Genomic DNA, 80,883 nt, shown 5'->3' on the forward strand with positions numbered 1-80,883 from the left:
TACCCCGCCTCTCTGGAAACGAGAAAAATCTACGAAGCCATTCCCGATCAGGAAGCTGAGAAGCATCATCAAATACGCATTATTGACGAGTCCGGTGAGGATTACTTCTATCCGGAGGAGTATTTTGTAGATATTGAATTATCCAAAGCTGCGGAAGAGGCCCTGGTAAAGGCGGCATAGTTAAATCAAAAAAATTAAAGGGGTCAGAGCCCTTTTATCCGAGTAGGGTAAGCGATTGTGAGCGAACGAGGAACGTTATTGCGCATACAAATGAGTTGCCTGCAGAAGAAGGGGTTAGACTGCAAATGCACCTTCAAGACTGGATAAAACAAATCGGTTAGGGTGAAGTGAATAACAATAAAAGGGGTCGCCCACAAAAATTAAAGGGGTCAGAGCCCTTTTATCCGAGTAGGGTAAGCGATTGTGAGCGAACGAGAATTAAAGGAATCAAAGCCCTTTACAGAACGACCTGGACTGGCTAATTTTCATTCATGATAAATCAAGGAGGCAAGGATGCCCCGCAAACCCCGCTTTTTTCTCCCAGATGTTCCCGTTCATGTCGTCCAGCGCGGCCACAGTCGTGAGCCGGTCTTTTTTGAGGACGGCGATTATTTAGCTTATCGACACTGGTTGGTCGAGGCAGCCCGACGATATAGTTGTGCGGTACATGCCTATGTGCTGATGACCAATCATGTGCATATTCTTGTTACGCCTCAGGGCAAGTCCGGAGTAAGCCGGATGATGCAATACGTCGGACGGCGTTACGTGCCCTATATAAATTACTCGTACGGCACCAGTGGCAGTATCTGGGAAGGCCGATTCAAGGCCTCGCTCGTCCATGACGAGGAATATTTGTTGACCTGCATGCGCTATATCGAGCTGAATCCGGTTCGGGCCAACATGGTCAATGCACCGGGACAGTACCGCTGGAGCAGCTATCGGGTAAATGCCCTAGGCAAGATTGACCCGTTGATTACGCCCCATTCTTTGTATTTACGAATGGGCAAGACAGAAGCCAGCCGGCTATCCGCCTACAAATCTTTATTTCAGGCGCATATTGATGACGATGCGCTTAAGGATATCCGGGCCGCCTGGCAGACCGGGACACCGCTGGGAAATACCTATTTCAAGGAAAAGATCGAGCGTAAGTTGAAGACCAAGGTCGGGCAGACACGACGCGGACGTCCGAAAAGGGCTTTGACCCCTTAAGAAAATACTCTAAATACACATTAAAATAACGGTTAATGTGAATAAGTTTCGCTGGTATTTGATTTTCTGTACTTGAGGACTATACTTATCACCAGATGATAAGGAATGTCACAGCATGCACAGGGACACGGGCCTGGATACCTTGCTTGAGATGGATGGTTATATCCTGGACCAGGGCGAGGGCTACTGGATCAAAATTGAGGCAAAACGGCTGGCTAACCCCACGAGTGAGCGCCCGCACGGCATCAGTTACTCGCTTACCCTGCACGATCCCTATAACCAGCGGATACTGGGTTATGACAATGCCCATGCAGTACAGCAAGCAGGAAATAAAAGCTATTCAGGCCGGCGAGTGGAATACGATCACAAACACCGCTCCATCAAAGACAAGGGCGAACCCTACGAATTTGTCAGTGCGTATCAACTACTGGAAGACTTCTTTACCGAAGTAGACAGTGTATTGAAAAAGCACAGAGGTTATTAAGAGGCGTAGCGAGATGAAGAAAATCGTGATCGGTATTATGCCGCAGGAGAAAATCCGTCAGAGAATGCTGGCAATTGCCAAGGGTGAGTACAAACCCAAAAAAGGCGAGCCCAAAATCTGGTTTACATCCATGAAGTCGATGGCGGAAGTACTGAGTGATAAAAATCGGGATCTGCTGCATGTGATTGCAAACACGAAACCGGAATCAATGCAGGAGCTGGCGAAAGCCACCAATCGGCAACCGAGCAATCTGTCGCGCACCCTCAAGACACTGGAAAACTACGGGTTTGTCGAGCTGAAGAAAAAAGATAAGCGGGTTGTGCCAATTGCAAAGGTGACGGAGTTTGAGATTCATGCGGCATGATGGAAACGATGAGTGGTTAAAAATAAATCCCTACGTCCCCTTTTTGCGCGTCCCCTTTTTGCGATGTTCAACAACCTGTGCCGGGTGTCGGCGTCTGCATCTGGTTAAGTATGGATGATGCGGTCTTACCTGCTGATCTGATTATTGCCTGAGACCAGTGTAGACGTGCATCTGTGCCCGAAAAACCGGGGCTTTGAGACGATACCTTAAAGCGCAGGGACTGAGCTGCCTCAAATAAAAGCAGGCAGGGAAAGTTTGCCTGATGTTATTGAGAAGGTTTGATTTTTTTGTTGGTATGGATTTCCTCGTGATTGATGAATTTCAATGATTAGCGGATGGCAAGTTTCTATAGTAGGTGTAACTTGACGAAATCCGAGGGAGGAAAACATGACGAATTACAAGCTGCTAATGACAATGGTTGCAGGGATATTTGCGGGTGTAACGCTCAGCTGTACTGCAGATACCGAGAACAGCAATAACCCATACGCCAAACCTGATGATACATGGATAAGCATCAGCGGCCGGGTTGAGTCAGTTGAAAGGGATTCATTCCTTCTCGATTATGGAGAGGGTGTCATAACTGTTGAGATGGATGACGGTGACCGCGATGCGGATGCGTACAAGTTGCTTGAGGGCGACAAGGTTACTGTCAATGGCTATATTGACGATGATTTTTATGAGCTGACAACGATCGAGGCCGGCAGTGTTTATGTCGAGAAGCTGGATACGTATTTTTACGCCAGCCCTGCGGACGAAGAAGACATCACTTATAATGTCTGGTATACAGTGCCAGTTGTTCCTGGCGAAGTCCTGGTGGAAGGAGTGGTTACCAATGTAGGTGACGAACAGTTTACTGTTAATAACGGGTACAAGTCCATCAAGGTTAGTGTGAAAAACATGGTGCCTGATCCGCTGGATGATGTGGGCTACCAGAAAATCGAAAAAGGCGACATCGTCAGGGTGACCGGTGATATCAGTGATGATCTCTTTGAGTCCAGGCTAATTAACGCAGACAGTGTTGTCACTCTGTATGATTAATTATGGGATTAAATAAATAATTTCCCGGGACTCGGCCAATATTGATTGGCAGGCCACAATAAGGCCTGGTGAGTAAAAGTCCGCCAGGCTTTATTATTTGCGAATAATGTTTGTGAATGTGAGTTTGTCGATTTGGAAATTCAAAAGACTGAGCAAAATCGGCTTGCATGGTAAAGAGCGATAGCTATTAAACCGGGCAATGAGAGTTCGTTATGACCGGGTTGTCTCGGTTAAGGGGATAAAATACTTTGCGGAAGCGGTTTGGATGAATAAGTATTCCGAATACGAGTCCAGAGAGATTTATTCGCCACGTTGTTTCTCGCAATGACCTCTCTATCCCGGTCGTTGCGAGCGAAGCAGAGCAATCTTTTGAGCACAGTGATCGGATATTCGGAATACCTGCTAAAAGGGTATTTATATTATTCGCCAGTAAAAATAGCTCTCGATGTGTCGAATGATTAAAGCTGTCAGCCCTTGCCGATTATATTTTTCGATCTGAATCAGAGGGAGCTTCCGGTATGATAAAAAATATTTTCGTTGTCGGGGCGGATGATTTTAACTGCAAACTGCTTGATGATATTCATTCTGATAGTGGTTATGAATTTCATAGCCTCCTCACTTTCGATGAGGTGAAAGGGGTTGAACGGTATCCTTCTTTCGATGGTCTCATTGATCAGGCCGAATCCGTGCTTGGCCATTTTAAAGGTAGCATCGATGCTATCGTCGGGTACTGGGATTTTCCGGTCAACTCCATGGTGCCTGTTCTGTGTGAGAAGCATAACCTGGTGTCGCCTACGCTTGAGAGCGAGCTCAAATGTGATCACAAGTACTGGAGTCGTTGTGAGCAAAAGAAGGCTATCCCCGAGCATACGCCGGCTTTTGAGTCACTGGATCCTTTTGATGAAAACGCGGTAGAAGATATCCGGATGGCTTTCCCGTTCTGGATAAAACCGGTAAAATCAACGGATTCATTTCTTGCATTTCGTGTTAATAGTCGCAAGGAACTGGGTGAGGCATTGGCAAAGATCCGGGATGAAATCGATTACATTGGCAAGCCCTTTAACGAACTGCTGGCCCATGCGACTGTGCCTGAGCACGTCAGAGAAGTGGAAGGGCATCACTGTATCATTGAGGAGATGATATCCGGTCATCAATGCACTATCGAAGGTCATGTATACAATGGCGAGATTATCGTCCATGGCGTGATCGACTCGTTCAATTACCCGGGAAGCTCGTCTTTTTTGCGCTATGAGTATCCTTCGCAACTTCCTCAGGATGTCAAGGACTCGATGATCGAGACATCCCGGAAAATCATGTCACATATTGGTTTTGATAACGGCGCCTTTAATATCGAATATTTTTACGATATGAATACAGATCAATACATGTTACTTGAGATTAACCCCAGAATTTCCCAGTCCCATAGTGAAATGTTTCAGTTCGTCGACGGCACCTCGAATCATCAGATTATGGTGGAACTGGCTCTGGGGAATAAACCGGATTTCAAGGCCCGTGCAGGTCGATTTGATAGTGCTGCCAAGTTTTACTTGCGACGTTTTGCGGATGGTACCGTCAGCCGGGTTCCCGGTGCCGATGAAATCGATCGCATACTCGAGTCTGTGCCCGGAGTTGACATTGATATCAATATTGAAAAAGGCGCACAGCTGTCCAGGTTAATAGAGCAGGACAGCTACAGTTTCGATCTGGCAAACATCTATATTGGTGCCGGAGATACCCGGGAACTTCTGGAAAAGTTTCGTAAGGTGGTCGAGGCTCTGCCGATTGAAGTCGAGGAGGAAGACAGTCGCGATTGGAAACAAGCCGCACTACAGGCAAGTCATGATGTCGTTTTTCTCAACGATGTTTTCAAATAAAATCAGCAAAGTGTGGTAGTAAAAAATGATTTTCATCGGGCAGAGGTCGGCAGGACCTGCCTTGTGCCCTCCCGCGTTCATAAACCAAAAATATAAAGCACTTCGAACCCTTGATAATTATAATAGTAGTATGAAAAAGGGTGAGCGCTTCAATACGATATCGCATCTCGTCGGCGCCACGCTCGCGCTGGCCGGGATCGTGGTGCTGCTGGTTGTGGCGACAAACAGCGGTGACGAGTTTAAAATTGTCTCGTTCAGCGTGTACGGCGCCATGCTCTTCCTGCTGTATTTGGTCTCGGCGCTTTATCACGGTCTGCGCGGGCAAGCGAAACGGGTGTTTCGTGTTCTGGATCACCAGGCGATCTATCTGCTGATTGCCGGCACCTATACCCCCTTTACACTGGTGACGCTGCAGGGCAGCACGGGCTGGTGGTTGTTCGGGGCTATCTGGGGACTGGCGGCGCTGGGTATCGTGATCGATGGTGTGTTTCGTGATGGCATACGTATTGTGCCGTTCATTATCTATTTTCTGATGGGCTGGCTCATCCTGTTTGCACTCAAGCCCTTGCTGGACGGTTTGGCTTTCAGCGGTTTTATCTGGCTGCTGAGCGGGGGGCTTTTCTATACGGGCGGGATTGTCTTTTTTGCTCTGGACCGTCGCTATCCGTGGATGCACGGACTGTGGCATCTGTGTGTTCTGGCCGGCAGCGTTAGTCATTATGTGTCTATCCTGGTTTATGTCTGAAGACATGAACCAGGTGCAGTCAGCGGGTCGGATGCCGGCCTGTTTCATATGCCGGCCGGATACATGACCCGTTGTCCGTCCCCCGGTTTGAGCTGACCGGGAGGCAGCGAATGTTTATTCCTTCAGGTAAGGACGCAGATACGGAAGGAGGGTATCCAGCATGTCGCTGTCCTCCACCCGGGTGTAATCCTTTTCAATGTGGTGGCTGACCTTCTGGCTTGACTCCTCATCCAGATGTTTATTGACAAGACCATGAAAGTGGGGCGAGCTGACGATAACCAGATTGTTGAACTGATTCTCACTACGCGCGTGGTTAAGCATTTCTGCCAGTTCCCGGGCAAAGCGGTCCTTTTCATACTCTTTGGGCTCGGTCGGTTCCGCGTAACTGCCGTGCCCTTCACGGTTGACGTCGCTCTGGTAGGCGCCGGGGCGATCGCTGGCCAGATCCTCGCCTTTCATGCGGCTTTGTTCGTGCGAGAAGCTTTTCAACCGTTCGAGATCGGACTTGACCAGGTTGAAAAGGCGGGCTTCGCTGGCGCTGGCAACAAGCACCCAGGTATTATTCATGGCATTTCCCCTGTTTGGTGTAATGGGACATTGATTTCAAATCATAGCCGGTTCGCCGGGCAAGATGTACTACTGATAGCGCAAACTGTGTGAGTCCGGATTTGCTCATTATTGTCGAATCCGTGTGCACTGTGTGCGATTAATGGGCAAAATTGCAGGATGATAAATGACACCAGGAATCGTTCTCCGGGGCTTTTGCTTCTTTTGACGGACCGGATCAAATGACGCTGACAGGATTGCTCGTCTTCATTCCCGTTGCTCTGCTGGCGGTATTGTGGTGGAAAGGGATGGGCAGCAAGGAGATTGCGCGTCGAGCCGGTGTTCGGGGTTGCCGTGAAGCCGGGGTCCAGTTTCTCGACGATAGCGTCGCGCTGTACCGGCTGCGAGTGCGGCGCGGACCGCGTGGTGCCCTGGCGCTTTACCGGTTATATAGCTTCGAATTTACCAGTAGTGGGGAACGTCGCCATCACGGTTACATCCATATGCTGGGAGATTACCCGCAAAAGCTGGAGATGGATCCTTATCCTGAATAAGTTTTATTCCCCCGTCATGATGTTTGAACTGAATTCAAAGAGATCTCCGGGCGGAACACCGGCTGTCGGGGTGTGCCCTGTGCGGACTGGCGGGGTAATATAAAGTTGACCAATAAACTCGGGTACAGTGAATGACGCACAGGGGGGGTTGGCACGGAAACCCGCTCGCCGACGCGGTGCGATTTATCAGGCTACTCGAACTTTCGTTGTTCAACTCACTCAAGGGTTTTAAATTTCGGGAAAATATCGTGTTCAGAGGCTGGTATCTGGTCTGCCCCGCGTGGGCAAAATATCCAGGTTTATCGGTCAGGTATTACTATATTAGCAAATACTAAAATAAGATGATTGACGGATTCCCGCCAATTACATTCAGACTGTCCAACCAGCTGGCGCCGGGAGCCACTCCGCGCTACAATTCCGGGCCTCACCCCGCCGGGCTGAGGCATTATCAACTTTCGGAATGTCGGATAAAAAACGTTTATCGTGATTGTCTGGCCGAACCGCAAGAGCAATGTTAATCTTGGCGCGTTATTGCTGGTGTAACGACAGTTACAAATCATAAACAATAAATAGAGGAAGTGTCTCATATGCTGACCACCAACCCCTTCTCTGAACTCACAGCATTGATATCTCCCGAGATCATGCAGGGTTACATCATTTTAATGATTATCCTGGTGGTGCTGGGTACAGTGCTGGACATGATGCACAAGAAAAGTGCCAAGTACTTTTTCGAAAATTCGAAAAAGTCGCAGAAGGCTGCCAAAAGAACAGTCGGTGGTGGTGAAAAAGCATCACTGCTGGTCAAGACCGTAGCCAGTGAAGTCATCACTTCTTCCGAGTTCTGCAATATCCGTCGCAGAATCTCTCACCTGTTGACCATGTACGGCTTCATTATCTTCGTTGTGACAACCGTGATGATGATTTTCGGCGCGGACACTTCCTCCGGGACTGTGCCTTTCCTGTGGCATCTTGGTGCGCTGATGCTTGTTGTCGGTGGTTACTGGTTCTGGTTCTTCATTCGCGTGGATGTTTCTGCAGAAGCGGTTAAATGGTATCAACTGCGTCAGGCCGATATCTTCATCGTTTCTCTGCTCACCATGGCGACATTTGGCCTGATCTGGTCCATCCTGCAGTCCAGTGGTGTTGCCGGCTGGGCGATGCTGTTCTTCGTTCTGTTCATTGTCGCCACGACTGTACTGTTCAGCACCGTGCTGTGGTCCAAGTTTGCCCACATGTTCTTCAAGCCTGCAGCTGCCTTCCAGAAGCGGATTATCAAGGCGGATGGTTCCAGAGAAAATCTGCCCGGTGACTATGATCTGTCCGATCCTGAAGTACAGGCGAAATTCCCGGATATTCCTGAATATATGGGCAAGAACCCTTCTTACATGGGGCTTGGTATCAAGCGTGAAGCTCCGCGCCATTACTAATTCGAAAGCAGGAGAATAAAAATGCCAACTTTTGTATATATGACGCGTTGTGATGGCTGTGGCCACTGCGTCGATATCTGTCCGTCAGACATCATGCACATCGACAAGGTAACTCGTCGTGCATATAACATCGAACCCAACATGTGCTGGGAGTGTTACTCCTGCGTTAAAGCCTGCCCGATGAATGCCATTGACGTGCGTGGTTATGCAGACTTTGCGCCGCTGGGCCACTCGGTACGTGTGAAACGTGATGAGGAAAAAGGTGTTATTGCCTGGCGCATCAAGTTCCGCAACGGCGAGAAAGATATGGAGCTGCTTGCACCTATCACGACAAAGCCATGGGGTAAACACATTCCCAAGCTCGCTTCAGTGCAGGGTCCTACCAAGGAAATGCGTGATAGCCAGTTACTGTATAATGAACCGAAATATATTCGTCTTGATGACGGGGATATACACACCTTGAAATCAAACGGGTTAAAAATGAAAGCAGGGGTGTACTACTAATGGCTTATAAAACAATAATAGAAGATAATATCGATGTCCTCGTATGTGGTGCGGGCCTGGGCGGCACCGGTGCCGCATTCGAAGCCAGGTACTGGGGCCAGGACAAGAAGATCGTTATCGCCGAAAAGGCAAACATTGATCGTTCCGGTGCGGTTGCACAGGGTCTGTACGCTATTAACTGCTACATGGGTACACGCTTCGGTGAAAATAACCCGGAAGATCACGTGCGTTACGCACGTATCGACCTGATGGGCATGGTCCGTGAAGACCTGTTGTTCGATATGGCTCGTCACGTGGACTCGGCTGTGCACCAGTTCGAGGAATGGGGTCTGCCGCTGATGCGCGATCCCAAGACCGGTGCCTATCAGCGTGAAGGTCGCTGGCAGATTATGATTCACGGTGAATCCTACAAGCCGATCGTAGCCGAAGCCGCCAAGAAATCAGCGGATGAAGTCTTCAACCGGATCTGTGTTACTCACCTGTTGATGGACGAAGCCAAGGAAAACCGCGTTGCCGGTGCCGTTGGTTTTAATGTACGTACTGGTAATTACCACGTATTCAAGTCCAAGGCCGTTATTGTCGGTGCCGGTGGTGCCTCCAATATCTTCAAACCGCGTTCCGTGGGTGAAGGTGCGGGTCGTGTCTGGTACGCACCGTGGTCGTCCGGCTCAGCGTATGGCTTGTTAATCGAAGCCGGCGCAAAAATGACCCAGATGGAAAACCGTATCGTACTGGCCCGTTTCAAGGACGGTTATGGTCCGGTTGGTGCCTACTTCCTGCATCTGAAAACCTACACCCAGAACTGCCTGGGTGAAGAGTATGAGTCCAAGTGGTGGCCTGGCCTGCAAGAAATCGTCGGTAAGGAATATCTGGATCCTGATGCTTCGCACGTCACTCATCGCCCGATTCCGACCTGTCTGCGTAATCACGCCCTGATCTCAGAGGTGAATGCCGGTCGTGGTCCGATTCATATGATTACCATGGAAGCTTTCCAGGATCCCCATCTTGAAGAGATTGGTTGGCATAACTTCCTGGGCATGACTGTCGGGCAGGCGGTACTGTGGGCGGCCACTGATGTGGATCCCAAGAACGAAAACCCCGAGCTGACTACTTCCGAGCCTTATGTAATGGGTTCTCATGCCACTGGGTGTGGCGCATGGTGTTCAGGTCCCGAGGATATCTCACCGGATGAATACTTCTGGGGTTACAACCGTATGACCACTGTTGAAGGTCTGTTCGGTGCCGGTGACGCCGTGGGTGGTACGCCGCATGCTTTCTCTTCCGGTTCCTTTACCGAAGGTCGTCTGGCTGCCAAGGCTGCTTGCAAGTACATTGATGAAGGCAAGGCTGAAGGCATTGTAGTCTCCGAGAAGCAGATCAACGACCGCAAGGCGCAGATCTTCAAGCCGATGGAGCACTACAAGGTTTACCGCAACGAGATCACTGCCGGTGATGTTAACCCCAACTACATCAATCCTCGCCAGGGTCTGGATCGTCTGCAGAAATTGATGGACGAGTACTGTGGTGGCGCCAGCGTCAACTACATGACCAACGAGAAGCTTCTGCATATCGGTCTGAAGAAGTTGAAGATTCTGGAAGAGGATCTGGAGAAAATTGCCGCAAAAGATTTTCATGAGCTTTTGCGTGCATGGGAACTGAAACATCGTCACCGTGCTTCAGAATCTGTAATGCATCACACCCTGTTCCGTAAGGAAACACGTTGGCCGGGTTATTACTACCGTGGTGATGCACTGAAGCTGGATGATGAAAACTGGCATGTACTGACTGTTTCCCGTCGTGATCCCAAAACAGGTGAATACACAATGGAGAAAGCTCCTTGTTATCACCTGGTAGACGAAAACGAATAATATATGCCTCGAAGGCCGTAAAGCACCAGCAACTTCTTGCTTCTAAAGGGGTTGCTGGTGTTTCTTTTCCGGTTGGAAAAGTTTATCAGGCCTTGTTTGCTTATCTGGAAAACTGATTTATTCGTAGCAATAGAAGCGTGATTATGACAACAGAAGCACCAATTGAGACACAAAACCAGCAGAATATTATTAATTTACCCGATGAGGAGTTGCTGGCTATTGCACATCCTATGTGGGAAGAGTTGATCAAATATTCCAACAAAGGTCAGTACGGTAAATTCATCAAAAAATTCTCCTATAATCTGCTGTTCGGCCTGAATGAAGTCGAAGTTGGCAAGCAGTTTGCGAAAAGCGAGCTGACGAGAAGTCTTTCCGAAGATTATGATTTTCTCGGGACGATTCGTCGTGGTGAGCATGTTACGGTTCTGTACCGTGTACGCAGCTCCAAAAAAGAAGGTGAATGGCTTGGCCGTATGGTGCTGGGTTATGAAGATGGTGAAGTCAGAATCTTTGGTGCTTCCATATTCTGAAATTGAATCACCTGCCCTGTTTTTAAAACCTTAATCACTACAGATTTGAAGTTAGCAATATGAATCAACAACTTGAAGACGCTATCGCTGACAACAAGTACGTCGAGCTTATGTACAAGGTCATTGATAAAAAGTCAGGATCTGTACTGACCGAGGTTGAGTATCCCCTGGGTTATGTTCATGGGATAAGCGAAGTCCTGGCGCCTGCCGTTACCGCCGAGCTGGAAGGTAAGCTTGCGGGAGACGTTATCGAGGTGCCGATTGACTGCAGCCAGTTGTATGGTCCCAGGGACGACTCTCTGGTTATTGTCGAAGCCATCGAAAACGTACCTGAGGAATATCGCGAAGTCGGCACCTCGATCCTGATGGAAAACGAGAAGGGTCAGACCAAGTCGTTTCTGGTCACAAGAGTGGATAAAAAGACCATTACTATCGATGGAAACAACCCGTTATGCGGCAGGGAAGTCATTTTCAAACTGGAGATCAAGGAAGTTCGTGATGCTACCGATGAAGAAATTGAGTTCGGTGGCAAGGTCGACGATGTCCCGGACGTTGAAGGGACTACCAAAGTCCCCGTGCAATAACCGGGTGTCAGGCAATCGGGAGTTGTAGTTTGTCGTCACAAGCAAAAGAAGAACAAAAAAGAGACCCCAATAATCCGTGCCTGTTTTGTACAGATCCACGTGGGGTATCACTGGAAAATGAACTGGCTTACAGTGCTCGCGACACTTACGCGGTGAGTCCGGGGCATACCCTGGTTATTCCGCGTCGCCATGTCGCCAGTTTTTTTGACCTGACGCCCGAAGAGATCAATGCCTGTATGGCGTTGATTACGGATGAGCGCAATTTGCTGGACGAGGAGTTCAATCCTGACGGCTACAATATCGGTGTTAACGTAGGGCCGGCGGCCGGACAGAGTATTTTTCATGTCCATATTCATGTCATTCCCCGCTACAAGGGGGATGTCGAGAATCCCCAGGGGGGGGTTCGGCACGTAATTCCCAAAAAGGGACATTATACGCGCTAGAGAGTATGATTTACGTCAGTTAAGTGGGAGGGGCTGACATCCCTGTTTTAATTCCTCCCGTTTCAACCATTGAGGAGTGATGATTATGAGCGAAGCACCAAAAACCCGACCCAAGGTTCCCGATGGCCATGCGCGTTTTCTGACCACCCGTCAAAAACAGGCTAATGAAAAGGGTTATGTGGGTTACGACACTATCTGGGAATCCTTCCAGAAAGAACAACCTTACACCACCCCCAAGAAGCCCTGAGGCGATCAGCCGCGTGTACCTCGAAGGTCGCGCGGCTTCTCCTTATAAGAATATGTTCTGTTTTTCCCGGCGTTTCTGATCGGGTAACGGATCGAGTCTGTAATTCTCCGCATTTTCACACTGACGGCAGCCCATGCGGTCAATGATTCCATAAAGTACGGTGTATGTATGCCGTTGCGGTGAGCCGGTGTTTTGAGTCGGCGATGTTCACTCTGTAGTACCAGGGCAGGACTGTCCGGTGCGTGCACGTGGCTTGTCTGTCGGACAAGGCTGCCTCGCCATGAATAGCGATTCGCACCCTGTTCTGAAGTCGTGACAGCGGGCGTGTGTCCGGCGCCCCGGGCTCGAGTCGTTCCCATGCGACGGTACGTTTCTGGCGCTGGGGGAGCGATCTGCTCGTCAATGCCGTTAAACAGGCGGTATCTTTTCTGCAGGAGTCGGCCCATAGTCTGAGCCTCCGGATGAGTGTCCTTGACTATCGGACAAAAAAAAACTGGCCATGACCCGTAAACGGGTGGCACAGTTGGCGATGTCGATACCAGACTATTCGCTTTTTGAAAATGAGCCGCCTGTATTCCAAAAAACTGCTGTTACCGTTCATTGGTGTGGTCCAGGTTGCCGAACTGGGTTGGGGACGTGCCCTGAGCCTGGACGGGAAGAACTGGGCATTACGCTATGCACAGAACGACAACAGGGAGGTGCGAAGTGGACCGTTCCGGGACGATCCGAGAGTGAATTTTTCCCTGGTGGTGAATATCGACGGGGATCGGCTGGAGACCCGGGCCGTACATCCTTCGCTGGAGCCTGAGCGGGTCCAACTCGATAGCCAGCAGCTTTGCGACGCGCTGTGCGACGTCAGGATACCATTCAGGGCGGGGGATCGTTACGAATACTGGCTGCTGGATGGCATTGACGAGCGTCCTTTGGCCCTGCTGCACAGCTGTGTTGATGAGCAAGAGATGCAGCTGCCGGTTCCATCCCCGGAATGGCTTGCCATGCCCGCTGCGGAACTGGCGATCCCGGACCCGCAAGCCCCGGCACAGGCAACCTGCCTGCCACCGGTTAACTATCGTTTGCAGAAACAGATCGAAGAGCGGGCCGGCAGCAAGCCCCGGGCGGCCTGGTTCGAACGCACGACGACGACGGAGAATTTCCCGCCCTGTCTGATCATGGACGAGTGGGCGGATCCGGAATGCCAGCGCTTGTGTGATCTCTATCTGCAGCGGCTCGCACCACGCTTGCTGATGATGCCCGGACTGCCGCATACAGTCCGCCAGCAGCTGGAGCAGGTCGCGTGCGACCAGGTTTTTGAAGTGGAGCGCTTCTATCCACTTTATCCCGAAGTGATCGATGACAGCCTGTTGAACGCCGCCCGGGTCGAGGCCAGATTGCGTCGCGCCAATGATGTGTAATCCGGCATCTTTCCATTATAGAATCTGATTACGCTGCACCGGAGCCTCATCCGGTCTGCCATTGATAAAGGTGAGCCATGATCGCGGTGATATTTGAAGTGATTCCCACGTCCGAAGGGAAACAGGAATACCTGTCCATCGCGGCAGACCTGAGGGAATATTTAAAAGAGATGCCCGGGTTTATCTCCATCGAGCGGTTCCAGAGCCTGAGTGATGAAAGAAAGATACTGTCGCTCTCCTTCTGGGAGGATGAAGAGGCGATTTCCCGGTGGCGAAACCTGGAGCAACATCGCGCCGCGCAGGCAAAAGGCCGGCATGCGTTGTTCGAGCATTACCGGATTCGCGTCGGAGCGATAGTACGCGATTATTCGCTGGACGATCGCGCCCAGGCCCCGCAGGACTCATTAAATTCAAGCGCATAGCCGTTTGCCTTACATCGACTTTCCTCTGACCGCAATACCCTTTTTATTACGGGCAGTCGGATAACGTACAGTATTCTGCGATGCTTCATTTCGCTGTATCGGATAACTTCTTTTATACCTCTTTTTGACTTAGAAGAGGTCCGGCAGCGCGATGGCCCATGATCCTACTGCCATAGGTTCAGAATCGGGACAGATTCTGGCTGTCTGTTGCGTGTGAACCGTTTGACAATGCTGATACCCTGAGGGAGCGCTGGGACGGCGAGTTGCTGTCCTCGCCGTGAATCATGTGCCGCCAGAGAAAACCGGTTTTCGGAACTGATCCGGGCAACAGCTCCGGCTGTCCGCCCCGCTGTTCATGGACCGGTGCCTTGATGCCGGTCTGACAGGTACTGCATGGTCCCCCGATGGATTCAAGTTCAATTTTCCAGGCTGGCCCGGTAATTGCATTTCAGTGCGTATGATGCGTTTTTTTTCAATGATCTTGCTGGGTTTTGGCTTGTTATCCGTCTCGTCGAGCTGGGCAGGCTTGCGGCTCTATTCGACTCCGCTGTCCGAGGCCGACTGGCAGTCGCAGGGGACGGCATTGATTTGCCGCCTGACCCATGAGATTGCCGGTTACGGCGTCGCCGAATTTCGCCAGCAGAATGATGGCCAGCTGGTGTTTCAGGTACGGGTCGAGCAACCCGCCACGGCCACCGCCGGTGAGGCGCGCCTGCTGTCTCTGCCAGCCAGCTGGCAGCACTATGACGAGGGCCGGGATCTGGGGGACCTGCCGGTGGTACCGGGCGAGACACCCTTTTACCTGAGAGAATCGGGAGCGCGGCGGGTAATGGCCGAGCTGGAAGCGGGACTGTTTCCGACGTTCGTTTACCAGGACTGGGTTGAGCCACAGGATGTTGTCCGGGTGCGGATTTCTGCGCTGGGCTTTGTGGCGGTCGTGGGCGAGTTTCGAGCCTGCGTCGAGGGGCTGCTGCCGTACGCCTTTAAGGATGTGCGCCAGACCGTGCTGCTGTACCAGACTAACCAGACCCGTCCATCGCGGCAGCAGCGCGATCAGCTGGATCGGGTGGTTCACTATCTGCGCCAGGATGAAGAGGTAGAACAAATACGCATCGAAGGATATACCGACAGTCTGGGCCTGTCACGGGTGAACCTTGTGGTGGCCAACCAGCGGGTCGATGCCGTCCGGGCCTATCTGGTGGAGCAGGGAGTGGATGCCGGATTGATTAAGACCCGGGCCTACGAGGAGACTGAAGCCAGGTTCGATAACCGGACCGAGGAAGGCCGGCGCAAGAATCGGCGAGTGGAGATTATTCTCAGCCGCTGAAAATTCAGGGGAGGTGCGGCTCCTGCGCCCGGAACCCCTGTGTGCGCCCGTGCAGTGTCTTGCCGCTGTTCGAGGCAGAAGCGCCTGGCGACGCACTGGCTTCGCTGTAGATGGCGGTCGCTGAAAACAGAACCAGAATGATCAGAGTCAGTCGTCCCATACTTGTCCCTGTGTTGGCTTATCGTTGGCTTATCGAACTATTATCCTTTTATAGCATGATTTTTCGTATGGGCTAAAGGGTAAACCGCCGGTTTGTGACGAATACCGCGATTCAGAGACCATTTTGAGGCTTTTTGAGGCTTTTTCAGCTCAAACAACCTCCTGAATCGGCTTTTGCCGGGACCGGGGGAGCGCTGACGCGGCCGTCGTCGTCTGGCAACCACGTTTTTTCTTCTCGTTTCCGGTATAATGCGCGGCGTTTTATCCAATCTGGCGTAATTTTTTTCGCGACGGAGCCGAGTTTCATGAGCGATATCAAGAAGGTAGTACTGGCCTATTCCGGTGGCCTGGATACATCCATCATTCTCAAGTGGCTGGAGCTGACCTACGGCTGTGAGGTGGTGACGTTTACCGCCGATATTGGCCAGGGGGAAGAGGTCGAGCCGGCCCGGGCCAAGGCCGAGGCCATGGGCGTGAAGGAGATCTACATCGAGGATCTGCGCGAAGAGTACGCCCGCGATTATGTATTCCCGATGTTTCGCGCCAATACCATTTATGAGGGTGAGTACCTGCTCGGTACATCTATCGCCCGGCCGCTGATTGCCAAACGGCTGGTGGAAATTGCCAGGCAGACCGGCGCCGACGCGATTTCCCACGGTGCTACCGGCAAGGGTAACGACCAGGTCCGTTTCGAACTGGGGGCCTATGCTCTCAAACCGGATGTCAAGGTGATCGCCCCCTGGCGCGAGTGGGACCTCAATTCCCGTGAGAAGCTGATGGCCTACGCCGAGCAACATGATATTCCGGTCGACTTTAAAAAGTCGGGCAAGAAATCGCCTTACTCGATGGACGCCAATCTGCTGCATATCTCTTACGAGGGCGACATTCTCGAGGACCCCTGGGCCGAGCCCGAGGAAGACATGTGGCGCTGGAGTGTCTCCCCCGAAGCGGCCCCGGACAGGCCCGCCGAGCTGACTTTGCGCTACGAGCGGGGCGACATCGTGGCTATCAATGGCGAGGCCATGACTCCGGCCCAGGTGATGAATACCCTTAACGAGGTGGCAGGCGCCAACGGCATTGGTCGCGACGATCTGGTTGAGAACCGCTATGTGGGCATGAAATCCCGCGGTTGCTACGAAACTCCGGCGGGCACGGTCATGCTCAAGGCCCATCGGGCGATTGAGTCTCTGACCCTGGATCGTGAAGTAGCTCATCTGAAAGACGAGCTGATGCCCAAATACGCCTCGTTAATTTACAACGGCTACTGGTGGTCCCCGGAGCGTGAAATGCTGCAGAGTATGATCGACGCCTCCCAGGAACACGTCAACGGTGAGGTGCGGGTGAAACTCTACAAGGGCAATGTGATCGTCACCGGGCGCCAGTCCGACAGTGACTCACTGTTCGATGAGAAAATCGCGACTTTCGAAGAGGACGCCGGCGCTTACGATCAGAAGGATGCCGAGGGCTTTATCAAGCTCAATGCCCTGCGCCTGCGTATCGCCGCCAAACGCCGTTCCGGCTGACTGTCACCTCGTTCCTCTCCCCGCCCGCATCCGTCGGGCGGGGAACCTCCATAAAATTCAATTGCCTGGAATAGCTTTTATCCTTATTACGTCTATTAACACAGGCACCGCAGGGTAAAGTTTCGTCACTGCCGACCGATAACCTGCTGCATAGCTGAAATCCGGGAGGATTTCATTCGCTCCACACCAGGGATTGGGAACTGTAAGAAGGAATGTATGGTTTTGGTCCCCGGGTCGGCGATACCCGATACCCTGTCGAACAGCTGGAGAACAGCGCTCGATTTCCTGAATGAACCGATCTGCCTGCTGGATCTGGAGGATCGTGTGGTGCAGGCCAACAAAACGTTCTTTGTCCGCCTCGGGCGCCAGCCCGACGAAGTGATCGGTCAGCCGATTGCCCGTCTTTTTCATCCTGAAGGGGAAGAAGAACCCTGTCCGATTTGCCGGGCGCGTCTGGCACAGAAAGACACGGTGGTTATCCTGGAGGCGGATGATCCGCGCAATCATGCGGACCATTCGATCCGGGTGCGCATTGGGGTAGTTCGCGATGAACAGGGCAATCCAAGCGGGATTATTCAGCACATCCAGGATCTGAGCCTGATCCGTGCGGCAGAAAACAAGTATCTTGATACACAAAAGCAGTTTCGTGATCTGTTCGATGCCTCTCCCGATCCCCAGATTATTGTCAATGGCGACGGCATTATTGAACAGGCCAACGCCCGGTGTTTCGATGTTCTCGGTTACAAAAATAGTGAGCTGATTGGCGAGTCTGTGGAAATTCTGTTACCGGAAGAATTACGCGATCGGCATGTTGGTCTGCGACAGATGTTTTTAGACACCCCACGTCCCAGACCTATGGGTAGAGGTGAACTGGCCTGCCGACACAAGGACGGCAGGAGACTGCCAGTGGAAATCAATCTGACGCCGATTAGTGTGAACAATAAAGTTTCTGTCTGTGCCGTGATTCGGGATGTCAGCGAGCGCAAACAGGCTGAACGTGAACTGCACCGGCTGGCCAGTTTTCCGGAATTGAGCCCGATGCCGATTATGGAAGTCACCCTGGCGGGCGAAATCACCTATGCCAATTCGGCTGCCTACCACAGTTTTGCCCGCCTGGATGTACTGGGTGTCGAGCATCCTGCCCTGTTCAATCTGAAAGAGATGATAGAGAAAGTCAGGCAAAGCGACCGGTCTGTATTACGCAGTATCGAAGTTGGGGCCATGGTTTATGAACAGCAGTTTTCGTATGTTCAGGATAACCAGGTAGTGCGGATCTATTCCTGGGATATTACCGAAATCCGCGATATGGCAGATGAGATGGAATATTTTGCCACCCATGATGGTCTTACCGGGCTGGTTAACCGCAATGAATTTGATCGCCGGATTAACCAGTTTATCGATCAGAGTCTGCGGGAAAACAGGGAACATGCGCTGTGTTACATCGACCTGGATCAGTTCAAAATTATCAATGATAAATGTGGTCACAGTGCCGGTGACGAACTGTTGCGCCAGCTGGGCAGGTTACTACGGGATGAAATCCGCGACACGGATACCCTGGCCCGGCTGGGTGGCGATGAATTTGGCCTATTGCTGACTGGCTGTGGCGTGGACAAGGCCAGGGAAATTGCCGAACATATTCGAAAAGCGATCGCCGAATATCGTTTCGTCTGGGAAAACCACGTATTTACTGTCGGCGCGAGTATCGGTCTGGTTCCTATTACGCGCCATAGCGGCGGGGTCAAGGATTTGATGAGTGCCGCAGATAGCGCATGTTATGTCGCCAAGGATACGGGCCGGGACCGAATACATATTTACCAGCAAGACGATTATGAAACGGGTCAGCATATCAAGAATATCGAATGGGCCCATCGCCTGCAGCAGGCCCTGAGTGAAAACCTTTTTTGTCTGTACAAGCAGAGTATTCGTTCTACACAGGATCAGAGTGATGAGCGCTATGAATTGCTGGTCAGAATGGTGAATGAAGATGGCGCTCACTGTTCCCCGGGTGCCTTTATTCCGGCGGCAGAGCGCTTTAATCTGATTAAAAACGTCGACAAGTGGGTTGTTAATGAGGCTTTTCGCCTTATCAGTACCGGCTGTCTGAATACTCATGAGGTTTCAATCAACCTCTCCGGAGATACGCTGGGCGATATTGACATGATCTATTATGTCGTCCAAAAGCTCGAAGAATACGCTATTGATCCTCGTGGTCTGATTTTCGAGATTACCGAAACCGCGATGATCACCAATCTGGCCAATGCACAAAAATTTATGTCCATGATGCATGATGTGGGTTGTCGCTTCGCGATGGATGATTTTGGCAGTGGCGTCAGTTCATTTGCCTATTTGCAAAATCTGCATGTAGATTACCTGAAGATTGATGGTGATCTGATCCGCAACAGTGTGGTCAACAAGATCAATGCCTCAATGGTCAAGGCGATTAACGATATTGGCCATGCGATGGGCATCAAGACTGTGGCCGAATTTGTTGAGGATGAAGTGATTTACGAGAAAATGGTCGAAATCGGCATTGATTATGTGCAGGGCTATTATATCGATCATCCGGAGATGGTAGAAAAGTAGGCTCTGAACGGGCGGTCAGAATGTCAGGCCGGCAACTTTTTGCTGTACTTGGGTCGTGAACGCTTATTTGTTCAGCTCAGAACGTCTTTTTAGCAGACAGTATTGATGCGACCCGCTGTAATTCCTCTTCGGTATTAACGCCCGGTCCGGGTACCTGATCGGCTGTGACAACTTTGATCCGGTGGCCGTGGTACAGCACCCTCAGTTGTTCCAGCGATTCTATCCGTTCCAGTGCACAGCTGCCCCACGCGATATATTGTTTGACGAATCCCGCGCGATACGCGTACAGACCAATGTGCCGGTGAAAGTGGCTGAAGTCATCCAGTGTTGGTGATGATTCACGATACGCCTCACGATCCCAGGGAATTGGCGCGCGGCTGAAATAAAGCGCATTGTCCTCATGGTCGCGAACAAGTTTGATCACATTCCAGTCGAACAGTTCCTCGATACTTTCTGCCGGTGTACTGAGCGTGGCCATTTCCGCCTTGCAGCCCCGCACCAGTGCATGGCCCACCTGATTCAGGCAGGCCCCGGGCATCAGCGGCTCGTCTCCCTGCATATTGACGATGATGGTTTCATCATCAAGGTCGAATTTTTCGATCACTTCATGAATGCGTTCGGTGCCGGAATTATGGCTGTCCGATGTCAGGCAGCGATCCACAGGAAAGTCCGCTGTCGCCTCCAGAATGCGTTCGTCGTCGGTAGCCACGATGATGCGCTCGGCATCGCTTTGCAGGGCATTATCGATGACGTGCGCAATCATCGGCCTGCCGGCGATCTGGCGTAGCGGTTTGCCGGGCAGACGACTGGAGGCGTAGCGGGCAGGAATGACGATATGAAAGCTCATGCGTTGTTATCTTTGCCTGAAATACTGTTTTTTTGAGACTGGATTAACAAGTCAAGTATCGATTCTACTTCCTCGACCGTGATCCGGTCCATGGTGCCGGGATCGCGCACCCGGATACCCCAGGGTAATTCCGACACCGGTTGGTGGAACTTGTCCTGCACGGCATCAGGATAATGGTTGACAGTCCATCGCCGGCTTAAATAGGGACCGGTCCGGTCCGGGTTGGCGCAGGCATACAGCCCGATAACCGGGGTGTCGACTGTGGTGGCCATGTGGGCCGGTCCCGAATCCGGCGAGATCAGGGCCATGGCATTGTCCAGTATCGCGAGTAACTGTTTTAACGAAGTCTTGCCGACCAGGTTGATGATATTGATATTGCCGACCCGCTCTTCGATAGCCGCGGCCAGTTGTTGTTCGGCGGCACTGTTGCCGCCGGTCAGATAAACCGGCAAGTCATGTTGTTGGAAAGCATATCTGGCCAGCTGTGCATAACCGGCTACATGCCAGTTTCGATAGGCACTGCTGGCACTTGGGCTGATCACCAGATAAGGCCGGGTCGGGTCGGCGAGTTGCTCGGCTTTGTGGCGATCGGCGTCCGGGATGGGAATATCCCAGCGCAGCTGTTGTTCCTCGATGCCCAGGGCCTGAGAAAAACCGAACAGGCCGTCCATGACATGCTGCTGCGCTCCGGCCGCGATCCGCTGATTGGTAAATAGCCATTGCAGGTCCCGGGCCCGGGCCCGGTCGAAACCCAGCCGAATCGGGGCGTTGACCAGACGGCTCAGCAGGCTGGCACGCAGGGCGATTTGCATGTGCAGCAGGGCGTCGAAGCGGCGGCCTTTCAGTTGTCGGTGCACGTCCCGATAGGCTGCCAGCCCGCGAGCCTTGTCGAAAACGATAAACTCGATATCGGGAATCCCCTGCAAGAGGGCATACTCGGTCTTGCCGATGATCCAGGTCAGCCGGGTTTGCGGCCAGGCCTGCTGAATGGTGCGCACTACCGGCAGGGTATGGCAGATATCACCAATAGCGGAAAGCCGTAAAATGCACAGGCTCTCCGGGGGTGTGGTAAAGGGCAGAGGCATACCGTTATTTTTGTAGTTTAAAAATGATAGCCCAGGTGCTCGTCGATAAATTCACGAATGCAGCCATAGCCGCCATTTTTTTCCAGCACCACATCGACGATCTGTTTGATTGAACCGACCGCATCGGCGGGGCAGGCGCTGAAGCCGACAGCATGGATAATGTCACGATCGTTGATATCGTCGCCGATATAGGCCACCTGGCCGAGGTCGATTTCCAGCTCGGCGCAGAACTGCTGCAGAATCTCCAGTTTCGGTTCAGTACCGACATAAAACTTTTCAATTCCCAGTGTTTTGCAGCGCCCGGCGATGATCGTGCTTTTGAAGCCGGAGCTCAATACCGCCACCGGCACACCCTCGCGCTGCAGGTGAATAATGCCGCGCCCGTCTTTGGTGTCGAAGCGTTTGACCTCTTCACCCCCCTCGGTGTAGTACATGCCACCGTCTGTCATGACCCCGTCAATGTCCAGAGCCAGCAACCTGATATCCGAGCGAATCGTCACAGGCTCAGACAATATGATAGCCGACGGCGTCGGCAATGGGACGCAGGGTACCGATCAGTTGCCGGAAGGCGTCGTGATCCAGCTGTTGCGAGGCATCGGATTTGGCGACGGACGGATCCGGGTGCACCTCGATCAGTAGCCCGTCGACCCCCATGGCCGTCGCGGCGCGGGCGAGATCCGGTACCCCGTAGCGATAACCCATGGCGTGACTGGGATCGACGATGACCGGAAGATTAGTGTATTCCTTCAGATAGGCAACGCCGCACAGATCCAGGGTGAAACGGGTCTTGGTTTCAAAGGTCCGAATACCGCGTTCACAGAGAATGACGTTGTCGTTGCCGCCGGAAAGGACAAACTCGGCGGCCTGAACGAATTCCTGCAGCGTGGAGCCAAAGCCGCGCTTGATCAGGATCGGCTTGTTGCTGCGGCCACAGGTGCGCAGGATGCCCTGGTCATACATGGCCTTGGCGCCGATTTGAACAATATCGGTGGTTTCGATCACTTCGTCGACATGAGTGGAGTCACGGACTTCGGTAATGATGTTCAGACCGTATTCACTACGCATCTTGTCCAGCAGGCGCAGTCCTTCATCACCCAGGCCCTGGAAACTGTAGGGCGAGGTGCGCGGCTTGTAGCAGCCGGCGCGCAGGGTAGAGATGCCCAGTTCCTTCATCAGTTTGGCCGAAGAGGTGATTTGCTCTTCCGATTCCACCGAGCAGGGACCGCCGATGATCATGGTGTTGCGGCTGTTGCCGCCAATGCTGATGTCGCCAATATCGATACGGCGTTTTTCCGGCAGGTATTGCGCGCTGGATAACTGCATATCGTTGGGGAAGGCAAAGCTTTCCACGACCATACCTTGATATTCTTTCGGCACTTCCTGCAGGGCCGAGGGAGTGACCATCACATGATAGTCGGGTTTTTTGATATGAAACGCGTCCAGCTCCCAGCCGATCTTGTCGAGGGTTTTCTGGTCGGTATCTTTGTCGAAATGGATAATCATACTTCACCTTTGACGAGATTAAAGAAGGTGACCGAACCGGTAACCTCATGCTTGCTGTTGACAACGGGTAAATAATTGACAGGAAAACTCTGTTCCTGGATGTAGCTGATAAGTTCCTGCACGGTAAAATCATCGCGTGCCACCGCCGGTGACGGGTTGATCATGTCGGCGACTTCCAGCGCATTGAGATTATCGACGTGTTTGAGCATGCCTTTGCGTACGTCCGCGTTGGTGATCATGCCCTGGAGCGCGCCCTGTTTATCGACCAGCAGGGTGAAACCCAGTTTGTGGTCCTCAATGGACTGCAGAATGTTACGCACGCTCAGTTCATGCGGACGGAGGATGGGGGTCTCATCCAGCTGGCGCATGAAATCGCCTACCAGGTAGTGCGAGCCGACATCGTGAGTTTTCAGGTTCAGCATGGCCGCGCCAATAGAGTCGCTGTTCATCAGGTAGGAACCGGAAACAGCTGCGTAGACACCCATGTTGCGCAGAATAAAAGAGACTTCGTGATTGACGCCGCCATCGACGTGAATCCGGGTTTTCGGGAAACGCTGGCGAAACTGGCGAATCTTGCGGAAATTGTGTTTGTCGAAAGTCCCCCCACTCTGACCGGGTGTGGTGGCCATGATCAGGATAAAATCGAGCTGTTGCGCATAGGGCGCAAAGACATCGATGTCGGTATTCGAGCTGATCGCCAGCCCTACCCGGGCGTTGATGTTGGCCGGAATGTTCAGCTCTTGCTGTAAGGGCTCATACTGAAAACAGACCGCATCCACCGGTTGGGCTGCGATCAGGTCGTAATAACGAGTCGGATCCGACGTGATGATGTGCAGATCGATGGGGGTAGTGCTGAGCTTGCGGATCTCTGCGATATCGTCGAACACGCCCGGATCGTCGTTGCAGTCGATATGAAAGAAATCCGTGCCGTGCGCATCCAGCTCGGCGACAATGTCCTTCAGTTCCTTGCGCTTGTTGGAATAGATCGAGGCGGAAATTTTCATAGTAAACGTCGTTCAACTGTCAGCCTGCAGGCGACGTGGTGGTGGATGCGATGTCCGAAACGGAGTCTGTTGCCGGATAACGGCCCTGTCCCGCTTTTCGGGGGCCGATGCAGTGTATTACAGCCGGCCTGACAGGTACAGCCGCGCCGACCGCGATGACACCGGCATATTATACCACTAATGTCAGTAAGTTATAGTATCCAAAGCGTGACCGGGGTCCGCCAGTAAGAAAAGCCGGCCCAAATAGCGGCCGGCTGCACACCCCGGGAGGAGCCGGGAAAATCACGCTCAGATGTCCGGCGTAGTGCCGGCCAACCGCGTACCGGGTATGACACCGCGCTGGTGCAGATCGTTCAGAATTTGCCGTCCGCCCTCGATGACAACGTCAGGCTCGGGGTGATTGAGTTCCGCGGCAATCTGCGCCAGCATCGCTTCGCCACTGCTAAGCTCGCTATTGTTTATCAGCTGCAAGAGCCGGGCGGTGACCGGGTTTAGCTCCATAAAGGTGATCTCATCCTGCTCATTGCGATAGACCAGCAACCAGGTCGGCTGTTCGCCGGGCTGTTCGGGACGAAAATCGGGGCCAATGAGCTGGACGGGATAGTCATAGCTGAGCGGCCAGGCCAGGGGGGAGAGCACGGGCCGATCCTTGAGCAGATCGCCTTCGATCTCGATTCTGGACCAGTCCGGTTCTTGCTCAGACAGGCTCAATGCCAGCTCGACCCACTCGTAATGGGCCAGTTCGAACAAGAACGGCAGGTCGTCGGCCTCGGCGGTCCGTTCATGTTCCAGGTAGTGAAGAAACTCCCGGGGCATTTCCGGAAACAACGGGGTGGTGGCCCTGTGGCGGGCAAAATAGTCACGAATCAGCCGATGCCATTTTTCATCAGTCAGAAGCTGGCGCAGGACAGGGAAGCTGTCGGCCATGAAGCCTTCAACATTGTTGTAAAACAGCTCCCGGTAAATGGCCATGCGCCGATCCTCGACATCCACCGGGGCCGGGCTGGCCTGCGGATCGCGGATGTGCGCGGCAAAGCGATATTGCTGCTCCTGAAAATCCATTTTCTCAGTTCGCTTGTTCATGCCATGCCTGTTGCGGTTGCGCCTGTTGTTGCAGGGCGCTGATGGTATCGACTTCGTCCAGCAACTCCTCGATCGGCGGCAGGTTGAAGTCCCGCTCCAGCATGGTTGGGATCACCCCGAAATGCTGATAGGTCTTTTTCAACAAATCCCAGACCGGGTCGATGACCGGGGCGCCGTGCGTGTCGACGATCAGATCCTCGGCTTCATTGTAGTGTCCGGCAACATGGATATAGCTGATACGCCCGGCAGGGAGCGCACGCAGGAATTGTTCGGCGTCATAGCGATGATTGACGCTGTTGACGTAAATATTATTCACATCCAGCAGGAGCCGGCAGTCAGCTTCTTCGAGCACGGCATTGATGAAGTCGATTTCTTCCATCTGTCTGCCCGGTGCCGCGTAGTAGGAGACATTCTCCACCGCAATGGGCTGCTCCAGAATATCCTGTACACGGCGGATACGTCCGGCGACATAATGCACGGCTTCCTCGGTAAACGGAATCGGCATCAGATCGTAAAGGTGTCCGTCGTCGCTACAGTAGCTCAGGTGTTCGGTGTAAATACGAATATTGTGTTGCTTGAGAAATCGCTTGAGACGCTGCAAAAAAGCTTCGTCCAGCGGTGCGGGGCTGCCCAGTGACAGGGACAGACCGTGCGTCACAAAGGGATAGCGTTCGGTAAATTCGCGTAACTTGCGGCCGTAACTGCCGCCGACGCCGATCCAGTTCTCCGGGGCGATTTCCATGAAGTCGACCTGCGAAGGAAACGGGTCCGCGAGCGGGTCCATGATGGACCGCCGCAGACCCAGTCCGGCGCCATGAACAGGATAGGTTGTCGAGTTCATGTCAGTTCCTTGGGCCGCTTACTTGCTGCTGCCGCATTTACCTTCGCCGCACTTGCCTTCCTGCTTGGCCTTGTCGCCGCCGCATTTACCTTCCATGTTCTTCTTCATTTCCTTGTCGCCGCCGCATTTACCTTCGCCGCACTTGCCTTCCATGTCATTTTTCTTGCTATCGCGGCCTTCGCCACAACGACCTTCATTGTCGGACTTTTTATTGCCGCCGCATTTACCTTCCATATGGCTGTCGGCCAGCTGCATGTAGCCGCTGGACAGCTCGCTCATGGCAAAGGGGTTGTTGCCGGCTTCGGCCGCCGTGGCGACGTTGCTGGCCGCCATGCTGGCAGCAAAGGCGGTGCCCAGGGCAAGTGTCAGAGTTTTCGATGATTTACTGTTAGCCATAATCTGCATTCTCCATGTGTGTCGTTGTTGGTTAGTTATTTAGTCGTGGTATCGCGCTAAACCTTACAACAGAAATGATATAAAAAAACCACGCCATTTCCGAAATGTGACCCTGTCGGAGCCCGATGGTTCCTGGCCCGGGCACCCTATATAAGTAATTGCTAATATTATCTTGCCGGGGCTTGCTCATCGGCAGCAGGAAATAACGCCCAGAACGTTTATTTTACCCTCGCCAGAGAAGTGAATCATTCGGAAGTTTTGTGTTTGTACTCGCACAGATCTTCGATGACGCAGGCCCCGCAGCGCGGCTTGCGCGCCACGCAGGTGTAGCGGCCATGCAAAATGAGCCAGTGATGGGCGTCTTGTGTGTATTCTTCTGGTACCAGCCTGAGCAGTTTTTTCTCCACCTCCAGCACGGTCTTGCCGGGGGCCAGGCCGGTGCGATTGGAGACCCGGAAGATGTGCGTGTCCACGGCAATGGTAGGGTGGCCGAAGGCGGTATTGAGAATCACGTTGGCGGTTTTGCGCCCGACCCCGGGTAACGCTTCCAGTGCCGTCCGGTCCTCGGGGACCTTGCCGCCGTGCTGCTCGACCAGGATCTGGCAGGTCTTGATGATGTTTCTGGCCTTGCTGTTGAACAGGCCGATGGTCTTGATGTGGTTTTTCAGGCCGGATTCCTCAAGCGCCAGGATCTTTTTCGGGCTGCGGGCCACCTTGAACAGTTCTTTGGTCGCCTTGTTAACGCCTTTGTCGGTGGCCTGTGCCGAGAGAATCACTGCGATAAGTAGCTCAAAGGGCGTGCGATAGTTCAGTTCGGTGGTGGGATGCGGATTTTCTTTTTTCAGCCGCTTGAAAATCTCACGTCGTTTTTCGGGGTTCATTGTTGTTCTTCTTGATTTAGATAAAAGATTAACGCAGAGGCGCAAAGGCGCAGAGTTACGCAGAGGAAGATTATTTATGGTTGTTGTCGCATATACTTCATACACTCAGTAATAGGCATGTATATTCACGCGGATTATGCTTTCCTGCTCGAAGCGATTTACTATCCAAAATTTTTCAATCTTTGCGCCCTCTGCGCCCTCTGCGCCCTCTGCGCCTCTGCGTTGGGTTTTTTATCTCAGGTAGCCGCGCCGACGGGTTGTTCGGTGCCTATGGGGGCCTTGCTACGTTCTGCGCGGCGTTGATCGATCAGGTTTTTGACGGCGATTAGCAGTCCCAGGCCGATGAAGGCGCCGGGGGGCAGGATGGCCAGCAGGTAGCCGCGGTATTCCTCGAACAGAACCAGGGTCATCCATTCGGCGCCCTGACCGAACATCAGTTCGGCCTGACGCAGCAGGGTACCGAAACCCAGTATTTCACGCATCGCGCCGAGGGTAACCAGCACGGCGGTGAAGCCCAGTCCCATGAACAGCCCGTCGGTGAAGGCCTGGGGGACCGGGTTCCTGGAGGCGAAACTTTCGGCACGCGCCAGGATCGAGCAGTTGGTGACGATCAACGGGATGAATATGCCCAGGATCTTGTAGAGTTCATGGAACCAGGCGTTCATGCTCAGTTCGATGACAGTGACCACCGAGGCGATGATCAGAACGAACACCGGCACTCGGATCTCGGGGCGTACCCAGCGGCGGATCAGCGAGACAGTGGTATTCGACACGACGAGCGTCAAAATGGTGGCCAGGCCCAGCCCCAGGCCGTTGATCGTGGTATTGGTGACCGCGAGCAACGGACACAGGCCCAGTAACTGGACAAACGCCACGTTGTTGGTCCACAGGCCGTCGCGAATCAGAGTGCCGTAGGAATTATTGGTCATGTTGACTCGTCCGTCGTCGGGTTGTCGGTGGGGCGAAACAGTTGTTCGCGATGTTGCTGGTAATATTTAAGCGCGTTATGCACCGCTTTGACCACAGCGCGCGGAGTGACTGTCGCGCCGGTGAACTGGTCGAACTCGCCACTGTCTTTTTCGACCTTCCAGCCGGCGGGGTCGGGATTATCCAGGGATTTACCTTCGAAGCTGTGGATCCAGTCAGAGCGGTCTGCCTCGATTGCATCACCCAGTCCCGGCGTCTCGCGATGGTTGATGACACGCACCCCGGCCAGTTCTCCATTATAACGAATGGCTACCAGCAGGTTAATGGGGCCGCCATACCCGTCCGGGGCTATGACATTCAAAATGGCCGTAACCGGTTCCTCCTCCTTGCGGGCCCGATAGACGGTAACCGGTTTGGGAGTACCCAGCAACGCTTCATCGCGTACCTGGATGGTATCCCGGGTGAGTTTATTGTCATGCTTCTCCGGGGGAACCAGACTGTGCAGATTGCGCAACAGGGCGGCCTGTTCGTTGGCGGTAATGGTCGGTGCGGTCTGCTGATGAATCCAGGCGACCAGTCCGGCACCAATCACGGCAAAGCTACCCAGCAGGATGGCGCTGATAGCCATGTGTTTAACCAGTGGCCGCGTCACGGCTGTTCCTCGCCAAAGACGGGTGGCCGGGTGTAGTAATCAATCGTGGGAACTGCCATGTTCATCAGCAGCACGGCAAAGGCGACCGCATCGGGATAACCGCCCCAGGTGCGGATAATATACAGCAACAGACCGATCCCGATGCCATAGATGATTCGTCCCCGGTTAGTGGTCGCCGCCGAGACGGGATCGGTGGCGATGAAAAAGGCCCCGAGCATGGTTGCGCCACTGAACAGGTGAAACAGCGGCGAGGTAAAGGCGTCGGGATCGTTCAGGTGGAACAACCCGGAGACCAGAAACAGGGTCGCCAGCATGGCTACGGGGATATGCCAGCTGATGACGCGCATGTAAATCAACACCAGCCCACCCAGCATGAACAGTAGATTGATCCACTCCCAGCCGTGGCCGGAGAACATGCCGAATAGTTCTGTACTGCCATTATGAATTTCGGTCAGGGTCAGGTTCTGTGACAACGCGGTTTTGATGGCATCCAGGGGAGTGGCGGCGGTCAGTCCATCGAGGGTTTGTCCGGCGGGCAGCTGTTCCAGAAAAGTGTAGTGCAACGCGTCGATCAACGTGATGTCATGCACTTCGGGCGTCAGCCACAGGGTCATCTCACGCGGGAAAGCAATCAGTAACATGGCATAGCCGACCATGGCCGGGTTGAAGGGGTTATAACCCAGCCCGCCATATAAATGTTTGGCGATGATCAGGGCAAAGCCGGCCCCCAGAACGGGCAACCACCAGGGCGCCAGCGAGGGCAGGGCCACACCCAGCAGGATTCCGGTCACTACTGCGCTGCCATCCATCAAAAAGGGTCGGATGGGCCGTTTGCGCAGATGCAGCATCAGCGCCTCGGCGGCCAGCGCCGTGCCGACCGCCAGCGTGATATTGATGATGACGCCCGGACCGAAAAAGTGCATATAAGCCAGTGCGCCGGGAATCAATGCGTAGATCACCGCCAGCATCATCCGGTTGACCCGGTTACCGCTTTGCAGGTGGGGTGAGCTATGTAACGACAGGTTCATGATTCTTCCTTGTCACTGTTGCTGGCGCTTGCCTCGGCCGCGGAATCGTCCGCTGCCGCAGGCTCCGCACGGCGTGCCCTGGATCGGGCCTTGGCTGCTTCAATGGTCGCTTTTTTGTTATCGTCGCTGTCGTTTTTGTCACCCTGGTTTTTTTTGAGCATTTCCTTTTTACGCTGTTTACGCTCCTCGTCTTCGCGCTTTTTGCTTTCCAGACGTTCCAGACGAAACTCGTGCCGTTCGCGGGCCAGATCCGCCTTGCGTTTTTCCCGTTCCTGGGCCCAGATTTCCGTCTTGGCAAAGCGGTAGTACTGGACCAGCGGAATGTGGCTGGGACAAACATAGGCGCAACAGCCACACTCGATACAGTCGAACAGATTGAAATCCTGGACCCGATCGAAATTTTTCGCTCGCGCATACCAGTAAAGCTGTTGCGGCAGCAATTGTGCCGGGCAGACGCGCGCGCATTCCCCGCAACGGATACAGGGCATGGGGATATGTTGTTCTGCGGCGCGCGGCCAGGAAAGAATACAGTTGGTCGTTTTGATAACCGGAACATCGGGGGTGGCCACGTTGAAGCCCATTAACGGCCCGCCCATGATCAGCTCATGATCCCGATCGTCGCGCCAGCCACACTGTTCGAGCAGGGCAGAGAAAGGCGTGCCGACCAGAACATCCAGATTGGAGGGCTGGCCGATCGCCTCACCGGTGACGGTGACATAACGGGAGATCAGCGGTTTGCCATGATGGATGGCATCCGCCACAGCGGCTGCGGTGCCAACATTGTGACAGACCATATGGATATCCAGCGGCAGGCCGTGGCTGGGTACCTCCTTGCCGGTGAGCACCTTGATCAGCTGTTTTTCCCCTCCGGTGGGATAAATGGTCGGGACCTGCACCAGTTCGATAAATGTTTTTTCCTCGTCACTGAGTGCTTCGCGCAGGCTCTCATAGGCCCGGGGCTGGTTTTTCTCCAGAGCGATGACGCAGTGCCTGGCCTGTACCGCATGGCGCATGATTAACAGACCATCGATAATGCGTCTCGGTTGTTCCTGCATCAGAAGGGCGTCGCAGGTGATATAGGGTTCACATTCGGCGCCATTGAGGATCAGCGTATCGATGATATTGCCGGGGCCGGCATTGAGTTTAATAAAGGCAGGAAAGCCGGCGCCCCCCATACCAACAATACCGGCCTCGCGAATGACATTACGCAGGGCGCTGGGTTCCAGCCCGGCATAATCGGGTGGGGGTGTTAGTTCGACCCACTCATCCTCGCCATCGCTGTCGATCACGATACACGGTGCCAGCAAGCCCGAGGGATGAGGGATCGGATGATCCTCGATGGCCCGGATCGTACCGGAGGTTGGCGCATGCACCGGAACGCTTACGTATTCGGTGGCGTAGGCCAGACGCTGTCCTTTCAGGACCCGCTGACCGACTTCGACTTCCGGTTCGGCCGGCTCACCAATGTGTTGCTGCAAGGGAACAATTAATTGGGGCGGAATGCTGGCGGTATGCACCGGCTCCTGCATGGATTCGGCCTTGTGCCCCGGCAAGCGCAGGCCGCCATGAAAGTGCCATAGCCGACGTTTCATATTGCGCTGGCCTCGTGTGGCGATTTTTCCAGCGGTAGCGCGGGGGCTGGCCATTTCCAGGTCTGCGGAGTCTCCTCCACCGGTTTGATATGAATGCAATCCACCGGGCAGGGTTCGATGCAGAGATCACACCCTGTGCACTCGGATTCGATCACTGTGTGCATCTGCTTGGCGGCACCGACGATGGCATCCACCGGGCAGGCCTGAATACACAGAGTACAGCCGATACATTCATTCTCATCGATATAGACGACGGTTTTCCCACCGTGTTCGCCATGTTCCTCATTTAATGGTTTGGGATCGACGCCCAGCAAATCGGCCAGTTGCTGAATCACTGCCTCGCCGCCGGGCGGGCACTGATTAATATCGGCTTCGCCCTTGGCAATCGCTTCTGCGTAGGGCCGGCAACCGGCATAGGTACACTGGCCGCACTGGGTCTGCGGTAAAATGGCATCGATCTGATCCACCACCGGATCGCCTTCCACCTTGAAGCGCACCGAGGCAAAGCCCAGTAACAGGCCGAAGAGCACTGCCAGGACTGCGAGAACGAGAATAGCTTCAAACATGAGTGCCCTATCCCCTGACCAGCCCGGAAAAACCCATAAAGGCCATCGACATCAGTCCGGCAGTAATCAGTGCAATAGAAGGGCCACGAAAAATCGCCGGTACATCGGCCACGGCCAGTCGTTCACGCATGGCGGCGAACAGGATCAATACCAGCGAGAAACCGAGCGCGGCGCCAAAACCGTACAGAGCCGATTCGATGAACCCGTGCTCGGTCTGTACATTGAGCAGGGCCACGCCCAGCACGGCACAGTTGGTCGTGATCAGCGGCAAGAAGATCCCCAGCACCTGATAGAGCAGCGGACTGGTCTTGTGCACCAGCATCTCGGTGAACTGCACCACCACTGCGATCACCAGGATAAAGGAGATCGTCCGCAGGTATTCCAGCCCGAAAGGCGTGAGCAGATATTCATTGACCAGATAGCTGGAGATAGACGAGAGCGTCAGCACAAAGGTGGTGGCCAGCGCCATACCCGTGGCGGTCTCCAGCTTGCGCGAGACCCCCATGAACGGACACAACCCGAGAAACTTCACCAGGACGAAGTTGTTCACCAGAACCGTGCTGACAAGTATGAGGGCGTATTCCATATCAAATCACAGTGACGAGGGCCGAGGGACGAGGGACGAGGTTACAGCGTACTCCGTCAGGCCGATAAATTTAAGCATAGCGTGCTTCCACCCGGTTTGAGGTCGATCAAAGTCCCTATAAGTTATGTCAATGCTTTGATGAGGAACAGATGGATTCCTCGTCCCTCGTAACTCGTCCCTCGGCCCTGTTATTTCACGCGCATCCCCGGCTGTGCCCCTGCGTGCGGCTCGAGGATCCACAAATCCTGACCACCGGGCCCGGCGGCCAGGACCATGCCTTCGGAGACGCCGAAGCGCATTTTACGCGGTTTGAGGTTGGAGACCATCACGGTCAGCTTGCCTTCCAGATCCTCGGGGGTATAGGCGGATTTGATGCCGGCGAAGACGTTGCGGGTGCCGTCGCCGATGTCCAGGGTCAGTTGTAGCAGCTTGTCGGCGCCTTCCACGTGCTCGGCTTTGACAATACGGGCGATACGCAAATCGATTTTGGCAAAGTCGTCGAATTCAATCTGCTCGGCGAGCGGCTCGATGTTGCTGGCCGGTTTTGACGCGGCGGGCGCGGTTTGCTGCAGATCCTGTTTCGATTCGTCGATCATGGCGTCGATGTGCTCCTTCTCAATCCGGGTCATCAGCGGTTTGAATTTGTTGATGCGCTGGCCGGTCAGGGGGATGGCCACGTCTTCCCAGTGCAGGGTCTCGATATTCAAAAATGCCTCGGCCCCGGTGGCCAGCCCGGGCAGTACCGGTTTGAGGTAGGTGACCAGTACCCGGAACAGGTTGAGACCGACACTGCAGATGTTCTGCAGGGCCTCGTCATTACCTTCCTGTTTGGCAATCACCCACGGTTTTTCTGCGTCGATATACTGATTGGCCTGATCTGCCAAAGCCATGATCTCGCGCATGGCATGACCGAATTCGCGGTTCTCGTACAACTGCGCGATGGATTCCCGCGACTCGACAAACTGTTGATACAGTTCGGGCTCGCTACAGGTCTCGGCGAGCCGGCCTGCGAAGCGCTTGTGAATGAAGCCGGCGCAACGACTGGCGATGTTGACCACCTTGCCGACCAGGTCCGAGTTCACTCGCTGCTGGAAGTCTTCCAGGCTGAGATCGATGTCCTCAATCCCGCTGCCGAGCTTGGCGGCGAAGTAATAGCGCAGATATTCGGGATTGAGGTGTTTTAAATAGGTTCGCGCCTGAATAAAGGTGCCGCGCGACTTGGACATCTTCTGGCCGTTGACGGTCAAAAAGCCGTGACAGTAAACCGCGCTGGGGGTGCGAAAGCCGGCACCCTGTAACATGGCGGGCCAGAACAGCGTGTGGAAATAGGCGATATCTTTGCCAATAAAATGATATACCTCGCAATCGCTCTCTGCTTTCCAGTAATAATCGAAATCAAGATCATCCCGTTTGTCGCACAGTTGTTTGAAACTGGCCATGTAACCGATGGGCGCATCCAGCCAGACATAGAAGTATTTGCCCGGGGCGCCGGGGATCTCAAAACCGAAGTAAGGCGCATCGCGGGAGATGTCCCAGTCCTGCAGTCCGGCGTCGAACCACTCGTGCAGCTTGTTGGCGATCACCGGCTGAACGTGATCGCCCAGAGTCCAGTCACGCAGCATTGCTTCGAAATCGCCCAGCGCGAAAAAGTAGTGTTCAGATTCTTTTTCGACGGGCGTGGCGCCGGACAGGGCGGAGACCGGATTTTTCAGTTCGGTCGGGGTGTAGGTAGCGCCGCATGCTTCACAGCTGTCGCCGTACTGATCCGCCGCGCCACAGCGAGGGCATTCGCCCTTGATGAAACGGTCCGGCAGGAACATCTGCTTTTCGGGGTCGAAGGCCTGTTTGATCACCCGGGTGTGGATATGGCCGGCATCACGTAATCGTTTGTATATCAGGGACGCCAGTTCGCGGTTTTCATCCGAATGGGTCGAGTGATAATTATCGAAACCGATGTCGAAGGCGGCGAAATCGGCGGTGTGTTCATCATGCGTGCGGGCGATCAGTGACTCGGGATCGATGCCCTCGCTCTGGGCGCGTAACATGATCGGGGTGCCATGGGCGTCGTCGGCGCAGACATAGGTACACTGATGACCTTGCATTTTCTGAAAGCGAACCCAGATATCGGTCTGGATATATTCCACCAGATGGCCGAGATGAATCGAGCCGTTGGCGTAGGGCAGGGCGCTGGTGACAAGGATATGACGCGGTGTGGGCATGGTCTCTGATCGCCGAAATCGTAGGCTTGCAAAAGCCGCATACCCTAGCAGGAATGGGCGTTTGCGGCCAGTTGCAAATCATTTTCCTTGCGGTTTAGAAGGATTTGAGGCGAAATTCGCACTCCGTCTGGAATTTGTGTACTATACGCATCCCGAGTAATTTACTCGGTTACTTAACCACATTAACTATCAGGAGAAACGAGATGGCTGACGTCTCCCAGACACAGATTGAAGAAGCACTGAAACAGGTCACCGATCCAAACATGGAAAAGGACCCTGTCAGCGCCAAAGCGGTCAAGGACATCAGGATTGACGGCGACAAGGTGAGCGTCGACATCGTGCTCGGTTATCCTGCGGCCGGCTATACGGACAAACTGGCCGCCCAGCTTCGGGAAAAAGTTGAAGCGATCGACGGCGTCAGCAGCGCCGAATTCAACATTAGCTGGAAGATCGTTTCCCACAGCGTGCAAAAAGGCGTGGAGCCTATCAAGGGCGTCAAGAACATCATTGCCGTGGCCTCCGGCAAGGGCGGCGTGGGTAAATCCACCACGGCGGTCAACCTGGCTCTGGCCCTGTCGGCCGAAGGCGCCCGGGTCGGTATCCTGGACGCGGACATCTATGGTCCCAGTATGCCGCGCATGCTGGGTGTGACCGGACAGCCCGAGTCCGAGGACGGCAAGAGCCTGACGCCGATGAAAAGCTATGACATCCAGTCCATGTCCATCGGCTATCTGATCGACGAGGAAACCCCGATGATCTGGCGTGGCCCGATGGTGACCCAGGCGCTGGAGCAGTTGCTTAACGATACCCAGTGGGACGAAGTGGATTACCTGGTCATCGATTTGCCGCCGGGCACCGGTGACACCCAGCTGACCCTGGCACAGAAGGTGCCGGTCACCGGCGCGGTCATCGTTACCACGCCGCAGGACATCGCCCTGCTCGACGCCCGCAAGGGACTGAAAATGTTCGAGAAGGTTGAGGTGCCGGTGCTGGGGATTATTGAGAACATGAGCACTCACATCTGCTCCAGTTGCGGTCACGAAGAGCATATCTTCGGTGAAGGTGGCGGTCAGCGCATGGCCGAACAGAATCATGTTGACCTGCTGGGCTCCCTGCCACTGGAAATGTCCATCCGCAGCTCCACCGACGAGGGCAAGCCGACCGTGGCTGCCGATCCGGATGGTCGGGTCGCGGAAATCTATCGCGATATCTCCCGCCGGGTTGCGGCCAAGCTGTCGCTCAAGGCCAAGGACTACAGCGCGAGCTTCCCCAAGATCGTGATTCAGAACAACTGAAGCACGCTCCAGGGCAGGGCCGAGGGATGAGTTACGAGGGACGAGGCAAAGCCAACCCGGTTTTGCCTTTCTCGTAAGTCGTCCCTTTTTCATTCCGGAAGCAGGCCAACTCCCCCTATCTGATTTTCCTCGTCACTCGTCCCTCGTGACTCGTCCCTTTTTGGATTAGAATGTGACCCTCGTTTTTGAGGAGTGGGGCAGCATGAGTATCAAGGCGGACAAGTGGATCAAACGTATGGCCGAGCAGGAGGGGATGATCGATCCGTTCGAACCGGGACAGGTGAGGGAGGCCGAAGGTCGCAAGATCGTTTCTTATGGAACCTCCAGTTATGGCTATGATGTGCGCTGTTCCGATGAATTCAAAATTTTCACCAATATCAACTCCGCCATTGTCGATCCCAAGGATTTCGACCATCAGAGCTTTGTCGATTTCAAGGGGGAGGTCTGTATTATCCCGCCCAACTCCTTTGCCCTGGCCAGCACGGTGGAGTACTTTCGCATTCCCCGTACGGTGCTGACCATCTGCCTGGGCAAGTCGACCTATGCCCGGTGCGGCATCATCGTCAATGTCACCCCGCTGGAGCCGGACTGGGAAGGGCATGTGACGCTGGAGTTTTCCAATACCACCCCGCTGCCGGCCAAGATCTATGCCAACGAGGGCGTGGCGCAAATGCTGTTCCTGGAATCGGATGAGGTTTGCGAAACCTCCTACAAGGATCGCGGTGGCAAGTACCAGGGCCAGCGCGGAGTGACCCTGCCCCGGGCCTGATCCCCGCGACCCTCTTTGAGCGGTGATATGGCATCGTTGCGGGATTTTTCCAAATGAGAATAATTCTTATTGCAATACCGGGATGAACTGGTATTATTGCGAATGAGAATTATTACCATTATGGAGGTCCCATGCATCTGCAACTGGAATCCCGCCTTGGGGATGTCTCCCCGAGCCTGCAAATCCGTGCCGCCGCCAGCGGCCAGGTCCTGGTCGAGCTGGACCCCCGCCGGCTGCGCTCTTTACTGGACTGCGGTGAGGTTTCCCCGACCCTGGTCGAATCACACAGCGTTTCCGACCGCCGCATCATGGCGCTGGTGGACCGTCTGGGTTGCTGGCGGGAATTTGTGCATGGGTGCCTGAATGATCCAGCCACGGCCCGTTGAATTGCTATCGATGTCCGGGACGGATTCCTCTGCGATTGTCTGGCTGGCGGATTTCGGCCACTCAGGCATAGTTCGGCTGGGTGTGGAGTATCAGCCGATTGTGTCGTTGGCCGGCGGTGAAATCGTCGCTTATGAAGCCCTGGCCCGTTTCTCGGCAGCCAGCGGGAAATTGTTATCCAACCCGCAGGTGTTTGCCGATCTGCACCGCCAGCCGGACAGGCTGTTGTGCACCGAGTTGCAGCTTAAAATGATTCAGCTGCAGGCGGCACCGTCGTCGGTTCCTCTGTTCGTCAATCTGGATCCGCACATCCTGGAGGCCGACCCGTTGATCGTCGAAGAGTTGCTGGCGATATTGCGAGAAGGCGAGGTTGTGGTGGAGCTGATCGAAAATACCTGTATGCATGATGCCCGTGCCGCCCCCGAATTGCAGCGACTGCTTCAGACACGACAAATTGAAGTGGCACTGGACGATATCGGTGCTTGCGGAACGCTGTTATCGCTCGATTGTCTGGCCGGGGCGGATTATTTGAAATTCGATCGAGCCTGGTTGCAACGTCTTCGGGACGGCCATGAACAGGTTGAGTTGCTGGAGGGTTTCGTGCGTTACGCCCGAACAGCAGGCAAGCGAACGGTTCTCGAAGGTGTCGAGACGCCGGATTGTCTGGAACGAGCCCGCCAGGCAGGCGTTGATTTCGTACAGGGCTATTATTATCAGGACAGCTTCGTTGTGTATCACGGATCAGGCGTTTGAATTCGGCGGCTGCCTGCTTTTACACTCACCGGAAAATAACGCGAAGGACGCAGAGACGCAGAGAAAATAATCTACATGGTGCTCCGCGACTCCGCGTTGAATTTCAGCGGTCTGGAAAAGCGAAGCCTGCCCGTCAGGACTACAGGGGTTTGCCGTTGTAACGGTGCAGTTTTAATTCGATCCTGTCGCCGTCGGAATCAAGACGGCGGGTCTGATAGGGCAGGTAATCCAGCTCTTTGGCGCACCAGAAGGTGTAGGTACGGTTTCGCTTCGAATCGTAATACTCCATTGCCACGGTATGCAGTTCGCCCATGGCCGTGTCAAAGATTTTTTCGCCACGGGGAATCAGAGTATAGTCTTCAATCCGTTTTTTAGCGGCAATCCGGTATTCGAGTTTGCGGACGCTTTGTTGTAAATCAAGCATCATGGCGAACTGGAACGTTATCAGGTCCTGATCGTTCTCCTGCAGGGGCGGGGTTTCATCGAGCAAGCTGTGGTGCAGTACCTGTGCCTGGCGGTCATAGTTAACTTCGAAGGTTTCCGATTCTTTGCCTTTTTTATGGTAGCGATAATGCAGCGGTTGAAGATGGCCGTCGACAATCCGGAAACGGCTGGTCTCATGTACCGTGTCGGAGACAAACAGGGCGGCGAAACCCTCAGCCCTGGTGACAGCCCGCGCGGTATATTCGTTATCGCCGGTTTTGCGCAATGTCCGCTGGTTGCTGCCCAGGTCGAAACCGTCCTTGCTGACACGGTACTCGATATCCTGCGCTGATAGTTCGGCATGTGCTGCGAGGGGCAAGCCGACCAGCAGGCTGAGGAGCAGGGAGCGAAGTACTGGGTTCAAGATTTCACCATTTAAAAGAAGGTTTGGTTTAATTTCCGGCGCGGGCTCAAGCAAAGACGCAAAGTGAAATTATTTTCACAAAACAGGCTTTTTTCGATGCCGTGGCTTGTTAGTCAGACAACACGGTTGCGACAGGTTCATTTTAAATTTTCTCGTCATGAGTACGCGAGTGCCACGAGCCAATTTTTCTCGCGGCCCGGTGCCTTTACACAAGCTAATTTTTTGCCTGACACCGACGTTGCTGTTCGCTGATAGGCTGGCCGTCAAGCAACACGGTATCGTCTTGCAGAGATACACGCCCCCGGGCGATCCAGTCGATCACCTGCGGGTAGATGCAATGTTCCTGCTGGTGCACTTTTTGCGCCAGACTCTCGGGCGTATCGCTGGCTTCGATGGGTACGCCGGCCTGTAAAATGACCGGCCCGCTGTCCAGTTCCGTGGTGACATAGTGGACGCTGCAGCCATGTTCGATGTCACCGGCTTCCAGCGCTCGCTGATGGGTATTGAGACCCTTGTAGCGCGGCAGCAGGGAAGGATGAATATTGATCATGCGTCCCTGGTAATGGCGTACGAAGTCATCACTTAATATCCGCATGAAGCCGGCCAGGACGATCAGATCGGGCCGGTACTCGTCGATCAGCGTCTGCAGGGCTGTGTCGTAGGCCTCGCGTGACTCATAGTCCCGATGATTGAGAACCCGCGCGGGAATACCGGCCTGTTCGGCGCGCTGGAGGCCGTAGGCGTCCGCCCGGTTGCTGATCACTGCGACCAGGCGGGCCGGTACCTCAGTGTGGTGAATCTGATCGATCATGGCCTGCAGATTGGTTCCGCTGCCGGAGATCAGGACCACGATACGCAGCGGGTTGTTCGATGTAGTCGGGTCGCTCATGAGGCGTCGCGAATGTGTACCTGCGGCTTGCCGTCGGCGGCGTTGATCCGGCCGATGACCAGCGGGGCCTCGCCCTGTTCCTGCAATACGCTCAGGCAAGTGTCGACGTCATCGGCGCTCACCACCAGCACCATCCCCAGTCCGTTGTTGAAAGTGCGGAACATTTCTTCGTCAGCGAGGTTGCCCTGTTCCTGCAGCCAGTCGAAAACGGGGGGACGTTGCCAGCTTTGCCGGTCGATGACGGCGAGCGTGTCGGCCGGCATGACGCGCGGCAGATTCTCCAGCAGTCCACCACCGGTGATATGCGCCAGGGCATGGACGTTGATCTGCTCAAACAGGGCCAGTAACGGTTTGACATAAATCCGGGTAGGAGCCAGCAGCGCGTCACCCAGGGTGCTGTCGCCAAACGGAATAGTCAAATCAGTACCGCTGATCTCCAGTATCTTGCGAATCAGTGAATAGCCGTTGGAGTGAGGACCACTGGCGGGCAACCCGATCAGTACATCACCAGCTGCAACCCGGGTGCCGTCGATGATACGGCTTTTTTCCACCACCCCGACACAAAAGCCCGCCAGATCATAATCGTCGCCCTGATACATACCGGGCATTTCCGCGGTCTCACCGCCACTCAATGCCGCGCCGGCCTGGCGACAGCCTTCGGCGATGCCTTTGATAACATCGGCGGCGGCCTCGACATTGAGGTGCCCTGTGGCGTAATAATCGAGGAAGAACAGCGGCTCGGCACCCTGCACGATCAGGTCGTTGACGCACATGGCGACCAGATCGATGCCAATGGTATCGTGGCGTGCCATCTGCATGGCCAGCCTCAGCTTGGTGCCGACCCCGTCGGTACCGGCGACCAGTACCGGCTCGCGGTAGCGTCCCGGCGGCAGTTCGAACAGGGCGCCGAAGCCGCCCAGACCGCCCATAACTTCCGCACGCCGGGTGCTGGCGGCATAAGGTTTGATCCGATCGATCAGCTGGTTTCCGGCGTCGATATCCACGCCGGCATCACGGTAGCTCAGGCCACCTGACGGTGGGGCACTGTCATTGGACACGAAAGTCTCCTGAAATTAGAGAATAGGGCGCACCTTTTGGGGGTCGCTTCAAGGCATAATATGTCTAGTCTATCAATTCGGTCGTCGGCTTGGAATCCACAGCGGTTCGACCGGTACAATGGGACCGCATCAGGTCAGAGGAATGGCAAGCGCATGAAGTATGACAAGCAACTGGGGATTTTTTTAGCGGCATTGATGTGGCTGGTGGCGACCCCGCTGCAGGCGGAAGAAGTGCCGGGATTGTACGAGGCCAGGGTGCCGGTCGAGTCCCAGGACCGGGAGGTGCGTGAAGTCGCCCTGCGCGTGGCACTGCAACAGGTGCTGGTGCGGGTCTCCGGTCGGCGCAGAGTCCTGACCATGGCCGATATCGAACCGCTGCTGGAGCAGGCGCCGCGCTACGTTCAGCAGTTTCGCTATCAGACCCGGGAAGCGAACGGGGGTGAGGAGCCGATCGAGTTGCTCTGGGTCCGTTTTGACAAACCGGAGGTGGATCACCTGCTGCGCGAGAACCGCCTGCCAGTCTGGGGTCGCACCCGGCCGGCGACCCTGATCTGGCTGGTGGTGGATGATCGTCGGGAACGTGAATTGCTCAGCAATGACATGGATAGCCGCGCCCGCCAGGCCATTGAGCAGCAGGCCCGCCTGCGCGGTTTGCCGTTGCGTTTCCCGCTGATGGACCTGACCGATCGCCGCATCATCAGTGTCAGCGATGTGTGGGGCAATTTCGAGGATAATATTCTGCAGGCCTCCGACCGCTACGATGCCGAGGCCGTGCTGGTGGGGCGTGTGGCGCGGACCGCGTCGGGCGGCTGGAGCGGCCGCTGGGATCTGTACCAGGAGGGGCGCAATCAGAGCTGGAATGCGGCCGGGCAGGCGCAGGAGGAAGTGCTTGTTCCCGGTATCAATCGCCTGGCCGACCTGCTGGCGGAACAGTTTGCCCAGATTGGACAAAACGATCAGCAGGAAAAACTGCGCGTGCGGGTGACCGAGGTGAAGGGGCTGGCAGGTTTTAATCGGGTTATGAAGTATCTCAAGGATCTGGCGCTGGTCGAAGAGGTGCATATCGAACAACTCGAGGCTGACAATCTGACCCTGATTCTGAGTTCGCGCCACGGACGCATCGCGATCAACCAGGCCGTCTCCCTGGGGCATACCCTGAAGGCGGAAACCCTGTCGATGAGGCCGGCGCCATCCAGCCTGCCGGTGACAGGAGAGGTGATTGTGCAGGACGTCGTGACGGCGCCGCAAACCCGTCCGGTCGACCTGCAGTATCGTCTGCTGCCGTGAATTTGCGCCAGCTGCCCAATCTGATCAGTCTCCTGCGCATCCTGCTGGTGGTGCCGGTGGTCTGGAGCCTGCTGGAAGGGGCCTATACCACTGCACTGATCCTGTTTCTGATTGCGGGGCTGTCGGACGGGCTGGACGGTTACCTGGCCCGTCGTTATCAGTGGATTACCCGCCTGGGCGGATTTCTCGACCCGCTGGGCGACAAGCTGCTGATGGTCTGCGGTTATCTGACACTGGGCTGGATTGGCGCGTTGCCCCCCTGGCTGGTGGCCACGGTGATCGCCCGGGATGTGATCATTATATTCGGGACCCTGGCGTATCGCTGGCTGATCGCCAATGTCACGGCGCAGCCGCTTTTGATCAGCAAGCTCAATACCGGCTTGCAGATTGGGCTGGTGTTACTGGTGATCCTCTCCCTGGCCGGCTGGCTCGATCTGCCAGTGCTAATCAATGGGCTCATCTATCTGGTGTTTGTCACCACGATCATGAGCGGAGTCAGTTATATGACATTATGGGGCTATCGGGCCTGGCAGCAATGGCCGACGAGGAGAAGACGGACATGAGCGTACAACAACAATGGTGGTTGCTGGCTGCGGTTGCCCTGGGCGGGATCGTGCTCTATCTGCTCGGACCAGTGCTGGTGCCGTTTATCGGCGCTGCGATCCTGGCCTATGTTGCTGATCCGCTGGTAGATCGGCTGCAGGGCTGGAAAATGCCACGGACCCTCGCCGTGGTGCTGGTATTTCTGATCTTCACCATTGTGGCGCTGTTGTTGTTGCTGGTGCTGATCCCGCTCATCGAGGAGCAGGTCCGGGTACTGGTGCAAAAATTGCCTCGCTATATCGACTGGCTGCAGGCAGAGGGGCTGCCCTGGCTGATGGCCCGGCTGGGCATGGCCGAGACCACTCTGGATCTGGCGACCCTGAAAAACGCGGTCCAGCAACACTGGCAACAGGCTGGCGGGATTGCCCGCGAGATGCTGTCCCAGGTTTCCCGTTCGGGAATGGCACTGGTCGGCTGGATCGTCAACCTGATGGTGGCGGTGGTGGTAAGTTTCTATCTGCTGCGCGACTGGGATGACGTGATCGAGCGGCTGCACGCGCTGTTGCCGCGCCGCAACGAAGCAGTGATCGTTCGCCTGGCGCGCCAGGCGGATGAGGTGCTGGGAGCCTTCCTGCGCGGCCAGTTACTGGTGATGCTGGCGCTGGGATTAATCTACTCGGTGGGATTATCGATCATTGGACTGGATTTTGCCTTGCTGATCGGGCTGGTGGCCGGCCTGATCAGCTTCGTCCCCTACCTGGGCACTATCGTCGGCGTACTGGCGGCGTTGATCGCCGCGCTGTTGCAGTTTCATGATCCGCTCTATCTGGTCTTTGTCGGTCTCGTCTTTGGCATTGGCCAGATGCTGGAAGGGACCGTATTGACCCCACTGCTGGTGGGCGACCGCATCGGCATGCATCCGGTGGCGGTGATTTTCGCGGTACTGGCCGGCGGTCAGCTGTTCGGGTTTATCGGTGTGTTGCTGGCATTGCCGGTGGCGGCGGTAGCGATGGTGCTGCTGCGCTATGCCCACGAGCAGTACCGGCAAAGCGATCTGTACACGGACGACCATTCGGAGTCGGCATGACCCGGCAGCTGCCGTTAGGTGTACGCCTGCAGGATGCGGCCACTTTCGAGAATTTTCTACCCGCGGATAACGAACGGGTACTCGACGCCCTGCACACGGCCGATACTCCCTCGCTTTATCTGTGGGGCGCTGCCGGTACCGGCAAATCGCATCTGCTGCAGGCGGTCTGTCATCAGGCGGCCGTCCGGAATCAGCGGGCGGCCTATCTGCCGCTGGCCGATCCCGGACTGGAACCGGCCATGCTGGACGGCATGGAGCAATTCGAACGCCTCTGTCTGGATGATCTCGAGGCGGTGGCCGGCGATCCTGCATGGGAGACCGCGCTGTTTCATGTCTACAATCGCCTGATCGCCGCCGGCCATCAATTGCTGGTAACCGCCACTGGCTCGCCCACGGCGCTGGGCATCCAGCTGCCCGATCTGCGCTCGCGCCTGGGCTGGGGACCGGTGTTTCAGTTGCAGCCGCTGGGCGACGCCGCCAAGCGTCAGGCACTGCAACAACGCGCCTCGGCACGGGGACTGAGCCTGGACGATGAAGTGACCGCCTATCTGATGAGCCGCTGTCCCCGCGACATGCGCTCGTTGTTCGCCCTGCTCGACGGGCTGGATGAGGCATCGCTGGTTGCCCAGCGCCGGCTTACGATTCCCTTTGTCCGGGAGTATCTGGCTCATCAGTCTGTCTCCTGAGCTGACGACCCCGGTAGCGCGCATAGAGCAGCGTGCCTGTGTAAAGCAGCACGCTGAAGAGAATTTCCAGGCTGGCATACAGGCGCACGTCCGGGTTGCTCCAGGCTTCCACGGTCCCGTGAATGAAATAGATCAGGACCAGAAAGCTCGTCCAGGCATGGGTATAGGGCCGGCCATGAAGCAGGCCCCGCAGCGGGAACAACAGCGGACCAACCAGCAAGATCAACACCAGCGATATCGGCAGTAACTGCGGGGGTGCCAGTACCGTCTGCCAAAGCATCAGCAGGATCAGCAGGGCAAAATAGGCGATTAGCGTCAACCATCGCGAAAAAGTAATAATATTCAATGATTTACGCCTTGATCAGTCCGGCATCCAGTTGCGCCCGGGTGACCCTGGCCAGCCGGGCACCCAGCGCCCGTGCCAGTTGCTCTTCCTCTTCGGATAGCGGCAGATCGCTGTCGGGCCCGGCCAGATGGCTGGCACCGTAAGGGGTGCCGCCGCTGCGCGTGGTGTGCAGCGCTGATTCGCTATAGGGCAGGCCCACCAGCAGCATGCCGTGATGCAGCAGCGGCAACATCATCGAGGTGAGCGTGGTTTCCTGGCCGCCGTGCATTGAGGCGGAGGAGGTGAACACTGCCGCCGGTTTGCCCGCCAGCGCGCCCTGCAACCAGAGGGGACTGGTGGTATCGAGAAAATATTTGAGCGGCGCGGCCATATTACCGAAGCGGGTCGGACTGCCCAGCGCCAGGCCGTGGCATTGTTGCAAATCCTCCAGCCGGGCATAGGGGGCACCACTGTCCGGGACGGGCGGATCGACGGCTTCGGCTGTGGGGGAGACGGGGGCGACGCTGCGCAACCGGGCCTGCAGTCCGGCCTGTTCAATCCCGCGGGCCAACTGGCGGGCCAGTTGGGCGGTAGCGCCGTGGCGGCTGTAATAGAGTACCAGAATCTCGTTCATGGAAGAATCTCCAGCACCTGTTCGGGTGGGCGACCGAGGGCGGCCTTGCCCCCGGCCATCACAATGGGCCGTTCGATCAACTTTGGATGAGCCAGCATGGCATCGATCAGCGTGTCACGATCAAGTAATTGATCATCAAGGTTATTTTCCCTGTATTCGGATTCGTTTTTACGCATCAGATCGCGTGGTTCCAGTCCCAGCAGGTCCAGTATCCGCTCCAGGGTAGCGCGATCCGGCGGTGTCTTGAGATATTCGATCACCCGCGGGTCATGGCCCTGTGCTCTCAATAACTCGAGCGTCTGGCGCGATTTGGAACAGCGGGGATTGTGATAAATGGTTGGTTGCATAGGAGGTGTGTGCGTCTCTGGATGATTATCTGTCAGGAGTTGTATTCTAGCGGTTGTTGTCTTGACAGCCTATAGGGGTGGGGATACATTGGTTTGATCTTGTATCTACCTGAATCGGTTTAATGCGTCTGATCTCTTTGTCCCTGTGTTTTGGCTGGTGTGTTGCCATACTGGCGCTGATCGGTTGCGCTGTCTCGGCGCCTGTTCAGGAAATGAGCAATGCCCGCCAGACGATTCAGGCGGCCAGGGACGCCGGCGCACAGGAACATGCTCCTGAATTGTTATCATTCGCGGAAAAGTTGCTGGATCGGGCCGCGCGCAAACTGGAGAAGGGAGAATACCCCATAGCCCGGGATTTTGCCCTCGAAGCTCAGGAGCAGGCAATGCTGGCCCGACAAAAAGCCGTCGATAAAACCGGAATCAGACCTCAAAACGATTGATATTAGCTTGCTATCTGCGATCAAATCACTAAACTTCCTGCAAGAAGAGTCGTTTGTAAGTTGCTGCCTTGACAGGTATTTACAGCCAATGCTAGGTTGGACGGCAGAAAACAAATTACCCTTTATCGAATTCAAAAAAAACAACTGGAGTTCTTAACAATGAAAATAGTCAACTCGCTGAAAATCGCAGGACTGCTGATCACGGCGGTCAGTTTTTCTGTCGGTTGTGCGGGCACTACTGAGGAAGAAGCGCAGGAGCCGGCTCCCACTGAAACTGCCTATGAGCCGGAAGAAACCACTTCTACTGATACCTCTGACAAGCTTGGGCCCGATGTGAATGGGTCCGACATGTCCGAGTACACGGTGGAGCGCGGTGACAACCTGTGGGATATTTCCGGCAAGTCGGAAATTTACGGCAATCCTTATCAGTGGCCGCTGATCTACAAACAGAACCGTGATCAGATCGAAGACGCGGATCTGATTCATCCCGGTCAGATTCTGGATATCGACAACGACCCCTCCAGCTCGGATGTGGATGCCGCCGTGCGACACGCCAAGACCCGTGGTGAATGGTCTCTGGGTGAAGTCGAGGATTCCGATAAGGATTACCTGGCACGCTAAGACAAGTCACAGAATCCTCTGTAACTACTAAAAGGGCCCTCAAGGGCCCTTTTTGTTGCCTGCTCTTTTCCCCCCTGTCTCCCTTTCCTCGATTCTTCCTCACGCGCGGCTGACCGAGGGCATTGCCGGACTGCTGTCTGTAGCCGGCTGCGACTTTATAAATGCCAATGTTAAAAATTTTCCGTCTGCCGATCAGACGCGTATTCAATAGCAGTGACAGGTTTCAAATCCGGGGCAACGCGGTAGAATAGTCGGCAACCCTGTTTGTGGAGGGGAATTTTTCTTTCTGCTGACGGTCACAGAGAGACGTGGTATTTCAAATAAATATGGTGTGATTCATGCGTAAATGGTTTGGTTCTATTTCCCTGTTGCTGTTGCTGCTGATACCGGTTTCGGCGAGTCTGGCGGCAGAAACCCGCGATCCCTATAAGCATTTTTTCCATGAAACCTGGGACGATTATCAGGAAGAGCTGAAAAATGCCCGGGAGCAGGGGAAAAAAGGCATACTCATCTTTTTTGAAATGGACGAGTGTCCCTTTTGCCACTATATGAAGGAAAACGTCCTCAATCGTCCGGAAGTCCAGGAATATTATCGCGAGCATTTTCTGAACTTCCCCGTGGATATCGAAGGAGATATCCAGATTACCAATCTGCAGGGCGAACAAAAAAAGCAGAAGGATTTCGCATTCCGGGAGAATCGCGTGCGGGCCACGCCGGTCTTTGCTTTTTACAATCTCGAAGGCGAACGGATACACCGTCATACCGGCAAGACTTCCGGTGTGGAGGAATTTATGTGGATGGGTGAATATGTCGCCAACGGGATCTACAAGGACATGTCGTTTACCCGTTACAAACGTGAAAAACGCAAAGAATAATCTCACGACATGAATCGAGCAATTGCGTCCCGTCCGCTCGCCTTGCTGTGCGGCCTGCTGCTGTTGGGTATAACCACCGGCTATGCACAGGAGAGCGGTGAACAACCCGAACCGTTGCCGGAGCCACTGACACTCGACAAGGCATTGTCGCTGGCCGACGAACCGCATCCCGATCTGCAAATCGCGGAGGCACGCATCCGGGTGGCCGAGGCGGAGCTGCGGGGCGCCCGTTCCGGGGATGACCTGGATATCTATGTCGATGGCGTGCTGGCCCATGTGGAACCGCCTGATTACGCCCTGGATCAAAGTAATGACGATCATCGCCTGCTGCTGAATGTCGATAAGACGCTCTATGATTTCGGCCGGACCCGATCGGCCAGCGACGCCGCGGCCCGTCAACTCGACAGTCATAAACTCCTGCGGGTTAATACACGTCAGCAACGGCGCCTGGCGATTATGCAACGTTATTTTGATGTCGTGCTGGCTGACTTGCAGTACTACCGCTATAACGAGGAGATGGCGGTCGAATTTGTGGCACTGGATAAATTGCGTGATCGTCATGAACTCAAGCAAATCTCTGATCTGGAGTTACTGGAGCAAGAAGCGGTTTTCCAGCGTTCCCGTTACCTGCGCTCAAAGGCTCAGAATCGCCAGCGTGAAACCCGGGCCCGCCTGGCACAGGCGCTGAACCGGCCCGGCCAGTTACCTCGCAATGTGGTCCCTCCGGCCTTGCCGGACATTGAACAGGAGCTGCCGGAAGTGGAACAGCTGCAGGCGTTGGCCCTGCAGGAAAATCCGGTGGTGAAATCGTTGCGGGAGCAACTTGAGGCCGCGCACGCCAGAGTCGAAGGGGCACGCGCCGGTGATAATCCGATAGTAAGCGGCAAGTTGCAGGCCGGTGCCTATTCCCGGGAGCGTAAAAGTTACGACGATTTTCGTGCTGAACTGCAAGTGACTATCCCGCTGTACGATGGTAGCCGTACCGATGCCGGTGTAGCGCGTGAAAAGGCCCGCCTGTTCGAAACGCGGGCGATGCTGACGCGAGCGGAACGTGATGTCCGTCAGCAGGTGCTGGATCTATGGTTGCAAGTGGATTCACTCAAGGCGCGACGCGAACAGCGGCAGAGTGAAAGACGTTATCGCGAACTCTATCTGGATCGCAGTCGCGCTCTTTACGAACTGGAAGTCAGGGCGGATCTGGGTGATTCCATGGTGCGTTATACCGAAGCGGAACGAAACACCGCCGAAAGCGATTATGAAACGGCGCTGGCGTGGGCCCGGCTGAATGCCTTGCTGGGCCGGCTGGATATCGAACAACCCTTTATGCCTTTGCAGAATACGACGCAAAAGGAAGAGAGCAATGAACAGGCAAATTAGATTCTTGGCGGCGATGTTATTGTTGGTCAGCAGCCAGGCAACGGCAGCCGAGTACGACGCACGGCTAGAATGGGAGCGACGCGTCGAACTGGGCACGCCGGTACAGGGGGTTGTCAGTGAGGTGAAGGCGCAGGCCGGGCAACGGATTAAGGCCGGGGCTGTGCTGGTACAACTGGACGATCGGGGCTTCAGAGCTGATGTCAACAAGGCCAGCACCCGGGTGGCGAGTCTCAAGGCTGTGCGGGCCGAAGCCCGTCGCGAGCAGGAGCGCGCCGAGGAACTGTATGACCGGACGGTATTATCGGATCATGAACTGCAGATCGCGTTAAACGAGGCCAGGCAAGCGGAGGCGGACTATGCCGCTGCCCGTGCAGCACTGGTGCAGGCCCGGTTGAATCTGGAATACAGCGCAGTGCGTTCGCCGTTTGATGCCCTGGTGATCAGCGTCCCGGCCGAACAGGGGCAGACGGTGATCAATGATCTGCAATCGGTGACCCTGGTCACCGTGGCCGATGCCAATTCCATGATTGCCCAGGCCGAACTGACCGAAGCGCAGACCCGTACGCTTGAAGTGGGTCAGGAGGCTACGGTGAACGTGGCGGGTCGTACGCATACCGGTCGGATAAAAAGTATTGGCCTGGAACCGGTCGAGGGCACCGAACGTTATGCCGTTGCTGTCAGCTTCCCGCTGGAAGGCCGGCGTTATCGGGTTGGACAAACCGCCAGCATCGAATTGCCATGAATATTTGTCGTCAGTGTCGGGTCACAGGTCAGGTCCAGGGCGTCTTCTTCCGGGACAGCACCCGCCACGAAGCGCAACGACTGGGCCTGACCGGTTACGCCCGTAACCGGTCCGACGGTTCGGTCGACGTCCTCGCCTGCGGCTCTGAACCCAAAGTCCGCCAGCTCTGCGACTGGTTGTGGGAAGGCTCGCCCAGGGCACAGGTCGAACAGGTCGACTGCGAAACCGTCGACACCCTGCCGCCTTCAAATTTCACCACCGAATAAAGTAGTACCCGGAACCAATCTCTTTTCTGGCCCTCTGGAAAGAAACGCAGAGGACGCAGAGGAAAAATTATTTTATTGGAGCGGAGGGTATATCCAGGATTGCGTTGTTGTGTTCTGTATTCAGGAAAAATCTAAACTGCCTCGAAGAATTCCCCGCATTTCATAAATATAAAGAATCTAAAGAAATATTCTTCTTTGCGTCCTCTGCGCCTTAGCGCCTCTGCGTTGGGTATTTCTCTCTACTAGTACCGCCGCCAGCGGTTGTCGAGAGCGGTGTAGATTTTGGTGGTGTAGCGGTGGCTGCCGTAGCTGCCGTTGTAGCGGGCCAGGGCGGGGGTGAGATTGCCGTTTTCCTTGTCGAGATAATATTTGAGGATGGTGCAGCCCATGCGCAGGTTGGTACGGATGTCGAACAGGTTGTCACCGGGCTGGCCGATCTCGTCCAGCCAGAAAGGCATGATCTGCATCAGGCCCATGGCACCGGCGCTGGAGATGGCAAAGCGATCAAAGTTGCTTTCCACCTCGATGACCGCCAGCACCAGTTCGGGCCAGAGCCCGGCCCGTTTGGCTTCCACGTGAATCTGTTTGAGCAGGTCGAGGCGTTTGCGGGTGTCGGGCATGCGTGATTCGAGGCGACGGGACATATCCACCAGCCACACCTCGGCATGGAAGCGATCGTTGAAGCTGTGGTTGTCCGAGACCGCTTCCTGTAGCAGTTGGCGCAGTTTTGGATCGACAGGGCCCTGCTCCGTCGCCAGCGTCGGGGCGCCAAGCAGCCCGCCGAACAGTAACAATGATACGGCGCGAATCAGGGAGAATACTTTCTTTGCCAGCGGCCTCATGATGTACGGCATCCCGGATTATTGCAGTTGTGTCCTGAGGTAGTTGACGATCTCATCGACCGGGATTTCCTTTGCCTCGGTTTCACGGCGGGTTTTGTACTCCACGACCCCTTTGTCCAGGCTGCGATCACCGATGACAATGCGATGGGGGACGCCGATCAATTCCATGTCGGCGAACATGATTCCGGGGCGCTCCTTGCGATCATCCATCAGCACATCGACACCGGCCTGCTGTAATGCATTATAAAGCTGCTCAGCGGTATCGCGCAGCCGTTGCGATTTGTGCATGTTCATCGGCAGGATCGCCACCTGCCAGGGGGCGATGGCATCGGGCCAGATAATACCGCGCTCGTCGTGATTCTGTTCGATGGCGGCGGCCACGACACGCGAGACGCCAATGCCGTAACAGCCCATGGTCATGACGACCGAGTGACCGTTTTCATCCAGTACGGTGGCTTTCAGGGCCTCACTGTATTTGTCGCCCAGCTGGAAAATGTGACCAACCTCGATACCGCGCTTGATTGAAAGCGTTCCCTGGCCATCGGGTGAAGGGTCGCCCTCGATCACATTGCGGATGTCGACTGTGGCCGGTTGCAGCAGATCGCGCTCCCAGTTGACCCCGGTCAGATGTTTGTCCACCTGATTGGCGCCGCAGACAAAATCAGCGATCAGGGCACCGTGATCCACCAGCAAGGGAACCTCCAGACCGACCGGACCGATAGAGCCGGGCTCGCAGCCGCAGGCCTGTTTGACTTCCGCATCAGTGGCAAAGCGCAGCGGCGGGGTAATGCCCTCGAGTTTTTCCAGCTTGAGCATATTCAGTTCGTGATCGCCGCGCAGAATCAGGCCATGAACCTGTTCTTCTGCATCCACCACCAGCAGGGTTTTGAGGCACTGGCTGGCGGGCACATCAAGGAAGGCGGCCAGTTGTTCGATAGTGTGCTGGCCGGGCGTGTCCACGGTCTGCATTGTGGCGCCGGCGGGCGGCAGGCTGTCACTGGCCGGTTGCGTGGGTGCCAGCTCCACGTTGGCGGCATAGTCGCTGTCGCTGCTGAAGGCGATGGCATCCTCGCCCGAGTCGGCCAGGACATGGAACTCATGGGATAACTTGCCACCGATGGAGCCGGTATCGGCCTGCACCGGGCGGTAGTCGAGGCCCAGTCGTGAAAAAATCCGGCAATAGGTGTCGTGCATGCGGTGATAGGTTTCATCCAGCGAGGCATCGTCCAGATGAAAGGAGTAGGCATCTTTCATCAGAAACTCACGGGCCCGCATCACGCCGAAGCGGGGGCGTATTTCGTCGCGAAACTTGGTCTGGATCTGGTAGAGATTGGTCGGTAACTGCTTGTAACTGCGAATTTCGCGCCGGATCAGATCGGTGATGACCTCCTCATGGGTCGGGCCGAAACAGAATTCGCGCCCGTGACGATCCTCAAGCCGCAGCAACTCCGGCCCGTACTGTTCCCAACGGCCCGACTCTTCCCACAGCTCGGCCGGCTGTACGGCCGGCATCAGCACTTCCTGGGCGTCGGCGCGGTCCATCTCCTCGCGGATGATGTTCTCCACCTTGCGCAGGACCCGCAGTCCCATGGGCAACCAGGTATAGAGTCCGGCGGCGAGTTTGCGAATCATCCCCGCGCGTAGCATCAGCTGGTGACTGAGCACCTCGGCGTCGGCAGGGGTCTCTTTCAGGGTGGAGAGCAACAAACGGGAGGTTCTCATAATCTTTTTTCTGTGATTGTGTTTAGACCACAATCTTACCGCAGGACAGCGGGTTAAGACGAGCTTTGAGAGCAGGGACTAGGACCTAAAACGTCGTTTTATTCCAGCCCCACATGGCGCGTGGTGCGTCGGCGAATTCGATGTAGACCCGATCGGGATCGATGCCCAGCTGTTCCAGGATGAGGCCGCACAGGGCTTCGGACAGGGCCGGGGTTTTATCCTGTGGCAGGCCGATACTCTTGAGTTCCAGGTAAGCGAGGGGAGCAGTGCTGCCACCAAAGGACATGGGGGTCGGTGGCTCCAGGACTACCATCACATAGCGCTCGGGTTTGCCCAGCTGCCCGGCCACCAGGGCGGAAGCCGCTGTGACCAGCTGTTCGGCCCGCGCCGGTTCGACGGCTTGATTGCTCTGGATCTTGAGAAGCGGCATCTCCGGGTTCCGTTCCGTCGGTCAGTCGCAGAAGTCCTGAATCGCCTGTTTGGCTTCATCGACCTTCTGTTGACGTTCATCGTCACTGATTCGTACTACCTCACCTTCTTCATTGCGAATACGGCGATAGACGGTGTAAATCTCCAGGTTCTTTTTCGCAGCTTTGCAGTTTTCCTTGCGCATCTGTTCGGCCTGTTGCTGCTCACGGGCGACAGTGTCATTCTCTTCTTCATCCTGTTGCGGACGGGGCGACGGGCGGCTGCTGGCCGCCGGCGCGGAGTCGCTGCCGGGCCGGGCATGGGATGAGATGTTACTCATAACCTCGTAGGGGATATCAAGATTTTCGGGCGGATTCTGGGAATAGACCGTGTTGCCCGACTCGTCCTGATACTTGTACGTGGCAGCCAGCGCCATCGGGGTTGCCAGGGCGAGTAGCAGAAGCAGAGCGAAAAGTTGATTGATTGTTTTCATGACCATATTTTGCACAGATTGTAATTAAGTCGTAGTAAGGCCTCTCTCAGGAGGGTTTTCGCACGTCGCGTCCGCCGGGTCAAGGTACTGTTGCCAACAACCACGACGGGAGCCCGGAAATTATATCGCGACGGCAGGTTTTGTCGGCTTTCTGTCGACATTCCGTGTATTTATACTGTGTTACTGATTATAATGGTCGTTTCTACCCGTTGCGACGGGTATTTTTTTCGCAACGATGCGACATTTCTGGAACGTATCTGGGAGTAAACAACGTGAAACTCAGTGGAGCCGAAATCGTAGTCCAGTTCCTGAAGGACGAGGGCGTTGAATACGTCTTCGGCTATCCGGGCGGCGCGGTTCTGCACATCTATGACGCCCTGTTCAACCAGGAAGACGTCAAACACATTCTGGTTCGCCATGAACAGGGAGCAACCCATTCGGCTGACGGCTATGCCCGCGCCACCGGCAAGCCAGGTGTGGTGCTGGTGACCTCTGGCCCGGGGGCGACCAATGCCGTGACCGGCATAGCCACTGCCTACATGGATTCGATTCCCATGGTGATCATCACCGGTCAGGTGGCGACCCATTATATTGGCAGTGACGCCTTCCAGGAAGTCGATGCCGTCGGCATTACCCGTCCCTGCGTGAAGCATAATTTTCTGGTGAAACGGGCCGAGGATCTGGGCGAGACCCTGCGCAAGGCCTTTCATGTCGCCACCACCGGCCGGCCTGGCCCGGTGGTGGTCGATATCCCCAAGGACACAACGGATCCGAACATCAAGATCGACTACGAATATCCGGACAAGGTGGAGATGCGTTCCTACCAGCCGGTGGTCAAGGCCCACCCTGGCGAAATCAGCCGCGCGCTGGATCTGATTCTCTCGGCACGCCGGCCGATGATTTACACCGGCGGCGGGGTGGTGCTGAGCAATGCCGATGCCGAGCTGACCGAATTCACCCGCACGCTGGGCTACCCCATTACCCAGACCCTGATGGGCCTGGGTGCCTATCCGGCCAGTGACAAACAGCACCTGGGCATGCTTGGCATGCACGGCACCTACGAGGCCAATATGGCCATGCACGAGTGCGATGTGCTAATTGCTATCGGCGCGCGTTTCGATGACCGGGTCACCGGTGACGTCAAACAGTTCTGTCCCGATGCGAAGATCATTCACGTGGATATCGATCCCTCGTCGATTTCCAAGAACGTGCGTGTGGATGTGCCTATTGTCGGTGATATCAGGCATGTTCTGTCGGATATGAACAAGGCGATCAAGGCCTCGAAGAAAAAACCGGATGCCAAATTGCTGGATCAGTGGTGGCAGCAGATTGAGACCTGGAAGAGCAAAAATTGCCTGCGCTATGATCGCAACAGCGCGCTGATCAAGCCGCAGTTCGTGATCGAAAAGCTGCACGAGGTGACCGGCGGTGACGCATATGTGACCTCCGACGTGGGTCAGCACCAGATGTTTGCCGCCCAGTTCTATCCCTTTGACAAGCCGCGGCGCTGGATCAACTCCGGTGGACTGGGCACCATGGGCTTCGGCCTGCCGTCCGCGCTGGGTGTGCAGCTGGCCTATCCCGAGTCGCAGGTGGCCTGTGTGACCGGCGAGGCCAGTATCCAGATGTGTATCCAGGAGCTGTCCACGGCTCTGCAATATATGCTGCCGGTCAAGATCGTCAACCTGAACAACCGTTACATGGGCATGGTGCGCCAGTGGCAGGAGTTCTTCTACGACAGCCGTTATTCCCATTCCTATCTGGATGCGCTGCCCGATTTTGTCAAACTGGCGGAAAGTTACGGTCATGTTGGTATGCGCATTGATCAGCCAGGTGATGTTGAAGGGGCCTTAAAAGAAGCCTTCGCCATGAAGGATCGGCTGGTGTTCATGGACTTCATCACCGATCAGACCGAAAACGTCTATCCGATGATTGCCGCCGGCAAGGGTCATCATGAGATGCACCTGTCGCCGGAAAGAGAGCTGGCCTGATGCGACACATTATTTCTCTGTTAATGGAAAACGAAGCCGGTGCCCTGTCCCGGGTGGCAGGGCTGTTCTCGGCGCGCGGTTACAACATCGAATCACTGACGGTGGCGCCCACCGAAGACCCCTCTCTGTCACGTATGACCGTAGTGACCAGCGGCTCGGAAGAAATTATCGAACAGATCTTCAAGCAGCTGAACAAGCTGGTCGATATAGTCAGGCTGGCGGATATTTCCGAGGGCAACCATATTGAACGGGAACTGATGATGGTCAAGGTCTCGACCCCTTCGGATCATGAGCGGGCGGAACTCAAGCGCATGGCCGATATTTTCCGGGGCCGGATTCTGGATGTGACTGATGAAACCTACATCATCGAGTTGACCGGTAACGGATCCAAGCTGGATGCCTTTTTAAGTGCCGTCGATGCGAATCTGATCATCGAAACGGTTCGTTCCGGTGCCACCGGTATCTCGCGTGGCAGCCGGGCAATTCGTGTTTAATCTTCAATTAATTAAAAACTGGATTGGCAGGTATTACGTATGAATATCTATTATGACAAAGATTGCGATCTTTCCATCATCAAGAGCAAAAAGGTAGCCATCATCGGTTACGGTTCCCAGGGCCATGCCCACGCTAACAATCTGAAGGATTCCGGCGTCGATGTTACTGTCGGGTTGCGTGAAAGTTCGGCTTCCGCCAAAAAGGCGCAGGAGGCCGGTCTGAGCGTCAAGAATGTGCCCGATGCCGTGGCCGGTGCCGATGTGATCATGGTGCTGACGCCGGATGAGTACCAGGCCCGGATTTACACGAACGATATTGAGCCGAATCTGAAAAAGGGCGCTACCCTGGCTTTTGCTCACGGTTTCAGTATTCACTATAACCAGGTGGTTCCGCGTGACGATCTGGATGTGATTATGATTGCGCCCAAAGCCCCGGGCCATACCGTGCGCAGCGAATTTGTGCGTGGCGGCGGGATCCCCGATCTGGTTGCGATATTCCAGGACGCCTCCGGCAAGGCTAAAGAGACCGCCATGTCCTATGCCTCGGCGATTGGCGGCGGCCGGACCGGCATCATCGAAACCAGCTTCAAGGACGAGACGGAAACCGATCTTTTCGGTGAGCAGGCCGTGCTGTGCGTGGGTGCCGTCGAGCTGGTCAAGGCCGGGTTTGAAACCCTGGTGGAAGCCGGCTATGCCCCGGAGATGGCTTACTTTGAATGTTTGCACGAACTGAAGCTGATCGTCGATCTGATGTATGAAGGCGGTATCGCCAACATGAACTACTCCATCTCCAATAACGCCGAGTATGGTGAGTACGTCACCGGTGCGAAGGTGATCAACGAGGAGAGCCGCTGGGCGATGAAAGAGGCCCTGCACAATATCCAGACCGGTGAGTACGCCAAGAAGTTTATCCTCGAAGGTATGACCAACTATCCGGAAATGACCGCCATGCGCCGGCTCAACGCCGAACATCCGATCGAACAGGTCGGCGAGAAGCTGCGCGATATGATGCCCTGGATCAAGGCCAATGCCCTGGTCGACAAGAGCAAAAACTGAGCGCATCACATTCCGCTTGATAAAAAGGCCGGTTGAAAAACCGGTCTTTTGCATTGGGCTCGCTGAAATTTCGTTGCCCGGGACTCTGCAGGGGGTGAATGATTACGTTATGATCAGTTCCCCTGTTTTAACGAGCGTTTGATTTGATGAACAAAGAATCCCGGACTGAACAGCATCGCCGCGGCATCTATCTGTTGCCCAACCTGTTTACGACCGCAGCCCTGTTCTCCGGGTTTTACGCGATTGTGGCGGCCATGCACGGCCGATTCGAGCCGGCCGCGATTGCCATTTTTGTAGCTATGTTGCTGGACGGGATCGACGGGCGGGTGGCGCGACTGACCAACACCCAGAGCGATTTCGGCGCCGAGTATGACAGTCTGTCGGACATGGTTTCCTTCGGCCTGGCGCCGGCGCTGGTGATCTATGAATGGGCCCTGTCGGATCTGGGCAAGCTCGGCTGGCTGGCGGCCTTTATCTATACTGCGACGGCGGCGCTGCGCCTGGCCCGTTTCAATACCCAGGTGGAGCATGCCGACAAGCGTTATTTTCAGGGGCTGGCCAGTCCCTCGGCGGCGGCGATCATCGCCGGCGGCGTCTGGGTGGGCGAGCACTACACCATTTTTCCCGGCCAGTTCGCTTATCTGGTCTGGGCAATCACGGTGCTGGTGGGCCTGCTGATGGTCAGCAATGTCCGCTATTACAGCTTCAAGACTTTCAATTTGCGTAACCGGGTGCCGTTTGTCGCCATTCTGGTTATTGTACTGGTGCTGGTGCTGGTGTCGGCCAATCCGCCGGTGGTGCTGTTCAGCGTATTTGCGGCTTACGCTTTATCGGGGCCGGTATTGACCCTGATCCAGTTGCGCCAGCGTCGCGCCGAGCGGGATAGGGCTCATCGCCACGAGGAGTCGTAACAGGGCTTGGAAAATGCTGGAACAGACGTTATATTTAATTTAAATGATTGAGCGAAATACCCGGACAATGACGAACCCGAACCACAGCGACATCTCTGTCACTGCTTCCCCGATGCAGGGTCTGCCCCTGTTTGTCCGGTTAACCTCCCTGGATGCTCTCCTGAGCCTGCGACTGCTGCCCTGAGGGGCAAATAACGCAGACGATGCGCCGGGCTGGGCGCCAGAACCTCACAGCCCAACAAGCAAGCACAGAATTTTCAGGTTAACTGCCAACCCATGTCATAATGGGTTATCAGGAGAGAGACAATGAGTGATGACAGATTAATCATATTCGATACCACCTTGCGCGACGGCGAGCAGAGTCCCGGGGCCTCCATGACCAAGGAGGAGAAGATCCGGATCGCCCGCGCTCTGGAACGCATGCGAGTGGATGTGATCGAGGCCGGGTTTCCTGTGGCCAGTATCGGCGACTTCGATGCCGTGCGCGCGGTGGCGCGCAGTATCAAGGACAGTACCGTGTGCGGGTTGTCCCGCGCGCTGGACAAGGACATTGATCGCGCCGGTGAGGCATTAAAAGAAGCCAATAGCGCCCGCATTCATACCTTTATTGCCACTTCACCAATACATATGAAGATGAAGCTGCGCATGGAACCCGACCAGGTGGTCGAGCAGGCGGTGCGCGCGGTCAAGCGCGCGCGCCAGTACACCGATAATGTCGAGTTTTCGGCCGAGGACGCGGGGCGTTCCGAGCTGGATTTTCTGTGCCGCATAGTCGAACAGGTGATCGAGGCCGGCGCCACCACCATCAATATTCCCGATACCGTCGGCTATAATGTGCCGCAGCAGTTCGGCGAGACGATTCGCAATCTGATTGAACGGGTCCCCAACTCGGACAAGGCGATCTTTTCCGTACACTGTCATAACGATCTGGGACTGGCTGTGGCCAACTCCCTCTCCGCGGTATTGAACGGCGCCCGCCAGGTCGAGTGCACGATCAATGGGCTGGGCGAGCGGGCCGGTAACGCCTCGCTGGAGGAGATCGTCATGACGGTCAAAACACGCCAGGACATTTTCCCCTGCAGTGTCGATCATCTCGATACCCGCGAGATCGTCCCGACCTCCAAGCTGGTGTCAGGTATTACCGGTTTTGCCGTACAGCCCAACAAGGCGATTGTCGGCGCCAACGCCTTTGCCCATGAATCGGGCATCCATCAGGATGGCGTACTCAAAAGCCGTGAGACCTACGAGATCATGAGCGCCGAGGATGTTGGCTGGTCGGCCAATCGGATGGTGCTGGGCAAGCACTCGGGGCGCAACGCGTTTCGTTCGCGGCTCAAGGAGCTGGGGGTGGAGTTCGCTTCCGAGGATGAGTTGAATGAGGCCTTTGCCCGTTTCAAGAACCTCGCCGACAAGAAACATGAAATCTTCGATGAGGACTTGCAGGCGCTGGTGACCGAAACCGGCATCTCTGCCGAGAACGAGCACATTCATCTGGTGGCCATGCGGGTCTGCTCTGAAACCGGCGAAACCCCGCACGCCAACGTTACCCTCAACGTGGATGGTCAGGAACAGCAAGCCGAAGCCGACGGTGGCGGACCGGTGGATGCGGCGTTTCGGGCCATCGAGCAGGTGATCCATAGCGGCAGCGAGTTGCTGCTCTATTCGGTGAATAACATCACCAGCGGCACCGACGCCCAGGGCGAGGTCACCGTGCGCATGGAAAAGGGCGGACGCATCGTCAACGGCCAGGGCGCTGATACCGACATCGTCATTGCCTCGGCCAAGGCCTACATCAACGCCCTGAACAAGATCGTCTCCCCGGTCGAGCGGGAACATCCGCAGGCCGCGGATGTGTAACACATCCGCGGCCAGGGACGAGGTACGAGTGACGAGTGACGAGGGATGAGGAAAAGCGTTAACCACCAAGCGCCAGGACACCAAGAATGCACAATTATTTTCTTCGTACCTTGGTGTTGTCTTGATGATGAGTTTTTAAGCTGTTTTCCTCGTCACTCGTACCTCCGTCATTCGTCTCTTTTCTGTCGAAAGCGGTGAACTGGCCCATGACATCAGGAAAATACAATGAATTCCCTGGTGTCTTTGTGTCTTGGTGGTGAGTTTTTAAGCTGTTTTCCTCGTCACTCGTCACTCGTCACTCGTCACTCGTCCCTCGTCCCTTTTCTTTCAGAGATGGTAAACTCTGACCATGTCACCGGTTTTTGAACAACAACGCCGTTATCTGGACGCGATGGGCATCGATGTCTGGGTGCGGCGCGATCTGGCGCTGCCGGAAGCGGTGGACTTGCAAGTCGTGTCGGCCGGAGCCGAGGCCGGGGAGGTGCCGGAGCCGGCGATACCACCGCTGACCCCGGGCGAGGACTTGCCGCAGATCGGCGATCTGGACCGGGAGGCGCTGCGTCAGCGGGTGGCGGCCTGTCAGTATTGCGACGAGCTTTGCCGGACCCGGACCCGGACCGTGTTCGGGGTGGGCAATGAACAGGCGCGCTGGCTGATTATCGGCGAGGCCCCCGGGGTCGAGGAAGATCGCCAGGGCGAACCGTTCGTTGGCCGGGCCGGCAAGTTGCTCAATGCCATGCTACAGGCGGTGGGGCTGTCCCGTGAGCAGGTGTATATCGCCAATATTCTCAAGTGCCGGCCGCCGAATAACCGGGATCCCAGTCCCGAAGAGGCCGCTCGCTGTTTCCCCTATCTGCGTCGCCAGATCGAACTCATTCAACCGGATTTAATCATTGCCCTCGGCCGTATTGCCGCTCAGCGGCTGCTCGAGTGCAACACGCCCCTGAACCGGTTACGGGGCAGTGTGCATCAGCTGGAATCGACCGGGACGCCGGTCATCGTCACCTACCATCCGGCCTATCTGTTGCGCAGCCCGGCGGACAAGCGCAAGGCGTGGGAAGATTTGCTGTTCGCCCATTCCCTGACAGCTGGCGAATAACCGTTATACTTGTCAGGTATGAGCGCAGTTTTCAAACAGGTAGCTGACGGTATCCGTGCCATGACGCCAGCGGATCTGAATGAGGTCATGGCGATCGAGGAAGCGATCTATACCTTTCCCTGGACCCGGGGGATATTTCGCGATTGTCTGGCCGTTGGCTATCCCTGTCGGGTTTTGCAAATCGAAGGCCGGCTGCGAGCCTATGCAATTCTTTCCCTCGCCGCCGGCGAAGCCCATATCCTGACTCTGTGCGTCGATCCCGACTCCCGCCGCCAGGGTTATGGAGAACGGATGCTTGGCGATATATTGCAACTGGCCCGGGAGCGTTACGCCGCCTCGGTTTATCTGGAAGTTCGCCCTTCCAATCAGGTTGCCATTCGTCTGTATGAGAAAACCGGCTTTCAGGAGATTGGTATTCGCCCCGGCTATTATCCCGATGCGTTCGGCCGGGAAGATGCTCTGGTAATGGCGCTGTCACTCGACAACTGATTCCTTTTTCTTAACGGACAGGTTTTTATGAATTCAGACACGTTGATCTCGCTGGTCCGTAGCGCCGCGCGCGAGGAACTGGTGCCGCGTTTTACGCACGTCAAACGCGGAATCAAGGCCGATGGTACTGTTCTGACCGAGGCTGATCTCGCCATGCAGCAGCGTGTCGCCAACGAATTGAACCGCCTCGAGCCCGATATTCTCTTCCTGGGGGAGGAGATGCCCGCCGAAGAACAACAGGCTTTGTTGCAAAGCGGCAAACCATTGTGGGTGCTGGACCCGCTGGACGGCACCAGTAATTATGCCTCGGGCATCCCCTGTTTTTCGGTATCACTGGCGTTGATCGAATCAGGCAAGTTGAAATTCGGGATGGTTTACGATCCCATGCGTGACGAATGCTTTACCGCGCAACAGGGCCAGGGCGCCTGGCTCAATGGCGGGCGGCTCGTACCCTTCGATACCGGATTGAAGTTGAAACAAAGTACCGGACTCATTGACTTCAAACGGCTGGCCCCGGCGCTGGCAACCCGACTGGTCACCGGGATGCCTTATTCATCGCAGCGCAGTTTCGGCTCGGTGGCGCTGGACTGGTGCTGGATTGCCATTGGCCGCAGCCATGTTTATCTGCATGGGAAACAGAATCTGTGGGATTACGCCGCCGGGCACCTGATTCTGGCCGAGGTCGGGGGACAGTCATGTACCCTGGAGGGCGAGGCAGTGTTTAACAACACGCTGCAACCGCGCTCGGCGGTGGCCGCACTGGATCCCGGCCTGTTTGCCGCCTGGACCGACTGGCTGGGAATCCCGCGGTGAGAGGGCTGCACGGGAGAGACCATCGATATCTCCTTGCCAACGTCAGGGGTGATCGGCTGGTCGGCACAGTTCGGCGCAAGAGCGTGTCACGGATCGTGTTGCAAGTCCCCTTCGACTGTTATAGTCGGCACAGGTTAAACATAACCCTTGCCGGTATCGGCGTTTGACCAGCAGGAGAACACAATGTCATATCTATGGATGAATGTTTTCAAGGGACTTGCCACGGTACTTCCGGTCGCCCTGACCGTTTATCTGATTTACTGGCTTGGTCTGAATATTGAAAAGGGGCTGCACCCGGTTATCACCTCGATGGTACCGGAAGAGTACTATATCCCCGGAATGGGGCTGGCAGCCGGAGTGGTGCTGTTGTTTTTCCTGGGGCTGGCGGTCAATGCCTGGATCGTGCGCCAGTTGATCTGGGTCGTGGAGAAGCTGCTGGAGCGAATTCCGCTGGTCAAGTCGATTTACGGCTCACTGCACGATTTCATGGATTATTTTGCCGCTGGCAAGAGCCGCGGCGGACTCAAGCAGGTGGTGCTGGTGAGCTTTGGCGAGGCCCGGCTGATCGGTTTTTTGACGCGTGAACGGATTGAGGATATTCCCGGTCTGGCAGCAGGACAGAACGATGATATTGTCGCTGTATATATGCCGCTGAGTTACCAGATCGGGGGCTTTACTCTCTATATCCCCCGCTCGCAAATTGAACCCATCAATATATCGATGGAGGACGCCATGCGCCGGGTGCTCACCGCCGAACTGTCCAAATCGGCTTCGGGAGACAGGAAACGACCTGTGAAATAACCCTCCTCCGCACCTTCCCTAACGGTGTGGGAGAGGCTTCTTACCCTGCACAGTGGCGCGGCTTTTTTGTACAATGGCGCTCTTTTTACAGCTGGACCCCTCATGAGTCGTTATCTCGAAGAAACCCATCGCCGGCGCACTTTTGCGATTATCTCTCATCCCGATGCCGGGAAAACCACCGTGACAGAAAAACTGCTGTTATTCGGCCGTGCCATCCAGCAAGCCGGGACGGTCAAGGGGCGCAAATCCGATCGCCATGCGACATCCGACTGGATGGCGCTGGAGAAGCAGCGCGGTATATCGGTTACCTCGGCCGTCATGCAATTTCCCTACAGCGATCAAATCATCAACCTCCTGGATACGCCGGGTCATGAGGACTTTTCTGAAGATACCTACCGCGTACTGACCGCGGTGGATTCGGCGCTGATGGTGATCGATAGTGCCAAGGGTGTCGAGGAGCGAACCATCAAGCTGATGGAAGTGTGCCGTCTGCGCGATACACCGATCCTGACTTTTATCAACAAGCTGGATCGTGAAGGGCGCGAACCCATCGAATTGCTGGATGAGGTGGAGAATGTACTGAATATTCAGTGTGCGCCGATTACCTGGCCGATCGGGATGGGCAAGGGATTCAAGGGCGTCTATCACCTCTACAACCAGAGTATTCATCTTTTCAGCGCCACCCATGGCGGGAAAATCCAGACCGGTGAAGCCATCCAGGGGCTGGATAACTCCCGACTCGACGATCTGCTCGGCAGCGCGGCCGATGAACTGCGCGAGGAAATAGAACTGGTACGCGGTGCCAGTCATGAATTTGATCTCGACACCTTTTTAGCCGGTAAGCAGAGCCCGGTATTTTTTGGTTCGGCGATCAATAACTTCGGTATCCAGGAGTTGCTGGACTATTTTGTCGAGATCGCCCCGCCCCCCCAGCCACACGAAACCCGTCAGCGGATTGTCGAGCCGGAAGAAGATAAGTTCTCCGGCTTCGTATTCAAGATTCAGGCGAATATGGATCCCCAGCACCGCGATAGGGTGGCCTTCCTGCGTGTCTGTTCCGGGACCTATGAAAAAGGGATGAAAGCCCGTCAGGTGCGCATCGGCAAAGACGTGAAGCTGGCCAATGCCATCACCTTCATGGCCAGCGAACGCGAGCATGTTGAAGTCGCCTATCCCGGGGATATTATTGGTCTGCATAATCATGGCACGATTCAGATCGGCGATACGTTCACCCAGGGTGAGGAACTCAAGTTCACCGGTATTCCCAACTTTGCCCCGGAACTGTTTCGGCGGGTACGCCTGCGCGATCCGATGAAAAACAAGGCGCTGCAAAAAGGCCTGGATCAATTGAGCGAAGAGGGTGCCTCGCAGGTGTTTCGTCCGCTCAATAACAACGACATCATCGTCGGCGCGGTGGGTGTGCTGCAGTTTGATGTGGTCGCCTTTCGCCTCAAAGAAGAATACAATGTGGAATGCACTTTCGAGGCGGTGAATGTCAATACGGCCCGCTGGGTCACCTGCGCCGATGAGAAGATTCTCAGCGAGTTTCGTAAAAAAGCGGCGGATAATCTGGCGCTGGATGCATCGGGCAGTCTGACCTACCTGGCGCCGACCCGGGTCAATCTGGACCTGACTATCGAGCGCTGGCCGGATATCGAGTTCCATGCCACCCGCGAGCATTAATCGGTAGTTGAAAAGCTACCTGCTGTGTTGCCGCTGGGGCATTAAAAATGCCCACAAAATGCGCACTTATTGCAGATAATACCCGCTTTTTTCGGCTATTTTTTGTCTTGCATCGGCTGCTTCGTCAACGTTTTCAACAGCCTGTGAACCTGCCCGGATGTAAAGCCCTTTACAAACCGGGCAGTGACCCGGTATCAATAGTGGATGCGAACCTTACTCAAGATCATTTTTCGCGCACTGCTCAGGTTGTTCTATCGGGTCGAGGTGCAGGGGCTGGAAAACCTGCAGCAGGCGGGTCCGCGTACCTTGTTGATAGCCAACCATACCTCCTTCCTCGACGGTCTGTTGCTGACAGTGTTTCTGCCGCGCGAGTTGAGCTTTGCCATCCATACCCGCATGGTTAATCAATGGTTTATACGTCCGTTTAAACCACTGGTGACACTGTTTGTGATGGATCCGACCAGACCGTTTTCCCTCAAATCGCTGATTCGCTATATGCAGGACGGTCACAGCGTGGTGCTATTCCCCGAGGGACGGATCACTGTGACCGGGGCGTTGATGAAGATATATCACGGCCCGGGGCTGGTGGCGGATAAGGTCGGTGCCGATGTATTGCCGGTGCGCATCAATGGTGCCCAGTATTCACCGTTCTCCCGCCTGCGCAAGCGGATCCGGGTCCGCTGGTTCCCGCGTATAACCCTGACCGTTCTGCCGCCGCGTCAGATCAAGGCGCCAGCCGAGGTGCGTGGGCGCGCGCGGCGCATCTATGCCGGCGAGCGACTGACCGACATTATGACCGAGATGATGTTTGCCACCAGCCATTATCGTTGCACGCTCTTCGAGGCTTTGCTGGATGCGCAGCGCATTCACGGAGCTCGGCACAAGATTGCCGAGGACTTCGAACGGATACCGATCAATTATCGCCAGCTGATCCGGCGAAGTTTTATCCTGGCCGACGTGCTGGCTACCCGAACCCGGCGCACAGAGAACGTCGGCATTCTGTTGCCCAATGCCACTGCGACACTGATCACTTTACTCGCGCTGCAGATCTATCGCCGGGTACCGGCACTGCTCAATTATTCTGATGGACTGAATAACCTGCTCGAAGCCTGTCGCATCGGGCGTATCAACACGATCTATACCTCGCGTCAGTTTGCCGATTATGCCCGGCTGCATGAATTGTTGAATGAACTGGGTCGGGAAGTGAAGGTAATTTATCTCGAAGAGGTGGTGCACGCGCTTCGCTGGCAGCATAAACTGCGCGGTATGTTCGCGGCCTGGTTCCCCCGTTCGGGGTACCGCGGTCGTGCTGATGAAGCCGGTCCGGATGATCCGGCGGTATTGCTGTTTACTCCCGGTGCCGAAGCCAAACCCACGGGGGTGATATTGTCCCACGCCAATCTGCTGGCCAATTGTTCACAGCTGGTCAGCCGCAGCGATTTCAGCTCGCGCGATGTGGTACTCAACACCATGCCCATGTCCCATGCTTTCGGACTGACCTGCGGCACGGTGTTGCCGGTGATCTCCGGAGTGCGCGTCTTTTTCTATCCCAACCCGCGACACTATCGCATCGTTCCCGAGATCGCCTATGACATCAACGCCACTATATTATTTGGTACTGACACGTTTCTGGCCGGCTATGCCCGCTTTGCTCATCCCTATGATTTTTACAGCATCCGTTATGTGTTCGCCGGGGCGGAGAAACTGCAGGAATCGACCCGTCGAGTGTGGAGCGAGCGATTCGGAGTACGTATTTTCGAAGGCTATGGTGCGACCGAAACCAGTTCGCTGATCGCCATCAACACCGCAATGGAAAATCGCCCCGGTACGGTTGGTCGGTTACTGCCGGGCATGGATTACCGATTGGTAGCGGAGCCGGGTATGGAAAGTGGCGAACGGCTGTGGGTGAAAGGGCCCAATGTGATGCTCGGTTACCTGCAACCCGAGCAGCCTGATACGCTGCAGCCACCGGCTACCGCCAGCGGGCCGGGGTGGTATGATACCGGCGATATCGTCAGTATGAATGAGCGGGGGTTTTTGACCATCATTGGCCGGGTCAGGCGTTTTGCCCGGGTCGATGGCGAGACGGTCTCGCTGGCACAGATGGAGGAATTCGTCAGTCGCGTCTGGCCGCATGCAATGCATGCGATTATCCATGTGCCCGATGCCGGGCAGGGTGAACAGCTGGTACTGTTCACGACCCGGGCGCAACCGCAACGCCGTGAGCTTCTTGAGGTCGCGCGTGAGCAGGGTATCCCCGTAGTCGGCCTGCCGCACAGGCTGGTCTCTGTACCGAAGCTGCCGCAACTGGGCAGCGGCAAGATCGATTATCGGCAATTGCAACGGCAATACGGTCAACCGCCAGAGGAATGATCGGTACCGGCAGGGCACGGGCCTTGCGGGAATAACAACAAACGCAAAACGAGACCGGCATGTGGAAACTGCTCACTGAAAAGAAAGTACTCTCCTGGGCGCTGTATGACTGGGCCAACTCGGCGTTTGCCGCAGTCATGCTGGCCAGTATTTTTCCGGTCTTTTTCAAAGAGTATCTGAGTGCCGGTCAACCGGTTACGACCAGTACGTTTCATCTCGGAATGGCCAACTCGATTGCCGGCGTTGTGATCGTGTTACTTGCTCCCATACTGGGTGCCATAGCGGATGCGGGGGAAGCCCGAAAACGCATGTTGCTCTCGTTTGCGGCACTGGGGATGATTATGACCGCCGCGCTCTACGGCGTAGAGCAGGGTGCCTGGCTGGCTGCGGCAACGTTGTATGCGTTGGGCGTGATCGGGTTTATGGGCAGCGTGATATTTTACGATGCCCTGATCGTCAAGGTGGCACGACCCGAGCATTATGATCTGGTCTCCGGGTATGGTTATTCTCTTGGCTATCTGGGTGGCGGGCTGTTATTGAGTTTCGATATTCTGCTGGCGCTGTACCCTGCCTGGTTCGGATTTTCCGACAGTAGTGAGGCGGTGCGTTTTGCCTTTATCACTGTCGCAATCTGGTGGGCAGTATTTACATTGCCGTTGGTCTTCAATGTTCCGGCAGACCGGGTCGGTATACGAGTTAGCCTTAAGCATGCTGTTACCGGCGGTTTTCGCAATCTGTATGAGACCTACCGGGATATCCGGCAATACAAGATGGTCTGGTTGTTTCTATTGTCCTACTGGCTCTATATAGACGGCGTTGACACGGTGGTGCGCATGGCGGTCGATTATGGGATGTCGATCGGATTTGACAGTAATGATCTCATTGTTGCGATACTGATTACCCAGTTTGTCGGGTTTCCCGCGGCGCTGCTGTTTGGTCTACTCGGCGAGCGGATCGGGGCCAAGGCCGGGATATTTATTGCTCTGTGCGTCTATTTGTTGGTTACTGTCTGGGCCTACTTCATGCAAGATGTCCAGGAGTTCTACATGATGGCGGTTGTTATTGGCCTCGTACAGGGCGGGGTGCAATCGCTAAGCCGTTCGTTGTATGCACGGATTATCCCACCCGACAAAGCGGGCCAGTTTTTCGGCTTTTATAACATGATGGGTAAATTTGCCGCGGTTATCGGCCCGGTGTTGATAGGCAGTGTGGCTTTTGTGACGGACAGCTCACGTCTGGGGATTCTTTCAGTGATTATTCTGTTCCTGGCAGGCGCCGTATTGCTGCTGAAGGTTGACGTCAAAGAGGGTGAGCGCATCGCCCGCCAATTATGAGATCATATGCCGATAGTTCAATCAAGCAGGTGACACAGTGGACGACGATAACAAACAGGCGCCGGGGTTATGGGACGTGGCCAAGAGTGTGATGGCAGCATTCCTCGGGGTGCAGAAAAGCAAGCATTACGAGCGGGACTTTACCCATGGCAAACCCTGGCAGTACATTACCCTCGGGCTTATTGGCGTGGTGATCTTTATTGCGGTAATCATCGGCGTGGTCAATCTGGTGCTGTCGCTGGCAGGGGTGTAAATAAGTTCTTAGTACTAAGTACTCAGCACTCAGTACTCGATATATCTTCCGGGTAATCCACATCCCGCAATACGCCGGGATCGTTGACTGAAACCAGTGTCAGGTGTTGCGGATTGGCGTTCACGATCGCGCGCGCGCCCTGGTCACCGTTCAGGGCGATCAGTTGTCTGACATAGGCACTGCCGAAACCAACCGGGTGGCCGCGGCGATCACCGTACAGCGGGGCAACGATATCGCGGGGCTGGCGCAATGCGCCGGCGACGGCGCGGATCGTTTGTTTGTCGATCCAGGGCATATCGCCCAGCATAATCAGCCAGCTCGAAGCTTCGTGCACGGCGCGTATTGCGCAGGCGAGACTGCTGCCCATTCCGTCTTCAGAGCGCGGATTGATCACCACCTGCATACCTTCCCGGGTCAACAATTCGGCGGTTGTGGGATCATCAGGACCGACCACGGCGACGCATTCGGCCAGCATGGTTGTCAAATTGCGGGCGCACTGCACTACCATCGGGGTTTGATCCGCCAGGGGATGTAATAATTTATTGCTGCCGAAGCGTTGACTCAGACCGGCGGCCAGCAGAATCCCGGTGGTGCTCATGCCACGTTGACGGCGTTGGGATTGCGTATCGCCGCAGTAGTCGAATTACGCAGGGCGGTGATTTCCGCCAGAATGGCCAGTGCGATCTCCGGCGGGGTATGACTGCCGATATCCAGCCCGACCGGCGCATGCAGACGGCGGATCTGGGTCTGGGACAATCCCAGTTCCGCCAGGCGTCGCCGCCGGGCATCGCAGTTGCGTTGTGAGCCGATGGCGCCGATATAGAAGGCGTCGGAGGTCAGCGCATCGAGTAATGCCATGTCGTCCAGTTTGGGATCGTGGGTGAGGGCGAGCACGATGCTACGGGCATGACCGGCGCATTCGCCGACGGCCTCGTCCGGCATGCTGCCGATGAGCTGCGTGCCGGGCAGTTGCCAGCCGGTGGCGTATTCCTCGCGCGGATCGCAAACGATGACCTGGTAGTCGAGCATCAGGGCCAGTTGCGAGACATACAGGGAGAGGTGGCCGGCGCCGATCAACAGCATTTGCCATTGGGGGCCGAAGACCTTGCTGACCGATTGCTCGCCATACGCAAATTCCTGGTCGGCCGTGGCCGGCGCCAGGGTGACTTCGCCGCTGGCGAGGTCCACCTGGCGGTTGACCAGTTCGCCCTGTTGCATGGCGTTCAGCAACGCTTGCAGTTGTTCCGGATCGGTCAACGCCTCCAGCAACAGCTCCAGCCGTCCACCGCAGGGCAGGCCGAAACGGGTGGCTTCCTGGCGGTCGACCCCGTAATCCAGACGGGCCGGCAACTGTTCGCTCAGCTCATTGCTGGAAAAACGGACCAGCAGGTCCTCTTCCACGCAACCGCCCGAAACCGAGCCGGCGTGTACCCCGTCCCGGCGCATGACCAGCAGCGAGCCGGGCGGGCGGGGCGAGGAGCCCCAGGTTTTCAATACGGTGACCAGCACCAGCGAGTGACCCTGTTGCAGCCACTGGTGGGCGGTACGGATCACTTCGCGGTCGGTTCCCCATGCTTCCATTGCCGCGTCACCTTCAGGCGGATAATGTCAGTGGCAGTCGTTGAGATGCCTGGCCGGTGAGGGCGATCTGGTCATCGACCACGGCCGGGTCGCCGACGCCGCCGGGCAGCCGGGGGGACTCGACAATATGCACTTCGACACCGGACACCTGATCGATGTTGGACATCTGAAAGTCGTGATAGCTACCCGGTATCAGCGCCCCCTTATCCCGCGTGATCTCACTGATCCGTACCGGCGCGAGGCCAAAGCCCATGCCGCCTTCCATCTGCGCCCGGATCACATCCGGCATAAATGCAATGCCGCAGCCATATCGGGTTTCGGTCAGCCCCTCTATGTCGCGCAGGGCCCGGAGCAGCGACATGTCGGCATTAATATCAAGAGAGTGGGTATCAGCATTGACGGAAAGTGTGAGCATGCAAGACTCCTTTCTTCATTGTATGAAGTCTTATTAGACTAGCATGTCTTCTGTGGATGTCACACCGGGCCTGGCATTCGCTATGTGTTATGTCGGGAGTTAACCACTAGCTATATTGAGGGATTAAAAAGTGCATTTGCTGAGCCGATAATGAGGCGGTGGGCAGGGTTTCGAGCAGGGATTAAACCGTTATTTTTGCTATTTTGTGCTCAGGGCTCTTGTAAAGTCGATATTTGGCCCAATATATTAAAAATGTGTAGTATTTCCGGTTCAACTTCGGTATATAATACACCTACGTTACATCTCTCTGGTTCTTGTCAGTATTTCTTACCAAGATAATACCTGTTGGAAACCTCGTAAGACGTGTATCGCATTTTATTAATAACTTTATGAATAGGTAAATTATCATGGTAACAGGAACCGTTAAGTGGTTTAACGAATCCAAGGGCTTCGGCTTTATTTCTCCTTCTGACGGCAGCAAAGACGTGTTTGTTCACTTCTCTGCAATTAGTGGTTCGGGCTTCAAGACCCTGACCGAAGGTCAGTCAGTGACTTTCAATGTCGAGAACGGCCAGAAGGGCCCGCAGGCGACAGATGTTCAGGCCTAAGCCTTAAAACATCTGCTGTCTCAAAAAAGCCCCGCGAGAAATCGCGGGGCTTTTTTTATGCGCTAACCGGGCGATAACTTCGGGTTAAAACTTAAAGCCGGGCGATCTTTTCCTTTTGGGATTTGAGCTGCTGCAAAGTGCTCTGGATATCCCTGAGCTTGTCGCGTTCTTTTTGTACTACCGTTTCGGGTGCCTTGTCGACGAAACCGGCATTACCGAGCTTGCCTTCGACACGTCTGGCATCGCTTTCCAGCTTGTCGAGCTCCTTGTTCAGGCGCGCCAGTTCGGTTTCCTTGTCAATCAGACCGGCCATGGGAATGAGTATCTGCATGTCACCCGCCAGAGCTGTGGCCGATTCCGGGGCCTCTTGCTCTTCTGACAACCACTCAATGGATTCGATCCTGGCCAGGTTCTGCAGATAATGCCGGTGACGCTCGACCCGTTCTTTATCCGCCTGACCGTAGTGTTGCAGGAACACCGGCAGCGGTTTGCCCGGTTTGATATCCATGCCACTGCGGATCTGGCGAATACCAATGATGAATTGTTTGATCCATTCCATCTCCTCGATCGCGGTGTTGTCAATCTTGTCCCGGTCCGCTTCGGGATAGGGCTGGGTCATGATAGTGTTGCCCTCCCTGGCAGCCAGGGGGGCGACTTTTTGCCAGATTTCCTCGGTAATGTAGGGCATGATGGGGTGGGCAAGGCGTAATACGGCTTCAAGCACCCTTACCAGGGTGCGGCGGGTACCGCGCCGGGCGGCATCCGAAGCGGAGTCACTCATTAATACCGGTTTGGACAGTTCCAGATACCAGTCGCAGTATTCGTTCCAGATAAATTCATACAGGGCACTGGCGGCGCGATCGAATCGGTACTCGCCGATCGCTTTGTTGATCTGCTGCTCGGTCTCCTGCAGGCGGCTGATAATCCACTGATCAGCGACGGATAACGCCACTTCACCCCCATCCTGCCCGCAATCCTGGCCCTCGGTGTTCATCAGAACATACCGGGCCGCGTTCCACAGCTTGTTGCAGAAATTACGGTAGCCTTCGATGCGGCCCATGTCGAAGTTGATATCCCGACCGGTCGAGGCCAGCGCGGCAAAGGTGAAGCGCAGGGCGTCGGTGCCGAAGGCGGGAATCCCGTCGGGGAAATCCTTGCGGGTCTGTTTGGCAATCTTCTCTGTCAGGTGCGGCTGCATCATGCCACGGGTACGTTTTTCCACCAGGGTTTCGAGTTCGATGCCGTCGATGAGATCGATGGGATCGAGCACGTTGCCCTTGGATTTTGACATCTTCTGGCCGTGGGCGTCGCGCACCAGCCCGTGGATATAGATTTCGCGAAACGGCACATCGTCCATGAACTTGAGCCCCATCATGATCATCCGCGCGACCCAGAAGAAAATGATGTCAAAGCCGGTGACCAGCACGCTGGTGGGGTAGAAGGTCCTCAGGCGTTCGGTCTGCTGCGGCCAGCCCAGGGTGGAAAAAGGCCACAGGGCGGAACTGAACCAGGTATCGAGCACATCCTCGTCTTGCTGCAGGGCGAGATCATCGGGCAGGTTGTGTTGCTGGCGGACTTCCTGTTCATCGCGACCGACATAAATATTGCCATCCTTGTCATACCAGGCCGGGATACGGTGTCCCCACCAGATCTGGCGGCTGATACACCAGTCCTCGATATTGCGCATCCACTCGAAATAGGTATTTTTCCAGTTATCCGGCACAAAGCGGATACGCCCGTCTTCCACCGCCTGGATAGCTGGCTCGGCCAGCGGTTTGATCTTGACGTACCACTGATCGGTCAAAAACGGTTCGATGACGGCGCCGGAACGATCGCCGCGCGGCACCATCAGTTTATGCGGCTCGATTTTCTCCAGCAGTTCCCGGGACTCGAGGTCGGCGACGATCTGTTTGCGTGCCTCGAAGCGATCCAGACCGATGTAGGCGGCGGGCAGCAGCTGGCCTTCGTCGGTAAGGTTCTCCCGCACGGCGGCGCTGTCGGTAAAGATATTGATCAGGCCGCCGTGGGGCTGCTCGGCAATGGGCGTTTCATCGCGATGGCGCTGCCAGACCTGGTAGTCGTTGAAATCGTGGGCGGCAGTTATTTTGACGCAACCGCTACCGAACTCGGGATCCACATATTCGTCGGCGATGATCGGAATGCGCCGGCCGGTCAGCGGCAGCTCGACAAATTCACCGAGCAGATGTTTATAGCGCTCGTCGCCGGGATGAATCGCCACGGCACAGTCGCCCAGCAGGGTTTCGGGGCGGGTGGTGGCGACGATCAAATGGCCGGTGCCGTTGGTCAACGGATAGCGCATGTGCCACAGATGGCCTTTTTCTTCTTCGGAGAGTACCTCGAGATCAGACACGGCGGTATGCAATACCGGATCCCAGTTGACCAGGCGCTTGCCGCGATAGATCAGGCCTTCTTCATACAGTCGGACGAAGACTTCCTTGACCGCGTCGGAGAGGCCGGCGTCCATGGTGAAGCGTTCGTGCTGCCAGTCGGGCGAGGCACCCATGCGGCGCAGCTGGCGGGTGATGGTCCCGCCGGACTCTTCCTTCCATTCCCAGATTTTTTCGATGAATTTCTCGCGCCCGATATCGTGGCGGGTCTGGCCTTCGGCATTGACGATCCGCTCGACCACCATCTGGGTGGCAATACCGGCGTGGTCGGTGCCCGGCTGCCACAGGGTATTGTCGCCTTTCATGCGATGATAGCGGGTCAGGGCATCCATGATGGTGTCCTGAAAAGCGTGGCCCATGTGCAGGCTGCCGGTGACATTGGGCGGGGGGATCATGATGCAGAAAGGCTCACCTTTGCCCGAGGGGGCGAAGTAGTCGTTCTGTTCCCAGCTGTCATACCAGCGCTGTTCGATCGCTTGCGGGTTATAAGTCTTGTCCACGGAACATCCGATTCGGTTGCTTGCCAGTGAGTTGAAGGTCACAAACCGGGCATTATACCGAATCCCGGCGCAGGGCCATATCCTCCACGGCGTAATTGCCTGATTTTTCCGCCATCCGTTCCCCGCTCATGCTAGACTGCGCTCCCATGAGTGCACTGGCTATCGATACCCGGCTCTGGATTTATCTGCTGCTGACCCTGGCTGCCAAGCTGCTGCTCGCCCATTACCTGCCGATGACCGGCGATGAAGCCTATTTCATCGTCTGGGGCAATTATCCCGATTACGGTTATTACGATCACCCGCCGATGGTGGGCTGGCTGCTGACGGCCATGCTCTCGGTCAGCGATGCGCCGCTGTGGTTGCGTCTGCCGCAGGTGCTTTTGACCACGTTCATCGGTCTGGCCATTTACCTGTTACTGCGCCGCACTCACGAAGCGGTGGCGGTAGCGGTGGCAGTCTTGTATCTCATAGCACCGGTGAATGTACTGGGCGTGTTGACGACCACCGACACGCCGCTGATTTTCTGGTCGTTCCTCTCGGCGGTCAGTTTCTATTTTGCCCAGCGCCGCGACAATCTGTGGTGGTATCTGCTGTGCGGTCTGTTTCTGGGGCTGGCGTTTTTCTCCAAGTTTTTTGCCGGGCTGCTGGGCATTGCCTATTTTCTGTACATCGTGCTGTATACCCGCCGCGGCCTGCGGCCCTATCTCGGTCTGCTGCTGATCATCCTCGGCACCCTGCCGTTTATCGGCCTCAACCTGTGGTGGAACTACAATAACTGCTGGAACAACTACCTGTTCAATCTGGTCAACCGTACTGCCGGCTCGGGCTTTTCAGCGGGGACCATGCTGACTTATCTGGTGATGCTGGTTTATCTGGTGACGCCGCCGATTCTTTATTACCTGTTCAAGCAATGGCGGGACGTGAAAGAAAGCCTCACCAGCCGCCAGAGTGTCTTTGGCGGACTGTTTCTGATTCCCATCGGACTGTTCTTTTTGCTCTCCTTCTGGAAAGAGATTGGCCTGCACTGGCTACTGAGCTTTTACCCCTTCCTGTTCCTGGCGCTTGCGCCCATCCTCAGCACCCAGCAACTGCGCAAGTGTCACTATTTCATGTTGCCGTTTACCGTCCTGCATCTGGTCATCATCGGGGCCGTGCTGGTGCTGGCACCCGGTATTGCCAGGGAAATTGATGAAAAAACCTACCGCGATGCTGTGTTCGGCATGCGTGCCGAACAGATTATTGATGCGATGTCTGAATATGATGCGGCGATTATGATGACCGAAAGTTATAGCAAATCTGCTTTGCTGGCCTATCACACCAGACAGCCTGTGCCGGTGTTCAGCGTCAGCTCTTATCATGGTCGTGAAGCCGACAAGCGCACCGACTTCCGCCAGCTGGATGGCAAGGATATCGTGATCTTCAGTTATCACCGGCAGGAAAAATACCGGCCCTATTTTCGCGACTCGGAGATCCATCGCGTCGATGTGGAAGATACCCACTTCTATCTGTTTATCGGCAGGGGCTTTGATTATCAGATCTACCGGGATGACATCCTGCGCGAGGTGGTGGACCGTTATTACCAGATCCCCGACTACCTTCCCACCGGCCAGTGCTACATGTACGAACGCTACGGCTTTAAGTAATGTTGAATGTTGAATTTTGAATGCTGAATTAAATATAAACCGCAATTCAAAATTTAAAATTCAACACTCAAAATTATATCTCTGCGCCTGTGCGTTAAAATGTTTTCTCATTCCTTGTTGCGGATTTGTTCCCGAATAGTGTCAAGTTGTTCGGCGATGGTTTTTTTGACTTCTTTTTCGATGTTGACCACGGTGCGCATCAGGGTGTTGCGAACTTCTTTTTCCAGGCTGGCCTGCAGGTGATCGAGAAATTCCAGCATGGTATCGCTGTCGCTCCGGTTCGGACTGCTCATGGTGATCGCCTCTTCTTGTTTTTCGGCTGAGGGCGTTGCGTTGATCGGTTCGGCTTCGTTGCTGACTTCCGGGATTTCCAGTTGTTCGGCGGCTGCGGGCGAGGGGTCCGGTTCGACAATATCATCCAGCACCGGGACTACCGGATCATTATCGGGCCGGGAGCGGGACGTTTTGAAGTTCCCGGGTTCGTTGGCACGGTTGATGCTCTCGCGAGCGGCGGTCAGCTTGGTCTCGCTTTGTTCCAGCAGACCCTTGATCGACTCCAGGGCATTGAGCAGATTATCTTCTGTTGCGTTGGCGTCAGTTTTGTCGTTCTGCTTGCTCATGCTCACTTGCTATCCAGGTTATGCGTGTTGAGCTCATAGCCGCGATCGCGATAAAACCTGAAGCGTTCGCGCCCGGCCTGGCGGGCCTGTTCATCGCCGGCGATCACTTCCGCAACCCGTTCGAAGCGGCTGAAGAAGGCCGGTACAGTCTCGCCCAGATTGATCAGCACCTCGTTGTGCTGTTCCGGTTCGCCGTCGTAGCCGATGACGATGGCGGCCTGGGCCGCTACTGTATCATCCTGCAGGCAGTGCGGGACAAAACTGCCGTCACGAAACGTCCACAGCAGCTGGTCGAGCTGTTCGGCCTGTTGCCGGTCATCCGTATGTATATATATAGCGTGATTCCGGGTGTAGGCTTTTTCCGCCAGGCGGCAGGCCAGCTGCTGGCGGGCCTGGGCATGCTTGTCTTCGGTAATGTAGAAATCGACCCGGGTCATCAGAGCTGATATTTCTTGCCGCATTGATCCAGCAGGTACTGGGTGAGTAGCGGGACCGGGCGGCCGGTAGAGCCTTTGTCGGAGCCGCTTTTCCAGGCGGTACCGGCAATGTCCAGGTGAGCCCATTTGAGCTTTTTGGTGAACCGCGAGAGGAAGCAGGCGGCGGTGATGGTACCGGCTTCGCGCCCGCCGATGTTGGCCATGTCGGCGAAGTTGCTCTTGAGCTGGTCCTGATATTCGTCCCACAGGGGCAGTTGCCAGGCACGATCCTGGCTCGTCTGGCCGGCAGCCAGCAGGGCGTCGGCCAGTGGCTGGTCATTGCTGAGCAGGCCGCAGGGATGGCTTCCCAGGGCAATGATACAGGCACCGGTCAGCGTGGCGGTGTCGATGACCGTTCGGGGCTTGAAGCGCTCGCTGTAGGTCAGGGCATCGCACAGGATCAGGCGTCCCTCGGCGTCGGTGTTCAGGATCTCGATGGTCTGGCCCGACATGCTGGTGACGACATCGCCCGGCTTGTTGGCGTTGCCGTCAGGAAGATTTTCGCAGGCGGGAACGATGGCCACTACATTGATCGGCGGCTGCAGCTCGCCGATGGCCTGCATGGTTCCGAGAACTCCGGCCGCACCGCCCATGTCGTATTTCATCTCATCCATGGCGGCGGCCGGCTTGATGGAGATGCCGCCGGCATCGAAGGTGATCCCTTTGCCGACCAGGGCATAGGGCCGGGTTTCTTTTTGGGTGCCCTGATATTCGATGACAATCAGTTTGGGTGGCTGGCGGCTGCCCCTGGCCACCGAGAGAAAGGCGCCCATCTTCAGGTCCTCGATGGATTTTTGATTCAGCACCCGTACTTTCATATTGTCATAACCTTTGAGCTGCTTGCCGGCCTGGCTGGCCAGGTAGGTCGGGGTGCAGACATTGCCGGGGAGATTGCCCAGCTCGCGGGTGAAGCTGGATCCCTTGCCGATGGCTTCGCCGATCTTCAGCCCGATGCGGGCGTTCTTGAGTGCCTTGTCATCCACGCACAGTTGTAACTTGCCCAGCGGGTAGTCGGGCTTCTCTTTCTTGCTGAAGGTTTGCTGATAGCGATAGAGGGTTTGATGGGTGAGCTCGGCGGCGCGGCGCACATTCCAGGCTTTGGAGCGATCCTTGACCTCCAGATCGGTCAGGTAACAGGTGGCGTCCCGGGCGCCGGAATCATTCACCGCCGCAATCGCGCTAGTGAGGGCCTTGCTGTACTGTTTCTCATCGAATTCTGACGGCTTGCCGCAGCCGACCAGCAGGACACGTTCGGCCTTGATTCCGGACAGCTGATGCAATATCAGGGTCTGGCCAGGTTTGCCGTCCATATCGCCCTGTTTGAGAATTCGTTGCAGGGCACCGCCACTGGCCTTGTCCAGTGCTCGGGCGTGAGGACCGGGCTGGCGTTTTTCAAACACGCCGACGATCAGGCACTGGCTGGATTGTTGTTCGACGGGGGCGGATTTGAGCGTAATATTCATACTTTGTCCTGTGATTGCTGTGGGACACGGATTGCTGCGTATCAATTCAACGATGTGGGCAATATAATACAGTATTGTTTGTGTACATAAAGAACGAACCGGTTTTCAACCCCTGATTCTGCCGTGATTATAGCCCGTTACCTGGTCAAGGAAGTTTTTCTCACCTTCTCGGCGGTGGCCCTGGTACTGCTGCTGATCGCTCTCAGCGCGCAGCTGGTGGGACTGTTCAACGACGTGGCCCGGGGCTCACTGCAGGTGGACATGGTGCTGCAGATCTTCGGGGTGCGGATTCTCAGTCTGCTGGTCTTTATCCTCCCGCTGGCGCTCTATCTGGCCATATTACTCGCGCTCAGCCGTCTGTACCGTGACAGCGAGATGGCAGCGATTGCCGCCTGCGGGATAGGCACCGGTTATATCCTGCGCGCCATACTGGGTCTGGCACTGGTGGTGGCGGTTCTGCAAGGTTTGCTGAGTTTGCAACTGGCCCCGTGGGCTGAACACCAGGTCCAGCGTCTGACCGCCGCAGCGCAGGCGCGAGGGGATATTCAGGGCATTGTCCCTGGCCGTTTTCAGGAAATGCGCGAGGGAAGCGGGGTCCTCTATGTCGAGGAGCTGGAGCGCGAGCAGAACCGGATGCGCAATGTTTTCGTGCAGCAACAACGGGACGGTTCCAGTTCGATTATCCGTTCTCGCTCCGGACACCAGGTGATAAAAGAGGAAAACGGTGATCGCTTCATGGTTCTGGAAGGCGGCTATCGCTACGAGGGGGAGCCGGGGCAGGATAATTACACGATTATTGAGTTTGAAAAACACGGTATCCGTATCCAGGAAAAACCGCCCGAGATAACCAGTCGCAAACACAAGGCGATCCCTACGCTTGAACTCTGGGAGGAAGATAAACGGGGCTATACCGCAGAATTGCAATGGCGTATTTCCTCAGCCCTGATGTGTCTGGTGCTGGCGGTTCTGGCCGTGCCGTTGAGCGTAACTTCACATCGACAGAATCGCTATGGAAAACTGGCGATTGCGATAGTGTTGTATATGGTGCTGACCAATCTGCTGACCGTGTCTCGCAACTGGTTACTGCATGACAAAATATCCCCGTATATCGGGCTGTGGTGGGTTCATGCTGCGGTGTTGCTGATTGCTGTAGTGTTGTTGTTGCGTCAGGGCGGTATTCACCACTGGTGGCACAGGGGAGCGACAGGCAAATGAAATTACTGGATCGTTACATTGGTCAGGCGGTGATAGTCGGCGTGTTTTCAGTACTCGCCGTACTGGTCGCCCTGTTTGCCCTGATTGGTTTTGTGGACGAGCTCGATCAGCTCGGTCGTGGCAGTTATACCCTCTGGCACGCCCTGCTCTATACCCTGTTAAACACGCCGCGTCAGATGTACGAGATCTTTCCCATGGCAACCCTGCTCGGCACCATGCTCGGCCTGGGTATGCTGGCCAATAATCGCGAGCTGGTGGTAATGCGTACCGCCGGGTTGTCACTCACCCGGATTGTCTGGGCTATCATGAAAACTGCCGCGATGTTGATTCTGCTGGCGATGGTGATCGGTGAAGTTATTGCACCGCCTGTATATGAATACAGCAACCAGAAGCGTCTGGAACTGATGGGGGCGAAAATCAGTCTGAATACCCGCTACGGTCTCTGGGCCCGCGACGGGGATACCTATATCAATGTACGCCGCGTTGACAGCCAGTCAAAACTGCGGGGTATACACCTGTATACCTTCGATGGTCAACGCATGCAGACTGTGATGCGGGCCAGAAGTGCTCACTACGACGGCGAACAATGGTCGTTAAAAAATGTGACGCGCTATGATATTGATGATCAGGCGCTGCAAACAAATAAAGTCGATGATTTGCCCTGGCGTACCTTGCTCGATCCGGCATTAATTAATGTGGTATCGGTGGATCCCGATACCCTCCCGATCTGGCGTTTGTATAACTATATTGATTATCTGCGCGAGAACGGTCTGGATTCGGGCCAATATGAACTGGCTATATGGGGTAAGGCGGTAATGCCCTTGACTCTCGCGGCGATGGTATTGCTGGCGGTACCCTTCGTTTTCGGCGCACAACGTCATACCGGTATCGGTCAGCAGATCCTGATCGGGTTTTTGATCGGGATTGTTTTCTATATCGGTAACCGCCTGGCCGGGCAGATGGGGCTGGTCTACGAGTTCCCGCCGGCGCTGGCGGCCGCTCTGCCGACCGCGCTGGTGATCGGCGCGTCGCTGCTCTGGTTCCGGCGATTACGCTA

The 80,883-nt window shown here is 55.5% G+C and carries 86 protein-coding genes; 51 read left to right on the forward strand and 35 right to left on the reverse strand.

Annotation, left to right across the window (positions count from 1 at the left end):
- The 7 genes from R6U90_RS10095 to trhA all read left to right on the forward strand — a co-directional run.
- On the forward strand, positions 1 to 180 hold a 180-nt coding region (locus R6U90_RS10095; protein WP_410352564.1), incomplete at its 5' end, for a hypothetical protein.
- Between the two features lie 333 nt (positions 181 to 513).
- The gene (locus R6U90_RS10100) at positions 514 to 1,209 is read left to right on the forward strand and encodes a transposase (RefSeq protein WP_410352565.1); all 696 of its coding nucleotides are present in this window, start codon (positions 514 to 516) and stop codon (positions 1,207 to 1,209) included.
- A gap of 115 nt (positions 1,210 to 1,324) precedes the next feature.
- Positions 1,325 to 1,693 carry a DUF6516 family protein gene (locus R6U90_RS10105; RefSeq protein WP_410352566.1) on the forward strand — a complete coding sequence of 123 codons (369 nt, stop codon included), beginning with the start codon at positions 1,325 to 1,327 and terminating at the stop codon, positions 1,691 to 1,693.
- A gap of 13 nt (positions 1,694 to 1,706) precedes the next feature.
- Positions 1,707 to 2,057: a MarR family transcriptional regulator gene (locus tag R6U90_RS10110; RefSeq protein WP_410352567.1), complete on the forward strand. Its 351-nt coding sequence runs from the start codon at positions 1,707 to 1,709 to the stop codon at positions 2,055 to 2,057.
- A gap of 387 nt (positions 2,058 to 2,444) precedes the next feature.
- The gene (locus R6U90_RS10115; RefSeq protein ID WP_410352568.1) at positions 2,445 to 3,095 is read left to right on the forward strand and encodes a hypothetical protein; all 651 of its coding nucleotides are present in this window, start codon (positions 2,445 to 2,447) and stop codon (positions 3,093 to 3,095) included.
- A gap of 518 nt (positions 3,096 to 3,613) precedes the next feature.
- Positions 3,614 to 4,969, forward strand: a complete 1,356-nt coding sequence (locus R6U90_RS10120; RefSeq protein WP_410352569.1) for an acetyl-CoA carboxylase biotin carboxylase subunit family protein — start codon at positions 3,614 to 3,616, stop codon at positions 4,967 to 4,969.
- 130 nt (positions 4,970 to 5,099) lie between these two features.
- The gene (gene trhA / locus R6U90_RS10125) at positions 5,100 to 5,714 is read left to right on the forward strand and encodes a PAQR family membrane homeostasis protein TrhA (RefSeq protein WP_410352570.1); all 615 of its coding nucleotides are present in this window, start codon (positions 5,100 to 5,102) and stop codon (positions 5,712 to 5,714) included.
- A 114-nt stretch (positions 5,715 to 5,828) separates the two neighbouring features.
- Here the strand turns inward: trhA and R6U90_RS10130 are convergent, their stop codons facing one another.
- Positions 5,829 to 6,281, reverse strand: a complete 453-nt coding sequence (locus R6U90_RS10130) for a host attachment protein (protein ID WP_410352571.1) — start codon at positions 6,279 to 6,281, stop codon at positions 5,829 to 5,831.
- Positions 6,282 to 6,502: 221 nt separating this feature from the next.
- Here R6U90_RS10130 and R6U90_RS10135 point away from each other — a divergent pair, with 221 nt between their 5' ends.
- From R6U90_RS10135 to R6U90_RS10185, 11 genes are all read left to right on the forward strand, one after another.
- Positions 6,503 to 6,814 (forward strand): DUF3301 domain-containing protein, encoded by a 312-nt coding sequence (locus R6U90_RS10135; RefSeq protein ID WP_410352572.1) that lies wholly within the window; start codon positions 6,503 to 6,505, stop codon positions 6,812 to 6,814.
- Positions 6,815 to 7,401: 587 nt separating this feature from the next.
- The gene (locus tag R6U90_RS10140) at positions 7,402 to 8,241 is read left to right on the forward strand and encodes an adenylyl-sulfate reductase (protein WP_410352573.1); all 840 of its coding nucleotides are present in this window, start codon (positions 7,402 to 7,404) and stop codon (positions 8,239 to 8,241) included.
- Between the two features lie 21 nt (positions 8,242 to 8,262).
- A complete protein-coding gene (aprB, locus tag R6U90_RS10145; RefSeq protein WP_310694123.1) occupies positions 8,263 to 8,745 on the forward strand; it encodes an adenylyl-sulfate reductase subunit beta in 483 nt (160 codons plus the stop codon).
- On the forward strand, positions 8,745 to 10,613 hold the full coding sequence (gene aprA / locus R6U90_RS10150) for an adenylyl-sulfate reductase subunit alpha (RefSeq protein ID WP_410352574.1): 1,869 nt from the start codon (positions 8,745 to 8,747) through the stop codon (positions 10,611 to 10,613). Before aprB ends, aprA begins: the two co-directional genes overlap by 1 nt.
- A 143-nt stretch (positions 10,614 to 10,756) precedes the next feature.
- On the forward strand, positions 10,757 to 11,143 hold the full coding sequence (locus tag R6U90_RS10155) for a hypothetical protein (protein WP_410352575.1): 387 nt from the start codon (positions 10,757 to 10,759) through the stop codon (positions 11,141 to 11,143).
- Between the two features lie 59 nt (positions 11,144 to 11,202).
- Positions 11,203 to 11,727, forward strand: coding sequence for a peptidylprolyl isomerase (locus R6U90_RS10160; RefSeq protein ID WP_410352576.1), 525 nt, complete (start codon positions 11,203 to 11,205; stop codon positions 11,725 to 11,727).
- A 29-nt stretch (positions 11,728 to 11,756) separates the two neighbouring features.
- The gene (locus R6U90_RS10165) at positions 11,757 to 12,170 is read left to right on the forward strand and encodes an HIT family protein (RefSeq protein ID WP_410352577.1); all 414 of its coding nucleotides are present in this window, start codon (positions 11,757 to 11,759) and stop codon (positions 12,168 to 12,170) included.
- Between the two features lie 85 nt (positions 12,171 to 12,255).
- Positions 12,256 to 12,417: a hypothetical protein gene (locus tag R6U90_RS10170; protein ID WP_410352578.1), complete on the forward strand. Its 162-nt coding sequence runs from the start codon at positions 12,256 to 12,258 to the stop codon at positions 12,415 to 12,417.
- 560 nt (positions 12,418 to 12,977) lie between these two features.
- A complete protein-coding gene (locus R6U90_RS10175; RefSeq protein ID WP_410352579.1) occupies positions 12,978 to 13,829 on the forward strand; it encodes a hypothetical protein in 852 nt (283 codons plus the stop codon).
- A gap of 77 nt (positions 13,830 to 13,906) precedes the next feature.
- Positions 13,907 to 14,251: an antibiotic biosynthesis monooxygenase family protein gene (locus R6U90_RS10180; protein ID WP_410352580.1), complete on the forward strand. Its 345-nt coding sequence runs from the start codon at positions 13,907 to 13,909 to the stop codon at positions 14,249 to 14,251.
- Between the two features lie 457 nt (positions 14,252 to 14,708).
- Positions 14,709 to 15,578: a flagellar protein MotY gene (locus R6U90_RS10185; RefSeq protein ID WP_410352581.1), complete on the forward strand. Its 870-nt coding sequence runs from the start codon at positions 14,709 to 14,711 to the stop codon at positions 15,576 to 15,578.
- A 4-nt stretch (positions 15,579 to 15,582) separates the two neighbouring features.
- On the opposite strand, the gene R6U90_RS10190 is transcribed toward R6U90_RS10185, so the two are convergent.
- Positions 15,583 to 15,738 (reverse strand): hypothetical protein, encoded by a 156-nt coding sequence (locus R6U90_RS10190; RefSeq protein WP_410352582.1) that lies wholly within the window; start codon positions 15,736 to 15,738, stop codon positions 15,583 to 15,585.
- 304 nt (positions 15,739 to 16,042) lie between these two features.
- On the opposite strand from R6U90_RS10190, the gene R6U90_RS10195 reads away from it, so the two are divergent.
- Together R6U90_RS10195 and R6U90_RS10200 are read left to right on the forward strand one after the other, a co-directional pair.
- A complete protein-coding gene (locus tag R6U90_RS10195; RefSeq protein WP_410352583.1) occupies positions 16,043 to 17,260 on the forward strand; it encodes an argininosuccinate synthase in 1,218 nt (405 codons plus the stop codon).
- 216 nt (positions 17,261 to 17,476) lie between these two features.
- The gene (locus R6U90_RS10200; RefSeq protein ID WP_410352584.1) at positions 17,477 to 19,843 is read left to right on the forward strand and encodes an EAL domain-containing protein; all 2,367 of its coding nucleotides are present in this window, start codon (positions 17,477 to 17,479) and stop codon (positions 19,841 to 19,843) included.
- A 76-nt stretch (positions 19,844 to 19,919) separates the two neighbouring features.
- On the opposite strand, the gene kdsB is transcribed toward R6U90_RS10200, so the two are convergent.
- From kdsB to metG, 16 genes are all read right to left on the reverse strand, one after another.
- A complete protein-coding gene (kdsB, locus tag R6U90_RS10205) occupies positions 19,920 to 20,690 on the reverse strand; it encodes a 3-deoxy-manno-octulosonate cytidylyltransferase (protein ID WP_410352585.1) in 771 nt (256 codons plus the stop codon).
- The gene (locus tag R6U90_RS10210; RefSeq protein ID WP_410352586.1) at positions 20,687 to 21,775 is read right to left on the reverse strand and encodes a glycosyltransferase family 9 protein; all 1,089 of its coding nucleotides are present in this window, start codon (positions 21,773 to 21,775) and stop codon (positions 20,687 to 20,689) included. Before R6U90_RS10210 ends, kdsB begins: the two co-directional genes overlap by 4 nt.
- A gap of 17 nt (positions 21,776 to 21,792) precedes the next feature.
- Complete coding sequence (locus R6U90_RS10215; RefSeq protein WP_410352587.1) at positions 21,793 to 22,287, reverse strand: KdsC family phosphatase; 495 nt, start codon at positions 22,285 to 22,287, stop codon at positions 21,793 to 21,795.
- A complete protein-coding gene (gene aroF / locus R6U90_RS10220; RefSeq protein ID WP_410352588.1) occupies positions 22,280 to 23,278 on the reverse strand; it encodes a 3-deoxy-7-phosphoheptulonate synthase in 999 nt (332 codons plus the stop codon). Before aroF ends, R6U90_RS10215 begins: the two co-directional genes overlap by 8 nt.
- Entirely contained in the window at positions 23,275 to 24,282 is a 1,008-nt protein-coding gene (locus R6U90_RS10225; protein ID WP_410352589.1) for a CBS domain-containing protein, read from the reverse strand. Before R6U90_RS10225 ends, aroF begins: the two co-directional genes overlap by 4 nt.
- Positions 24,283 to 24,570: 288 nt before the next feature.
- Positions 24,571 to 25,365 carry a DUF2063 domain-containing protein gene (locus R6U90_RS10230; protein WP_410352590.1) on the reverse strand — a complete coding sequence of 265 codons (795 nt, stop codon included), beginning with the start codon at positions 25,363 to 25,365 and terminating at the stop codon, positions 24,571 to 24,573.
- The gene (locus R6U90_RS10235) at positions 25,349 to 26,206 is read right to left on the reverse strand and encodes a DUF692 domain-containing protein (RefSeq protein WP_410352591.1); all 858 of its coding nucleotides are present in this window, start codon (positions 26,204 to 26,206) and stop codon (positions 25,349 to 25,351) included. The genes R6U90_RS10230 and R6U90_RS10235 overlap by 17 nt, the downstream gene beginning before the upstream one ends.
- Before the next feature lie 18 nt (positions 26,207 to 26,224).
- Entirely contained in the window at positions 26,225 to 26,602 is a 378-nt protein-coding gene (locus R6U90_RS10240) for a hypothetical protein (protein ID WP_410352592.1), read from the reverse strand.
- A gap of 245 nt (positions 26,603 to 26,847) precedes the next feature.
- The gene (nth, locus tag R6U90_RS10245; protein ID WP_410352593.1) at positions 26,848 to 27,483 is read right to left on the reverse strand and encodes an endonuclease III; all 636 of its coding nucleotides are present in this window, start codon (positions 27,481 to 27,483) and stop codon (positions 26,848 to 26,850) included.
- A gap of 236 nt (positions 27,484 to 27,719) precedes the next feature.
- Complete coding sequence (locus R6U90_RS10250; protein ID WP_410352594.1) at positions 27,720 to 28,412, reverse strand: electron transport complex subunit E; 693 nt, start codon at positions 28,410 to 28,412, stop codon at positions 27,720 to 27,722.
- Positions 28,409 to 29,062: an electron transport complex subunit RsxG gene (rsxG, locus tag R6U90_RS10255; RefSeq protein WP_410352595.1), complete on the reverse strand. Its 654-nt coding sequence runs from the start codon at positions 29,060 to 29,062 to the stop codon at positions 28,409 to 28,411. The genes R6U90_RS10250 and rsxG overlap by 4 nt, the downstream gene beginning before the upstream one ends.
- On the reverse strand, positions 29,059 to 30,090 hold the full coding sequence (rsxD, locus tag R6U90_RS10260) for an electron transport complex subunit RsxD (protein WP_410352596.1): 1,032 nt from the start codon (positions 30,088 to 30,090) through the stop codon (positions 29,059 to 29,061). The genes rsxG and rsxD overlap by 4 nt, the downstream gene beginning before the upstream one ends.
- Complete coding sequence (rsxC, locus tag R6U90_RS10265) at positions 30,087 to 31,736, reverse strand: electron transport complex subunit RsxC (protein ID WP_410352597.1); 1,650 nt, start codon at positions 31,734 to 31,736, stop codon at positions 30,087 to 30,089. Before rsxC ends, rsxD begins: the two co-directional genes overlap by 4 nt.
- Positions 31,679 to 32,248, reverse strand: coding sequence for an electron transport complex subunit RsxB (gene rsxB / locus R6U90_RS10270; protein ID WP_410352598.1), 570 nt, complete (start codon positions 32,246 to 32,248; stop codon positions 31,679 to 31,681). The genes rsxC and rsxB overlap by 58 nt, the downstream gene beginning before the upstream one ends.
- Before the next feature lie 7 nt (positions 32,249 to 32,255).
- Positions 32,256 to 32,834, reverse strand: coding sequence for an electron transport complex subunit RsxA (rsxA, locus tag R6U90_RS10275; protein ID WP_410352599.1), 579 nt, complete (start codon positions 32,832 to 32,834; stop codon positions 32,256 to 32,258).
- Between the two features lie 188 nt (positions 32,835 to 33,022).
- Entirely contained in the window at positions 33,023 to 35,053 is a 2,031-nt protein-coding gene (gene metG / locus R6U90_RS10280; RefSeq protein WP_410352600.1) for a methionine--tRNA ligase, read from the reverse strand.
- Positions 35,054 to 35,256: 203 nt separating this feature from the next.
- On the opposite strand from metG, the gene apbC reads away from it, so the two are divergent.
- The 4 genes from apbC to R6U90_RS10300 all read left to right on the forward strand — a co-directional run bounded on the left by apbC (position 35,257) and on the right by R6U90_RS10300 (position 38,254).
- Positions 35,257 to 36,348, forward strand: coding sequence for an iron-sulfur cluster carrier protein ApbC (gene apbC, locus R6U90_RS10285; RefSeq protein ID WP_410352601.1), 1,092 nt, complete (start codon positions 35,257 to 35,259; stop codon positions 36,346 to 36,348).
- Positions 36,349 to 36,550: 202 nt separating this feature from the next.
- The gene (dcd, locus tag R6U90_RS10290; RefSeq protein WP_410352602.1) at positions 36,551 to 37,117 is read left to right on the forward strand and encodes a dCTP deaminase; all 567 of its coding nucleotides are present in this window, start codon (positions 36,551 to 36,553) and stop codon (positions 37,115 to 37,117) included.
- Positions 37,118 to 37,248: 131 nt separating this feature from the next.
- Positions 37,249 to 37,503, forward strand: coding sequence for a hypothetical protein (locus tag R6U90_RS10295; protein WP_410352603.1), 255 nt, complete (start codon positions 37,249 to 37,251; stop codon positions 37,501 to 37,503).
- A 10-nt stretch (positions 37,504 to 37,513) separates the two neighbouring features.
- On the forward strand, positions 37,514 to 38,254 hold the full coding sequence (locus tag R6U90_RS10300; RefSeq protein WP_410352604.1) for an EAL domain-containing protein: 741 nt from the start codon (positions 37,514 to 37,516) through the stop codon (positions 38,252 to 38,254).
- Positions 38,255 to 38,393: 139 nt separating this feature from the next.
- On the opposite strand, the gene R6U90_RS10305 is transcribed toward R6U90_RS10300, so the two are convergent.
- From R6U90_RS10305 to purM, 3 genes are all read right to left on the reverse strand, one after another.
- The gene (locus R6U90_RS10305; protein WP_410352605.1) at positions 38,394 to 39,101 is read right to left on the reverse strand and encodes a DUF3108 domain-containing protein; all 708 of its coding nucleotides are present in this window, start codon (positions 39,099 to 39,101) and stop codon (positions 38,394 to 38,396) included.
- A gap of 214 nt (positions 39,102 to 39,315) precedes the next feature.
- Entirely contained in the window at positions 39,316 to 39,990 is a 675-nt protein-coding gene (purN, locus tag R6U90_RS10310; protein ID WP_410352606.1) for a phosphoribosylglycinamide formyltransferase, read from the reverse strand.
- On the reverse strand, positions 39,987 to 41,048 hold the full coding sequence (purM, locus tag R6U90_RS10315; protein WP_410352607.1) for a phosphoribosylformylglycinamidine cyclo-ligase: 1,062 nt from the start codon (positions 41,046 to 41,048) through the stop codon (positions 39,987 to 39,989). The genes purN and purM overlap by 4 nt, the downstream gene beginning before the upstream one ends.
- A 153-nt stretch (positions 41,049 to 41,201) precedes the next feature.
- Between purM and R6U90_RS10320 the strand changes: the two genes are divergently transcribed.
- Genes R6U90_RS10320 through hda form a run of 4 tightly spaced genes read left to right on the forward strand, consistent with a single transcriptional unit; the run spans position 41,202 to position 44,651 of the window.
- Positions 41,202 to 42,335, forward strand: coding sequence for a DUF2066 domain-containing protein (locus tag R6U90_RS10320; protein WP_410352608.1), 1,134 nt, complete (start codon positions 41,202 to 41,204; stop codon positions 42,333 to 42,335).
- Positions 42,332 to 42,898 (forward strand): CDP-alcohol phosphatidyltransferase family protein, encoded by a 567-nt coding sequence (locus R6U90_RS10325; protein WP_410352609.1) that lies wholly within the window; start codon positions 42,332 to 42,334, stop codon positions 42,896 to 42,898. Before R6U90_RS10320 ends, R6U90_RS10325 begins: the two co-directional genes overlap by 4 nt.
- The gene (locus tag R6U90_RS10330; RefSeq protein WP_410352610.1) at positions 42,895 to 43,965 is read left to right on the forward strand and encodes an AI-2E family transporter; all 1,071 of its coding nucleotides are present in this window, start codon (positions 42,895 to 42,897) and stop codon (positions 43,963 to 43,965) included. Before R6U90_RS10325 ends, R6U90_RS10330 begins: the two co-directional genes overlap by 4 nt.
- Positions 43,962 to 44,651, forward strand: coding sequence for a DnaA regulatory inactivator Hda (hda, locus tag R6U90_RS10335; protein WP_410352611.1), 690 nt, complete (start codon positions 43,962 to 43,964; stop codon positions 44,649 to 44,651). Before R6U90_RS10330 ends, hda begins: the two co-directional genes overlap by 4 nt.
- Here the strand turns inward: hda and R6U90_RS10340 are convergent.
- Genes R6U90_RS10340 through arsC form a run of 3 tightly spaced genes read right to left on the reverse strand, consistent with a single transcriptional unit; the run spans position 44,602 to position 45,957 of the window.
- A complete protein-coding gene (locus tag R6U90_RS10340; protein ID WP_410352612.1) occupies positions 44,602 to 44,997 on the reverse strand; it encodes a DUF2069 domain-containing protein in 396 nt (131 codons plus the stop codon). The genes hda and R6U90_RS10340 overlap by 50 nt on opposite strands.
- 4 nt (positions 44,998 to 45,001) lie before the next feature.
- Complete coding sequence (gene wrbA, locus R6U90_RS10345; RefSeq protein WP_410352613.1) at positions 45,002 to 45,610, reverse strand: NAD(P)H:quinone oxidoreductase; 609 nt, start codon at positions 45,608 to 45,610, stop codon at positions 45,002 to 45,004.
- Positions 45,607 to 45,957: an arsenate reductase (glutaredoxin) gene (gene arsC / locus R6U90_RS10350; protein WP_410352614.1), complete on the reverse strand. Its 351-nt coding sequence runs from the start codon at positions 45,955 to 45,957 to the stop codon at positions 45,607 to 45,609. The genes wrbA and arsC overlap by 4 nt, the downstream gene beginning before the upstream one ends.
- A 122-nt stretch (positions 45,958 to 46,079) precedes the next feature.
- Here arsC and R6U90_RS10355 point away from each other — a divergent pair, with 122 nt between their 5' ends.
- The 6 genes from R6U90_RS10355 (at position 46,080) to yccX (ending at position 50,278) form a co-directional block, all read left to right on the forward strand.
- Positions 46,080 to 46,397, forward strand: a complete 318-nt coding sequence (locus tag R6U90_RS10355; protein ID WP_410352615.1) for a DUF4398 domain-containing protein — start codon at positions 46,080 to 46,082, stop codon at positions 46,395 to 46,397.
- Between the two features lie 159 nt (positions 46,398 to 46,556).
- Positions 46,557 to 47,018 (forward strand): LysM peptidoglycan-binding domain-containing protein, encoded by a 462-nt coding sequence (locus R6U90_RS10360; RefSeq protein ID WP_410352616.1) that lies wholly within the window; start codon positions 46,557 to 46,559, stop codon positions 47,016 to 47,018.
- A gap of 338 nt (positions 47,019 to 47,356) precedes the next feature.
- Complete coding sequence (locus R6U90_RS10365) at positions 47,357 to 47,893, forward strand: thioredoxin family protein (RefSeq protein ID WP_410352617.1); 537 nt, start codon at positions 47,357 to 47,359, stop codon at positions 47,891 to 47,893.
- A 9-nt stretch (positions 47,894 to 47,902) separates the two neighbouring features.
- Positions 47,903 to 49,270 carry a TolC family protein gene (locus R6U90_RS10370; protein ID WP_410352618.1) on the forward strand — a complete coding sequence of 456 codons (1,368 nt, stop codon included), beginning with the start codon at positions 47,903 to 47,905 and terminating at the stop codon, positions 49,268 to 49,270.
- On the forward strand, positions 49,254 to 50,012 hold the full coding sequence (locus R6U90_RS10375; RefSeq protein ID WP_410352619.1) for an efflux RND transporter periplasmic adaptor subunit: 759 nt from the start codon (positions 49,254 to 49,256) through the stop codon (positions 50,010 to 50,012). The genes R6U90_RS10370 and R6U90_RS10375 overlap by 17 nt, the downstream gene beginning before the upstream one ends.
- Positions 50,009 to 50,278, forward strand: a complete 270-nt coding sequence (gene yccX, locus R6U90_RS10380) for an acylphosphatase (protein ID WP_410352620.1) — start codon at positions 50,009 to 50,011, stop codon at positions 50,276 to 50,278. The genes R6U90_RS10375 and yccX overlap by 4 nt, the downstream gene beginning before the upstream one ends.
- Before the next feature lie 242 nt (positions 50,279 to 50,520).
- Here yccX and R6U90_RS10385 read toward each other — a convergent pair whose 3' ends face one another.
- The 4 genes from R6U90_RS10385 to R6U90_RS10400 all read right to left on the reverse strand — a co-directional run bounded on the left by R6U90_RS10385 (position 50,521) and on the right by R6U90_RS10400 (position 53,743).
- Positions 50,521 to 51,120: a lytic transglycosylase domain-containing protein gene (locus R6U90_RS10385; protein WP_410352621.1), complete on the reverse strand. Its 600-nt coding sequence runs from the start codon at positions 51,118 to 51,120 to the stop codon at positions 50,521 to 50,523.
- Positions 51,121 to 51,138: 18 nt separating this feature from the next.
- Positions 51,139 to 52,842 carry a proline--tRNA ligase gene (locus R6U90_RS10390; protein WP_410352622.1) on the reverse strand — a complete coding sequence of 568 codons (1,704 nt, stop codon included), beginning with the start codon at positions 52,840 to 52,842 and terminating at the stop codon, positions 51,139 to 51,141.
- A gap of 85 nt (positions 52,843 to 52,927) precedes the next feature.
- Entirely contained in the window at positions 52,928 to 53,272 is a 345-nt protein-coding gene (locus tag R6U90_RS10395; protein ID WP_410352623.1) for a phenylpyruvate tautomerase MIF-related protein, read from the reverse strand.
- 21 nt (positions 53,273 to 53,293) lie between these two features.
- A complete protein-coding gene (locus tag R6U90_RS10400; RefSeq protein WP_410352624.1) occupies positions 53,294 to 53,743 on the reverse strand; it encodes a DUF4124 domain-containing protein in 450 nt (149 codons plus the stop codon).
- Positions 53,744 to 54,015: 272 nt separating this feature from the next.
- Between R6U90_RS10400 and R6U90_RS10405 the strand changes: the two genes are divergently transcribed.
- The 13 genes from R6U90_RS10405 (at position 54,016) to R6U90_RS10465 (ending at position 68,897) form a co-directional block, all read left to right on the forward strand.
- Complete coding sequence (locus tag R6U90_RS10405; protein ID WP_410352625.1) at positions 54,016 to 55,734, forward strand: acetolactate synthase 3 large subunit; 1,719 nt, start codon at positions 54,016 to 54,018, stop codon at positions 55,732 to 55,734.
- Positions 55,734 to 56,228 carry an acetolactate synthase small subunit gene (gene ilvN, locus R6U90_RS10410; RefSeq protein WP_410352626.1) on the forward strand — a complete coding sequence of 165 codons (495 nt, stop codon included), beginning with the start codon at positions 55,734 to 55,736 and terminating at the stop codon, positions 56,226 to 56,228. Before R6U90_RS10405 ends, ilvN begins: the two co-directional genes overlap by 1 nt.
- Positions 56,229 to 56,267: 39 nt before the next feature.
- On the forward strand, positions 56,268 to 57,284 hold the full coding sequence (gene ilvC / locus R6U90_RS10415) for a ketol-acid reductoisomerase (protein ID WP_410352627.1): 1,017 nt from the start codon (positions 56,268 to 56,270) through the stop codon (positions 57,282 to 57,284).
- 146 nt (positions 57,285 to 57,430) lie between these two features.
- Positions 57,431 to 58,195, forward strand: a complete 765-nt coding sequence (pssA, locus tag R6U90_RS10420) for a CDP-diacylglycerol--serine O-phosphatidyltransferase (protein ID WP_410352628.1) — start codon at positions 57,431 to 57,433, stop codon at positions 58,193 to 58,195.
- Positions 58,196 to 58,501: 306 nt separating this feature from the next.
- Positions 58,502 to 60,052: a 2-isopropylmalate synthase gene (locus tag R6U90_RS10425; protein WP_410352629.1), complete on the forward strand. Its 1,551-nt coding sequence runs from the start codon at positions 58,502 to 58,504 to the stop codon at positions 60,050 to 60,052.
- A 349-nt stretch (positions 60,053 to 60,401) separates the two neighbouring features.
- Positions 60,402 to 61,151: a uracil-DNA glycosylase family protein gene (locus tag R6U90_RS10430; protein WP_410352630.1), complete on the forward strand. Its 750-nt coding sequence runs from the start codon at positions 60,402 to 60,404 to the stop codon at positions 61,149 to 61,151.
- An 18-nt stretch (positions 61,152 to 61,169) separates the two neighbouring features.
- Complete coding sequence (gene rimI, locus R6U90_RS10435; protein WP_410352631.1) at positions 61,170 to 61,640, forward strand: ribosomal protein S18-alanine N-acetyltransferase; 471 nt, start codon at positions 61,170 to 61,172, stop codon at positions 61,638 to 61,640.
- A 27-nt stretch (positions 61,641 to 61,667) separates the two neighbouring features.
- On the forward strand, positions 61,668 to 62,453 hold the full coding sequence (locus R6U90_RS10440; protein WP_410352632.1) for an inositol monophosphatase family protein: 786 nt from the start codon (positions 61,668 to 61,670) through the stop codon (positions 62,451 to 62,453).
- Between the two features lie 183 nt (positions 62,454 to 62,636).
- Entirely contained in the window at positions 62,637 to 63,254 is a 618-nt protein-coding gene (locus R6U90_RS10445; protein WP_410352633.1) for a DUF502 domain-containing protein, read from the forward strand.
- Between the two features lie 102 nt (positions 63,255 to 63,356).
- Positions 63,357 to 64,937, forward strand: coding sequence for a peptide chain release factor 3 (locus R6U90_RS10450; protein ID WP_410352634.1), 1,581 nt, complete (start codon positions 63,357 to 63,359; stop codon positions 64,935 to 64,937).
- Between the two features lie 204 nt (positions 64,938 to 65,141).
- The gene (locus R6U90_RS10455; protein WP_410352635.1) at positions 65,142 to 67,310 is read left to right on the forward strand and encodes an AMP-binding protein; all 2,169 of its coding nucleotides are present in this window, start codon (positions 65,142 to 65,144) and stop codon (positions 67,308 to 67,310) included.
- Between the two features lie 59 nt (positions 67,311 to 67,369).
- Positions 67,370 to 68,644, forward strand: a complete 1,275-nt coding sequence (locus R6U90_RS10460; RefSeq protein WP_410352636.1) for an MFS transporter — start codon at positions 67,370 to 67,372, stop codon at positions 68,642 to 68,644.
- A 37-nt stretch (positions 68,645 to 68,681) separates the two neighbouring features.
- Positions 68,682 to 68,897, forward strand: a complete 216-nt coding sequence (locus tag R6U90_RS10465) for a DUF2970 domain-containing protein (protein WP_410352637.1) — start codon at positions 68,682 to 68,684, stop codon at positions 68,895 to 68,897.
- Between the two features lie 22 nt (positions 68,898 to 68,919).
- Here the strand turns inward: R6U90_RS10465 and R6U90_RS10470 are convergent, their stop codons facing one another.
- Genes R6U90_RS10470 through R6U90_RS10480 form a run of 3 tightly spaced genes read right to left on the reverse strand, consistent with a single transcriptional unit; the run spans position 68,920 to position 70,893 of the window.
- Positions 68,920 to 69,495, reverse strand: a complete 576-nt coding sequence (locus tag R6U90_RS10470; RefSeq protein WP_410352638.1) for an NTP transferase domain-containing protein — start codon at positions 69,493 to 69,495, stop codon at positions 68,920 to 68,922.
- Positions 69,492 to 70,478, reverse strand: coding sequence for an XdhC family protein (locus R6U90_RS10475; protein ID WP_410352639.1), 987 nt, complete (start codon positions 70,476 to 70,478; stop codon positions 69,492 to 69,494). Before R6U90_RS10475 ends, R6U90_RS10470 begins: the two co-directional genes overlap by 4 nt.
- Before the next feature lie 13 nt (positions 70,479 to 70,491).
- Positions 70,492 to 70,893: a hypothetical protein gene (locus R6U90_RS10480; RefSeq protein WP_410352640.1), complete on the reverse strand. Its 402-nt coding sequence runs from the start codon at positions 70,891 to 70,893 to the stop codon at positions 70,492 to 70,494.
- A 407-nt stretch (positions 70,894 to 71,300) separates the two neighbouring features.
- On the opposite strand from R6U90_RS10480, the gene R6U90_RS10485 reads away from it, so the two are divergent.
- Positions 71,301 to 71,501, forward strand: coding sequence for a cold-shock protein (locus R6U90_RS10485; protein ID WP_322566981.1), 201 nt, complete (start codon positions 71,301 to 71,303; stop codon positions 71,499 to 71,501).
- A 91-nt stretch (positions 71,502 to 71,592) separates the two neighbouring features.
- Here the strand turns inward: R6U90_RS10485 and R6U90_RS10490 are convergent, their stop codons facing one another.
- On the reverse strand, positions 71,593 to 74,409 hold the full coding sequence (locus R6U90_RS10490; RefSeq protein WP_410352641.1) for a valine--tRNA ligase: 2,817 nt from the start codon (positions 74,407 to 74,409) through the stop codon (positions 71,593 to 71,595).
- 146 nt (positions 74,410 to 74,555) lie between these two features.
- On the opposite strand from R6U90_RS10490, the gene R6U90_RS10495 reads away from it, so the two are divergent.
- Positions 74,556 to 76,052, forward strand: coding sequence for a glycosyltransferase family 39 protein (locus tag R6U90_RS10495; RefSeq protein WP_410352642.1), 1,497 nt, complete (start codon positions 74,556 to 74,558; stop codon positions 76,050 to 76,052).
- Positions 76,053 to 76,159: 107 nt separating this feature from the next.
- Here the strand turns inward: R6U90_RS10495 and R6U90_RS10500 are convergent, their stop codons facing one another.
- The 3 genes from R6U90_RS10500 to R6U90_RS10510 are packed head-to-tail and all read right to left on the reverse strand — an operon-like array spanning position 76,160 to position 78,611.
- Complete coding sequence (locus R6U90_RS10500) at positions 76,160 to 76,672, reverse strand: hypothetical protein (RefSeq protein WP_410352643.1); 513 nt, start codon at positions 76,670 to 76,672, stop codon at positions 76,160 to 76,162.
- Between the two features lie 2 nt (positions 76,673 to 76,674).
- The gene (locus tag R6U90_RS10505; RefSeq protein ID WP_410352644.1) at positions 76,675 to 77,109 is read right to left on the reverse strand and encodes a DNA polymerase III subunit chi; all 435 of its coding nucleotides are present in this window, start codon (positions 77,107 to 77,109) and stop codon (positions 76,675 to 76,677) included.
- Complete coding sequence (locus tag R6U90_RS10510; protein ID WP_410352645.1) at positions 77,109 to 78,611, reverse strand: leucyl aminopeptidase; 1,503 nt, start codon at positions 78,609 to 78,611, stop codon at positions 77,109 to 77,111. Before R6U90_RS10510 ends, R6U90_RS10505 begins: the two co-directional genes overlap by 1 nt.
- Before the next feature lie 123 nt (positions 78,612 to 78,734).
- Between R6U90_RS10510 and lptF the strand changes: the two genes are divergently transcribed.
- Together lptF and lptG are read left to right on the forward strand one after the other, a co-directional pair.
- Entirely contained in the window at positions 78,735 to 79,826 is a 1,092-nt protein-coding gene (gene lptF, locus R6U90_RS10515; RefSeq protein WP_410352646.1) for an LPS export ABC transporter permease LptF, read from the forward strand.
- The coding region (gene lptG, locus R6U90_RS10520; protein ID WP_410352647.1) for an LPS export ABC transporter permease LptG at positions 79,823 to 80,883 on the forward strand (1,061 nt) is incomplete at its 3' end. The genes lptF and lptG, both read left to right, overlap by 4 nt.

Source organism: Thiohalophilus sp. (genome assembly GCF_046483665.1).
Classification (GTDB): Bacteria; Pseudomonadota; Gammaproteobacteria; order UBA6429; family Thiohalophilaceae; genus Thiohalophilus.

Excerpts from the sequence above, each read along its gene's own strand:
- R6U90_RS10100 (WP_410352565.1), top strand. The coding sequence starts at position 514 with ATGCCCCGCAAACCCCGCTTTTTTCTCCCAGATGTTCCCGTTCATGTC.
- R6U90_RS10105 (WP_410352566.1), top strand. The coding sequence starts at position 1,325 with ATGCACAGGGACACGGGCCTGGATACCTTGCTTGAGATGGATGGTTAT.
- R6U90_RS10110 (WP_410352567.1), top strand. The coding sequence starts at position 1,707 with ATGAAGAAAATCGTGATCGGTATTATGCCGCAGGAGAAAATCCGTCAG.
- R6U90_RS10115 (WP_410352568.1), top strand. The coding sequence starts at position 2,445 with ATGACGAATTACAAGCTGCTAATGACAATGGTTGCAGGGATATTTGCG.
- R6U90_RS10120 (WP_410352569.1), top strand. The coding sequence starts at position 3,614 with ATGATAAAAAATATTTTCGTTGTCGGGGCGGATGATTTTAACTGCAAA.
- trhA (WP_410352570.1), top strand. The coding sequence starts at position 5,100 with ATGAAAAAGGGTGAGCGCTTCAATACGATATCGCATCTCGTCGGCGCC.
- R6U90_RS10130 (WP_410352571.1), bottom strand. The coding sequence starts at position 6,281 with ATGAATAATACCTGGGTGCTTGTTGCCAGCGCCAGCGAAGCCCGCCTT.
- R6U90_RS10135 (WP_410352572.1), top strand. The coding sequence starts at position 6,503 with ATGACGCTGACAGGATTGCTCGTCTTCATTCCCGTTGCTCTGCTGGCG.
- R6U90_RS10140 (WP_410352573.1), top strand. The coding sequence starts at position 7,402 with ATGCTGACCACCAACCCCTTCTCTGAACTCACAGCATTGATATCTCCC.
- aprB (WP_310694123.1), top strand. The coding sequence starts at position 8,263 with ATGCCAACTTTTGTATATATGACGCGTTGTGATGGCTGTGGCCACTGC.
- aprA (WP_410352574.1), top strand. The coding sequence starts at position 8,745 with ATGGCTTATAAAACAATAATAGAAGATAATATCGATGTCCTCGTATGT.
- R6U90_RS10155 (WP_410352575.1), top strand. The coding sequence starts at position 10,757 with ATGACAACAGAAGCACCAATTGAGACACAAAACCAGCAGAATATTATT.
- R6U90_RS10160 (WP_410352576.1), top strand. The coding sequence starts at position 11,203 with ATGAATCAACAACTTGAAGACGCTATCGCTGACAACAAGTACGTCGAG.
- R6U90_RS10170 (WP_410352578.1), top strand. The coding sequence starts at position 12,256 with ATGAGCGAAGCACCAAAAACCCGACCCAAGGTTCCCGATGGCCATGCG.
- R6U90_RS10175 (WP_410352579.1), top strand. The coding sequence starts at position 12,978 with ATGAGCCGCCTGTATTCCAAAAAACTGCTGTTACCGTTCATTGGTGTG.
- R6U90_RS10180 (WP_410352580.1), top strand. The coding sequence starts at position 13,907 with ATGATCGCGGTGATATTTGAAGTGATTCCCACGTCCGAAGGGAAACAG.
- R6U90_RS10185 (WP_410352581.1), top strand. The coding sequence starts at position 14,709 with ATGATGCGTTTTTTTTCAATGATCTTGCTGGGTTTTGGCTTGTTATCC.
- R6U90_RS10190 (WP_410352582.1), bottom strand. The coding sequence starts at position 15,738 with ATGGGACGACTGACTCTGATCATTCTGGTTCTGTTTTCAGCGACCGCC.
- R6U90_RS10195 (WP_410352583.1), top strand. The coding sequence starts at position 16,043 with ATGAGCGATATCAAGAAGGTAGTACTGGCCTATTCCGGTGGCCTGGAT.
- R6U90_RS10200 (WP_410352584.1), top strand. The coding sequence starts at position 17,477 with ATGGTTTTGGTCCCCGGGTCGGCGATACCCGATACCCTGTCGAACAGC.
- kdsB (WP_410352585.1), bottom strand. The coding sequence starts at position 20,690 with ATGAGCTTTCATATCGTCATTCCTGCCCGCTACGCCTCCAGTCGTCTG.
- R6U90_RS10210 (WP_410352586.1), bottom strand. The coding sequence starts at position 21,775 with ATGCCTCTGCCCTTTACCACACCCCCGGAGAGCCTGTGCATTTTACGG.
- aroF (WP_410352588.1), bottom strand. The coding sequence starts at position 23,278 with ATGATTATCCATTTCGACAAAGATACCGACCAGAAAACCCTCGACAAG.
- R6U90_RS10225 (WP_410352589.1), bottom strand. The coding sequence starts at position 24,282 with ATGAAAATTTCCGCCTCGATCTATTCCAACAAGCGCAAGGAACTGAAG.
- R6U90_RS10230 (WP_410352590.1), bottom strand. The coding sequence starts at position 25,365 with ATGAACAAGCGAACTGAGAAAATGGATTTTCAGGAGCAGCAATATCGC.
- R6U90_RS10235 (WP_410352591.1), bottom strand. The coding sequence starts at position 26,206 with ATGAACTCGACAACCTATCCTGTTCATGGCGCCGGACTGGGTCTGCGG.
- R6U90_RS10240 (WP_410352592.1), bottom strand. The coding sequence starts at position 26,602 with ATGGCTAACAGTAAATCATCGAAAACTCTGACACTTGCCCTGGGCACC.
- nth (WP_410352593.1), bottom strand. The coding sequence starts at position 27,483 with ATGAACCCCGAAAAACGACGTGAGATTTTCAAGCGGCTGAAAAAAGAA.
- R6U90_RS10250 (WP_410352594.1), bottom strand. The coding sequence starts at position 28,412 with ATGACCAATAATTCCTACGGCACTCTGATTCGCGACGGCCTGTGGACC.
- rsxD (WP_410352596.1), bottom strand. The coding sequence starts at position 30,090 with ATGAACCTGTCGTTACATAGCTCACCCCACCTGCAAAGCGGTAACCGG.
- rsxC (WP_410352597.1), bottom strand. The coding sequence starts at position 31,736 with ATGGCCAGCCCCCGCGCTACCGCTGGAAAAATCGCCACACGAGGCCAG.
- rsxB (WP_410352598.1), bottom strand. The coding sequence starts at position 32,248 with ATGTTTGAAGCTATTCTCGTTCTCGCAGTCCTGGCAGTGCTCTTCGGC.
- rsxA (WP_410352599.1), bottom strand. The coding sequence starts at position 32,834 with ATGGAATACGCCCTCATACTTGTCAGCACGGTTCTGGTGAACAACTTC.
- metG (WP_410352600.1), bottom strand. The coding sequence starts at position 35,053 with ATGCCCACACCGCGTCATATCCTTGTCACCAGCGCCCTGCCCTACGCC.
- apbC (WP_410352601.1), top strand. The coding sequence starts at position 35,257 with ATGGCTGACGTCTCCCAGACACAGATTGAAGAAGCACTGAAACAGGTC.
- dcd (WP_410352602.1), top strand. The coding sequence starts at position 36,551 with ATGAGTATCAAGGCGGACAAGTGGATCAAACGTATGGCCGAGCAGGAG.
- R6U90_RS10295 (WP_410352603.1), top strand. The coding sequence starts at position 37,249 with ATGCATCTGCAACTGGAATCCCGCCTTGGGGATGTCTCCCCGAGCCTG.
- R6U90_RS10300 (WP_410352604.1), top strand. The coding sequence starts at position 37,514 with ATGTCCGGGACGGATTCCTCTGCGATTGTCTGGCTGGCGGATTTCGGC.
- purN (WP_410352606.1), bottom strand. The coding sequence starts at position 39,990 with ATGAGCGACCCGACTACATCGAACAACCCGCTGCGTATCGTGGTCCTG.
- R6U90_RS10320 (WP_410352608.1), top strand. The coding sequence starts at position 41,202 with ATGAAGTATGACAAGCAACTGGGGATTTTTTTAGCGGCATTGATGTGG.
- R6U90_RS10330 (WP_410352610.1), top strand. The coding sequence starts at position 42,895 with ATGAGCGTACAACAACAATGGTGGTTGCTGGCTGCGGTTGCCCTGGGC.
- hda (WP_410352611.1), top strand. The coding sequence starts at position 43,962 with ATGACCCGGCAGCTGCCGTTAGGTGTACGCCTGCAGGATGCGGCCACT.
- wrbA (WP_410352613.1), bottom strand. The coding sequence starts at position 45,610 with ATGAACGAGATTCTGGTACTCTATTACAGCCGCCACGGCGCTACCGCC.
- arsC (WP_410352614.1), bottom strand. The coding sequence starts at position 45,957 with ATGCAACCAACCATTTATCACAATCCCCGCTGTTCCAAATCGCGCCAG.
- R6U90_RS10355 (WP_410352615.1), top strand. The coding sequence starts at position 46,080 with ATGCGTCTGATCTCTTTGTCCCTGTGTTTTGGCTGGTGTGTTGCCATA.
- R6U90_RS10360 (WP_410352616.1), top strand. The coding sequence starts at position 46,557 with ATGAAAATAGTCAACTCGCTGAAAATCGCAGGACTGCTGATCACGGCG.
- R6U90_RS10365 (WP_410352617.1), top strand. The coding sequence starts at position 47,357 with ATGCGTAAATGGTTTGGTTCTATTTCCCTGTTGCTGTTGCTGCTGATA.
- R6U90_RS10370 (WP_410352618.1), top strand. The coding sequence starts at position 47,903 with ATGAATCGAGCAATTGCGTCCCGTCCGCTCGCCTTGCTGTGCGGCCTG.
- R6U90_RS10375 (WP_410352619.1), top strand. The coding sequence starts at position 49,254 with ATGAACAGGCAAATTAGATTCTTGGCGGCGATGTTATTGTTGGTCAGC.
- yccX (WP_410352620.1), top strand. The coding sequence starts at position 50,009 with ATGAATATTTGTCGTCAGTGTCGGGTCACAGGTCAGGTCCAGGGCGTC.
- R6U90_RS10385 (WP_410352621.1), bottom strand. The coding sequence starts at position 51,120 with ATGAGGCCGCTGGCAAAGAAAGTATTCTCCCTGATTCGCGCCGTATCA.
- R6U90_RS10390 (WP_410352622.1), bottom strand. The coding sequence starts at position 52,842 with ATGAGAACCTCCCGTTTGTTGCTCTCCACCCTGAAAGAGACCCCTGCC.
- R6U90_RS10395 (WP_410352623.1), bottom strand. The coding sequence starts at position 53,272 with ATGCCGCTTCTCAAGATCCAGAGCAATCAAGCCGTCGAACCGGCGCGG.
- R6U90_RS10400 (WP_410352624.1), bottom strand. The coding sequence starts at position 53,743 with ATGAAAACAATCAATCAACTTTTCGCTCTGCTTCTGCTACTCGCCCTG.
- ilvN (WP_410352626.1), top strand. The coding sequence starts at position 55,734 with ATGCGACACATTATTTCTCTGTTAATGGAAAACGAAGCCGGTGCCCTG.
- ilvC (WP_410352627.1), top strand. The coding sequence starts at position 56,268 with ATGAATATCTATTATGACAAAGATTGCGATCTTTCCATCATCAAGAGC.
- pssA (WP_410352628.1), top strand. The coding sequence starts at position 57,431 with ATGAACAAAGAATCCCGGACTGAACAGCATCGCCGCGGCATCTATCTG.
- R6U90_RS10425 (WP_410352629.1), top strand. The coding sequence starts at position 58,502 with ATGAGTGATGACAGATTAATCATATTCGATACCACCTTGCGCGACGGC.
- R6U90_RS10430 (WP_410352630.1), top strand. The coding sequence starts at position 60,402 with ATGTCACCGGTTTTTGAACAACAACGCCGTTATCTGGACGCGATGGGC.
- rimI (WP_410352631.1), top strand. The coding sequence starts at position 61,170 with ATGAGCGCAGTTTTCAAACAGGTAGCTGACGGTATCCGTGCCATGACG.
- R6U90_RS10440 (WP_410352632.1), top strand. The coding sequence starts at position 61,668 with ATGAATTCAGACACGTTGATCTCGCTGGTCCGTAGCGCCGCGCGCGAG.
- R6U90_RS10445 (WP_410352633.1), top strand. The coding sequence starts at position 62,637 with ATGTCATATCTATGGATGAATGTTTTCAAGGGACTTGCCACGGTACTT.
- R6U90_RS10450 (WP_410352634.1), top strand. The coding sequence starts at position 63,357 with ATGAGTCGTTATCTCGAAGAAACCCATCGCCGGCGCACTTTTGCGATT.
- R6U90_RS10455 (WP_410352635.1), top strand. The coding sequence starts at position 65,142 with ATGCGAACCTTACTCAAGATCATTTTTCGCGCACTGCTCAGGTTGTTC.
- R6U90_RS10460 (WP_410352636.1), top strand. The coding sequence starts at position 67,370 with ATGTGGAAACTGCTCACTGAAAAGAAAGTACTCTCCTGGGCGCTGTAT.
- R6U90_RS10470 (WP_410352638.1), bottom strand. The coding sequence starts at position 69,495 with ATGAGCACCACCGGGATTCTGCTGGCCGCCGGTCTGAGTCAACGCTTC.
- R6U90_RS10475 (WP_410352639.1), bottom strand. The coding sequence starts at position 70,478 with ATGGAAGCATGGGGAACCGACCGCGAAGTGATCCGTACCGCCCACCAG.
- R6U90_RS10480 (WP_410352640.1), bottom strand. The coding sequence starts at position 70,893 with ATGCTCACACTTTCCGTCAATGCTGATACCCACTCTCTTGATATTAAT.
- R6U90_RS10485 (WP_322566981.1), top strand. The coding sequence starts at position 71,301 with ATGGTAACAGGAACCGTTAAGTGGTTTAACGAATCCAAGGGCTTCGGC.
- R6U90_RS10495 (WP_410352642.1), top strand. The coding sequence starts at position 74,556 with ATGAGTGCACTGGCTATCGATACCCGGCTCTGGATTTATCTGCTGCTG.
- R6U90_RS10500 (WP_410352643.1), bottom strand. The coding sequence starts at position 76,672 with ATGAGCAAGCAGAACGACAAAACTGACGCCAACGCAACAGAAGATAAT.
- R6U90_RS10505 (WP_410352644.1), bottom strand. The coding sequence starts at position 77,109 with ATGACCCGGGTCGATTTCTACATTACCGAAGACAAGCATGCCCAGGCC.
- R6U90_RS10510 (WP_410352645.1), bottom strand. The coding sequence starts at position 78,611 with ATGAATATTACGCTCAAATCCGCCCCCGTCGAACAACAATCCAGCCAG.